The 112517-nt window shown below is 63.2% G+C and carries 109 protein-coding genes (1 of these 109 only partly in view); 41 read left to right on the forward strand and 68 right to left on the reverse strand.

The features are described from left to right. Positions 1-532: the start of a PAS domain-containing methyl-accepting chemotaxis protein gene (locus OX460_RS04520; RefSeq protein WP_289897822.1), read on the reverse strand. The gene continues 1532 nt to the left of window position 1, outside the view; the window shows 532 of its 2064 coding nt (coding positions 1-532); the start codon lies at positions 530-532; its stop codon lies off the left edge, out of view. Positions 533-1096: 564 nt separating this feature from the next. On the opposite strand from OX460_RS04520, the gene OX460_RS04525 reads away from it, so the two are divergent. Continuing rightward, positions 1097-3184 carry a 3-hydroxyacyl-CoA dehydrogenase NAD-binding domain-containing protein gene (locus tag OX460_RS04525; protein ID WP_289897823.1) on the forward strand — a complete coding sequence of 696 codons (2088 nt, stop codon included), beginning with the start codon at positions 1097-1099 and terminating at the stop codon, positions 3182-3184. Positions 3185-3229: 45 nt separating this feature from the next. Here OX460_RS04525 and OX460_RS04530 read toward each other — a convergent pair whose 3' ends face one another. The 3 genes from OX460_RS04530 to OX460_RS04540 form a co-directional block, all read right to left on the reverse strand. After that, a complete protein-coding gene (locus OX460_RS04530) occupies positions 3230-4078 on the reverse strand; it encodes an alpha/beta hydrolase (RefSeq protein ID WP_289897824.1) in 849 nt (282 codons plus the stop codon). A 107-nt stretch (positions 4079-4185) separates the two neighbouring features. Next, the gene (locus OX460_RS04535; RefSeq protein ID WP_289897825.1) at positions 4186-4584 is read right to left on the reverse strand and encodes a VOC family protein; all 399 of its coding nucleotides are present in this window, start codon (positions 4582-4584) and stop codon (positions 4186-4188) included. Between the two features lie 101 nt (positions 4585-4685). Beyond that, positions 4686-4979 carry a DUF2798 domain-containing protein gene (locus tag OX460_RS04540; RefSeq protein WP_289897826.1) on the reverse strand — a complete coding sequence of 98 codons (294 nt, stop codon included), beginning with the start codon at positions 4977-4979 and terminating at the stop codon, positions 4686-4688. 97 nt (positions 4980-5076) lie between these two features. Here OX460_RS04540 and OX460_RS04545 point away from each other — a divergent pair, with 97 nt between their 5' ends. Beyond that, positions 5077-5982 carry a LysR family transcriptional regulator gene (locus OX460_RS04545; protein ID WP_099667888.1) on the forward strand — a complete coding sequence of 302 codons (906 nt, stop codon included), beginning with the start codon at positions 5077-5079 and terminating at the stop codon, positions 5980-5982. Here OX460_RS04545 and OX460_RS04550 read toward each other — a convergent pair. After that, positions 5979-6728 (reverse strand): nucleotidyltransferase domain-containing protein, encoded by a 750-nt coding sequence (locus OX460_RS04550; RefSeq protein WP_289897827.1) that lies wholly within the window; start codon positions 6726-6728, stop codon positions 5979-5981. The two genes, OX460_RS04545 and OX460_RS04550, sit on opposite strands and share 4 nt — an antisense overlap. Before the next feature lie 193 nt (positions 6729-6921). Between OX460_RS04550 and OX460_RS04555 the strand changes: the two genes are divergently transcribed. After that, entirely contained in the window at positions 6922-7122 is a 201-nt protein-coding gene (locus OX460_RS04555) for a hypothetical protein (protein WP_077404762.1), read from the forward strand. Positions 7123-7219: 97 nt separating this feature from the next. Here OX460_RS04555 and OX460_RS04560 read toward each other — a convergent pair whose 3' ends face one another. After that, positions 7220-8920, reverse strand: a complete 1701-nt coding sequence (locus tag OX460_RS04560) for an MFS transporter (RefSeq protein WP_099667890.1) — start codon at positions 8918-8920, stop codon at positions 7220-7222. Between the two features lie 233 nt (positions 8921-9153). Between OX460_RS04560 and OX460_RS04565 the strand changes: the two genes are divergently transcribed. The 4 genes from OX460_RS04565 to OX460_RS04580 all read left to right on the forward strand — a co-directional run bounded on the left by OX460_RS04565 (position 9154) and on the right by OX460_RS04580 (position 12336). Then, positions 9154-10332: an acetyl-CoA C-acyltransferase gene (locus OX460_RS04565; RefSeq protein WP_289897828.1), complete on the forward strand. Its 1179-nt coding sequence runs from the start codon at positions 9154-9156 to the stop codon at positions 10330-10332. A gap of 125 nt (positions 10333-10457) precedes the next feature. Beyond that, the gene (locus OX460_RS04570) at positions 10458-10760 is read left to right on the forward strand and encodes a Dabb family protein (RefSeq protein ID WP_289897829.1); all 303 of its coding nucleotides are present in this window, start codon (positions 10458-10460) and stop codon (positions 10758-10760) included. Between the two features lie 85 nt (positions 10761-10845). Continuing rightward, positions 10846-11847, forward strand: a complete 1002-nt coding sequence (locus tag OX460_RS04575) for an NADP-dependent oxidoreductase (protein ID WP_289897830.1) — start codon at positions 10846-10848, stop codon at positions 11845-11847. Between the two features lie 60 nt (positions 11848-11907). Beyond that, positions 11908-12336, forward strand: a complete 429-nt coding sequence (locus OX460_RS04580) for a GNAT family N-acetyltransferase (RefSeq protein ID WP_289897831.1) — start codon at positions 11908-11910, stop codon at positions 12334-12336. 59 nt (positions 12337-12395) lie between these two features. Here OX460_RS04580 and OX460_RS04585 read toward each other — a convergent pair whose 3' ends face one another. The 9 genes from OX460_RS04585 to OX460_RS04625 all read right to left on the reverse strand — a co-directional run bounded on the left by OX460_RS04585 (position 12396) and on the right by OX460_RS04625 (position 21836). Then, positions 12396-13406, reverse strand: coding sequence for a ribose ABC transporter permease (locus OX460_RS04585; RefSeq protein WP_099667894.1), 1011 nt, complete (start codon positions 13404-13406; stop codon positions 12396-12398). A 24-nt stretch (positions 13407-13430) separates the two neighbouring features. After that, positions 13431-14930: a sugar ABC transporter ATP-binding protein gene (locus tag OX460_RS04590; RefSeq protein ID WP_289897832.1), complete on the reverse strand. Its 1500-nt coding sequence runs from the start codon at positions 14928-14930 to the stop codon at positions 13431-13433. A 77-nt stretch (positions 14931-15007) separates the two neighbouring features. Further along, positions 15008-15943 carry an ABC transporter substrate-binding protein gene (locus OX460_RS04595; protein ID WP_077404737.1) on the reverse strand — a complete coding sequence of 312 codons (936 nt, stop codon included), beginning with the start codon at positions 15941-15943 and terminating at the stop codon, positions 15008-15010. 64 nt (positions 15944-16007) lie between these two features. Then, a complete protein-coding gene (gene tal, locus OX460_RS04600; RefSeq protein ID WP_099667896.1) occupies positions 16008-16958 on the reverse strand; it encodes a transaldolase in 951 nt (316 codons plus the stop codon). 2 nt (positions 16959-16960) lie between these two features. Next, complete coding sequence (gene xylB, locus OX460_RS04605; RefSeq protein WP_354669819.1) at positions 16961-18445, reverse strand: xylulokinase; 1485 nt, start codon at positions 18443-18445, stop codon at positions 16961-16963. 32 nt (positions 18446-18477) lie between these two features. Further along, a complete protein-coding gene (locus OX460_RS04610) occupies positions 18478-19485 on the reverse strand; it encodes a LacI family DNA-binding transcriptional regulator (protein WP_289897834.1) in 1008 nt (335 codons plus the stop codon). Positions 19486-19694: 209 nt separating this feature from the next. Then, positions 19695-20432 (reverse strand): NRDE family protein, encoded by a 738-nt coding sequence (locus OX460_RS04615; RefSeq protein WP_289897835.1) that lies wholly within the window; start codon positions 20430-20432, stop codon positions 19695-19697. Next, positions 20423-20713, reverse strand: a complete 291-nt coding sequence (locus OX460_RS04620) for a DUF4936 family protein (RefSeq protein ID WP_289897836.1) — start codon at positions 20711-20713, stop codon at positions 20423-20425. Before OX460_RS04620 ends, OX460_RS04615 begins: the two co-directional genes overlap by 10 nt. 7 nt (positions 20714-20720) lie before the next feature. Then, the gene (locus OX460_RS04625) at positions 20721-21836 is read right to left on the reverse strand and encodes a folate-binding protein (protein ID WP_289897837.1); all 1116 of its coding nucleotides are present in this window, start codon (positions 21834-21836) and stop codon (positions 20721-20723) included. Between the two features lie 176 nt (positions 21837-22012). Between OX460_RS04625 and mltG the strand changes: the two genes are divergently transcribed. From mltG to OX460_RS04640, 3 genes are read left to right on the forward strand one after another with little or no spacing between them, the layout of a single operon-like run. Beyond that, a complete protein-coding gene (mltG, locus tag OX460_RS04630) occupies positions 22013-22999 on the forward strand; it encodes an endolytic transglycosylase MltG (RefSeq protein ID WP_289897838.1) in 987 nt (328 codons plus the stop codon). 21 nt (positions 23000-23020) lie between these two features. Beyond that, the gene (gene tmk / locus OX460_RS04635; RefSeq protein WP_289897839.1) at positions 23021-23662 is read left to right on the forward strand and encodes a dTMP kinase; all 642 of its coding nucleotides are present in this window, start codon (positions 23021-23023) and stop codon (positions 23660-23662) included. A 15-nt stretch (positions 23663-23677) separates the two neighbouring features. Next, positions 23678-24706, forward strand: a complete 1029-nt coding sequence (locus tag OX460_RS04640) for a DNA polymerase III subunit delta' (RefSeq protein ID WP_289897840.1) — start codon at positions 23678-23680, stop codon at positions 24704-24706. A gap of 63 nt (positions 24707-24769) precedes the next feature. Here OX460_RS04640 and OX460_RS04645 read toward each other — a convergent pair whose 3' ends face one another. Beyond that, positions 24770-25123, reverse strand: a complete 354-nt coding sequence (locus tag OX460_RS04645) for a hypothetical protein (RefSeq protein ID WP_289897841.1) — start codon at positions 25121-25123, stop codon at positions 24770-24772. A gap of 200 nt (positions 25124-25323) precedes the next feature. Here OX460_RS04645 and OX460_RS04650 point away from each other — a divergent pair, with 200 nt between their 5' ends. From OX460_RS04650 to OX460_RS04675, 6 genes are all read left to right on the forward strand, one after another. Further along, positions 25324-25710, forward strand: a complete 387-nt coding sequence (locus OX460_RS04650; RefSeq protein ID WP_289897842.1) for a VOC family protein — start codon at positions 25324-25326, stop codon at positions 25708-25710. Between the two features lie 86 nt (positions 25711-25796). After that, a complete protein-coding gene (locus tag OX460_RS04655; RefSeq protein WP_077404693.1) occupies positions 25797-26576 on the forward strand; it encodes a TatD family hydrolase in 780 nt (259 codons plus the stop codon). Between the two features lie 16 nt (positions 26577-26592). After that, a complete protein-coding gene (locus OX460_RS04660) occupies positions 26593-27243 on the forward strand; it encodes an ankyrin repeat domain-containing protein (protein WP_289897843.1) in 651 nt (216 codons plus the stop codon). Positions 27244-27499: 256 nt separating this feature from the next. Then, positions 27500-28423 (forward strand): methyltransferase domain-containing protein, encoded by a 924-nt coding sequence (locus tag OX460_RS04665; protein ID WP_099667907.1) that lies wholly within the window; start codon positions 27500-27502, stop codon positions 28421-28423. A 217-nt stretch (positions 28424-28640) separates the two neighbouring features. Next, positions 28641-28889, forward strand: coding sequence for a hypothetical protein (locus tag OX460_RS04670; RefSeq protein ID WP_092708370.1), 249 nt, complete (start codon positions 28641-28643; stop codon positions 28887-28889). A gap of 152 nt (positions 28890-29041) precedes the next feature. Next, on the forward strand, positions 29042-29239 hold the full coding sequence (locus OX460_RS04675) for a hypothetical protein (RefSeq protein WP_034784591.1): 198 nt from the start codon (positions 29042-29044) through the stop codon (positions 29237-29239). 56 nt (positions 29240-29295) lie between these two features. On the opposite strand, the gene OX460_RS04680 is transcribed toward OX460_RS04675, so the two are convergent. Beyond that, complete coding sequence (locus OX460_RS04680; RefSeq protein ID WP_289897844.1) at positions 29296-30414, reverse strand: phospholipase A; 1119 nt, start codon at positions 30412-30414, stop codon at positions 29296-29298. Between the two features lie 284 nt (positions 30415-30698). Here OX460_RS04680 and fusA point away from each other — a divergent pair, with 284 nt between their 5' ends. Beyond that, complete coding sequence (gene fusA, locus OX460_RS04685) at positions 30699-32807, forward strand: elongation factor G (protein WP_289897845.1); 2109 nt, start codon at positions 30699-30701, stop codon at positions 32805-32807. Between the two features lie 3 nt (positions 32808-32810). Here the strand turns inward: fusA and OX460_RS04690 are convergent, their stop codons facing one another. Genes OX460_RS04690 through OX460_RS04705 form a run of 4 tightly spaced genes read right to left on the reverse strand, consistent with a single transcriptional unit; the run spans position 32811 to position 37470 of the window. Then, on the reverse strand, positions 32811-33980 hold the full coding sequence (locus OX460_RS04690; RefSeq protein WP_289897846.1) for an HlyD family efflux transporter periplasmic adaptor subunit: 1170 nt from the start codon (positions 33978-33980) through the stop codon (positions 32811-32813). 21 nt (positions 33981-34001) lie between these two features. Continuing rightward, the gene (locus OX460_RS04695; protein ID WP_289897847.1) at positions 34002-35447 is read right to left on the reverse strand and encodes an efflux transporter outer membrane subunit; all 1446 of its coding nucleotides are present in this window, start codon (positions 35445-35447) and stop codon (positions 34002-34004) included. A 17-nt stretch (positions 35448-35464) separates the two neighbouring features. Further along, positions 35465-37039 carry a DHA2 family efflux MFS transporter permease subunit gene (locus tag OX460_RS04700; RefSeq protein WP_289897848.1) on the reverse strand — a complete coding sequence of 525 codons (1575 nt, stop codon included), beginning with the start codon at positions 37037-37039 and terminating at the stop codon, positions 35465-35467. Next, the gene (locus OX460_RS04705) at positions 37036-37470 is read right to left on the reverse strand and encodes a MarR family transcriptional regulator (protein WP_152280889.1); all 435 of its coding nucleotides are present in this window, start codon (positions 37468-37470) and stop codon (positions 37036-37038) included. The genes OX460_RS04700 and OX460_RS04705 overlap by 4 nt, the downstream gene beginning before the upstream one ends. A gap of 130 nt (positions 37471-37600) precedes the next feature. Here OX460_RS04705 and OX460_RS04710 point away from each other — a divergent pair, with 130 nt between their 5' ends. Further along, positions 37601-38131 carry an SRPBCC domain-containing protein gene (locus tag OX460_RS04710; protein ID WP_289897849.1) on the forward strand — a complete coding sequence of 177 codons (531 nt, stop codon included), beginning with the start codon at positions 37601-37603 and terminating at the stop codon, positions 38129-38131. A gap of 257 nt (positions 38132-38388) precedes the next feature. On the opposite strand, the gene OX460_RS04715 is transcribed toward OX460_RS04710, so the two are convergent. The 3 genes from OX460_RS04715 to OX460_RS04725 all read right to left on the reverse strand — a co-directional run bounded on the left by OX460_RS04715 (position 38389) and on the right by OX460_RS04725 (position 41056). Beyond that, complete coding sequence (locus OX460_RS04715; protein WP_251348644.1) at positions 38389-38811, reverse strand: hypothetical protein; 423 nt, start codon at positions 38809-38811, stop codon at positions 38389-38391. Between the two features lie 130 nt (positions 38812-38941). Continuing rightward, complete coding sequence (locus tag OX460_RS04720; RefSeq protein WP_289897850.1) at positions 38942-39319, reverse strand: hypothetical protein; 378 nt, start codon at positions 39317-39319, stop codon at positions 38942-38944. A gap of 513 nt (positions 39320-39832) precedes the next feature. Then, complete coding sequence (locus OX460_RS04725) at positions 39833-41056, reverse strand: FAD-dependent monooxygenase (protein WP_251348646.1); 1224 nt, start codon at positions 41054-41056, stop codon at positions 39833-39835. 137 nt (positions 41057-41193) lie between these two features. Here OX460_RS04725 and OX460_RS04730 point away from each other — a divergent pair, with 137 nt between their 5' ends. Further along, a complete protein-coding gene (locus OX460_RS04730; protein ID WP_289897851.1) occupies positions 41194-42111 on the forward strand; it encodes a LysR family transcriptional regulator in 918 nt (305 codons plus the stop codon). Positions 42112-42243: 132 nt separating this feature from the next. Here the strand turns inward: OX460_RS04730 and OX460_RS04735 are convergent, their stop codons facing one another. Then, the gene (locus tag OX460_RS04735; protein ID WP_289897852.1) at positions 42244-43149 is read right to left on the reverse strand and encodes an alpha/beta hydrolase; all 906 of its coding nucleotides are present in this window, start codon (positions 43147-43149) and stop codon (positions 42244-42246) included. Between the two features lie 140 nt (positions 43150-43289). Here OX460_RS04735 and OX460_RS04740 point away from each other — a divergent pair, with 140 nt between their 5' ends. Next, positions 43290-46490, forward strand: coding sequence for a PAS domain-containing protein (locus OX460_RS04740; RefSeq protein ID WP_251348649.1), 3201 nt, complete (start codon positions 43290-43292; stop codon positions 46488-46490). Here OX460_RS04740 and OX460_RS04745 read toward each other — a convergent pair. From OX460_RS04745 to OX460_RS04760, 4 genes are read right to left on the reverse strand one after another with little or no spacing between them, the layout of a single operon-like run. Further along, positions 46487-49369: a PAS domain S-box protein gene (locus OX460_RS04745; protein WP_289897853.1), complete on the reverse strand. Its 2883-nt coding sequence runs from the start codon at positions 49367-49369 to the stop codon at positions 46487-46489. The two genes, OX460_RS04740 and OX460_RS04745, sit on opposite strands and share 4 nt — an antisense overlap. 7 nt (positions 49370-49376) lie before the next feature. Further along, entirely contained in the window at positions 49377-50567 is a 1191-nt protein-coding gene (locus tag OX460_RS04750; RefSeq protein WP_251348651.1) for a hybrid sensor histidine kinase/response regulator, read from the reverse strand. Next, positions 50564-51442, reverse strand: a complete 879-nt coding sequence (locus tag OX460_RS04755) for a CheR family methyltransferase (RefSeq protein WP_289897854.1) — start codon at positions 51440-51442, stop codon at positions 50564-50566. The genes OX460_RS04750 and OX460_RS04755 overlap by 4 nt, the downstream gene beginning before the upstream one ends. 28 nt (positions 51443-51470) lie before the next feature. Further along, the gene (locus OX460_RS04760; RefSeq protein WP_289897855.1) at positions 51471-54953 is read right to left on the reverse strand and encodes a response regulator; all 3483 of its coding nucleotides are present in this window, start codon (positions 54951-54953) and stop codon (positions 51471-51473) included. Between the two features lie 282 nt (positions 54954-55235). On the opposite strand from OX460_RS04760, the gene OX460_RS04765 reads away from it, so the two are divergent. Next, positions 55236-55688 carry an Hsp20/alpha crystallin family protein gene (locus tag OX460_RS04765; RefSeq protein ID WP_099668519.1) on the forward strand — a complete coding sequence of 151 codons (453 nt, stop codon included), beginning with the start codon at positions 55236-55238 and terminating at the stop codon, positions 55686-55688. A gap of 102 nt (positions 55689-55790) precedes the next feature. On the opposite strand, the gene OX460_RS04770 is transcribed toward OX460_RS04765, so the two are convergent. Next, the gene (locus OX460_RS04770; protein WP_099667920.1) at positions 55791-57137 is read right to left on the reverse strand and encodes an MFS transporter; all 1347 of its coding nucleotides are present in this window, start codon (positions 57135-57137) and stop codon (positions 55791-55793) included. Positions 57138-57354: 217 nt separating this feature from the next. Between OX460_RS04770 and cyoA the strand changes: the two genes are divergently transcribed. The 7 genes from cyoA to OX460_RS04805 all read left to right on the forward strand — a co-directional run bounded on the left by cyoA (position 57355) and on the right by OX460_RS04805 (position 64153). Then, on the forward strand, positions 57355-58338 hold the full coding sequence (cyoA, locus tag OX460_RS04775; RefSeq protein ID WP_251348654.1) for a ubiquinol oxidase subunit II: 984 nt from the start codon (positions 57355-57357) through the stop codon (positions 58336-58338). Between the two features lie 84 nt (positions 58339-58422). Then, positions 58423-60426, forward strand: coding sequence for a cytochrome o ubiquinol oxidase subunit I (gene cyoB / locus OX460_RS04780; protein WP_289897856.1), 2004 nt, complete (start codon positions 58423-58425; stop codon positions 60424-60426). Next, positions 60419-61057, forward strand: a complete 639-nt coding sequence (cyoC, locus tag OX460_RS04785; RefSeq protein ID WP_086144570.1) for a cytochrome o ubiquinol oxidase subunit III — start codon at positions 60419-60421, stop codon at positions 61055-61057. The genes cyoB and cyoC overlap by 8 nt, the downstream gene beginning before the upstream one ends. Next, the gene (gene cyoD, locus OX460_RS04790) at positions 61054-61440 is read left to right on the forward strand and encodes a cytochrome o ubiquinol oxidase subunit IV (RefSeq protein ID WP_099667923.1); all 387 of its coding nucleotides are present in this window, start codon (positions 61054-61056) and stop codon (positions 61438-61440) included. The genes cyoC and cyoD overlap by 4 nt, the downstream gene beginning before the upstream one ends. Positions 61441-61517: 77 nt before the next feature. After that, entirely contained in the window at positions 61518-62294 is a 777-nt protein-coding gene (locus OX460_RS04795; protein WP_289897857.1) for an SURF1 family protein, read from the forward strand. Further along, positions 62278-63627, forward strand: a complete 1350-nt coding sequence (locus OX460_RS04800; RefSeq protein ID WP_099667925.1) for an ATP-binding protein — start codon at positions 62278-62280, stop codon at positions 63625-63627. The genes OX460_RS04795 and OX460_RS04800 overlap by 17 nt, the downstream gene beginning before the upstream one ends. Next, complete coding sequence (locus tag OX460_RS04805; protein ID WP_034788474.1) at positions 63617-64153, forward strand: response regulator transcription factor; 537 nt, start codon at positions 63617-63619, stop codon at positions 64151-64153. Before OX460_RS04800 ends, OX460_RS04805 begins: the two co-directional genes overlap by 11 nt. A gap of 13 nt (positions 64154-64166) precedes the next feature. Here the strand turns inward: OX460_RS04805 and OX460_RS04810 are convergent, their stop codons facing one another. From OX460_RS04810 to OX460_RS04885, 16 genes are all read right to left on the reverse strand, one after another. Then, positions 64167-64913, reverse strand: a complete 747-nt coding sequence (locus tag OX460_RS04810; protein WP_289897858.1) for a hypothetical protein — start codon at positions 64911-64913, stop codon at positions 64167-64169. Between the two features lie 379 nt (positions 64914-65292). Next, positions 65293-65811, reverse strand: coding sequence for a hypothetical protein (locus OX460_RS04815; protein WP_289897859.1), 519 nt, complete (start codon positions 65809-65811; stop codon positions 65293-65295). 53 nt (positions 65812-65864) lie between these two features. Further along, the gene (locus OX460_RS04820; RefSeq protein ID WP_099667929.1) at positions 65865-66239 is read right to left on the reverse strand and encodes a hypothetical protein; all 375 of its coding nucleotides are present in this window, start codon (positions 66237-66239) and stop codon (positions 65865-65867) included. Between the two features lie 155 nt (positions 66240-66394). Continuing rightward, entirely contained in the window at positions 66395-66622 is a 228-nt protein-coding gene (locus OX460_RS04825) for a hypothetical protein (RefSeq protein ID WP_289897860.1), read from the reverse strand. Between the two features lie 51 nt (positions 66623-66673). After that, positions 66674-67168, reverse strand: coding sequence for a GNAT family N-acetyltransferase (locus OX460_RS04830; protein ID WP_289897861.1), 495 nt, complete (start codon positions 67166-67168; stop codon positions 66674-66676). Continuing rightward, positions 67165-67539 carry a hypothetical protein gene (locus OX460_RS04835; RefSeq protein WP_251348661.1) on the reverse strand — a complete coding sequence of 125 codons (375 nt, stop codon included), beginning with the start codon at positions 67537-67539 and terminating at the stop codon, positions 67165-67167. The genes OX460_RS04830 and OX460_RS04835 overlap by 4 nt, the downstream gene beginning before the upstream one ends. Before the next feature lie 181 nt (positions 67540-67720). Continuing rightward, positions 67721-68233, reverse strand: coding sequence for an N-acetyltransferase (locus OX460_RS04840; protein WP_289897862.1), 513 nt, complete (start codon positions 68231-68233; stop codon positions 67721-67723). Further along, entirely contained in the window at positions 68230-68595 is a 366-nt protein-coding gene (locus tag OX460_RS04845; protein ID WP_289897863.1) for a hypothetical protein, read from the reverse strand. The genes OX460_RS04840 and OX460_RS04845 overlap by 4 nt, the downstream gene beginning before the upstream one ends. A 25-nt stretch (positions 68596-68620) precedes the next feature. After that, a complete protein-coding gene (gene phnE / locus OX460_RS04850; protein WP_289897864.1) occupies positions 68621-69430 on the reverse strand; it encodes a phosphonate ABC transporter, permease protein PhnE in 810 nt (269 codons plus the stop codon). Next, positions 69427-70239: an ABC transporter permease gene (locus OX460_RS04855; protein WP_251349215.1), complete on the reverse strand. Its 813-nt coding sequence runs from the start codon at positions 70237-70239 to the stop codon at positions 69427-69429. Before OX460_RS04855 ends, phnE begins: the two co-directional genes overlap by 4 nt. 17 nt (positions 70240-70256) lie before the next feature. Beyond that, positions 70257-71069: an ATP-binding cassette domain-containing protein gene (locus OX460_RS04860; RefSeq protein ID WP_289897865.1), complete on the reverse strand. Its 813-nt coding sequence runs from the start codon at positions 71067-71069 to the stop codon at positions 70257-70259. A gap of 67 nt (positions 71070-71136) precedes the next feature. Further along, complete coding sequence (locus OX460_RS04865) at positions 71137-72015, reverse strand: putative selenate ABC transporter substrate-binding protein (RefSeq protein ID WP_289897866.1); 879 nt, start codon at positions 72013-72015, stop codon at positions 71137-71139. A gap of 26 nt (positions 72016-72041) precedes the next feature. Further along, complete coding sequence (gene selD, locus OX460_RS04870; RefSeq protein ID WP_251348665.1) at positions 72042-73106, reverse strand: selenide, water dikinase SelD; 1065 nt, start codon at positions 73104-73106, stop codon at positions 72042-72044. A gap of 44 nt (positions 73107-73150) precedes the next feature. Then, positions 73151-74242, reverse strand: coding sequence for a tRNA 2-selenouridine(34) synthase MnmH (gene mnmH / locus OX460_RS04875; RefSeq protein ID WP_289897867.1), 1092 nt, complete (start codon positions 74240-74242; stop codon positions 73151-73153). A 191-nt stretch (positions 74243-74433) separates the two neighbouring features. Then, positions 74434-75123: an LrgB family protein gene (locus tag OX460_RS04880; protein WP_099667937.1), complete on the reverse strand. Its 690-nt coding sequence runs from the start codon at positions 75121-75123 to the stop codon at positions 74434-74436. Continuing rightward, a complete protein-coding gene (locus tag OX460_RS04885; RefSeq protein ID WP_251348667.1) occupies positions 75120-75578 on the reverse strand; it encodes a CidA/LrgA family protein in 459 nt (152 codons plus the stop codon). Before OX460_RS04885 ends, OX460_RS04880 begins: the two co-directional genes overlap by 4 nt. 103 nt (positions 75579-75681) lie before the next feature. On the opposite strand from OX460_RS04885, the gene OX460_RS04890 reads away from it, so the two are divergent. The 7 genes from OX460_RS04890 (at position 75682) to OX460_RS04920 (ending at position 83127) form a co-directional block, all read left to right on the forward strand. Beyond that, positions 75682-76590, forward strand: a complete 909-nt coding sequence (locus tag OX460_RS04890; protein WP_099668524.1) for a LysR family transcriptional regulator — start codon at positions 75682-75684, stop codon at positions 76588-76590. Between the two features lie 26 nt (positions 76591-76616). Beyond that, positions 76617-77441 carry a glutaminyl-peptide cyclotransferase gene (locus tag OX460_RS04895; protein WP_289897868.1) on the forward strand — a complete coding sequence of 275 codons (825 nt, stop codon included), beginning with the start codon at positions 76617-76619 and terminating at the stop codon, positions 77439-77441. A gap of 39 nt (positions 77442-77480) precedes the next feature. Then, positions 77481-78377, forward strand: coding sequence for a hypothetical protein (locus OX460_RS04900; RefSeq protein WP_289897869.1), 897 nt, complete (start codon positions 77481-77483; stop codon positions 78375-78377). Beyond that, positions 78374-79021 (forward strand): hypothetical protein, encoded by a 648-nt coding sequence (locus tag OX460_RS04905; RefSeq protein ID WP_289897870.1) that lies wholly within the window; start codon positions 78374-78376, stop codon positions 79019-79021. Before OX460_RS04900 ends, OX460_RS04905 begins: the two co-directional genes overlap by 4 nt. A gap of 281 nt (positions 79022-79302) precedes the next feature. Beyond that, positions 79303-81327 (forward strand): ferritin-like domain-containing protein, encoded by a 2025-nt coding sequence (locus OX460_RS04910; protein ID WP_289897871.1) that lies wholly within the window; start codon positions 79303-79305, stop codon positions 81325-81327. Between the two features lie 8 nt (positions 81328-81335). Further along, on the forward strand, positions 81336-82253 hold the full coding sequence (locus OX460_RS04915; RefSeq protein WP_289897872.1) for a DUF692 domain-containing protein: 918 nt from the start codon (positions 81336-81338) through the stop codon (positions 82251-82253). After that, positions 82243-83127: a DNA-binding domain-containing protein gene (locus tag OX460_RS04920; protein WP_251348674.1), complete on the forward strand. Its 885-nt coding sequence runs from the start codon at positions 82243-82245 to the stop codon at positions 83125-83127. The genes OX460_RS04915 and OX460_RS04920 overlap by 11 nt, the downstream gene beginning before the upstream one ends. A 65-nt stretch (positions 83128-83192) precedes the next feature. Here OX460_RS04920 and OX460_RS04925 read toward each other — a convergent pair whose 3' ends face one another. From OX460_RS04925 to OX460_RS04965, 9 genes are all read right to left on the reverse strand, one after another. After that, positions 83193-83441: a DUF3297 family protein gene (locus tag OX460_RS04925; RefSeq protein WP_010398340.1), complete on the reverse strand. Its 249-nt coding sequence runs from the start codon at positions 83439-83441 to the stop codon at positions 83193-83195. Positions 83442-83550: 109 nt separating this feature from the next. Beyond that, positions 83551-83952: a GFA family protein gene (locus OX460_RS04930; RefSeq protein ID WP_251348675.1), complete on the reverse strand. Its 402-nt coding sequence runs from the start codon at positions 83950-83952 to the stop codon at positions 83551-83553. Between the two features lie 11 nt (positions 83953-83963). Next, a complete protein-coding gene (locus OX460_RS04935; protein ID WP_289897873.1) occupies positions 83964-85736 on the reverse strand; it encodes an ABC transporter transmembrane domain-containing protein in 1773 nt (590 codons plus the stop codon). Beyond that, on the reverse strand, positions 85733-86287 hold the full coding sequence (locus tag OX460_RS04940) for a hypothetical protein (RefSeq protein WP_289897874.1): 555 nt from the start codon (positions 86285-86287) through the stop codon (positions 85733-85735). Before OX460_RS04940 ends, OX460_RS04935 begins: the two co-directional genes overlap by 4 nt. After that, positions 86287-86808, reverse strand: a complete 522-nt coding sequence (locus OX460_RS04945; RefSeq protein ID WP_251348678.1) for a MauE/DoxX family redox-associated membrane protein — start codon at positions 86806-86808, stop codon at positions 86287-86289. Before OX460_RS04945 ends, OX460_RS04940 begins: the two co-directional genes overlap by 1 nt. Then, a complete protein-coding gene (locus OX460_RS04950) occupies positions 86802-87668 on the reverse strand; it encodes a hypothetical protein (protein ID WP_289897875.1) in 867 nt (288 codons plus the stop codon). Before OX460_RS04950 ends, OX460_RS04945 begins: the two co-directional genes overlap by 7 nt. Next, positions 87650-88663 (reverse strand): MvdC/MvdD family ATP grasp protein, encoded by a 1014-nt coding sequence (locus OX460_RS04955; RefSeq protein WP_251348680.1) that lies wholly within the window; start codon positions 88661-88663, stop codon positions 87650-87652. Before OX460_RS04955 ends, OX460_RS04950 begins: the two co-directional genes overlap by 19 nt. A 65-nt stretch (positions 88664-88728) precedes the next feature. Then, positions 88729-88914: a hypothetical protein gene (locus OX460_RS04960; protein WP_099376727.1), complete on the reverse strand. Its 186-nt coding sequence runs from the start codon at positions 88912-88914 to the stop codon at positions 88729-88731. A 205-nt stretch (positions 88915-89119) separates the two neighbouring features. Beyond that, a complete protein-coding gene (locus OX460_RS04965) occupies positions 89120-89305 on the reverse strand; it encodes a hypothetical protein (RefSeq protein WP_251348681.1) in 186 nt (61 codons plus the stop codon). A gap of 307 nt (positions 89306-89612) precedes the next feature. Here OX460_RS04965 and OX460_RS04970 point away from each other — a divergent pair, with 307 nt between their 5' ends. The 3 genes from OX460_RS04970 to OX460_RS04980 all read left to right on the forward strand — a co-directional run bounded on the left by OX460_RS04970 (position 89613) and on the right by OX460_RS04980 (position 91882). Beyond that, positions 89613-89987, forward strand: a complete 375-nt coding sequence (locus tag OX460_RS04970; protein WP_251348682.1) for a hypothetical protein — start codon at positions 89613-89615, stop codon at positions 89985-89987. A gap of 7 nt (positions 89988-89994) precedes the next feature. Beyond that, positions 89995-90324: a hypothetical protein gene (locus OX460_RS04975; RefSeq protein ID WP_289897876.1), complete on the forward strand. Its 330-nt coding sequence runs from the start codon at positions 89995-89997 to the stop codon at positions 90322-90324. An 85-nt stretch (positions 90325-90409) separates the two neighbouring features. Then, complete coding sequence (locus tag OX460_RS04980; RefSeq protein WP_289897877.1) at positions 90410-91882, forward strand: serine hydrolase; 1473 nt, start codon at positions 90410-90412, stop codon at positions 91880-91882. Here the strand turns inward: OX460_RS04980 and OX460_RS04985 are convergent. Next, positions 91879-92454 carry a type 1 glutamine amidotransferase family protein gene (locus OX460_RS04985; RefSeq protein WP_289897878.1) on the reverse strand — a complete coding sequence of 192 codons (576 nt, stop codon included), beginning with the start codon at positions 92452-92454 and terminating at the stop codon, positions 91879-91881. The genes OX460_RS04980 and OX460_RS04985 overlap by 4 nt on opposite strands. Positions 92455-92671: 217 nt before the next feature. Here OX460_RS04985 and OX460_RS04990 point away from each other — a divergent pair, with 217 nt between their 5' ends. After that, a complete protein-coding gene (locus tag OX460_RS04990) occupies positions 92672-94324 on the forward strand; it encodes a phosphoethanolamine transferase (RefSeq protein WP_289897879.1) in 1653 nt (550 codons plus the stop codon). A 67-nt stretch (positions 94325-94391) separates the two neighbouring features. Here OX460_RS04990 and OX460_RS04995 read toward each other — a convergent pair whose 3' ends face one another. Both OX460_RS04995 and OX460_RS05000 read right to left on the reverse strand, forming a co-directional pair. Beyond that, complete coding sequence (locus OX460_RS04995) at positions 94392-95165, reverse strand: ferredoxin--NADP reductase (RefSeq protein WP_035818959.1); 774 nt, start codon at positions 95163-95165, stop codon at positions 94392-94394. 233 nt (positions 95166-95398) lie between these two features. Beyond that, a complete protein-coding gene (locus tag OX460_RS05000) occupies positions 95399-96544 on the reverse strand; it encodes an acyltransferase (RefSeq protein WP_289897880.1) in 1146 nt (381 codons plus the stop codon). Between the two features lie 265 nt (positions 96545-96809). On the opposite strand from OX460_RS05000, the gene OX460_RS05005 reads away from it, so the two are divergent. After that, entirely contained in the window at positions 96810-98315 is a 1506-nt protein-coding gene (locus tag OX460_RS05005; RefSeq protein WP_289897881.1) for an anion permease, read from the forward strand. An 18-nt stretch (positions 98316-98333) separates the two neighbouring features. On the opposite strand, the gene OX460_RS05010 is transcribed toward OX460_RS05005, so the two are convergent. From OX460_RS05010 to OX460_RS05050, 9 genes are all read right to left on the reverse strand, one after another. After that, positions 98334-98981 carry a hypothetical protein gene (locus OX460_RS05010; protein WP_289897882.1) on the reverse strand — a complete coding sequence of 216 codons (648 nt, stop codon included), beginning with the start codon at positions 98979-98981 and terminating at the stop codon, positions 98334-98336. A 63-nt stretch (positions 98982-99044) separates the two neighbouring features. Then, a complete protein-coding gene (locus tag OX460_RS05015) occupies positions 99045-99419 on the reverse strand; it encodes a hypothetical protein (RefSeq protein ID WP_251348690.1) in 375 nt (124 codons plus the stop codon). Positions 99420-99439: 20 nt separating this feature from the next. Then, complete coding sequence (locus OX460_RS05020; protein ID WP_251348691.1) at positions 99440-101980, reverse strand: EAL domain-containing protein; 2541 nt, start codon at positions 101978-101980, stop codon at positions 99440-99442. After that, positions 101977-105207 carry a hybrid sensor histidine kinase/response regulator gene (locus OX460_RS05025; RefSeq protein ID WP_289897883.1) on the reverse strand — a complete coding sequence of 1077 codons (3231 nt, stop codon included), beginning with the start codon at positions 105205-105207 and terminating at the stop codon, positions 101977-101979. Before OX460_RS05025 ends, OX460_RS05020 begins: the two co-directional genes overlap by 4 nt. A gap of 28 nt (positions 105208-105235) precedes the next feature. Then, the gene (locus OX460_RS05030) at positions 105236-106393 is read right to left on the reverse strand and encodes an ABC transporter substrate-binding protein (RefSeq protein ID WP_289897884.1); all 1158 of its coding nucleotides are present in this window, start codon (positions 106391-106393) and stop codon (positions 105236-105238) included. Between the two features lie 120 nt (positions 106394-106513). Continuing rightward, complete coding sequence (locus OX460_RS05035; RefSeq protein WP_289897885.1) at positions 106514-107521, reverse strand: NADP-dependent oxidoreductase; 1008 nt, start codon at positions 107519-107521, stop codon at positions 106514-106516. A 36-nt stretch (positions 107522-107557) separates the two neighbouring features. Beyond that, complete coding sequence (locus OX460_RS05040; protein WP_289897886.1) at positions 107558-108367, reverse strand: oxidoreductase; 810 nt, start codon at positions 108365-108367, stop codon at positions 107558-107560. Positions 108368-108471: 104 nt separating this feature from the next. Next, a complete protein-coding gene (locus tag OX460_RS05045; RefSeq protein WP_289897887.1) occupies positions 108472-109089 on the reverse strand; it encodes a TetR/AcrR family transcriptional regulator in 618 nt (205 codons plus the stop codon). Between the two features lie 60 nt (positions 109090-109149). Beyond that, positions 109150-110052 (reverse strand): LysR family transcriptional regulator, encoded by a 903-nt coding sequence (locus OX460_RS05050; protein WP_289897888.1) that lies wholly within the window; start codon positions 110050-110052, stop codon positions 109150-109152. Positions 110053-110200: 148 nt separating this feature from the next. Here OX460_RS05050 and OX460_RS05055 point away from each other — a divergent pair, with 148 nt between their 5' ends. Further along, positions 110201-111598, forward strand: coding sequence for an amidohydrolase family protein (locus tag OX460_RS05055; protein ID WP_289897889.1), 1398 nt, complete (start codon positions 110201-110203; stop codon positions 111596-111598). Between the two features lie 403 nt (positions 111599-112001). Here the strand turns inward: OX460_RS05055 and OX460_RS05060 are convergent, their stop codons facing one another. Beyond that, the gene (locus OX460_RS05060; RefSeq protein WP_077404535.1) at positions 112002-112406 is read right to left on the reverse strand and encodes a ribonuclease domain-containing protein; all 405 of its coding nucleotides are present in this window, start codon (positions 112404-112406) and stop codon (positions 112002-112004) included. Positions 112407-112517: the final 111 nt, after the last annotated feature.

The raw sequence follows: 112517 nt of genomic DNA on the forward strand, positions 1-112517 counted from the left end.
TGATCTCGTCGAGCGTGTAGCCGACGGACTTGAGGAAATTGTCGTTGGCGTCGAGGACGGTGCCGTCGAGCCGGAATTCGATCACGGCCTGGGCCTTGCTGATGGCGTCGATCTTGCCTTCGTAATCGGCGTTGCGGCGCTTGGTGGCCGTGATGTCGGTGGCAAACTTGATGACTTTATACGGCTTGCCGTCCGCGTCGAGGATGGGGTTGTAGGACGCGTTGATCCACACTTCGCGCCCATCCTTGGCGCGGCGCTTGTATTCGCCATGGTCGAACTCGCCACGTCCCAGCTTGGCCCAGAAGTTGCTGTATTCATCCGTCTTGACATATTCGGGGTCGCAGAAGATGGCATGGTGCTTGCCTTGTACTTCCGCCAGGGTATAGCCGACGACGCGCAGGAAATTGTCGTTCGCATGCAGGATGGTGCCGTCGAGTTCGAATTCGATCACGGCCTGGACACGGTTCAGTGCAGTATTTATCGCTTGTAAGTCCAGATCCTGGGAGTGGCTGACATGGCTGGCTGCGTCCATAGTATTTCCTTCGGGGTGAGAAGAGGAATGGGAACGATAATGCCGCTGCTATTACTTTTACTGCTATCCATAAAAGGCAGCAATGTTATTGCCGCGGTCGACATCTGGTGATAATCGGTGAGAATGTGCGCGCAGAACGGCCGCCAGTGTTTTTCCTGCGGTATGCCTTATTGTAGATAAATTGTAGAGTATTGATTTGTATCAACAATTTTATTATTCCCCAGCATCTGGCGAAAAACAAGGGGCGGGAATAAATAATGTAAAAACTGTCGTAATTGGCCCATGCCGGCATATAACAAACGCATTTTCTTACATAATAAAACGGCGTTATTATTATTGTGCTTTTATTATTTAAATGAATATTCAAGTGATAGCTTCTACTGGACCTTGCTGCATGCAGCAGAATCTTTCCGCAAATGATGTTGTACCATGGCGTACCATGCTGGCGCCGGCGCGCGCACGACAAAAATAATACGAGCGTTCTTTTATGCGGTATAGTGCAGCTTCATCCCTTGCAACCACCTCATCGCCAAGCAAAAACCTATAGACCAACAAGGAAGAGACATGAGTGCTGAATATCAAGTGAACGGCGCCGTTGCCGTCATTACCCTGGCCAACCCGCCCGTCAACGGCCTGGGCCTGGCGACGCGCACGGCCGCCGTGGCCGGCATCCGCCAGGCGCTGGCGGACGACGCCGTCAAAGCCATCGTCATCACGGGCGCCGGCAAGGCCTTTTCGGGCGGCGCCGATATCAAGGAATTCAATTCGCCCAAGGCGCTCACGGAACCAACGCTGCACACCTTGATCAATGTCGTCGAGCAATCGACCAAGCCCGTGGTGGCAGCCATCCACAGCGTCTGCATGGGCGGCGGCCTGGAGCTGGCGCTGGGCTGCAACTACCGCGTGGCCGCGCCTGGCGCGCAGATGGCCTTGCCTGAAGTCAAACTCGGCATCTTGCCGGGCGCGGGCGGCACGCAGCGCCTGCCGCGCGTGCTGGGCCTGGAAATGGCCTTGAACATGATCGTCTCGGGCACGCCCGTGGCGTCGGAAAAACTGGCCGGCACGGCCCTGTTCGACGAAGTCATCGCGCCCGGCGCGGACTTGCTGGCCGCCGCCGTGGCCTTTGCCACGAAAGTGGGCGACGTGCGCCCGCTGCCGAAAGTGCGCGAGCGCAAGGTCGATTACCCGAACCACGAAGCGTTCCTGCAGTTTTCGCGCAATACCGTGAAAGCCATGTCCGGCCCGTTCCCCGCACCGCTGAAATGCGTCGATGCCGTGGCGGCCGCCGTGACGATGAAATTCGACGAGGGCTTGAAGTACGAGCGCGAACTGTTCATGCAGCTGGTGCAGTCGCCGGAATCGAAAGCCCTGCGCCACGCCTTCTTTGCCGAGCGGGTCGCCAGCAAGGTGCCCGACGTGCCGGCCGACACGCCCGTGCGCGCCATCGCCAGCGCGGCGATTGTCGGCGCCGGCACCATGGGCGGCGGCATCGCCATGAATTTCGCCAACGCGGGCATCCCCGTGACCTTGCTGGAAACGAAGCAGGAAGCGCTGGACAAGGGCCTGGCCACCATCCGCAAGAATTATGAAAACACGGTCAAGAAGGGCAAATTGACGCAGGACAAGGCCGAGCAGCGCATCGCCTTGGTCAGCGGCACGTTGGCGTATGCGGACATCGCGCAGGCGGACATCGTCATCGAAGCCGTCTTCGAAGAACTGGGCGTCAAGGAAACCGTGTTCAGGCAGCTCGACGCCGTCATGAAGCCGGGCGCCATCCTCGCCTCGAACACCTCGACCCTGGACCTGGACAAGATCGCCGCGTTCACCCAGCGCCCGCAAGACGTGGTCGGCACGCATTTCTTCAGCCCGGCGAACGTCATGAAGCTGCTGGAAATCGTCCGCGGCAAGGAAACGGGCAAGGACGTGCTGGCCACGGCGCTGGCGTTGTCGAAAAAGCTGAAAAAGACGGGCGTCGTTTCCGGCGTGTGCGACGGTTTCATCGGCAACCGCATGATCGAGCAATACAGCCGCCAAGCCGGTTTCCTGCTGGAAGAAGGCTGCCTGCCGGAGCAGGTCGACAAGGCCGTCGAGAAATTCGGCTTTGCCATGGGCCCGTTCCGCATGGGCGACCTGGCCGGCAACGACATCGGCTGGGCCATCCGCAAGCGCCGCTACGTGGAAAAACCGGAAGTGACGTATTCGAAGACGGCCGACCTGCTGTGCGAACTGGGGCGCTATGGCCAGAAGACGGGCGCCGGCTGGTACGACTACAAGCCGGGCGACCGCAAGGCGTACGCCTCGGAACAGGTCAACGCCTTGATAGTCCAGCACTCCGCCGACATCGGCGTGGCGCGGCGCAAGATCGGCGACCAGGAAATCGTCGAACGGCTCGTGTATGCGCTCGTCAACGAAGGCGCGCGCATCCTGGAAGAGGGCATCGCCCTGCGCGCCTCGGACATCGACATGGTGTATCTGACGGGCTACGGCTTCCCGCTGTTCCGCGGCGGCCCGATGTTCTACGCGGACACGGTCGGCTTGCCGAACGTGCTCGACACCATCGCCGGCTATGCGAAAGGCCGCCACGGCGAAGCGTGGACGCCTGCGCCCCTGCTGGTGAAGCTGGCGGGCGAAGGCAAGGGCTTCAATAGTTGATGTTGGGTTGTTGAATGACAAAGGGCAGATTTCTCTGCCCTTTTTTTATTTCTTCTTCGCTACCATCTTGACCGCCTCGTTGACGATGACGGGGTTGTCCTTCTGGATGTAGTAGCCGGCGCCCGTGATGCGCTCGATGGCTGGCGCGCCGGACAGGCGCTGCCAATCCTTTTCCTGGGCCCGCACCACGTTTTCAAACGAGCCCATTTCCTCGATGCCGAACTTGTCGCGCACCAGCAGCATGGCGGGCACGCGCAGCGGGCTGCCCATGTCGACGTGCTGCAGACATTGCGTCTGGGCATCGAATTCGGCCGATTCCGTACTGTTGAACATCAGCTTGCGCCGCGTCTTGACGAGCATGGCGTAGGTGGATGCGTCCGTCTGCAGGCGGTTCCATTGCTGCGGGTGCGTGGGATCGAGCAAGACCAGGCCGGCCACGTCCTGCGGGTACAGCTTCGCATACACATACTGGTACAGCCCGCCCAAGCCATGGCCGACCAGCACATACGGCGGTTTCAAGCCAGCTTGCGCCAGCAGGGCGCGCTGCTGGGCAGCGATGGTGCACGGGTCGCGCGGCGTGGTGGTTTTCTTGCTGTCGCCGTAGCCGGGACGGTCGTACACGAGCACGCGGTGCTGCTTGGCCACTTCGGGCGCCACCTTGGCCCACACATCCTTGCCGTCGCCCATGCCCGACTGGAACACGACGGGCACGCCGCCCTGGCCGCTCACGGTGTAGGCGATGCTGGCGTCGGGCAGGGCGGCGGTAGCCGGCACGCCGGGCATGACCGGGGTCGATGGCAACAGGGAGCAGCCTGAAAAACAGCCTGCCAGCAGCAAGCCGGCGCTGGAGAGGAGCATGGTGCGCGCGGGGCGGCCGACGAATAGATGATGCATGAATCTCCTTCTTGGTGCAGGGACCGGGGACCGGTATGGCGTGCCAGCCATTATAGGCAAATCGTCACGAAGTGGAAATGCCGAACAGAGGTGGATTTCCCGTCCTGTCAGCCGGCGTCGGCGTGGTGGCAGACGGCTTCGATGCGGTTGCCGTCGGGATCGAACAAAAAGGCCGCGTAATAGCTGGCGTGATAGTGGCGCAAGCCGGGCGCGCCCAGGTCGATGCCGCCCTGCGCCAGCCCAGCGTGCCAGAACGCTTCCACGGCCGCGCGCGAGGGGGCCTTGAAGCAGCAATGGCGGCGCGGCGCGTCGCCGGGCGCGGGGCCCAGGCGGACGGAAAAATAGCTGCGTTCGGGGTGTTCCGCATCGCTGCGCTCGCCATAGCCTATCCACGCATTGGCATGGTCGCTGCCCACCTTGGGCACGCCGAGCGCGGCGAAGATGGCGTCGTAGAAGCGCTCGGCGCGTTCCAGGTCGCTGACGGTGAGGGAAACGTGGTCGAGCATGGTCACTCCGCAGTAAAAACAAGGACGGCCATAGCATAGCCCGGATCAGGGCGGCCGTGGGCGGGAGTGACCGAGTGATACTGCCGGTGGCCGACTGCTGGTTAAGGTCGGCGGACGCAGGCACATGGCGCATCGGCCGCGCAGGCGGGGCAGCTTGGCGCCGGGCGCGCCAGCCGGGTGACGATATTGCGGCTGATGACTTGCACGCGGGGCGCGAACAGCATCACGGCGCAGAAGGCCACGGGCCAGGCGGCAAAGAACGCGTGGCGCCAGCGGGGCAGGAAGTCCGCCTGCAGGCCGATATTGAGCCAGGTGACCCAGGCGCTCATCAGCAGGGTCATGACCAGCGACATCAGGAAGGCAAATACGCAACGCAAACGCAGGGCTTCGGACATGGGACACTTTCAAAATGGTAAGGAAAGGGCAGCGTAACAACTTGCAGCAATCTATACTAGAGCCATATTTTTAATTTCAAATTCCGAAAATGCAATCATGCTCGATGATTTAGCCCTGTTTGTTTCCATTGTCGAGGCGGGCAGCCTGCATGCGGCGGCCGTCAAGGAAGACTTGCCCGCCGCCACCGTCACGCGCCGGCTGCAAAAGCTGGAAAGCCAGCTCGGTTACCGCTTGCTCAACCGCAGCGCGCGCCGCTTGCAGCCGACGGCGGAAGGCTGGCAATACTACGAGCAGTGCCGTCCCCTGGTCCATGCCCTGCGGCAAGCCACGCAGCAGCTCGACGCCAGCCTGTCGGCCGTCTCGGGCAGCATCCGCGTGCTGGCGCCCGTCAACTTCGCCAGCGGCTTGCTGACGCCGGCCTGGGTCAGCTTCATGCAGAAGTATCCGGACATCCGCCTGGAGCTGGAACTGTCGAACCTGCTGCAAGACCTGGTGGGCAGCGGCGCCGACCTGGCCATCCGCGTGGGCTCGCTCGACGATTCCTCGCTGATGCAGCGCCGTCTGGGCAGCGCCGCGCTGGTGATGGTGGCCGCGCCCGGCTACCTGGCGCGCGCCGGCGTGCCGCGCGACTTGCAGGAACTGGAAAAGCATGAGCTGATCGTGGCCGAACCGCTGCGCACCTGGCGCTTGCGGCGGCCCGGCGACGGCGCCGAAATGGTGATCGAACCGCAGGCGCGCCTGCGTGTGAACGAGATGCGCCTGGCCGTGGAAATGGCCGACGCGGGCATCGGCATCCTGCTGTGTCCGCTTCTGCAATGCCGTGACGAAGTGGCCAGCGGCAGCCTGGTGCGCGTGCTGCCCGACTGGATGCCGCAGCCGCGCCACGTGTACGCCGTGTGGACGCAGCGGCGCTACCTGCCGGCCCGCGTGCGCGTGTTGCTCGAACACCTGGCGGCGTTTGCGGCCGGCAATCCGCTGTTGAACGACGGGACTGGCGTCTAGCCCGCCTGTTGCTGCACCAGCCACTGCGTGAACTGGCGCAGCGCCGGCGCAAAGCCGCTGGACGGCGCGGCGCCGGGCCGGGCCTGGGCAAGAAAATAGGCTGCCTGCGCCTGCATGGCGGGATAGCGGCGCAGCAACAGCGCGGCATGCTCGTCCAGGCTGGCGGGCCAGCCGGGATCGCCATCCTGGCGCAGCAGGTTGCAGGAACGGATCAGCTTGCGCGATGCCTCGCGCTGCAGGCGGGCGATGGCGGCAGGGTCGCGCTCGTCATCGAGGCGCCGCGCATAATCGTCCAGCACGCGGGCAAAGTCGCCATTCACGGCCTGGGCGATGGCGCGCGAGGGAGAGAACGGCGCAAAGTGCGGTGCCAGGTCCTCGCCCCACAGGCAGCGGCACTGGTGCTTGAGCCAGTAGCCCCAGCTGTACAGGTGCTCCGGCGCCAGCACCTGGGCACGGTGGCCGATATCGAAATCGATCTTCAGTACTTCCCGGCGGCGTGCCTGCAGGGCCAGGCGCAGCGCTTCCAGCGTTTCCCGCTGCGGCGGCGTGGGCGGCTGGCGCAGCACCAGGGTCAGGTCGAGGTCGGACACGCCCGGCGTGGCATCGCCGCGGGCGATGCTGCCGTACAGGTATATGCCGTCCAGCAAGTTGCCGGCGTGCGCAGCCAGGCTGGCGCAGACGTCTTGCAGCAAGGCGTCGAATTGGTGCTGCAGCGGGCCGCAGGGGGCGGGAGGAATGGTCGGCATGCCTGGGGACGAGTCCGGTAAGAGAAACTTCCACCATAGCATGCAGTGGCGCGCGCGCAGGTAATCCTTTCTAATAAGTAATACCGAGCGCTTGTACTTTTCGCCAGGATCGCGTTAAGATAAAGCTGCCCGCTTATCCAGTGGGCAATCTGGTGTTTTTCGCGCAATCCCGTCCCTATCCATGAGAGTAGCAATGAAATATCTGATCATTCCCTTCTTGCTGGCCATTACTGGCTGTGAAGTACTGTATGACGCAAACCGGGACAAGATCGGCGAGTATTGCAACAGCCTCAATAATTTTGACGACCGCAACGCCTGCCGCAAGCGCAACCAGACCAGCTACCAGGAATACGTGCAGCAGCGCGACCAGCTGAAAAAGAAAAACGACAAGTAAGCCTGCCGCCATAGACGCCACATAAAAAAACGCCGCTGACCAGTCAGCGGCGTTTTGCTTTGCGGACCCCGGTCTTGCGGCCGGGGCTGGCATCCATTTAATCGTCGGCGTAGATATTGTTGTCCTTGGTTTCCTTGACGAACAGGGTGCCGATCACGACAGTCGCCAGGGCGACGACGATCGGATACCACAGGCCATAATAAATGTCGCCCTTGAAGGCCACCAGCGCGAAGGCCGTGGTCGGCAGCAAGCCGCCGAACCAGCCGTTACCGATATGGTAGGGCAGGGACATCGAGGTGTAACGTATACGCGTCGGGAACATTTCCACCAGCATGGCGGCGATCGGGCCATACACCATGGTCACGTACAGCACCAGGATGAACAGCAGCAAGACGACCATCGGCTTGTTGATCTGGTCCGGATCCGCTTTCGCAGGGTAGCCCGCTTCCTTGATGCCGGCGCCCAGTTCTTTCTTCAGCGCCGCTTCGTGGGCCTTGCTGTCCGCATCGAAGTTCAGGCCGTCCGGCGTCATGACAGCGTTGAACGAGCTAAATTCCTTCGTACCGATGCGCACCTTGGCGATGCTGCCGGCCGGCGCGTCTTCCTTCGTGTAGTTCACCGAGCTGTTCGACAGGAAGCCCGTGGCGATGTCGCACGACGATGGGAACTTCTTCGTACCCGTCATGTTGAACTGGAAGTGGCAGGAAGCCGGATCGGCCACGACGACCACTGGCGAGTTTTTCAGTGCCGCTTCCAGCTGCGGGTTGGCGAAGTGGGTCAGGCCGTTGAAGATCGGGAAGTAGGTGGCCGCGGCGATCAGGCAGCCGCCGAGGATGATGTACTTGCGGCCGATGCGGTCGGACAGGCTGCCGAAGAACAGGAAGAACGGCGTGGCCAGCAGCAGGGCGACGGCGACGAGCACGTTGGCCGTTGCCAGGTCCACTTTCAGGGTCTGGATCATGAAGAACAGGGCGTAGAACTGGCCCGTGTACCACACGACTGCCTGGCCGGCGGTCAAGCCGATCAGGGCCAGGATGACGATCTTCAGGTTTTTCCACTTGCCGAACGCTTCCGTCAGCGGGGCTTTCGAGGTCTTGCCCTCGGCCTTCATTTTTGCAAATGCCGGCGATTCATTCATGGCCAGGCGGATCCACACGGAAATACCCAGCAGGATGACGGAGACGAGGAAGGGAATGCGCCAGCCCCACGCTTCGAAATCCTTCTCGCCGGTGGCCAGGCGGGTGCCCAGGATGACCATCAGCGACAGGAAGAAGCCCAGGGTTGCCGTCGTCTGTATCCACGCCGTGAACGCGCCGCGCTTGCCTTCAGGCGCATGCTCGGCCACGTAGGTGGCTGCGCCGCCGTACTCGCCGCCCAGCGCCAGGCCTTGCAGGATGCGCAGGATGACGAGGATGATCGGTGCGGCGATGCCGATGGACGCATGGCCCGGCAGCAAGCCGACGATGAAGGTGGAGCCGCCCATGATCAGAATGGTGATCAGGAAAGTGTACTTGCGGCCGATCATGTCGCCCAGGCGGCCGAAGACCAGCGCGCCGAACGGACGCACGATGAAGCCGGCGGCAAAGGCCAGCAGCGCGAAGATGAAGGTGGTGGTGGGGTCGCCGATGAAGAATTGCTTGGCGATGATCGATGCCAGCGAACCGTACAGGTAAAAATCGTACCATTCAAAGACGGTGCCCAAGGAGGATGCAAAGATGACCTTGCGTTCCTCTGGCGTAATCGGCGTTCCTTTGGTGGAAATTTTCCGTACGTCGGCAGAGCCGGATGGTGATGCCATGGTTTGTCTCCCTATGTTTTATAGTGAACCATTGCCGCGGTCTTTTTGACCATTCTTGCAACAGCTGGAGGCGAGTGTGTTCTCCGAACCTTACGTCATGCTTGCTTGAAACTTACAGCAAGCTTACAAATTGCCATTCATTTCAACTTTGCGAACGACCGTACTTAAATGTGCTATTCTGATTCCGCAGATCTATCATCCGACCATATAACATTCCCACAAGGAGACACAGCATGAATGAAGCCGTCATCGTATCGACCGCCCGCACGGGCCTGGCCAAGTCCTGGAAGGGCGCGTTCAACATGACGCATGGCGCTACCCTGGGCGGCCATGTGCTTGCGGCCGCCGTCGAGCGCGCGCGCATCGAGGCGGAGGAAGTGGAAGACGTGCTGGTCGGCTGCGCCTTTCCCGAAGGCGCCACGGGCGGCAACATCGCGCGCCAGGTGGCCTTGCGCGGCGGCTGCCCCGTCACGACGGCAGGCATGACCGTCAACCGTTTTTGTTCCTCGGGCTTGCAGGCCATCGCCCTGGCGGCGCAGCGCATCATCGCCGGCGAAGGCGATATCTATGCGGCTGGCGGCGTGGAATCGATTTCCTGTGTGCAAAATGAAATGAATACGCATATGTACCGCGACGTCTGGCTGCAGCAGCACAAGCCGGAAGTGTACTGGCCCATGCTGCAGACGGCCGAGACCGTGGCCAAGCGCTACCAGATCTCGCGCGAACGCCAGGATGCCTACGGCGCGCAAAGTCAGCAGCGCGCCGCCGCGGCCCTGGCTGCCGGCCTGTTCGATGCGGAAATCGTGCCGATGACCACCGTCATGGGCGTGGCCGACAAGGCCAGCGGCATGCTGGTGTCGCGCGAAGTGACGATCTCGGCAGACGAAGGCATCCGCGCGGACACGACGTATGACGGCGTGGCGAAGATCCGCCCGGCCATTCCGGGCGGCGTCATCAGCGCCGGCAACGCCAGCCAGTTTTCCGATGGCGCGGCTATGGCCATCGTCATGAATGCGAAAGTGGCTGAAGCGAAAGGGCTGCAGCCGCTGGGCATCTTCCGCGGCTTCGCCGTGGCCGGCTGCGAACCCGATGAAATGGGCATCGGCCCCGTGTTTGCCATCCCGAAACTGCTGAAAAAGGCGGGCTTGACTGTAGCTGACATCGGCCTGTGGGAACTTAATGAAGCGTTCGCCGTGCAAGTGCTGTACTGCGCCGACACCCTGGGCATTCCCATGGACCGCCTGAACGTGAACGGCGGCGCGATCGCCGTCGGCCACCCGTACGGCGTGTCGGGCGCCCGCCTGACGGGCCACGCCTTGATCGAAGGCAAGCGCCGCGGCGTCAAATACGTGGTGGTGACCATGTGCATAGGCGGCGGGCAGGGCGCGGCCGGGCTGTTCGAAGTGCTGTGATATAGGTAAACCTAGTCTGTGGGCGGCTTCCAGGGCCGCCCGTTTGCATTTCGCACCCTGTTCCTGCAAGACGCGCCGATAGCGGTTACAGTAATGCTTCATTAATAAACAAGCAGCCTGCCGCCATGATCAAGCACATCGTTTTCTGGAAACTCAAAGACCACGCCGAAGGCGCCGACCGCGCCACCAATGCATTGAAATTGAAAGCCCTGCTCGATTCCTGCTCGGACCTGGTGCCCGGCATATTGAAATTCGAGGCAGCCGTGGCCCAGCCTGGCCTGGAAGCGACCTACGACATCGTGCTGTACAGCGAATTTGCCAGCCGCGAGGCGCTCGACGCTTACCAGAACCATCCCGAGCACGTGAAAATCAAGCCATTCTTTGGCGCCGTGCGGGAAGCGCGCCAGTGCATGGATTATGAGATTTAGTTGTTACGCAACAGACACCCGGGGTCAGACCCGGCGGGTCTGACCCCAGCCTTCCGCTGACTCTACCTATCGTCAAGGAGCATTCATGACCACCTACCAACGCATCGTCCTCGCCTCGCGCCCCGCCTCCAATGAGGAAGTGCAGCCGGCACATTTTCGCCTGGAAACCAAAGCCATTCCCGCCATCCAGGATGGCGAATTGCTGGTGCGCAACCAGTACCTGTCGCTCGACCCCTATATGCGTGGGCGCATGAGCGCCAATAAAAGCTATGCGGCGCCGCAGGCGCTCGATGAAACCATGATAGGCGGCACGGTGGGTGTGGTGCTGGAATCGAAGCATCCGAAGTTTGCCGTGGGCGATACCGTCGTGGGCACTTTGGGCTGGACGGAAGTGGCCGTATCGGACGGCACCATGCTGCGCAAGGTCGATACGACGCACATTCCCGCTTCCGCCTACCTGGGTTCCGTCGGCATGCCGGGCATGACGGCGTGGTATGGCTTGAACCAGATCATGGCGCCGAAAGCGGGCGAAACCGTGGTCGTGTCGGCCGCCAGCGGCGCCGTGGGCAGCGTCGTGGGGCAGTTGGCGAAATTGAAAGGTTGCAGAATCGTCGGCATCGCCGGCGGCGCGGACAAGTGCGCGTATGTGGTCAATGAGCTGGGTTTCGACGCCTGCGTCGACTACAAGGCGGGCAATCTGGAGGCCGACCTGGCGGCGGCCACGCCGGACGGTATCGACGCCATCTTTGAAAACGTGGGCGGCGCCATCTTCGATGCGGCCCTGGCGCGCACCAACGCGTTTGGCCGGATCGCCGTGTGCGGCTGGATCGCCGGCTACAACGGCGAACCGACGCCGCTCGACAATGCGCGCCTGATCCTCACCAACCGCCTCACCGTGCGCGGCTTCATCGTTTCCGAGCAGCCGGAATTCTGGCCGCAGGGACTGGCGGAACTGGGTTCACTGGTGGCGACGGGCAAGCTGAAATTCCGCGAATCCGTGGCTGACGGCCTGGCCAGCGCGCCGGAAGCGTTCATCGGCCTCTTAAAAGGGCGCAACTTCGGCAAGCAGTTGGTCAAGCTCAGCTGATCTCTCTGTGAAAAGGCAGGTCGTGCGACAATTGCGGCCTGTCTCTTTCTACATTACACCATGACCAAGCACACCATCCGCCTCGGCGACTGGGCCACCCTGGGCCCTGACGCCACCGCCATCCGTTTTGAAGTTTTCGTCGATGAACAAAAAGTGCCGGCCGAGATCGAACTCGACGACATGGACGCCGTCTGCCTGCACGCCGTGGCCTATGACGATGCCGGCAACGCCATCGGCACGGGCCGGCTATTGCCTGACGGCCACATCGGCCGCATGGCCGTGCGCCAGCCGGGCCGGGGCACGGGCGTGGGCGGCGCCATTTTGACCTTGCTGATGGACAAAGCCCGCGAACGGGGCGACAAGGCGGTGGTGCTGAACGCGCAAACCGTGGCCGCGCCGTTCTATGCGCGCCACGGTTTTGTGCAGCAGGGGGAAGTATTCGAAGAGGCGGGGATTGCGCATGTGGAAATGCGCCTGCAGTTTGCTTGATTAATCAAGCAGGCGTGGTTCGCACGGCGTCCGCGAATACGGACGCCGCGCGGCTACGCTTAATTTTGCGCGTGGCTCTGGCGCCATTTGTCCAGAATCACGGCCAGCACGATCACGACGCCCTTGGCTACATACTGCCAGAACGACGACAGGCCCAGGATCGTCAAGCCATTGTTCATCACGCCGATGATCAGCGCGCCGATGACGGTGCCCCAGACGGAACCCACGCCGCCCATCAGGCTGGTGCCGCCCAGCACGACGGCCGCGATGGCATCGAGTTCATAACCGGTACCCCAGTTGCCGTTGGCCGCATACAGGCGGCTGGCCGACATGGCGCCGCCCAGGCCCGCGAACAGGCCGCTGATCGTGTAGACAAACATCAAGACGAGACCGACTTTGATCCCTGTCAAACGGGCCGCCTGGATATTGCCGCCGACGGCGTAGATATGCAGGCCCAGGGTGGTCTTGCGCAAAATGAACCACGTCAGCACGACGACGGCGGCCGCCAGCCAGATCAGCCAGGGCACGGCCAGGAAGCTGCCGTTGCCCATCCATTCGAAGCTTGGGATTTCCGTGTTCAGCACGCTGGTGCCGTCCGCCAGCAGGTAAGCGGCGCCGCGCAGGGCCGTCATGGTGCCGAGGGTCACGACGAAGGGGTTCAGGCCGACGAGGGCGACCAGCACGCCATTGAGTGCGCCCAGCAGCAGGCCGACGATGAGGAAGGCGGGAATCGAAAAGCCGGCGAACTGGGCCGACAGCGACATCAGCATGCCTGCCACGGCAGAGACGGCCAGCACGGAGCCGACGGACAGGTCGATGCCGCTGGTCAAAATGACGAAAGTCATGCCGGACGCCAGCACGATGTTGATCGACACCTGGCGGAAGATGTTCATGGTGTTATTGCTGGTCATGAACGTGGACGTGCCGTCGGCCGAGAAATACACGGTCAAGCCATACATGGCCAGGTACAGCACCACCAGCACGGGCAGCATGCCCAGGCGGCGCATCAGGTTCGAGGCATTGAAGGGTTCGCCGGCGCGCGCGGCGCCGCGGGTGGTAGTCGTTGTCATGTTGAATCTCCTGAATGATTATTTTTATGCCGCTTCCAGCTGGGTGGCATAGGCGAGGATGTTTTCCTGCGTGATGTCGTCGCCCGTCACTTCGCCCGTCAGGCGTCCTTCGCACATCACCATCACGCGGTCGCAGATGCCGACCAGCTCGGCCAGTTCGCTGGAAATGCACAGCACGGCCGTGCCCGCATCGGCCAGCTGGTGGATGATCTTGTAGATTTCGCTCTTCGCGCCCACGTCCACGCCCCGCGTCGGTTCGTCGAGGATCAGCACTTTCGGCGCGATGGCCAGCCAGCGCGCCAGCAAGACTTTTTGCTGGTTGCCGCCAGACAATCCGCCGACGATGCCGTCCGGCCCGGACACCTTGACGTTGAGGTTGCTGATCGCCTCGCGCGTGAGCTGGGTCAGGGCGCCACGGTTGACCACGCCCGCCGTCGCATGCTTGGACAGTATATTCATCGACATGTTTTCCATGGCCGACAATTGCATGAACAGTCCCAGGCTCTTGCGGTCCTCGGGCAGGTAGCCGATGCCGTGGCGGATGGCCGCCAGCGGGCGCTGGATATGCACTTCCTGGCCGTCGAGCCACACTTGTCCCGATTGTTTCTTGTCGGCGCCAAAGATCAGGCGCGCCAGTTCCGTGCGGCCCGCGCCGACGAGGCCGGCCAGGCCCGTGACTTCGCCCGCATGCAGGCTGAACGAGGCGGGCTTGACCTTGCCGCCGCCCACGTTTTCCACGCGCAAGCGCTCGGCGCCCCGCGTGGTGCGCCGCTGGTGCGCATAAAAGTCGTCGGCGGGGCGGCCCACCATCATTTGCACGACTTTCTTTTGATCCAGCTCATCCTTGCCCAGCTCGCCCACATAGGCGCCATCGCGCAGCACCGTGATGCGGCGCGCCAGGCGTTCCACCTCGGCCATGCGGTGGCTGATGTACAGCACGGCGAGGCCCTTGTCGCGCTGTTCTTCGATGATGCGGAACAATTGTTCTGTTTCCCGGTCGGACAGGGCGGCAGTGGGCTCGTCCATGATCAGGATGCGGCTTTCGTGCACGAGGGCGCGGGCGATTTCCACCTGCTGCTGCTCGGCGATCGACAGGGTGGACACCATGGTGTCCGCGTCGAAGCGGGAACCGAGGTCGGCCAGGATGGCGTTCGTGCGCGCGCGCATTTCGCCGCCCTTGACGGTCCAGAACGGTCCTTGCGGCTCGCTGCCCATGAAGACGTTTTGGGCCACCGTCATGTTCTTGGCCACGCTCAGTTCCTGGTAGATCAGGTTGATGCCCAGCGCGCGGGCCTCGCCGGGGTTGCGGATGCGGATCGGCTTGCCGTCGAGAATGATTTCGCCCGCGTCCGGCGTGTACACGCCCGACAGAATCTTCATCAGGGTGCTCTTGCCGGCGCCGTTTTCGCCCATCACGGCATGGATTTCGCCGCTGCGCACCGTCAGGTGCACGCCGCGCAGCGCGCGCGTGGCGCCAAAGCGCTTCTCGATGCCGCGCATTTCAAAAATAATATCGTCGCTCATGACTGTCCTTCCTTGCTGGTGAAACTGGCGCCGCCTGGTAACTGGCCGGCGGCGCCGCGTGGTTCAGGTCAGGCAGATCAGTTCTTTACCCAGCCCGTGTAGGTGGCGACGTTTTCCTTGGTGATGGCCGGGGTCGGCAACAGCACCATGGTCTGTTTCGGCGTGCGGCCGTTCATGATGTCGTAGCCCATCTGCACGGCGTCCGTGGCCATGCGGTACGGGTTTTGCGCCGAGGTGGCGGCAAACAGGCCGGCCTTGTTTTTCAGGGCGTTCTGGCCATCGGGCGCGCCATCGACGGCCGTGATCAGTTTCACGTCCGTGCGCTTCGATTGCTTGATCGCCAGTTCGGCGCCGATACCCGTCGGATCGTTGATGGCGAACACGCCGTCGATCTTCGGATGGGCCGTCAGCAGGTTCGACATCACGGTCATGCCGCCGTCGCGGCTGCCGCCGGCGTTCTGGTTGTCGGACAGAATCTTGATATCCTTGAACGCGGCCAGGGTTTTCTTGCAGCCATTCACGCGGTCGATCACGGACGTCACGGGCGGACCGTTCAGGATCACCACATTGCCCTTGCCGCCGATCTGCTTGGCCAGGTAGGCGCACGACACGTCGCCCGCCATGGTGTTGTCGGACATCACGGTGGCCGAAGCGCCCACGGCGCCCACGTCGACGGCGATCACGACCACGCCCGCATTGCGCGCTTTCTTGATAGCTGGCGCGATGCCCTTGGAATCGACGGCGTTCAGGATGATGATGTCGGTCTTGTTGGCGATGAAGTTCTCGATCTGGTCCACCTGGGTGTTCAGGTCATACTTGCTGGAAACAGTCGTGACTTTCACGCCAGGGCCGCCCAGTTTTTTCGCGCTTTCTTCCGCGCCGCGGCCAATGGCGACAAAAAACGGGTTGGCCAGGTCGCCCACGCTCACGCCGATGGATTTCAGCGGTTTGTCGGCGGCGAAGGCGCCGCAGGCGGCGGACAGCAGCAGGGAGGCGGTAATGACTTTTTTCATGAGGATCTCCAAGGGTTTTTATTGTAAAAAACAAACGGTGCTACGGTAAAAACTGGGTGAAAACTTAGCGAGTGCGCAATTTCTCGATCATGGCGTCCAGCTTGCCCGCATCGACGGCGAAGCCGCGGATGCCTTCGGCCAGCTTTTCGGTCGCCATCGCGTCGTCGTTCAAGGCATAGCGGAAAGCCGCTTCGTCATACGTGACGGCCGGCTGCGGCGCGCCAAGGTCGCCGCCCAGCGCGCGCTCGAACGGCGCATCCGCCGCTTCCAGCTTGGCCAGCAAGTCCGGGCTGATGGTCAGCAAGTCGCAGCCGGACAGGGCCGTGATCTGGCCCACGTTGCGGAAGCTGGCGCCCATCACCTGGGTGGCGATGCCATGTTGCTTGTAGTAATTGAAGATGCGCGTGACCGATTGCACGCCCGGATCGTTGGACAGGCTGCGCGCCGCTTCGTCCCATGCCGCACCCTGCGACTTCTTGTGCCAGTCGTAGATGCGCCCCACGAACGGCGAAATCAGGCGCACGTTCGCATCGGCGCAGGCGACGGCCTGGCAAAACGCGAACAGCAGGGTCAGGTTGCAAAAGATGCCATCTTTTTCCAGCTCGCGCGCGGCCTGGATGCCTTCCCAGGTGGCGGCGACCTTGATCAGCACGCGTTCGCGGGCCACGCCGGCTTGCTCGTACAGGGCGATCAGGCGGCGACCGCGGGCGACGGTAGCGTCGCGGTCAAAGCTTAAACGGGCGTCGACTTCCGTCGAGACGCGGCCCGGCACGACTTTCAGGATTTCCAGGCCGAAGCGCACCAGCACCTGATCGACGATATCGTCCAGGCTGGCGGATTGATGCGCGGCGACCGTGCTTTCCAGCAAGGGCGCGTAATCGGGCTGCAGCACGGCCTTCAAGATCAGCGACGGGTTGGTGGTTGCGTCTTGCGGCGCGAAGCGCGCCAGTTGCAGGAAGTCGCCCGTGTCGGCGACGACGGTGCTGTGTTGCTTCAATTGTTGCAGCTGATTCATTACTATTCCTTATCACTGAGTTGGTGCAAGGCTTGCACGGCGGGAAACAGGCTACGGTAGCGGCCGTAGCGGATGCTCAAGGCGGCGCTGTGCGCGGCATCGGGCAGGAAAGTGTTTTTGATGGGCAAGCCGGTGGACAGCAGCTGGCGCTGGCCGATGGCGGCAAAGCCCAGCTTGGCCGCGCCCAGGCTGGCCGACAGTTCGCTGTTGTGCAGGGTGCGCATTTCGCGTCCCAGCACATTGGCCAGCAATTGCGCCCAGTACTGGCTGCGCGCGCCGCCGCCCACCAGCATGCAGTGGGGAACGACGGCGCCCGTCGACGTGACGGCCGCCATGGCGTCGCGCAAGGCGAAGGCCACGCCTTCGAGCACGGCGTAGCCGAGCTGCGCCGGCGTGCTGTCGTGGCCCAGTTGCAAAAAGGCGCCGCGCACTTGCGGGTCGTTATGCGGCGTGCGCTCGCCCGACAGATAGGGCAGGAACAGGGGCGCGGAAGGGGCGACGGGGGCGTCGAGCGGCAAACCCGCTTCCACCAGCGCCAGCAGGGCCGCTTCGTCGGGCTGGCCCAGCATACCCGTCGCCCAGCGCAAACAGCTGGCGCCGGACAGGATCGCGCCCATCGCATACCAGCGGCCGGGCAGGGCGTGGCAAAAGCTGTGCACGCCGCCGGCCGGATTGCCCAGGGGCGCTTCGGTGACGGACACGATGGCGGCGCTGGTGCCCAGCGAGATAAAACTGTCGCCGCCGTTGACGGCGCCGATGCCCACGGCCGAGACAGGATTGTCGCCGCCGCCACCCGCCACCACCACGTTGGCGGGCAAGCCCAGCTGGTCGGCGACGGCGTCCGGCACGGTACCGGTGGTGGCGTCGCCCTCGGCCAGGGCCGGCATTTGATCCAGGCGCAAACCGCAGGCCGTGACCATGGGCGCGAACCAGGCTCGGTTGGCCTCGTCCAGCCACAGGGTGCCGGCCGCGTCGGACATGTCCGTGAGTTTGATCCCGGTCAAGCGCAGGCGCAGGTAGTCCTTTGGCGACAGCAGGCAGGCGATGGCGGCGAAGGCGTCAGACTCGTGTGTTTGCAGCCACAGCAGTTTCGGCGCCGTCAGGCCCGCCATGGGCAGGCTGCCCGTCACGTCCGCATACGCGGGATAGTCGCGCGCCAGGGTAGCGGCCTCGGCTTCGGCGCGCGCATCGTTCCACAGGATGGCGGGACGGATGACGTCATCGTTGGCGTCGAGCAGCACGGCGCCGTGCATCTGGCCCGACAGGCCGATGCAGGCGATCTGTGCATAGTCCTGCGGCCAGCCGGCGCGCAGCTGGGCCAGCGCTTGGACGCAGGCGGCCCACCAGTCCTGCGGCGCTTGTTCGGACCAGCCTGCTTGCGGGCGGCTGGTGTCGATGCGCACGGACGCCTGGCCGCGCACGCTGCCTGCGCTGTCCATCAGCACGGTTTTCAGTTCGGAGGTACCGAGGTCGATACCGAGGGAAATTGCTGGATGCATGGTGTGTCTATATGTAAAGGTCAGGGGCAGCCGCAGGAGTTGCGTACGCGCAAGGTCGGCGACAGGCGCTGCACGTGCTGGGCGCGGCCCGGATTGGCGATGCGGTCGATCAACAGGTCGACGGCCATGGCGCCCAGCTCTTCGAGCGGCTGCGCCATCACGGTCAGGCGGGGGCTGAAATAATCGGCCCAGTCGAAATCATCGAAGCCGGCCAGCGCGACGTCTTGAGGTACCGCAATGTGCGCGTCGCGCAAGGCATGCATGGTGCCGATGGTCATCAGGTTATTGCCGGCGACGATGGCCGTGGGACGCTGCGCGGCGGGCAGGGCCAGCAATTCGCGCGTGGCCGCGCCGCTGCGCTCCAGGTTGGAGTCGCCCGAGCGCAGCAAGTCCCCATCGAAGGCGATGTCGGCGCGCTGCAAGGCCAGGCGGTAGCCGTCGATGCGCTCGTCCGTCGTGGACAGGCCGGGCGCGCCCGCGATGAAGCCGATGCGGCGGTGGCCGTGGACCGTGATCAGGTGGCTGACCAGCTCGGCCGTGGCGTGCGTGTTTTCCACGCCCACCTGGTCGAACGGCTGGGGTGACATGCGGTCGACCAGCACGGAAGCGATCTTGTTGCTATTTAAATAGTCGAGGGCGCGGTTGTGCGGATCGCCGGACGGCGCCAGCACGATGCCGTCGACGCGGCGCTGGTGCAAGTTCTGCACCACTTTCAACTCCTGTTCGGGGTCGTCATGCGTATCGGAAAACAGCATCATCAAGCCATGGCGCGTGCAAGCCGCCTCGATGGCGCGCACGGTTTCGCTGAAGTAATGATTGGTGAAGGCGGAAATGGCCACGCCGATGGTGCCCGACGAGGAGCCGGCCAGCGCACGCGCCAGCATGTTCGGCACATAGCCGATCTGCTGCATGGCTGCGTTGACGGCGGCGACGGTTTTCGGGCTGACCTTGCGGGTGCCGTTGACTACGTGAGAGACGGTCGACAGCGATACGTCCGCCGCCCGCGCTACATCTTCCATGGTGGCCATGGTGTCTCCTGAGGTTTTTTTTATTATTGTGTACTGCGATTGGGTACGGCTGTGTCGCCGCGATTGAAGCTATCGTAAACAAAAGAAAGCGCTTGCGCAAGCGCTTTCTTTTTTTGCGCGAACGATATTTTGCCAAGGCAAGCAAGCCGCGCGGGAGGGAATGGATGAGGGAAACGGGGCGGAGCCGGACGGTGCCGGCCCCGCAGCAATTACTGAATCACCAGCTCGTGCAATTCGCCGGGAGAGTCCGGGAACAGTTTCACGACGGTGGACGTGCGCGTGCCGTAGCCCGGCGTTTCGATGCAGACGGCGGACAGCACGCGCTCGAGGTCGAGCGGCACGCCCGTGTCCGGCAAACGGAAGTCGGGCGCGCGCGTGGTGTCGGCCAGCATGTCGAAGTACGCTTCGTCGGGCGCGCCCTGGCACAGCAGGCTGGCGAACTGGGCCTTGGTTTTCAGCACCTTCGGCCACGGCGCGTCGAGCAGGGCGTTCGACAGGCCGTAGATGCCCGGTTCCAAGGGCCGGCCATTGCGCGCATCGTCGTCGCCCCGGTTGGAAAACCAGATCAGGGTATCCGCGTCGCCCAGCACCAGGTTGAAACCGTTGTAGGCTGTGCAGCCGGGGCGGATTTGCGCGATGTAATCCTGTGGCGACATGTCGCCGGCCAGATAGTCTGCCACCAGGGCGCCGCGCGAGGGGGCGTCCGGGTTGCGGTCTTGCGGGCTGCGGATATTCGTGATGGCGGCAAAGCGCGAGCTGCCGCTGCCGGCCTGGGTGATGCCCATCCAGCTGCCGCCCGCCTGCAGGTCGCGGCCCGCATACACTTGCGGGTGTTCGGGCCAGGCGCCGGCGGGGGCGCTGGCGCGTTCATAGAATTCGTCGCGGTTGGCGGCGGCAATCAGCGGGATGTGCGGATTGACTTTCCAGGCAAAAACGATCAGGCACATGGGGGCAAATCCATGAACACTTCCGTATGCCGCGCGCCAGCCGTCAGGGACAGCAAGCCCGCTTCCTCGGCCACGCTGGCCAGCAGTTCCGTAAAGCCTTCGCCGACGACGGGGTAGATTTCCATCCACGTCTGCAAGCCGTCCTTGGCTTCCGGACGGCGCTTCAGTTGCGGCGCCACGCCCGAAGCGGCCGCCAGCTTGCCTTGCAGGGCGCGGACCCGCGCTTCCAGCGCCTGGGCGTGCTCTTCTTTTACCTGATAGTAAACGTACAGATCTTTCATGGCATTCTCACAAGTCGAGTGCGTCGAGCACGTAAGGCATGGACAGGAACTGCACGGCGGCGCCCTGGGCCGAGCCGTAGCGTACGGCGCCGGTGGCGCTTGAACCTTCTTCGATCGCCCCCAGCTTCATTTCGACGAGGGCGTCGATGCCGCCGTCGCCGCTGGGCGCCGCGTTGACGACCATGCCGCAAGGCTGCTCGGGGTCGCTGACGGCAAACAGTTCGCCACCGGCGGCGACGCTTGCGTCAGCGATGCTGACGAGGGTGGTGCGGCGCTTGAGCTTGCCCAAATACTGGCTGCGCGCGACGATTTCCTGGCCCGGGTAGCAGCCTTTCTTGAAATTGACGCCGCCCAGCAGCTCGAAATTGACCATTTGCGGCACGAATTGCTCTTGCGTGGCGGCCGTGATCTGCGGGATGCCCGCGTGGATGTCCGACAAATGCCAGGCGTCATTGCCGCCCTTGGCCAGCTGTGCGGTCAATGGCGTCCACGCGTCGCGCGCCGTGGCGGCCGACGTCAGCCATTCATAGCGGGGGCTGCCGAAGGCGTCGGCCACGCGCAGCAGGGTGCCGGACGCGTGTTCGACCTTGCTGAACGGCGTGGCGGGCAGGGCGGGGAACCAGGCGGACAGGGCCGCGTTGGCGTGCTTGCCGCCCAGGCCCAGGACGACCTGGTTCGCTTCGTCGCCGGAGGCATCGTGCAGCTTGGCCTTGGCGCGCAGCACGAACATCTGCAGCCGCTTCTGGATGGCTGGCTGTATGGCGCGCGGCAATTGCAGATAAATGGTGGTGGCGTTGCGCCACATCAGGAAACTGGCCAGCAGCCGGCCTTTCGGCGTGCAGTAGCCGGCCAGGCGCACTTGCTCCGGGCTCAGGTGTTCCACGTCGTTGGTCAGCTGGCCGTGCAGGAAACTGGCTGCCTCGTCGCCGTTCAAGCCGATCAAACCCTGGTCCGTGATGGCCGCGACAAAACCTTCTTGTAGTTGGGACACTGTCAGGGACTGGCCGAAGTCGGCGATAGGGGTGGCGGCGATGGGGGCGGTGCTGTCAGGCGCGCCATCGGTGGCAACGGGGCGGGCGCCTTGTGCGGTTAAAAATTGATTCCAGTTATTCATAATTTCCATTAGATCAGCGATTAAGCATTATCATTACGGGTTCATTATAGTGATGTCGGGCAGATTGCGTCGGCAGCGGCAAGATTGCCAGTGTTGGCGCCGCTTTGCGCGCACTTGCTTCACAAATGAACGATCATAACAAGCGGACGTTGGCCATCAGCGCCCGCATCACAAGAATCGGAACAATGGCTTTCTTTAAAAAACTTGTAGTCAGCTCGGTCATCGCCGCCATCGGCGTCGGTGGTACTTTTGTGTACTGGGCGCAGCAGCCCATCACCACGGACGGCGACGCGATTCCGTTTACGATCAGCCCGGGCAGCGGCGCGCATGCGGCCGGCCAGCAGATCGCGGACGCGGGCGTGCCCATCGTGCCCATCCTGTTCAACATGCTGGCGCGCATCGAAGGCAAGACGTCGAAGATCAAGGCCGGTTCCTACGAATTGAAACCGGGCACCACGCCGCAGCGTTTGATCACGCAACTGGCGCGCGGCGAGTTCGCGCAAGAATCGCTGACCATCATCGAAGGCTGGACTTTCAAGCAGATGCGTATGGCCATGGCCAACCATGCCGGTCTCAAGCACGATACCGTGGGCCTGTCCGACAAGGAACTGATGGCGAAGATCAGCCCGGAATATGTGTTGCCGGAAGGCTTGTTCTTCCCGGATACGTATCTGTTCGCCAAGGGCGCCAGCGAAATGCAGATTTTCAGGCAGGCGCACGCGGCCATGATCGGCCGCCTGTCCGAAGCGTGGGACAAGCGCGATCCGGCCTTGCCGTATAAAAACCCGTACGAGGCGCTGATCATGGCCTCCATCGTGGAAAAGGAAACGGGACAAAAGTCCGAGCGCGCCATGATCGCCGGCGTGTTCGTCAACCGCCTGAAGACAGGCATGCTGCTGCAGACCGACCCGACCGTGATCTATGGCATGGGCGACAACTACCAGGGCAAGATCCGCAAACGCGACCTGGAAGCGGACACCCCGTACAATACCTATACGCGCGGCGGCTTGCCGCCCACGCCGATCGCCCTGGCTGGCGCGCAATCGCTGACGGCGGCGCTGGCGCCGGCCCGCACGCAGGCGCTGTATTTCGTCGCACGCGGCGACGGCACCAGCCAGTTCTCGGCCAACTTGCCCGACCATAACCGCGCCGTGAATCAATACCAGCGTTAATTATTTCAAACTAGAAGCTTCATGACACCACACTATCAACCCCGTTTCATCACCTTCGAAGGCATCGATGGCGCGGGCAAGTCGACGCATATCGGCTTTGTCACCGACTACCTGCAGCAGCGGGGCGTGACCCTAGTCTCGTCGCGCGAACCGGGCGGCACCAGCCTGGGCGAAAAGCTGCGCGAACTGCTGCTGCATGAAAAGATGCACCTGGAAACGGAAGCCTTGCTGATGTTCGCCAGCCGCCGCGAACACATCGCGCAAGTCATCGCGCCCGCGCTGGAACGGGGCGAATGGGTCATTTCCGACCGCTTCAGCGATGCCAGCTTTGCCTACCAGGGCGGCGGACGGGGCATGGATTTGCGCAAGATGGAGCAACTGGAAGCATGGGTGCACCCGCACTTGCAGCCGGACCTGACGTTCCTGTTCGACGTGCCGCTGGCCGTCGCCCGTGCCCGCCTGGACGCCACGCGTGCGCTCGACAAGTTCGAGCAGGAGCGATCGGACTTCTTCGCCGCCACGCGCAACGAATATCTGCGCCGCGCGGCCCAGTTCCCGCAGCGTTTCCGCATCATCGATTCCACGCAAAGCATTGCCGATATTCAAGTACAACTGGCGCAGCTGCTTGATGTTTTACTTGAGAAAAGCATCGCAACGTGTTGATTTGCAAAGAATAAAATGACGACTTCTCTCTATCCGTGGCAACAGGACGCCTGGCAGCAATTGCAAGCCTTGCGCCCGCGCATGCCGCACGCCATCCTGTTCCATGGCGCCCAGGGCATCGGCAAGGCCGACTTCATCGAGCATTTCGCGCAGGCATTGCTGTGCGAAGACGTGCGCGCCGACGGCCATGCCTGCGGCGCCTGCGCCTCGTGCGGCTGGTTTAGCCAGGGCAACCATCCCGATTACCGCCGGGTCCGTCCGGAAGCGCTGGAAGACGACGTGGCGGACGACGGCGAAGAGGGCGAAGGCGCGAAGAAAAGCGCCAAGACCAAGACGCCATCGAAAGACATCAAGATCGAGCAGATCCGCAACCTGGCCGACTTCATGAACATTTCCACGCACCGCCAAGGCTTGCGCGTGGTGGTGCTGTACCCGGCCGAGGCGCTGAACACGCCCGCGTCAAATGCTTTGCTGAAGACGCTGGAAGAGCCGCCGCCGGGCACCCTGTTCTTGCTGGCATCGAACAGCCTGGACCGGCTGCTGCCGACGATATTGTCGCGCTGCAGGAAATTTGCCTTGCCGATGCCCAGCCATGAGCAAGCCTTGACGTGGCTCAAGCAACAAGGCTTGAATGATGCGGACAGCTGGCTGCGCGAGCAGGGCGGCGCGCCGCTGGCCGCGCTGGCCCAGTCCGAATCGGGCGGCCGCGAAGAAACGGAACAATTGCTGCAAGTCTTGGCTAACCCTGGCGTGGAAGCGGCCCTGAAGGCGGCCGATAAATTGCAGAAAGCGCCGCTGGCGCCGCTGGTCGCTTCCTTGCAGCGCTGGCTGTACGACGTGTTTTCAGTCAAGCTGTCCGGCACCATCCGCTACTACCCGCGCCACCGGCGCGAACTGGAAGCCTTGGCGGGACGCATCAACGTGAGCCGTTTGATGGCCGCCATCAAGGCTGCCAACGAACGCCGGGCGATTGCCGAGCATCCGCTGTCGCCCAAGCTGTTCCTGGAAGACATGCTGCTCGACTACGCATCCAGTTGCCAATAAAATCAAACACTTGCGCTGCCAAGTTAATCCGGATTGTGCGCTTTTTTGCCCGTTTGGAATGACTTAGCCGCAGGTGCGCGTGCAACTGCGGTACTGCACTTCGCACGCTTGCTGGCGCTTGGCGCGCCGGGCGCGGAAGGCTTCGGCCTCCGTCGGGCGCAACTGCTGCGACTGGGCGCCGGCTTCTTTGCCAGCGGCAACATAGGGATTGCTGCTCGGCTTCATCAACAGCACGGGGCTGGTATCGTTTTCCGTGGCGCCTTGCGCTTGTGCGCGGCAATCCTGGCGCGCCGAGGCGCAGACGGGCTGGCACAGTCCGGCATCGGGGATGGCCTTCGGCGCATCGCGCTTGTCTTGCGCATGCGCTGTCAGGGCCAGGCAGGCCAGCAGTATCAAAGGGCCGGCAACTTTCAGCATGAACACTCTCCACGGTTCCGCGCGCAACCCCATGGTTGCACTCCGGCAAGCCACTATACATCTTGATAATATTTTCGCCTAGCCATGCAAGTCAAGGCTGGCCGCTTCCCCAGGCCGGGTCCGTTTGCCATGCCGGGAACGCGGTGTTACAGTCAGTCATCCTTGCAAACCACGCGGCAGCGCTGCACCGGAGGCGTCAAATGAAACGAGTCACTGGCATCGGCGGCATCTTTTTCCACGCGCAAGACCCGGCCGCGCTGCGCGCCTGGTACCAGCGCCACCTGGGCCTGGACGTGCAGCCGTGGGGCGGCGCCGCCTTCACCTGGACGGACGCCGACGGCAAACCCGGTGCCGGCACCACCATCTGGTCCGTCGCGGCCAAGGACAGCGAGCAATTCGCGCCCGGCAAGGCCTCCTTCATGATCAACTATCGCGTCGACGACCTCGACGCGCTGCTGCAAACCCTGCGCGACGAGGGCTGCAACGTGCTGGAAAAGGCGCCCGATTCCGAATATGGCCAGTTCGGCTGGGTCATCGATCCCGAAGGCAACAAGGTGGAGCTGTGGCAGGCGCCGCAGGGGCAGTAGGCGAACCACGCGGTAGCAGTCGGCGGCAGTAGGAATTTGCACCTTCCCCCTGCCAGTTTTCCCGTGCTCCGGTACAATCCCGCCTTATGTATATCGATTCCCATTGCCATATCAATTTCCCCGAGCTGGCTGCTCGCATGCCCGAGATCCTGGCCAAGATGGCCGAGAACAAGGTGACGCACGCGCTGTGCGTGTCCGTCGACTTGCCGGACTTTCCACAGGTGCTGGCCCTGGCCGAGCAGTATCCGCATATCTTTGCTTCCGTCGGCGTGCATCCCGATTACGAGGACACGCCTGAACCGTCCGTGGAAGACCTGGTCCGCCTGGCCGATCATCCGAAGATCATCGCCATCGGCGAGACGGGCCTCGACTATTTCCGTTTGACGGGCGACCTGGAGTGGCAGCGCGAGCGTTTCCGCACTCACATCAAAGCTTCAAGAATCACGCGCAAGCCCTTGATTATTCACACAAGGGCGGCCAGTGAAGACACCATACGCATCATGCGCGAAGAGGGTGCGGGCGTGTCCGACGGCGGCGTGGCCGGCGTCATGCATTGCTTTACGGAATCCCTGGAAGTGGCGCGCGCCGCCATCGACATGGGCTTCTATATTTCCTTTTCCGGCATCGTCACGTTCAAGAGTGCGAAAGACTTGCAGGCCGTGGCCCTGGAAGTGCCGCTCGAGCGCATCCTCATCGAGACGGATTCGCCGTACCTGGCGCCCGTGCCGTTCCGCGGCCGCATGAACGAACCCGGCTATGTGGCCCACGTGGCGGAATACCTGTCGACCTTGAAAGGCATTCCGCTGGACCAGGTGGCGCGCCAGACGACGGATAATTTCTTCAAGTTATTCAATCAGTTGCCATAACTTCTTAAGGTCAGACATGATGAAAAAACTCGCGCTGGCGATGCTGCTGTGCTGCGCGGCGGCCAGCCACGCGGCGCCGGAACCGGACGCTTTCTTCCGCGCCGTCTCCGTCAACAATGTCAGCGGCGTGCGCAGCATGCTGCTTGACGGCATGAATCCGAACCAGCCTGACGCGCAGCGGGGCGACGTTCCCCTCGTGCTGGCCCTGCGCGACGATGCGGACCGGGTGTTCCAGGTGCTGCTCGACGCGCCCGGCATCGACATCGAAGCCCGTTCGGCCAACGGCAATACGGCGCTGATGATGGCCGCCTACAAGCACAAGCAGGACGCCGTGAACGCCTTGCTGGCCAAGGGCGCGAAGGTCAACCAGAGCGGCTGGACGGCGCTGCACTATGCGGCCTCGGCTGGCGACTTGCCCATCATGAAGATATTGCTCGACCGCGACGCCATGGTCGATGCGCGCGCCCCCGCAAATATCACGCCGCTGATGTTTGCCGCCCGCGAAGGGCAGGAGGGTGCCGTCAAGCTGCTGCTGTCCTGGGGCGCGGACGCCAGCCTGAAAAGCGACCATGGCTGGACGGCCGTGCAGTTCGCCCAGGCGGGCGACAAGCCCGGCGTGGTCGCCATCATCGAAGCGGCACAAAAGGCGCGCGCAGCCCGCAAGTAATGTTTTAATTTCAATACTTTCCATGCCAGCGCTGAAACTGGCATGGAATTGCCTCTCACCTCAGCCCTTTGTTCTCCCTGCCGATTAACGATAATGATTGTGTCGCATTAATCAGGAGATACGTCGCATGGGTCATCACATCACCGTCAGGCGCCGGCTGTATTGTCGCCGCCCCTCGCGCAGCCCGTGCGATATCACTGCTTTCTGGAATGACAAAACCGATCGGCCATCGGAGCCAGGCTCCAAGAGGACAGACATGCTGAATGAACGAGAAATCGAGAGTTGTTACCTGGGGCAATTTATCCCCGTCCATTACCACCACAATATGTTGATGGACCAGAACCGCATGCACGGGTTCAAGTCGGCGATCGATTACGCGGTAAAACCCGGCATGAAGGTGCTGGAACTGGGCGGCGGCACGGGCGTGCTGTCGTGGTTTGCGGCCGCGCGCGCCGACAAGGTGTGGTGCGTGGAATTCAATCCGGACATGGTCAAGGAAGCGCGCAAGATGCTGGCGCTCAACCCCAACGGTGAAAAAGTCGAGGTCGTCCACGCGGACGCCTTCGAATACCTGCCGCCGGAGCCCGTCGATGTGGTCATTTGCGAAATGATCCATGTCGGCATGCTGCGCGAAAAACAGGTGGAAGTGATCGAATCGTTCAAGCGCCGCTACCTGGCCCGTTTCGGCGGCCCGCTGCCCATCTTCCTGCCCGAAGCCGTCATCATGGCCGTGCAGCCGATGCAGCAGGAATACGATTTCGAGGGTTTTTATGCGCCCATCGTGCAATTCCAGGAAACCACGGCCATCCACCCTGGCGTGCAGGAACTGGCGCCGCCTTCCGTGTACAGCATCATCGACTTCAGCCAGCCGACGGACAGCGTGTTCGGCTTCGACGGCAAGTTTGTCGTCGAGCGCAGCGGCACCCTGAACGCCTTGCGTTTCGTCACCAAGAACATCCTGGCCGTCGTGCCCGAGCGTTCGACCACCATCGACTGGCTGAACCACTACATGTGCTTGCCGCTGGCCACGCCGGTCGCCGTGAAGGCGGGCGACGTGCTGCAGGTGACTTTCCAGTACCGCGCGGGCGGCTCGATTCCTTCGCTGGAAGCGTCGATCCGCGCGCAGGTCATCTATGACGTCAACTTGCAGCCGGTGACACAGAGCGCCGTCTACGCCTGACCAGCCGACCAAACCTGCTGCGCGTCGCGATTTGCGGCCTGCGATGCTCACCGTACTGGAGTACGGTTGCGCTTCTTAGCCACAACTCACTGCCGCTCGCTACGGTTTTGTCAGCCGTTCGAAACCGAATCAAGGCAACGCCGCAGCGATTTCATCCTGCGGCGTTTGTCCATTCAGGGTATATTTCGTCTTTTACCCACTGGACAGCTTTACTATCATGGAACAGATCGATCAGCGTTACCTCGTGCAACAGAACAAAATCAGCGATGGCGAGACCAGGCCGCCCGTGTTTGCCAAGGTAATGCGCAGCAAGGAAGGCGTGTTTGAAGGCGTGTCCTTCATCAAGTCGAAGGACAAGGCCACCGTCATGACCATCGAAGATGCCAACCAGGCCATCAAATGGGCCACCAGCAAGAAGCCGAATGCGCATGAATACGTCACGAAAGTGATTTGCGTCGGTCAATAAGCCCCGTTCATTCCCGTTTTCGTACCGTTCATCCCCGCAGCACGCAGTTCATCGCATGGCCGTTGCCGCCGTCGCGGCGCTTTACTATAGTGCTGTCACGGTAGCGGGGCAAGCACGGCTTGCTCCGCACATTTCATTCTAGGGGGAACGCAATGCTGGGATTCGTGCTGTGGCTGCTGCTCTTGCTGGTGTGCTGGCCCCTGGCCTTGCTGGCCCTCGTGCTGTATCCGCTGGCCTGGCTGCTGTTGCTGCCATTCCGCTTGATCGGCATCGGCGTGGAAGGCGTGTTCGAATTGCTGCGCGCCATCGTCATGCTGCCGGCCCGCGTGCTGGGCGGCGGGCGGCGCTAAACTGGTTTTCCCATAAAAAATGGCGCCCTCGGCGCCATTTGTCATTGAGGTGCCGCTTACAGGTCAACCATGAAGCCGGCACCGATCGATTTCTGCGAATAGTTGTAGTCGATCAAGCTCTGGCCATAGCCGGAGAACAGTTGCAGATAGCCTTTCAGGTTGGCCTTCAAAGGGAAAGCCCAGCTTGCCTGCATGGAGCCATGCTTCTTGCTGAAATTGCGGCGCGCCGTCACCGCATACTCGTGCCCCTTGTTGCGATAGCTCACGCGCAAGTCGCCATGCCCCAGGTAATCGGTGATGTCGATATTGTCATTGTCGACCGCGCTATTGTCGAGGCGGTGCCAGACGCGCGCCGCGACGGCCAGGTTATCCTTCTCCATGCCCAGCTCGGCATACACGCGGTTCCAGCTGCGCGACAGGGTCGACGTCTGGCCGTTGGACTGGTGCACGAGGCCGAAGTTCAGGTAATTGAATTCGACGCCCGCGAAATTCTTGTTGATGGGCATGACCAGCATCAGTTCCGGCTGGTAATTGGTCTCGCGGAAGGGGCTCGACGCCTTGCGGTTATATGCCTGCCAGAAACTTTGCTGCGTGTAGCCGAACCACATGTCGATGGGCGTGCCGGCGATATCTTCCAGCAGCTTCATCTTGAAGCTCAGCTGGAACGTCAATTCCACGTGCTGGCTCTTGATGCCGGCCGGCGTGAAATCCTGGAACGGTTCGTCATTCGACGCGTCGCTGTAATTGGCCAGCAACAGATAGGTGTCGCGGTGCGGGCGGAAGTTGAACAGTCCCCGCTTCGAGGCGTCGTTCAGCTCCCAGGACTGTTGCGTACGCGAAATTGGTGCTTCCGGCGGCGCCGCGCCTGCCTGCGCGATGGCCGGAATGGCGGCGTTGACGGCGTCCGGCGTGGCCACGCCAGGCGGGCTGACAAACGTGAGGGGGGCGACTTCGGCGGCTGCCGCCAGGGTGACCGCCGCCGTGGCGGGATCGCCGCCGGCGGCGATGGTGGCCTTTTCCGCCGCCTTGGCCAGGGTGTCGAAGCAACCGAGGCGGGCGCTGGCGTCACCGAGCACGGCGCAACGCTGCATTTGCTGTTCCAGTTCGCCGGCCATGGCCAGTGCCGGCGACGCCAGCAGGGAAGAGAGAATTATTTTTCTTAGTCGGATAGTCATAGGCTGAGTGGGGCATGTCGTTCGGTGCGCACCTGGGCTGCATGCCGGCGGCGTCGCCTTACACGATAAATCACCGTGCGTCTTGATCCTGATTAATCTTTGTTGGATTAATAGCTTTGAAAGTATAGCGGAATACCTCGATTGCCCCGTCCGCCAGACGTGCGCGGGGGTAACAGTGTTGTACGCATGGTAAAAACCAGTCACCCGTGCCGCCCAAATCGATGTCTGCTACACTGGAAAACCGGTGCTGACACTGGCGCGCCGGGCTAGCCATGGAGATTGTGATGACCCGCAAAACACCTATCGAGCGCTACCGCAACATCGGCATCAGCGCCCATATCGACGCCGGCAAGACCACCACCACCGAGCGCATCCTGTTCTATACGGGGGTGAATCACAAGATCGGCGAAGTGCACAACGGCGCCGCCACCATGGACTGGATGGAGCAGGAGCAGGAACGGGGCATCACCATCACCTCGGCCGCCACCACGGCCTTCTGGAAAGGCATGGCCGGCAACTTCCCCGAACACCGCATCAACATCATCGATACGCCGGGCCACGTGGATTTCACGATCGAGGTCGAACGCTCGATGCGCGTGCTCGACGGCGCCGTGATGGTCTACGACGCCGTGGGCGGCGTGCAGCCGCAATCGGAAACCGTCTGGCGGCAAGCCAACAAATACCATGTGCCGCGCATCGCCTTCATCAACAAGATGGACCGGGTGGGGGCGGATTTCTTGCGCGTGCGCAAGCAGATCGCCGAGCGCCTGAAGGGCGTGGCCGTGCCCATCCAGCTGCCCATCGGCGCGGAAGAGCATTTCACGGGCGTCATCGACTTGCTGAAAATGCGCGCCATCACCTGGGACGACGCCAGCCAGGGCGTGCAGTTCAGCTATGGCGAGATTCCAGCCGAGCTGCTGGCGCAGGCGCAGGAGTGGCACGAGCACCTGGTCGAGCAGGCGGCCGAAGCCACGCTGGAGATGACGGAACGCTACCTGAATGGCGATACGTTCACGGAAGCGGAGCTGAAGCAGGCCTTGCGCGCGCGCACCATCCGCAATGAAATCGTGCCCATGCTGTGCGGCAGCGCCTTTAAAAACAAAGGCGTGCAGGCGATGCTGGACGCCGTCATCGAATACCTGCCGTCGCCGATGGAAGTGCCGCCCATCATGGGCCACGACGAGCACGACATCGAGGTGGAGCGCCACCCGACGGACGACGAGCATTTCTCGGCCCTGGCCTTCAAGATCATGACGGACCCGTTCGTGGGGCAGCTGACCTTCTTCCGCGTGTATTCGGGCGTGGTGAATTCGGGCGACATGGTCTACAACCCCACCAAGAGCGCGCGCGAGCGGCTGGGGCGCATCCTGCAGATGCATGCGAACGAGCGCAAGGAAATCAAGGAAGTGTATGCGGGCGACATCGCCGCCGCCGTGGGCCTGAAAGCCGTGACCACGGGCGACACCCTGTGCGCCATCGACCACATCATCGTGCTGGAAAAGATGATCTTTCCGGAACCCGTGATTTCCCAGGCGGTCGAACCCAAGACCAAGCCTGACCAGGAAAAGATGGGCATCGCCCTGAACCGCCTGGCGCAGGAAGACCCGTCGTTCCGGGTGCATACGGACGAGGAATCGGGCCAGACCATCATGTCGGGCATGGGCGAGTTGCACCTGGAAATTCTGGTTGACCGCATGCGGCGCGAATTCGGCGTGGAAGCCAATGTCGGCAAGCCGCAAGTGGCGTACCGGGAAACCATCACGCGCGCGGTGGACGATATCGAGGGCAAGTTCGTCAAGCAATCGGGCGGACGGGGCCAGTACGGCCACGTGGTGCTCAAGCTGGAACCCTTGCCGCCAGGCACCGGTTATCAATTCGTTGACGCCATCAAGGGCGGCGTGGTGCCGCGCGAATTCATCCCGGCCGTCGACAAGGGCATCGTCGAAACCTTGAAGTCGGGCGTGCTGGCCGGCTATCCGGTCGTCGACGTCAAGGCGACGCTGACCTTCGGTTCCTACCACGACGTCGATTCGAACGAAAACGCGTTTCGCATGGCCGGCTCCATCGCCTTCAAGGATGGCATGCGCAAGGCCCATCCTGTGCTGCTGGAACCGATGATGCAGGTGGAGGCGGAAACGCCGGAAGAGTTCATGGGCAACGTCATGGGCGACTTGACGGCGCGGCGCGGCATGGTGCAGGGCGTCGACGATATTCCCGGCGGCGCGGGACGCATCGTCAAGGCCCTGGTGCCGCTGGCGGAAATGTTCGGTTATTCCACCACCTTGCGTTCGCTGACCCAGGGCCGCGCCACCTACACGATGGAATTCAAACACTATGCGGCCGTGCCCAAGCATATACTGGACCAGGTGGCGGCGGCGGGGAAGGCGAAGTAGGCGTCAGTGGCTTGAGTTCTGCGCAATGATGGCGTCCGCCATCTTCTCCGCCTCATCCACGGGCTGGCTCAGCGCCTGGGTCGTGTAGACCGTGCTGGCCACCATCGGCTGGTCCAGGGTGGCTCCTTCGCCATGGCTGGTATCGACCGTCACCGTGGTCGACAGGCCGATGCGCAGCGGGTGGGCGGCCAGTTCCTTCGGGTCGAGCGTGATGCGCACGGGCACGCGCTGCACCACCTTGATCCAGTTGCCCGTGGCGTTTTGCGCCGGCAGCAGGGAAAACGCGCTGCCCGTGCCGGCCGACATGCCCAGCACCTTGCCGTGGTAAACCACCTTGCTGCCATACAAGTCTGTTTCGATGGTGGCCGCCTGGCCCACACGGATATTGCGCAATTCGGACTCCTTGAAGTTCGCATCGACCCATAATTGATCCAGCGGCACGATGGACATCAAGGGCGTGCCCGGCGTCACGTGCGTGCCCAGTTGCACGCTGCGCTTGGCGACATAGCCCGAAACGGGCGCGACCACGGCATTGCGGCGCACGGCCAGCCACGCCTGCAGCACGTCGCCCCTGGCCGACAGCACGGCCGGATGGCTGGCCAGGCTGACGCCGGCAACGCCCGATTTGGCCGACTCGGCCTGGCGCTGCGCCACCGTCAAGGCTGCTTTCGCATCGTCGACGGCCTGTTTCGCATGGGCCAGGTCTTCGCCCGAGATCGTCTGGTCCGCGGCCAGCGGCGCGCGGCGGGCCAGGTTGCCCTGCGCCGTGGCCAGGGCCAGGCGGCGCTGCTCGATGACGGCATCGTACTGCGCCACGTTCGCATAGCGTTCGCGCTCCTGGCGCACGACGTTGCCCAGTCGTGCCTCGGCCTGGCTCAGGGCCAGCTCCGCATCGATGGCATTGAGGGTGATCAGCGGGGCGCCCGCTTTCACCATTTGCGTCTCGTCGGCGCGGATGGCGTCGACATTGCCCGTCACTTGCGCGGACAGGGTGACCAGGTTGCCGCCCACGTAGGCATTGTCCGTGACTTCTTCCCTGGACAGCACCAGTTGATAGTAGGCGGCCCAGGCCGCGCCAGCGACGAGGAAGGCGGCCGTGATGGCGATAAGGACGGTCTTGCGCTTGCCCGGGTTGTCGGTGGGTGCGGAGGTGGAGGTGGTATCGCTGCTCATGATGTGTTCCGTAATCGTTGGTTATTGTTTGGGGGGGGCGGTGTCGGCGCCGGCGGCGAAATCGCTGCTGCCACGGTAGCCGCCGCCCAGGGCCACGGTCAGGTTGATTTCCGCATCCTGGCGCTGGTTTTGCAGCTGCATACCCAGGTCCACCTGGCCGCGCACGGTCATTTCCGCATTCAGTTGCGTGGCGCGGTCGGCCAGACCTTGCTTGAGGCGCGCATTCGCATTGCGCAACTGCGCTTCGCTGGCGCGCAGGTTTTCCTGCTGCAGGCGCAGCTGGTTTTCCACGCCCTGCACCCTGGCGCCCGCCTGCGCCACGTCGCGCACGACATTGAAGACGTTCTGGTTGTAGTCGGCGATCAACTCATTGCGTTCGCTGCGCGCTCCAGCCAGCTGCGCCTGCAGGCGGCCGCTGTCGAACAGGGGCAGCGACAGGGCCGGCCCGATGAACAGGGTGCGGCTGCCCGACTGCAGCAGCTTGCCCAGCTTGATCGCATCGAGGCCGAACGAGGCACCCAGGTCGATATCGGGGTAGAACGAGGCTTGCGCCGCCTCGATCGTGCTCATGGCTGCCTGGACTCGCCAGCGGGCCGCCTGCAAGTCGGGCCGGCGCGCCAGCAATTCCATGCCCAGCTTGCCGGGCAGAGCGTGCGGCAGCGTCTGGGCCTGCCTCGGCTGCAGACTGGCCAGGGCCGAGGCATCCGCACCGAGCAGGGCGCGCAAGGCTTCCCGTTCCGTGACGACTTGCGTTTCCAGCAAGGCGATCTGCTGTTGCAGCAAGCTCAAACGCGTTTGCGCGGACAAATGGTCGTCGCTGACGCCCAGGCCGTTGGCGATGCGCTTTTCCTTGTCGAGCACCAACTGCTGTTGCAGCTTGACGAGCGCATGCAGGTTATCCATGCGTGCCCAGCCATTTTGCATGCTGAAGTAGTGGCGGGCAATCTCGGCGGCCAGCATCTGCTCCGCCATCGCATATTCGGCGCGGCGCGCGTTGACTTCGCCCAGGCTGGCCGCGATCTGCGCCTTGTGCTTGCCCCACCAGTCGAGGTCGTAATGGGCTTGCACGCCCACGGTGGTTTCATTGTAGTAATTGCCGCCGATGGGGGCGGGCATCAGGCCATTGCCCGAATAGCGCTGGCGGCTGGCATTCGCGCCCAGGTCGATCCTGGGGCCGCGCTGCGCATGCTGGGCATCGAACGCGGACAGGGCCGAGCCGATGCGGGCATTCGCCACGTCCAGGTTCGGGCTGCTGGACAGGGCGCTTTCAATCAGCTGGTCCAGCTGGGCGTCCTGGAACTGGCGCCACCACAGGGCGGCGGGCCAGCCTTCGCTGGCCAGGTGGATGTCGGCCGCCAGCTGCATCGTGGCCAGGTCTTGCTGCGGCAACTGCTGCGTGTCGGGCGGGATGCTGGCGCAGCCGGCCAGGGCCAAACTTAGCGCCAATATGCGCAGGGAGAGTTTCATAGGTGTGTGCATGAGGGTTATTCCATGGCCGCGTGGTCGACCACGACGGGCGCATTCTTCTTCGGTGGTTTGATCAGGAGCAAGAGCGGCAGCACGAGGATGGTCAGCCACATCATCAGCCAGAAGTCGTCGAGGTAGGCGATCATCGATGCCTGCCGCGTGATTTCGCCATTCAGCGCCGCCATGCCGGAAGCCGTACCCAAGTTGTAGACGCCGGCGATGGCGGGGTCATGCAGGGCCGGGTTGGCGATGTTGACGTGTTCCGTCAGGGACGCATGGGCGATCTGCGTATTGCGCACCAACAAGGTCTGCACGAGGGCGATACCGATGCTGCTGCCGATATTGCGCACCAGGCTGTAGATGGCCGTGCCTTCCGCCCGCATCTGCGGCGACAGGGTGGCAAACGTGGCCGCGCTCAGCGGCACGAAGACGAGACCCAGGCCGATGCCCTGGATGATGCCGTTCCACACGACGGTCTTCGGCACCAGGTCCAGGGTGAAATTGGCCATCTGCCACAGCGAGAACGCGGTAATCGAAAAGCCCACGCCCAGCAGGATGCGCGTATCGATTCTGCCCGTCAGCCTGCCGACGATCAGCATGGCCAGCATCGTGCCCAGGCCGCTGGGCGCCGTCACGAGGCCGGCGATGGCCGCCGGATAGTTCATCAAGCCTTGCAGCATCGACGGCGTCAGCGCGCGGGTAGCGAACAGCACCATGCCGACGATGAAGATGAACAGCAAGCCGCTCACATAGTTCGAGTTCTTCAGCAACCGGTAGTCGAGGAAGGACTTGCCGGCCGGGCGCAAGGCCGTATGGGCGACGAAGTAGCACAAGCTCATGGCCAGCACGATGGCTTCGATCCACGTTTCCGTGGAAGAAAACCAATCGTTCTGCTCGCCCCGGTCCAGCAGCATCTGCAGCGCGCCAATGGACAGGCTCAGGGTGGCAAAGCCGAACATGTCAAAGTTCATGCGGCGGTTCGGCGGGTCCTTGCGGATGTAGCGCCAGATGCCATAGAAAGCCATGGCGCCGATGGGGATGTTGATGAAGAAGACCCAGCGCCAGCTGTAGCTGTCCGTCAGCCAGCCGCCCAGGGTGGGGCCGAGGATGGGGCCGATCATCACGCCCATGCCCCAGATGGCCATGGCCGAGCCGTGCTTTTCGCGCGGATTGATGTCGAGCAAGACCGCCTGCGACAGCGGCACGAGGGCCGCGCCGAACACGCCCTGCAGCAGACGGGCGGCGACGATCTCGGAAAGGGTGCCGGACAGGCCGCACAGCACGGAAGCGAGCGTAAAACCGGCCACGGAAACGAGAAAGGTGTTCTTCTGGCCGAAACGGTCGCACAGCCAGCCCGTCAGAGGCGTGGCGATGGCGGCGGCGACGATGAAGGAGGTGAGTACCCAGGTGATCTGGTCTTGCGAGGCGGACAGGCTGCCTTGCATGTGGGGCAGGGCGACGTTGGCGATGGTGCCGTCGAGCGCCTGGATGATGGTGGCGAGCATGATCGAAATCGTGATCATGCGCCGGTTCAGGCTGGGGTCCTGTGAAGCGGGCAGCGCCGGTGTGGCGCCGGCTGTGGCCGAACTCATGCGGATTTCTCCGTGGCCGCCTGTAACGCTTCCAGCAGTTCGGTGGCGGCCCGCAATTGATCAGGATCAATGCCCTGCAGCAGTTCCTTGCGGAAACCATCCGCTTCCTTGCGCACGGTGTCATACACCTGCATGCCCGCCTCGGTCAGCACCACCAGCTTGACACGGCGGTCCGTTTCCGATGGCTGGCGCTGCACGAAGCCCGATTTCACGAGCCGGTCCAGCATCGACACCATGGTGGGGTTTTCCACGCCCAATTGATGGGCCAGTTCGCTTTGCGAAGGCGGCTGGGGCGACTTGGCGATCATGGCGATGCACATCCAGCTTGCTTGCCCCAGGTCCAGGTCTTTCAGGCGCCGGTCGATGGCATGGCGCCAGCCGCGCGCCGTCTTGTGGAGGGCGGCGGAAAAGCGCTCTTCGATAGAAGTCATAAGGTGAGTCGTCTAATGGTTAGGTATCTAACTAATATTTTAGCATGCTGGTTTGACAGGCGTACAGGCCTTCCCGTTTATCTGCGCCGCTGGTACATTAGTGCCAGACCATCACCCTGAGGAGACCGCCATGACCACCGCAGAACAGAAGCAGGACGGACAGCACCGCGACAGCAGCGACTTTGTCATCACGCAAACTTTCGACGCGCCACGCGAACTGGTATTCCAGTCGTGGGTGGAGCCGGAGCGCCTGGCCCAATGGTGGGGCCCCGTCGGCTTCGAATTGAGCGTGCTGGCGCTGGATTTGCAGCCGGGCGGCATTTTCCACTACGGCATGCGCGCCGACAATGGCTATGAGATGTGGGGCAAGTTCACCTACCAGGCGATCGAAGCGCCGGAAAAGATCGTGTCGATTTTGTCATTCGCCGACAAGCAGGGCAATGCGGCGCAGCATCCGGTCAGCGCGACATGGCCTTTGGAGTCGTTCAATACCATGACCCTCACGGAGGAAAACGGCAAGACGACGATGACCTTGCGGTCGACGCCGCATAAGGCCACGGATGAGCAGCATGAGACTTTTAAGCAGGGGTTTGAGTCGATGAAGGAGGGATTCAAGGCTACTTTCGCCCAGCTGGCCCAGTACCTGGCGCGTGTTCAGTAATATTTAAGAACAGCGGGCCGGAGTCGCGGGCCTGAGAAAATGCCCATGACTGCGTTGCTTGGGCTCGCCGTACATGCGTACTGCCTTCGCCCGCGCGCCTTGCCCTGGCCATTTTTCAGGCCCGCTGGGCCCGGGGAGCCTTGGTTTGGGGCGGGGGCGGGTTCTTGCTGTCGTTGCCAGTTTGCGGATGAGGAAGGTCTGCTTTCGCCCGAAGCAGACATAGATCTGACGCATTCGACATATGCCACCGCAGCCGATTAAGCGTCGTGATAAACAACGCCGTATGTGTCGAACATAGCTCCAGCTAGCTCGACCATGCTTAAGCCGCTGCGCTCCCAAAAAAACAGAAAGTATTCCAACTTGTCGTAAGGTGCTTCAGCGTCCATGCCGTGCAGCGCACAAATCGTGGTTCTGATATGCAACACCTCAGGGTCATCCGACATATCGCGTCCTCGGATGGTCTCCCAAAGCCTCACCCGGACAGCTATGGCCTCGCTATCCGTTGCCGCGCCCTCAAGATATCGTTTAGCAGCCAAAACAGAAGACTGCGCGGTAACGGGTAGACATTCGATCACCCGAGCCAAAGCGTTAACCATAAAGCGTTGAGCATCACCGTGCTCTACCGGATCATCCAGATCAACGGTGGATGAAATAACATCAAAAGGATCACGGTGAGACATGCTGACTTTCTGAGTAAAGCTTTATTGGTCAATTGCCGACTGTCCGCTTCTGGCCGGTTGCCGTCGTCGACAGGCTCCGTGCTGGAGAAAACAATTTCAATGAAAAAGATCAGAATCTCCACCGAAGAAGTCAGGTGCTTAAATCAAGCCGACTGATTTCGAAGTCGACGTGACCGACGCATACTGCACCCATGTCGATAATAAATCCTTGTACCTCGACCAGACCGTCCCCATGATCGAGCACATGCCCGCGCCCACGATATGCGTAATGTCCGGTACGTTCAATCCACTCCGTAGGCAATGCCTCTTTTTCGCTTTCTGGCCAGTCAGCCAGGTATGTGGCGTGGACATCTGCATCTAGAACCGATAAGCGATTTTCGATAACGTCGCCGGCCTCTAAGCTGCACGGATGGCAAAACACGACGAGCTTACCTTTCTCGCTGCGCAGAGTAACTGACGCGGCTTCTTCATCTGGTGGATCGACCAAAACTACAGTGAGCTTATCCATTTTTTCAGAGTACCTTGTGTCTTTTAAGGATGGGATAGAAGACCGCGTCTGGCCGGTTGCTGTTGCGGATTTAATCGATCAACGCAACACTTTAACTTAAATGCATCGTTGCAGAGTGGAAATGATGCGAGAGATAACTCGAATCGATTGCTCCGCGACACACGAAGCCCAAGATTACCGTCGCAAGGCGTTTTGCCGCGGGAACGTTAATGCACGGACCTGCCGAAGCTCAAGTAGCTTATGCTCACGCGTGGCATGAGTCTCTGCAGGGCAGGGGAGAAAGACAGGCCAGACCCGATCTCGGCATTGGATCAGGCTGCTACGAGATTGCGCACCAGGTGCCTAACAGGACACGCAGGCCATACCACGATCCATCGGGTTTTCATCTTTCAAGAAGTATGGATCAGGAGAGCCTAAGCTACTGATGGCGATTCAGTCCGAAAATGCCCGGTTCGCTCAATAGTGAGGCGTCTCGCGGCCGGAGACGCCATGCGGTGTCTAAATTGCAGTCTTTCAGAGGCGGTACAGACTGCCGGAGCCAACGCTGTCCGTCGGCGTGCCGTCCGTGCAGCCGGCCATCGGCAAACCCTGCGCCCATCCTGCTGCCAAGGCATGCACGTCACGCAAGGGATCGGACGCCTTGGCGCGCTCATTGCGAATGCGGCAGGTTTCAGGATCAGTGGCAAACAGACCGCGCGCGAAAACGCGGCCCTGCTCGGCCAGCTTTGCGGTCTTTGGCCCGCGGATCTGCGCGAAGCGCAGCAAGGCTGCATCGAGGCTGCCGTCCGTCCCAAGCAGACAGCGCGCCAGATGCCAGGCGTCTTCCAGCGCCTGACAAGCGCCCTGGCCAGATGTCGGCAACGGCGCGTGCGCCGCATCCCCCACGAGCAGCACATTGGCCCGGCTCCACGTGTGCAGCGGCTCCAGGTCGTGCACGGCAATCAGTCGGATCGCATGCGCCGGTGTCGCCTGGATGATGCGGGTGACAGGCTCCGGCCATCGCGCAAACAGATCTTCAATCTCCTTACGCATATCCGCTGCGGGCGCCGCCCCCGGTAATGGCCGTGCCTGCGCCGCCGCCCAGTAGACCAGATCCGGCCGAACCGCCACGCAACCGAAGCGATCACCGGCCCCCCAATAATCCTGAATCGCGATATCGTCCACCAATGCACTCTCTCCCTGCGCCACACCGACCCAGTTCACGAAGCCCTGATACACTGGCGTGTTGTCCCCCGCAACGAACCGGCGTGCCACCGAGTCCATGCGGCCATCGGCGCCGATCAGCAGATCCGGACGAATGCTTGCCCCGTTTTCGAACCGCGCCACGGCTTTGCCGCCAGCATCGAGGTCGATCGCCACCGCCCGATGCCCGAATTCTACCGGGATCCCGGCCTGTGCCGCATGATCCAGCAGTACCGCCTGCAAGTCCCGGCGCAATATCGTATGGGTCGGATGTCCCATCATCTGGTCCAGCAGCGCAATATCGATGCCCCCCAAAGAATTGCCCGCGGCATCCTGACGGTGCATTGCGACTGGCCGGCCTGCCACTGCAGCGATGTCTTGCAGCAGCCCCAGTTCCTCCAGCACAAAGCCGGCGTTGGGCCAGAGCGTAACGCCAGCCCCCATCGTCGCAGGCCCCGTCCGGCGCTCATATACCCGGGGACTGTAGCCCCGCTTGCTCAATGCAAGCGCCACGCTCAAGCCTGCAATGCCGGCGCCAAGTATTCCGATTTCCATGCTGAAGCTCTCCTATTCAATCCGTCCCGACGCACCGCCGGCGGCGATCCATCGGACGAGACGGTATCTTAGATTCCACCACTGTCGAGCGCTAGTATGTGAAAATGGGCAGCTTTCATACCTTAATCGGGATAATCATGCGCAATGCCCTCGACTTGAATACCGTCCGCGTCTACGTGGCGGTCGTCGATGAACAAAGCTTTGCCGGCGCGGCACGCCTGCTGACCCTGCCATCATCCAACGTCAGCCGCCACGTCGCTTCGCTGGAACGCACGCTGGGCGTGCGCTTGCTGGAACGCAGCACCCGCCACCTGCGCATGACGGAAGCTGGCAGGCTACTCTACGAACGCGCAAAACCCTTGCTCGACGCCTTACTCTCCACTGAGGAAGAGCTTGGCGCAGTGCAGCGTGAACTGCGCGGCCCCCTAAGGATGTGCATGCCAGGCGAAGCGCCTAGGCTGTTAGCGCCCATCCTGGCCGAATTCTGTAGCCTCCATCCCGGCATCGAACTGGAATGCGACACGCGCCTGACCGGTCTGGAAGCTCTGCGGGAAGACATGGACCTGTCCATCGTCTTCCATCGTGGGCGCCAGGATGACAGTACCTTCATCACCCGCGAACTCGCTACGCTGCCCAGCATCGTGGTCGCGGCGCCCGCCCTGCTAGCCAAGACTGGAATACCGCGCCACGTGCGCGAACTCAGGTCATTGCCTTGCATTACCACCTTGAGCGCGTTGAAGGGCCAGCCCTGGCAGTTTCTCGACGCCACAGGCGAAATCGTGAAGGTATCCGTGCGTAGCCGCTATCGTGTCAACAGCGGAGAACTGGCATTGGCGGGCGCGCGGCAAGGCATTGGCTTCGCGATAGTGGCGGCCGATCCATGCCAGGAAGATATTGCCGCCGGCCGCTTGCGGGAAGTGCCGCTGGACCTGTGTCCTGCGCCGCTGCAATTGCTTGGCGTGTACAGCCATCGGCATTCCGTGACTGCGCGGGTTCGGGCTTTGCTGGAATTGATACAGGTGCGGTTGGGAGGAATCGGGAGCGGCTCAGGATGAAAATCGAATCGAGGAACGCGCCCGAATAGCGGAATGTCTGCCCCGGGCTTTTGCGACCACACTTGCTCCAGCGTCAGTGATCGCGCCCCTCAGAAATCTGCTTAGCCGCTTGTTCTTCAAGCAGCACTGTCATCATTGCGCGTTCATCCCCAACATCCCCCGAACCACCGGCAAAATCATCCGCCACGCATTCGACATCGCCGCAATCTCGTCATAATGACTGGCACCGGGCAAAATCAGCACTTCCGCATGGTCGCCGGCTTTGATTGCCCTGGCCGCATAGTCGTGCGCGACGCGGGGCGGGGAGATGGTGTCCAGTTCTCCCGTGGCCAGCACGGTGCGGCTGCCGTTGGGCATCAGGTCGGCTGCGTTGGTGTCGCTGTAGATGTCGGGGCGCTCGGTGCTGGCGCTGCCTGCCAACTGGGCAATGTCGCGCTCGCAGCTGGTCTTGATCAATTCCTTTTCATGGCGCAGGTCGGCCAGGCCGCCCAGGCTGACGATATTTTTCACTGGCAGGAACTGGTCGCGATACAGGGGGCTGGTCTTGGCCAGCTTTTCCCTGCCTGCGATCCACTGCACCAGCTGGCCGCCGGCCGAGTGGCCCATGGCGAGGATGCGGCTCGTGTCGATCTGGTACTGGGGCGCGTGCTGCTGCAGGCTGTCGAGCGCTGCGTGCATGTCTTCATAGGTGCCCGGATAGCCGCCGCCCGGCTCGTCCACGCGCCGGTACTCCACATTCCACACGGCGATGCCTTGCGCGACGAGGGCGCCGGCCACGTTGCGCATCTGCTGGATGCCGCCGAAGGCCACCGTCCAGCAGCCGCCGTGCACGAGCACGACGACGGGGAACGGTCCGCTGCCGTCGGGCCGGAACAGCTGCGCATATTGCGACGGCGCGGGGCCATACGCGATCTGCGCCGTGGGCGGGGGGCCGTTCAGGGCCAGGTAATCGTCCAGGCTCATGGGGGCGGCGACGGCGCCGTGGGCGGAGGCAAGCAGGGCGGTGGCGATCAGGGAGGAGGGCAAGGAGGTAGGCATGCTGGAATTCGCTTGAGAAGAGAGCAACACTTTAGCATAGGCCCGCGTGGGCGCAGAGATCAAGCGCTGAGCTGTTTTCCTCCTGCAAGAGGGGTGCCCCATGGTATATTTCGGGCATCAGTTTTCCCCTTATCGACACGGTGCACGCAAACAACATTCTTTCCTTGCTGGACGCCGAGCATACTGCGCTGGGCAGCATCGCGGCCGGTGCCGACCTGGCTCATGCATTGGAGCATTTGTTGCTGGCGCTGCAAGACCTGGCCGAGGGCGGCGCGCATGCCTGCCTCGTGCTCATCGACGAAGCCGACCGCTTTTGCGGCCTGTCCGCGCCCAGCCTGCCGCAAGACCTGTGCCTGGCCCTGCGCCACGGCGGCGACCAGCCATCCCCGTTCGGCACGGCGGCCTTTTCCGGCGCGCCCGTGTATTGCGGCGACATCACGCGTGACGTGAACTGGAGTGCCGGACGCAAGGAAGCCATGCTGCACGGCTACCGCGCCTGCTGGGTCGCCCCCGTCTTTGGCGCCAAGGGACATATCCTGGGCGTGCTGGGCCTGTTTTTCCAGGCGCCATGCCATCCCACGCAACCCGAGACCGAATTGCTGGCGCTGGCCGCGCGCGTGGCCGCGCATGTCATTGAGCGGGGCCAGCTGGAACAATCGCTGCACGACAGCCGCGAACATTTTCATTACGCCATAGAACTGAACACGCAAGTGCTGTGGACGGCCGACGTCGACGGCAAGCTCGATTATGTGGCGCAGCGCTGGCGCGAATGGACGGGCAGCAGCGGCCTGGGCACCAGCTGGCTGGACGCCATCCACCCCGAGGACGTGCCCCATTCCCTGGCGGCCTGGAGCGAAGCCGTGGGCAGCGGCCAGCCTTTCGACCAGGAAATGCGCGTGCGCCGGCAAGACGGCCGCTACCGCTGGATGCACTCGCGCGCCTATTGCCGGCAAGACGAGCGCGGCCAGCCCGCGAAATGGTATGGCTCGTGCGAGGATATCGACGAACACTGGCAGGCGCGCAACGCCTTGCTCGACAGCGAAGCGCAGTTCCGTTCGCTCGCTTCCACCATGCCCAACCAGGCCTGGCTGGCGCATGGCAGCGGCGCTACCTACTGGGTCAACGAGCAGGTCTGCGAATACACGGGACAGTCGCTGAAGTCGCTCGTCACCAGCGGTTTTCGCCACTGCGTGCATCCGGACGACGTGCAGGCCACGCAAAAGAGCTGGGAACGGGCCGTCGCCACCGCCAGCGCCTACGAACACGAATTCCGCATGCGCCGCGCCAGCGACGGCGCCTACCGCTGGTTCCTGGCGCGCGCCTTGCCCCTGTTCGACGAGGCGGGCACGGTGCTGCGCTGGGTGGGCACGAATACGGACGTGCAGGAACAGAAGAACGTGCTGGAAAAGATGGCTTACCTGAATTCCTCGCTGGAAGTGGAAATGGCCAACCGCACGGCCGACCGCGACCGCATGTGGCGGCTGTCGACCGATATCATGCTGGTGGCGGACCTGGCCGGCATGATCATCGCCGTCAATCCCGCCTGGAGCAAGATCCTCGACCGGCCGGAAATCGAGTCGCTGGGCATGGATTTCATCAGCCTCGTGCATCCCGACGACCGCATGGCGGCCTTGAAGGACTTGTCGCGCCTGGCCCACGGCGCGCCCACCTTGCGCATGGAAAACCGCTACCGGCGCCGCGATGGCGGCTACCGCTGGATTTCCTGGACGGCCGTGCCGGCGCAAAAGCTGATCCACGCCATCGGCCGCGACGTCACGGACGAGAAGGAGGCGCGGCTGGCACTGGTGCGCAGCGAGCAAGCTTTATTGCAGGCACAGAAGCTGGAATCGATCGGCAAGCTGACGGGCGGCGTGGCCCACGATTTCAATAACGTGCTGCAGATTATCTCGGGCAATTTGCAGTTGCTGAAACTGACCGTGGCCGACAATCCGCAGGCGGCCAGGCGCCTCGCTTCGGCCGCCTCGGCCGTCGAGCGGGGCGCCAAGCTGTCGTCGCAACTGCTGGCCTTTGCGCGGCGTCAACCGTTGCGGCCGCTGGTGACGGACCTGGGGCGCTTGCTGCGCCGCATGCATGAGCTGATCCGCCGTGCCCTGGGCGAAGCGATTGCCGAGGAAACCTTCATCAGCGAAGGCTTGTGGCATACCCTGGTCGACCCGAACCAGATGGAAAACGTGCTGCTGAACATGGCCATCAATGCGCGCGACGCGATGGACAAGGGCGGGCGCCTCACTTTTACCTTGAGCAACGTCACGCTCGATGCGGACTACGCCAGCCGGCATGCCGACGTGCTGGAAGGGCAATACGTGCTGCTGACCATCACCGACACGGGCCACGGCATGGCGCGCGACGTGATCGACCAGATTTTCGAGCCCTTCTTCACCACCAAGCGCGAAGGCGAGGGCACGGGCCTGGGCCTGTCCATGGCCTACGGCTTCATCCGCCAGAGCGCGGGCCACATCAAGGTGCACAGCGCGCCGGGCGCCGGCACGACGTTCAAGATTTATCTGCCCCGTTCGCTGGAAACGCTGGCCGAGCCGCCGCCGGGCCTGACGGGCCCCGTGCTGGGCGGCAGCGAGACCATCCTCGTGGTGGAAGACGATGCTCCAGTGCAACATACGGTGGTCGACATGCTGCGCGGCCTCGGTTACGACGTGCTGCATGCGGATGACGGCGCCTCGGCCCTGGCCCTGCTGGGCACGGGCGTGGCCATCGACCTGCTGTTTACGGACGTCGTCATGCCGGGGCCCGTCAGCAGCAAGGAACTGGCGCAGCAGGCGAGGCTGCTGCTGCCGGAACTGGCCGTCTTGTTTACTTCGGGCTATACGCACAATGCCATCATGCAGGGCGGGCGGCTGGATCCGGGTGTTGAATTGTTGAGCAAACCGTATCAGCGCGAAGACCTGGCGCGGCGCATCCGCCACGTGCTGGCCGACCGCCGCCTGGTCGGCGCACCGGACCCGTCCGGGCGGCGCATCCTGCTGGTGGAAGACAATGACGATGCGCGCGAAATGACGACGGAAATGCTCAATATGCTGGGCCACACCGTGCACGGCGTGTCCAGCGCCGAGGAAGCCTTGCCCCTGCTGGCTTTGCCTGGTCTGGACGTGCTGGTGACGGACATCAGCCTGCCCACCATGTCCGGCCTGGAACTGGCGCGCCATGCGCGCGCGCATTGGCCGCAGCTGGATGTGGTATTTGCTTCCGGGCACGATTGGGGTGCCAGCCTGATGCAGGACGCCAGCGCGCGCTTCCTGCGCAAGCCGTTTGGCCTGGAAGAGCTGGCCGGCGCATTGAAGGCGCGCCGGCTCGACGTTTACTAGCCTGTCGGCAGCAAGGCTTGCTGCAATTGCTCGACGGTAAATGGTTTCACCAGGAAGCGCGCTTGCGGGTCCAGCACGCCGGAATTGGCCGGCGCGTGGCCCGTGGAAAACACCACTTCCAGCCGGGGATGCTCGCGCGCCGCCAGTTCGGCCAGCTCGGCGCCCGACATCCGCGGCAGGCTGATATCGGTCAGCAGCAGGTCCAGCCCCGGCGTGTCCAGCAGGGGCAAGGCTTCCTCGGCCGTGCCCACGGCCAGTACCGTGTGCCCCAGCATGGACAGCAGGTCGCCCGTCATGGCGCGCGCGTCCGCATTGTCTTCCACCAGAAGGATATGGCGGCCTGCCGGCAGCGGCGGCGCAGGCTGCGGCGCCAGCTGCGCGCGGTACTGGTGCAGGGCCGTCACGTGGCGGCCATTCGCCAGCAAGTGGCGGATGCGCCGCGCCAGGTCTTCGCGCCGGTATGGCTTGCTCAACAATTCGACGCCCGGTTCCAGCCGCCCGCCCTGCATGATGGCGTCCTGCGTGTAGCCCGAGGTAAACAGCACGGCCAGCTGCGGCAGCAGCACACGGGCCTGGCGCGCCAGCGCCGTGCTGGCCACCTTGCCTGGCATCACCACGTCCGTAAACAGCAGGTCGATGGGCACGCCGCTGCCGATGATGGCCAGCGCGCTTTCGCCGTCGCTGGCGCGCAGCACGACGTAGCCGAGGCCGCGCAGCATGTCCACCACCGTCGTCTGCACCTGCACGTCGTCTTCCACCACGAGGATGGTTTCCTTGCCGCCCAGCACGGGTCCGCCCAGCTGCAGCGGCAGTTCCGTTTCCGCTTCGAGCGAGCGCGGCAGGTAGATGCGGAAGGTGCTGCCGTGGCCCGGCATACTGTCCACCGTCAGGTGGCCGCCGCTCTGGCGCAGGAAGCCGTACGCCATGCTCAAACCCAGGCCCGTGCCTTCGCCTTCTTTCTTGGTCGTGAAGAACGGTTCGAAAATCTTGTCCAGCAGTTCCGCGGGAATGCCCGTGCCCGTGTCGGAGACGGCCAGCTGCACGTAGTCGCCGGGCGCCACGTCCGCATGGCGCGCCGCATAGTCGCTGCCCAGCACGCTGTTGCTGAGTTCGATGGTCAGCTGGCCCTCGCCTTCCATGGCGTCGCGCGCATTGATGGCCAGGTTGAGAATGACGTTTTCCAGCTGGTGCGGATCGACCAGGGCGCGCCAGCAGTCGTCGGCCAGCAGCAAACGCGTCTCGATGGTTTCGCCGGTGGCGCGCCGCAGCAGCTCTTCCGTCGCGCGCAGCAGCTGCGCCAGGTCCGTCACCAGCGGTTTCAACGGTTGACGCCGCGCAAAGGCCAGCAACTGGGCCGACAGCTTGGCGCCCCGTTCCACGGCGGCCGAGGCGCTGGCGATGCGCTTGGCGGCCAGCGGGTCGTTATCCAGGCCCAGCTGCAGCAATTGCAAATTGCCCGAGATAATTTGCAGCACGTTATTGAAGTCGTGGGCCACGCCGCCCGTCAGCTTGCCCAGCGCTTCGAGCTTTTGCGATTGCAGCAGGGCCATTTCGCTGTGGCGCAACGACTCCTGCATGCGGCGCAAGGTATTCTGCGCTTCCTTTTCCAGGGTGACGTGGCGTCCGGTGGCAAACACCAGGTCGCCTTCGATTGCGGCCACCCACGACAGCCAGCGGTGGCCGCCGTCGCGGTGCCGGTAGCGGTTTTCAAAGCTGGGCATGGATTCCTTGCCCACTTGCAGCAAGGCCTGGCGCGTGGCGGCGGCATCCTCGGGCAGCACGAAGTCGAAGATGCTGCGGCCCAGCATTTCCTCGGGCAACCAGCCCAGGATGGCACCGGCGGCCGGGTTGACGGCGGCAAAGCAGCCTTCGGCATCGATGGCCACCATCAAGTCTTGCGCGCTGCGCCATAGCCGCTCGCGCTCGCTGTTGCGCGCGGCCAGGTCCGCTTCCAGCTTCTTTTCCACGGTGATGTCGCGCGCGCTGCAATACACCTTGTCGCCTTCGGGCACGGCCACCCACGACAGCCAGTGCCAGCCGCCCAGCTTGTGGCGGTAGCGGTTTTCGAAGCGCAAGGCGGGCTGGCCCTGGTTGGCCGCATCCCAGGCCGCATGGGTGCGCGGCAAGTCTTCGGGATGGATCAGTTCGAGGAATTTCGTCGTGCGGATTTCCTCCGCCGACCAGCCCAGGGTGGCTTGCCAGGCGGGGTTCGAATGTTCGAAATAGCCGTCGAGGTTGAGCACGCCCAGCAAATCGGGGCTCACGTTCCAGGTGCGGCCGAACTCGCGCGTGCGCTCGGCCACCTGCGTTTCCATGCTGGCACTGAGGGCGCGCAAGCGCGCTTCCGCCTGGGCCCGCAAAATGGTCGACCAGACCCGCTCCGACACTTGCACGGCCAGTTCGATCTCGTCCGCATGCCACAGGCGGGCCGCGCGGCTGTGAACGACGAACAGGGCCGCCAGCTGGCCATCCTTGGCAATGGGAATGTTCAGGAAGGCGCGGATGCCCAGGCGCGCAAACGTGGCTTGCGCGGCGGGCTGGGCTGTGCGCGGGTCATTCATCACGTCGCTGACGGCCAGCGCCTGGCCCGCGGCAAGCGCCTCGGCCAAGCCTGCCGCGCAATCGCCGAGGAAATATTCGCCGGCGGCGCCCGGCGCCAGGCCGTCGCTCCACGCATGCTGCAGGGTGGGGCACTGCAGGACCTGGTCAATATCGAAACACGCCACTTGCTGGGCGCCCAGGCGCTGGCCCAGCAGCTGGGCCGACAGGGCGAGGATCTCGCCCGTGTCTTGCAGCAGGCGCAGCCGGCGTTCCAGTTGCAGCAGAAAGGCCACGCCGCTGGCGCCGGCCTGGCTGCTGGTGGCAGGAGTGCTGCTCATGCGGGCCTCAGCTGCCGGCCAGCGGCAGGGTGACGCTGAACAGGGCGCCATTGCCGGGCTGGCTTTGCAGGGTGATGGCACCGCCGTGCGCGTCGACCAGCTGCTTGGTGATGAACAGGCCCAGGCCCAGGCCGCCCGTGCGGTCCTGGTGGATGACGCGCTCGAAGGCGTCGAAGATGCGTTCCTGGTCGCGCGCATTGATGCCGATGCCATGGTCGCGCACTTCGATGACGGCGCTGTTCTGCGTGTGCGCCAGGCTGATTTCCACGGGCTGGCCCTGGCCGTAGCGCACGGCATTGCTGATCAGGTTGACAACGATCTGCTCGACGCGGAAGGCGTCCCAGTAACCCTGGATGGGTTCGAAGGCCAGCACTTCCAGCACGCTGCCGGCGGCCGCCGCATACGGGACCAGGTCGTCCGCCACGCGGCGCACCAGGCTGGTCAGGTCGACGGCTTCGCGGCGGATCGACAGCTTGCCGCTGGTGATGCGCGACACGTCGAGCATGTCGTCGATCAGGCGCACCATGCTGCGGATTTGCCGCCCGTCGCGCGCCACCATCTTGCCCAGTTTTTCCGGTTCGAAGGCGGCCAGGTTGCCCCGTTCCAGGTTGACGGTGCGCATCTGCGTTTCCAGGAACAGCGTGTTCAGCGGCGTGCGCAGTTCGTGCGCCACCATGGACATGAATTCGTCGCGCAGCCGTAGCGAGCGCTGCAGTTCCGCCTGGGTGGCGCGCAATTCCTTCAGCAGCGCTTCCTGCTGCTGGCGGCTGTGCTCGAGCGCCTGCACCTGGCGCCGCGTTTCGCTGCGCTGCTGGTGCAGGGCAACGAAGACATTGACCTTGCTTTGCACGGCATTGATGTCGAGCGGCTTGTGCAGGAAATCGACGGCGCCGCTTTCATAGCCCTGGAAGGCGAAATTCATTTCCTTGCCGGCCGCCGTGACGAAGACGATGGGGATGTGGCGCGTCTTTTCCGTGCCGCGCATCAATTGCGCCAGCTCAAAGCCATCCATTTCCGGCATTTGCACGTCGAGGATGGCCAGCGCGAAATCGTGTTCCAGCAGCAGGGCCAGCGCTTCTTCGCCCGAGGATGCCTGGTAGACGCTGCGGTCGCTCTCGCGTATCAGCGCATTTAGCGCGCGCAAATTTTCCGGCAAGTCGTCGACGATCAGCAGTTTGGTGCTTGTTTCATTCATCATGTTTCATTCCTGGCATGGCTTTGCCGTCCAGCGTAGTGGGAAGCGGCGTGCGACGGCGCACGCTTGCGGTAGAGCTTTTCGGGACCCGGCAATGGCTCGAATTCGGCGGCAAAGCGGGTGAAATGCGTGCTTTCCTTGCTGCCCAGGCCCAGGAAACCCCGGTGGCACAGCGAGTCGTGGAACAGGCCCAGGGCCCGTTCCTGCAAGGTTTTGTTGAAGTAAATCAGTACGTTACGGCAGCAAATCAATTGCGTTTCAATAAAAACACTGTCCGTGGACAGGCTGTGGTCGGCAAAGTTGATCCTGTCGAGCAATCGCTGCTGGAAGCGCGCCGTGGCGTGCTCGGCCGTGTAATAGTCGGCCAGCTGGCCCAGGCCGCCCGCGGCCAGGTAGTTGGCGCCGTACTCATCGAGCCGGTGCAGCGGATACACGCCGCGCGCGGCCGTGGCCAGCGCTTGCGGATTGATGTCCGTGGCGTAAATCGTGCTGCGTTCGAGCAAGCCTTCCTCGTGCAGCAGGATGGCCAGCGACAGCGCTTCCTCGCCCGTGCAGCAGCCGGCCACCCAGATGGTCGGCGACGGGTAGGTTTTCAGCACGGGCACCACCTGTTCGCGCAAGGCGCGGAAAAACGCCGGGTCGCGGAACATTTGCGTGACGGGCACGGTCAAAATCTGCAGCAGCTTGCCAAAGGCGGCGGCATCGTCCAGCACCAGTTGCTGCAAGGCGGGCAAGTCGGCGCAATGCAGGCGTTCGAGTGCCTGATGCAGGCGCCGCCGCTGCGAGGGTAAAGAGTAGTCGCGGAAGTCATAGCTGTAGCGCTGATAGATCGCGTCCATCAGCGCCTGCAGTTGCGCGTCCGTGGTGCGCTGGGACATCAGCGCCGCTCCCGGGCATGGCGCATCATCACATGCGTTCCATCTTCGGCATCCACACGCGCAGCAGCGAATACAAACGGTCCAGGTCGATCGGCTTGGCCAGGTAATCTGACGCGCCCGCCTGCAGGCATTCTTCCTGGTCATTCTTCATGGCCTTGGCCGTGATGGCAATGATGGGCAGCTTGTTGTAGCGGCCATCGGCGCGGATCAGCCGCGTCGCTTCCAGGCCATCCATGCCCGGCATCATGACATCCATCAACACGAGGTCGATATCGTCCACGCTGTTGAGCTTGCTGATGGCTTCGAAGCCGTTGCGGCCGATTTCCACCACCACGCCTTTCTGTTCCAGCGCATTCGTCAGGGCAAAGATATTGCGCACGTCGTCGTCCACCAGCAAAATCTTGCGCCCTTCAAACACGCGCTCGCGGCTGCGCACCTGCTGCAGCATGCCCTGGCGCTCGCTCGACAGTTCCGACTCCACCTTGTGCAGGAAGAGGGTGACTTCGTCCAGCAGGCGTTCGGGCGAGCGGGCGCCCTTGATGATGATGGAGCGCGAATACTTCATCAGGTCCGCTTCTTCTTCGCGGCTCAGGTTGCGGCCCGTGTAGACGATGACGGGCGGGAACGAGCACAGCTCTTCATGTTCCATGCGTTCGAGCAATTCGTTGCCCTGGATATCGGGCAGTTTCAAGTCGATGATCATGCAGTCGAAAATCTGTGTTTTCAGCAATTCCAGCGCCTGTTCGCCCAAGGCCACGGCCGTGATTTCCACGTCGTCGTCGCTGATCAGGTGCACCACGCTTTCGCGCTGGCGTTCGTCGTCCTCGACCAGCAGGATGCGCTTCATCTGTTGCGTGAACTTCGATTCGAGCTTGCGGAACACTTCCTTCAGCTGCTCGCGCGTGCGCGGCTTGGTGGCGTAGCCGATGGCGCCCAATTGCATGGCTTCCTGCATCTGGTCGTTGCCGGAGACGATGTGCACGGGAATGTGGCGCGTCAGCGGGTTTTCCTTGAGTTGCTGCAAGACCAGCAAGCCCGGGCGATCCGGCAAGCCCATGTCGAGCAGGATGGCGTCGGGCAGGAATTCTTGCGCCAGGCGCAAGCCTTCGTCGGCGCCGTGCGCCACCAGGCAGCGGTATTGCATTTCATGCGCGAGGTCGAACAGGATGCCGGCAAACGACGGCTCATCCTCGATCACCAGCACGGAACGCTGGCCCGTCTTGGCTGCGGGCACGCTATTCCTGTCATCCTCGAAGGTGGGCAGCGGCACGGGCTTGGCGGCAGGCGCCGCCTTGGGCGCGGCGGCCGCGATTCTGGCGGGCGCCTGCGGCGCGGCGGCGGGCACGGTGACCGCTTCCGCCGCGCGTTCCGGCATGACGGCCGGCAGCACGAGGGTGAACGTGCTGCCCTGGCCGTGGGTGCTGGCCAGCTCGATGCTGCCACCGAGCAAGGCTGCCAGGTCGCGCGAAATCGACAGGCCCAGGCCCGTGCCGCCGTAGCGGCGGCTGGTGGTGCCGTCGGCCTGGTGGAAGGCGTCGAAAATCTTGTGCTGCTGGTCGCCGGCGATGCCGATGCCCGTATCCTGCACCTGGAAACGCACCTGGCCGGCCGCAGCGGTGCTCACGTGCAGCGACACGCTGCCCGTATCGGTAAACTTGATGGCGTTCGACAACAGGTTTTTCAGGATTTGCTCGAGGCGCTGGCGGTCGCTGACGAACGATGGCGGGGCGTCCGGCGCCACCTTGACGTCTAAAACGAGTTTCTTTTGCTGCGCCTGGGCGCCGAACAGCATCTTCATGCTGCTGAGCAGCTCGTCGAAGGGCACGGCTTCCGGCGTCAATTCCAGCTTGCCCGCCTCGACCTTGGAAATGTCGAGGATATCGTTGATGAGGGTCAACAAATCGTTGCCGGCCGAATATATGGTTTGCGCAAACGTCACTTGCTCCGGCGTCAGGTTGCCGCTGGTATTGTCCGACAGCAGCTTCGACAGGATGAGCGAACTGTTCAACGGCGTGCGCAGTTCGTGCGACATGTTCGCCAGGAATTCGGATTTATAGCGGCTGGCCCGCTGCAGCTCTTCGGCGCGCGCTTCCAGCTGTGCATGGGCTTCGCCGATGGCCATGTTTTTCTGGTCCAGCGACAGCGCCTGCACGGCCAGCTGCTCGTTCGACTGTTCCAGTGCCGCCTTTTGCTCTTCCAGGTGGGCTTGCGACTGTTCCAGCACGCGCGACTGCTCGCCCAGTTCTTCATTGGCCGTGCGCAATTCTTCCTGCTGTACTTCCAGTTCTTCATTCAATTGCTGGGTTTCTTCCAGCACATTTTGCAGGCGCTGGCGGTACAGGGCCGCTTCCAGCGACGTGCCGACATTCGCGGCAATCAGGTTCAGCCATTCCTTGGCGCGGGCACTGACGGGATGCGTGAAGCCCAGTTCGATGACGCCGTTGACGACGCCTTCGTTATTGACGGGCGTCAAGACCAGTTCCAGCGGCGTGCCGTGGCCCAGGCTCGACGTCACGGTCAGGTAATTCTCGGGCACCTGCTGCACATGCTTGAGGCGTTTTTCGCGCGCCGTCTCGCCCACCAGGCCTTCGCCCAGCTTGAAGACGGGCTTGTCCTTGACGCCCTGGTCGCTGAAGCCGTACACGGCTGTGCGGCGCAGGCTGCCATCCTCGTCGACGACGTACAAGGTGGCGACGGCCACGTCAAGGCGGTGGGCCAGGAAGTCCAGCACGTGCCGTCCCAGTTGCGGCAAGCCCAGCTGGCCGCTCGTGTGGGCCGCCAATTCCGTCTGCCCCGTGCGCAGCCACGCCTGCTCCTGCAGCACGTCGTTATCCTTGCCGCGCTGCTCGAGCGCATCGTTGTAGATGTCGGACAGGCGCAGCAGCTCGCGCCGTCCCAGGTAGGCGAGCAAGCCCGACAATCCCAGGCTGAGGATAAGGAAGACCACGACGGCCAGCATGGTGCGGCTTTCGGCCGTATCGGCCCGTTCCTGGCGCAGCCGCTGCTCCATGGACAGGAAGGCGAGGAATTCGCGGCGGATTTCGTCAAATTCCAGCTTGCCTTCGCCCTGGCGCACGCGCGCGAGGAATTCCTGGTTGCTGCGGCGCTGGGCGATCACGCCTTCGGCATAATCGAGCCACTGGCCTTGCAGCGCGCGGATGCGGCGCAGCCGGTCGACCTGGATGGGACTGTCGGACACCAGTTCCAGCAGCGTGTTCATTTCGACGGCGATCTTTGCCTTGCCTGATTTATATGGCGCCAAAAACGTTTCGTCGCCCGTCAGCAAGTAGCCGCGCATGCCCGTTTCCAGGTCGACGGACAATTTCATGACCTCGTTCGCATTGCCGATCACCCGTTCGGAATGCTCGACCGAGCGCAGGGCCGACAGCAGGTAGGCGATCAGGGCGACGAACACGAGGGCCGTGATGACCCCGATGACCAACGGCAAGGTGACGTTGCGGGCGAGGATGCGGCGAAAGCTGAAGGAATCGATCGGGGTCTTGGTATTCATCATGTCCGTGTAAGGCTGTCGCGAAAGAATTAATTTTAATTGAAATGCAAGTTTTCTGGTGGTCAAGTATGGCGTGCGCTAGCATAACAGTCTTGCGCCCAATTGCCGACTCGCACGCCCGTGCAAAGCGCGGCAACGCACAGATCAAAGTGGCGGGAAAATCAAGCTGGCCTCGATTGAGGCAGATCAAAGAGATTGGCTGTTGTCATCCTAAGATGCAGGAGGTGGCGGCGTCCTTGCGGGCGGCCGCCGTGTGCAAGCCAGCCCATGCAGGAGGACATCATGGCCAATCATTTGATCCACCGCGATCCGCAGCACCCGCTGGGACGTTTCGACCCCTTCAGCGACATGGAAGAATTCATGCGCGACTTTTTCGCGCCCGCCTTGCATGTACGCGACGTGGGCAATGGGCGCATGCGCGTCGACATTGCCGAAACCGAACAAGCCTATCAGTTGCAGGCGGACATTCCAGGCGTGAATAAAGACGATATCCAGGTGTCCATCGATGGCAACCGCGTCTCCATCAGCGCCGAACTCAAGAATGAAAGGGTGACGCGCGACGGCGGCGGCAAGGTCGTGCGCAGCGAACGCGAGTACGGCCAGCAATACCGCAGCTTCGTGCTGCAGCATGAGGTGGACGAGGCCGGTGCACAGGCCCGTTATGAAAATGGGGTGCTGCTGCTGGACTTGCCGAAGAAGGAGGGCACGGGCGGGCGGCAACTGGCGATACAGTAAGCGTGGCCAGGAAGCGTGGCGTCAAGCTGGCGCGGGGATGAAAAAAACGCCGGACGGAGCCGGCGTTTTTCAGTGCTGTGCGCGCTGCACACTATATATATGTCAGTCGCGGATTTCCAGTGCCCGGTTCAGGCTCAGGGCGGCCAGCGAGGCGACGGCGCCCGACAGCAGGTAGAAGCTGACGTAGGCGAGGCCGAAGTTGGCTGACAGGCCCAGCGCCACCAGCGGAGCGAAGCCGGCGCCGACCAGCCAGGCCAGGTCGGACGTCAGGGCCGCGCCCGTATAGCGGAAGCGGGCAGGGAAGTTGGCCGTCACGGCGCCGGCTGCCTGGCCATAGGACAAGCCCAGCAGGCTGAAGCCAACGAGGATGAACACGTCCTGGCCCGTATTGCCGCCACCCATCAGGGTCGGCACGAAGGCGCTGAAGATGGCGATCAGCACGGCCAGCACGCCCAGGGTGGTGCGGCGGCCCACTTTATCGGCCAGCAAGCCGGAAATCACCACGCCGACGGCGGCCAGCACGGCGCCCAGCATCTGGATTTGCAGGAAGTCCGGCGCGGAGCGGGTCTGGTAGACGGAAATCCACGACAGCGGGAACACGGTCACTAGGTGGAACAGGGCATAGCTGGCCAGCGCGGCGAGGGCGCCGATCAGCACGTTGCGGCCCTGGCCGCGGCTCATTTCAAACACGCTCACGGGCTGCAGTTCGCGTTCGTCGAGCAGGCGCGCATATTCATTCGTCGACACCAGGCGCAGACGGGCAAACAGGGCGACCACGTTGATGGCGAAGGCCACATAGAACGGATAGCGCCAGCCCCAATCGAGGAAGTCTTCATCCGTCAGGGTGGTCAGCATGAACCAGAACAGGCCGGCGGCGATCAGGAAGCCGGCGGGCGCGCCCAGCTGGCCCAGCATGGCGTACCATCCCCGCTTGTTTTCCGGCGCGTTCAGGGCCAGCAGCGAGGGCAAGCCATCCCACGAACCGCCCAAGGCCACGCCCTGGCCGATGCGCAGCACGGACAGCCAGATGATGGCGGCAAAGCCCAGGTGGGAATACGTCGGCAGGAAGGCGATGCCGGCCGTCGACACGCCCAGCAGGAAGAGGGCGAAGGTCAGCTTGGCGCTGCGCCCCATGCGGCGCTGGATCTCCATGAAGATCACGGTGCCGAACGGACGGGCGATGAAGGCGAACGAGAAAATCAGGAAGGCATATAAAGTCCCTTCCAGGCGCTCTTCAAACGGGAAGAAGACGCGCGGAAACACCAGCACCGAGGCGATGGCGTAGACAAAGAAGTCGAAGTATTCGGAAGCGCGGCCGATGATCACGCCGACGGCGATCTCACCGGGGTCGATATGCGATTCGACCGTGCCGGCCCCGCTTGCGTCGCGCAGGGAGTGAGGGGAAAAGTCGGCGGGTACATCCCCGCTGTGTATGCGCGTGCTGGACATGATGATCGTCTCCAATATAGTTTCGAGTTCGGCCAACGCGTAACATACCCCGGGTGTCTCACGCCCGGAGTAGGACTATTCAATAGATAGCTGTAGGAAAACTCCGCAACTACCGAGTGAAAATCCGAGCAAGGGGTAGGACAAAACGTCCAATTGCCAACGCGCTCCAGTGAGAATACAGTACCATATCTTCATCCCCTGTACTGGATTTTCCTGTATGTTTTCATTAAAAGTTCGTCGCGGACTGCTTCTTTTACCTCTCGCATTGTTGGCTGGTTGCAATACGGTGGTACTGAATCCGTCCGGAGACATCGCAGTTCAGCAAGGCAATCTGATTGTCATCTCGACATTGCTGATGCTGTTGATTATCGTTCCGGTAATCGCCCTGACCCTGCTTTTCGCATGGCGCTATAGAAAAAACAACACCGCGGCCAAATACGAGCCGGACTGGGACCACTCGACTCGCCTCGAGCTGATCATCTGGGGCGCGCCCCTGCTGATCATCATCGTGCTGGGCCTGCTGACCTGGATCAGCACCCACACCCTCGATCCTTATCGTCCGCTGAGCCGTATCGACGCCAACCGTCCGATTCCTGCCAGCCACAAGCCGATGATCGTCGAAGTCGTGGCGCTGGACTGGAAATGGCTGTTCATCTACCCGGAACAAGGCATCGCTTCCGTGAATGAACTGTACGCGCCAGTCGATCGTCCGATCCGCTTCAAGATCACCGCGTCGTCCGTCATGAACTCGTTCTTCATCCCCGCACTGGCAGGTCAGATCTACGCCATGCCTGGCATGGAAACGCAGTTGAATGCCGTCATCAACAAGCCTGGCGTCTACAAGGGCTTTTCCGCCAACTACAGCGGTGCCGGTTTCTCGGGCATGCGCTTCAAGTTCCACGGCGTGAATGATGCGGACTTCGACAAATGGGTGGAATCGGCACGTGCCGGTGGCGGCGCGCTGAACCGCGACGACTACCTGTCGCTGGCCCAGCCTAGCGAACGCGACCCGGTCCGCCGCTACAGCGCCGTACCTAGCGATCTGTACAAGGCAATTCTGAACCGCACCATCGTTTCCGACGCTCTGTGCGTGACGCCGGTCGAGCCATACAAATTGACGATGGCAAATAGCCCGGTAGCGGCCGTAACGGCAGTAGTCGCTAGCGATGCAGTAGTTGAAAAGGGCGTTCAAGCCAAGTAACGACTGCATGAATCCCGCAGCGCATTGCGCTGCAGATACTGGCGCCGCTTGCCTGGCGCCTCCCTTTTTTCTCTGAGAGTAACAATGCTAGACCATATTGATCTGACGAAGCTTATATTCGGCCGTCTGACTTGGGATGCAATTCCATTTCACGAACCTATCCTGCTGGCGACCTTTGCAATGGTCGCCCTGGGCGGTATCGCACTCGTTGCGGCACTGACGTATTTCCGCGTCTGGGGTACCCTGTGGCGCGACTGGATCACCAGTATCGACCATAAAAAAATCGGTATCATGTACATGATCCTGGGCCTGGTCATGCTGCTGCGCGGCTTTGCCGACGCGCTCATGATGCGCACCCAGCAGGCAATCGCCTTTGGCGACAATGCCGGCTTCCTGCCACCGCATCACTACGACCAGATCTTCACCGCCCACGGCGTGATCATGATCTTCTTCGTCGCGATGCCTTTCGTGACGGGTCTGATGAACTACGTGGTGCCGCTGCAAATCGGCGCGCGCGACGTGGCTTTCCCTTTCCTTAACAACTTCAGCTTCTGGATGACCACCATGGGCGCCGCCCTGGTCATGGCTTCGCTGTTCGTCGGCGAATTCGCCCGCACGGGCTGGCTGGCGTATCCACCGCTGTCGGGCATCGTCGGCAGTCCGGACGTGGGGGTAGACTATTACATATGGTCCTTGCAGATTGCCGGGGTCGGGACGCTATTGTCCGGTGTCAACCTGATCGCCACCATCGTCAAGATGCGCGCACCAGGCATGACCTGGATGAAAATGCCGGTCTTCACCTGGACCGCACTGTGCACCAACATCCTGATCGTCGCCGCCTTCCCGGTGCTGACGGCTGTATTGGCCATGCTGTCGCTGGACCGCGTTGCAGGCTTTAACTTCTTCACGACGGAACTGGGCGGCAACGCCATGATGTACGTCAACCTGATCTGGATCTGGGGTCACCCAGAGGTCTACATCCTGATCCTGCCGCTGTTCGGCGTGTTCTCGGAAGTCGTTGCCACCTTCAGCAGCAAGCGCCTGTTCGGCTACGCTTCGATGGTGTACGCCACCTGCGTCATCATGATCCTGTCGTACCTGGTATGGCTGCATCACTTCTTCACCATGGGTTCGGGCGCCAGCGTCAACTCCTTCTTCGGCATCACGACGATGATCATCTCGATCCCGACGGGCGCGAAGATCTTCAACTGGCTGTTTACCATGTACCGCGGCCGTATCCGCTTCGAACTGCCTATGCTGTGGACGATCGGCTTCATGGTCACCTTCACCATCGGCGGCATGACCGGCGTATTGCTGGCCGTACCACCAGCGGACTTCGTGCTGCACAACAGCCTGTTCCTGATCGCCCACTTCCATAACGTGATTATCGGCGGCGTGGTCTTCGGTGTATTCGCGGCGATCAACTACTGGTATCCGAAAGCCTTCGGTTACAAGCTCGACGCGTTCTGGGGCAAGTGCTCGTTCTGGTTCTGGTTCGTCGGCTTCTACCTGGCCTTCATGCCGCTGTACGTGCTGGGCCTGATGGGCGTGACCCGTCGTGTCAACCACTTTGAAGATCCATCGCTGCAAATCTGGACCATCATCGCCTGGTTTGGCGCCGTCTCGATCGCACTGGGCATCGCGTCCATGCTGATCCAGTTCTTCGTCAGCTACCGCAACCGTCACGCCCTGCGCGACGTGACCGGCGACCCATGGGGCGGCCGTACGCTGGAATGGTCGACGTCGTCGCCACCGCCAGACTATAATTTCGCCTTCACGCCGCAAGTGCATGAACTCGATGCATGGACTGACATGAAGAAACACGGTTACCAGCGTCCGACGTCCGGTTTCACGAAGATCCACATGCCGAAGAACACCTGGGCTGGTTTCGTGATCGCCGCACTGTCCGCACTGGTCGGTTTTGGCCTGATCTGGCAAATGTGGCTCGTCGCCAGCGTTGGCTTCGTGATCATGATGGTCACCATCATCGTCCATACCTTTAACTACAAGCGCGATTACTACATTCCTGCGGAAGAAGTGGTCCGTACCGAAGACGCTTATACTAAATTGCTGAGCAGCCATGTCTGATACCATCGCCCATAACACCGGCGCCGCTGGCGCCGCACCAAGCACGCGCAGCTACTTTGTGCGCGAGCACCACCCGGAAAACGGCAGCTTGCTGGGTTTCTGGCTCTACCTGATGAGCGATTGCCTGATCTTCGCCTGTCTGTTCGCCACGTATGCCGTGGTCGGCCGCAGCTACGCGGACGGCCCGACGGGCGCCGCGCTGTTCGACCTGCCGCTGGTGGCCGTCAACACGGCCATGCTGCTGTTGTCGTCGATCACCTACGGCTTCGCCATGCTGACCATGCAGCGCAAGCAATTGCGCAGCACCCTGGTCTGGCTGGGCATCACGGGCCTGTTCGGCCTGGCCTTCCTGTCGCTGGAAATGTATGAATTCATTCATCTGATCCACGAAGGCGCCGGTCCGCAGCGCAGCGCGTTCCTGTCGTCGTTCTTCGCCCTGGTCGGTACCCACGGCTTGCACGTGACGTTCGGCGTGATCTGGCTCGTGACTTTGATGTTCCAGTTGAACAAGCATGGTCTGACCCCGGAAAACGGCCGTCGCATGATGTGCCTGTCGCTGTTCTGGCATTTCCTGGACGTCATCTGGATCGGCGTCTTCACCTTTGTCTACCTGATGGGAGTGCTGCCATGAGCGACCACCACACACACGGCGATAGCCACCACCATGACGATCACGATCATGGCAGCCTGAAAAGCTATACCATCGGCTTCATCCTGTCGGTGATCCTGACGGCCATTCCTTTCTGGCTGGTGATGACGAAAGCCATCACCAACTCGGGCACCATGGGCCTGGTCCTGCTGGCGTTCGCGGCCGTTCAAGTGGTGGTACACATGGTGTACTTCCTGCACATGAACACCAAGTCCGAAGGCGGCTGGAACATGATGGCGCTGATCTTCACCATCATGATCGTGGGTATTGCCATGGCCGGTTCCCTGTGGGTCATGTACCACATGAACCACAACATGATGCCGGATCTGATGCCTGAGTACATGCATACGAAAACGGCTCCATGATGAGTAATACGCGCCCAAGCAACACCGGGCGCGCCCCTGGCGCCGCATCGCAAGATGCCGCGCCAGGCCCACGCGGCATGGCTGTGCATTATTCAAAAATTGCACTGGCCTTGCTGGCGGGGATCTTATTTGCCGGTTTCTGTGCCCTGGGCACCTGGCAAGTCAAGCGCCTGTTCTGGAAGCTTGACCTGATCGAGCGCGTCGAACAACGCGTACATGCGCCCGCAACGGACGCGCCTGGACCCGCAGCCTGGGCCAGTGTCACGCAGCAAACGGATGAATACCGCCATGTGCGACTCTCCGGTACGTATCTCCCCATTTTCAATACCCTGGTGCAAGCAACGACGGCACTGGGCAGCGGTTACTGGCTGGTGACGCCCTTGCGCCTGGCCGATGGCAGCACCGTGCTGATCAACCGCGGCTTCGTGCCGAAACGCGAAGGCATCGCCGCCGGCACGCCGGCCGGCATCGTCCACGTGGACGGTTTGCTGCGCGTCAGCGAGACGGGCGGCGGTTTCCTGCGCGAAAATAGTCCTGCCACGCAGCACTGGTATTCGCGCGACGTGGCCGCCATCGGCGCCTCGCACATGCTGACCAACGTGGCGCCATACTTCGTTGATGCGAAGGCAAAGTCGGAAACGGCTGCCGACGCTCCCGTCGGCGGGCTGACCGTGATTTCCTTCCACAACAGCCACCTCGTGTACGCCTTGACATGGTTCACCCTGGCCTTGATGGTAGCCGGTATCAGCTGGTGGATCGTGCGCGAAGACAAACGTCGCCGCGCGCGCAAGGCCAGCTTGTCCCAACAGCACCTTGATCTATCGCAAGAAAGCGACCATGCCGGGCAGGATTGAGATCCTGCCCAACCGCGAGGTATTAGAACGCGGTGCGGTGGCGGCCGAGATGGAACATCCGGCCGGCCACCAGAACATGAAGCTGCTGATCCAGCTGCGCTGGCTGGCCGTGATCGGCCAGATCAGCACGATCTTTGGCGTGGGCGTGGGACTGGGCATCGCCTTGCCCGTGCCCTACATGCTCGAAGTGCTGTCCTGCCTCATCGCTTTTAATTTAGCCAGCCTGCTGCGCTGGCACGAACGCCAGCCCGTGTCCAACACGGCCCTGTTCCTCGCTCTGCTGGTCGACGTCACCGTGCTGACGGCCCAGCTCTACCTGAGCGGCGGCATCAGCAACCCGTTTGCCTTCCTGTACTTATTGCAAGTCATCCTCAGCGCCGTCCTGCTGGAAGTGTGGTCGACGTGGATCATGGTGGCCATCACCAGTCTGTGCCTGGCGGGCCTGGCCTTGTTGCCCGGCCCCTTGATCCTGCCGATCGACCCGGAACGGGGCTTTTCCAGCCTGTACGTGCAAGGCTTGCTGATCTGTTTTATTTTGAACGCCGCCTTGCTGGTGGTGTTTATTACGCGCATCAACCGCAACCAGCGCGCCGGCGACGCCAAGGTGGCCGACTTGCGACAGCGCGCGGCGGAAGAAGAGCACATCATCCGCATGGGCTTGCTGGCTTCGGGCGCCGCGCACGAGCTGGGCACGCCGCTGGCAACCCTGTCTGTCATCCTCGGCGACTGGCGCCGCATGCCGGAATTGAGCAAGAACAGCGAATTGCTGGAAGAAATCACGGAAATGCAGGCGCAATTGCAGCGCTGCAAGAGCATCGTCAGCGGCATCTTGCTGTCGGCGGGTGAAGCGCGCGGCGAATCGTCCGTGAAAACGACGATCAACACCTTCCTCAACGACCTGGTCGACGAGTGGCGCACGAGCCGCCCGATCCAGGATTTCGAGTACGATAACCGCATCGAGCACGACGTGCCCGTCGTCTTCGATTCGACCCTGAAACAAACCATCTGCAATGTGCTCGACAATGCGCTGGAAGCGTCGCCCGACTGGCTGCGCTTCGAAGCGACGCGCGAAGCGGATGCCTTGCACCTGGTCATTACCGATGCGGGTCCCGGCTTCGAGCCGTCGATGCTGACGCACCTGGGCAAACCGTATCAAAGCAGCAAGGGCAAGCCCGGCGGCGGCCTCGGCCTGTTCCTCGTGGTGAATGTTGCGCGTACCTTGGGCGGTACGGTGACGGCGCGCAACAGGGTGCAGGGCGGGGCGGTGGTGCACCTGGCCTTGCCGCTGGCGGCCATCAAACTGGAAAGAGAAAGCGACCACCATGCAGGATGACCGTCTGTTACTGATCGTGGAAGACGACGCCGCGTTTGCCCGCACCCTGGGCCGCTCGTTCGAACGGCGCGGCTACCAGGTCATCCTGGCCACCAATTTCGACGAGGCGAGCGCCTTGCTCGAGCAGCATTGCCCCGACTACGCCGTCGTCGATTTAAAACTCAATGGCAATACCTCCGGCCTGGCTTGCGTGCAGATGCTGCACCAGCACGACCCGGAGATGCTGATCGTCGTGCTCACCGGTTACGCCAGCATCGGCACGGCCGTCGAAGCCATCAAGCTGGGCGCCTGCCAGTACCTGGCGAAACCGTCGAACACGGACGACATCGAAGCGGCCTTCGGCCACGTGGCCGGCAACGCCGACATCGAACTGACGAACCGCGCCACCAACATCAAGACCCTGGAATGGGAACGCATCCACGAAATGCTGGCCGAGACGGATTTCAATATCTCGGAAACGGCACGCCGGCTGGGCATGCACCGGCGCACCTTGGCGCGCAAGCTGGAAAAGCAGCGGGTGAAGTAGGGCGCCGCGCCAGCTAGTCATCGGCGAACGTCAGTTCGAGCACGCTGTCGTCGCCCCAGTCCTGTTCCCGCAGCGGCGGCGTGAACGACGTTCCGCTGAAGGGCACGGGTGCGCTCTTGCCGTTAAAACTGATCGTTGCCGCCGTGATGCGCCGTGGTTCGGAAAAGCTGTAGGTGCCCTTTTGCGACACGAAATTGCAGGGCCCGCCCAATGCGCTCATCGTGGTACGCATCGCAAACGGCAAGGTTTCCTTGTCGATGGCCCAATGCACTTCGCACGCCAGCCGCAGGTCGCCCAGGCGGCGCAGCGTGTCGCTGGTGGCCGCGCTCCTGACGTAGGGTATCCACCTGACGGACCCCGCCTTGCGGTTCACGGTCAGCTCGGCCTTCTCATACAGCGGACCCTGTTCCACAGGCAAGGTGAAGATATTGCGCTCTCCCAGCGGTATCGCCATACCCGCCTCGTCGCTTTCCAGCCGCAGCGCAATGGCGTGCATGTCGACATCGGCATGGCGCGGCTCCAGGATGAAGCGCAATTCGGCGCCAGGCGCCAGGCCGTGCTTTTCCTCGAAGCGTTTGACGCCCTTGAGCATGGCGCTGTAGGGTTTCCAGTCCGGATCCCGGATGCCTTTGACATTGACGGACGCCGCCGCAGCGGGTTCAGCCTGTTCCACGGCCGTCGCCACGGCTTGTTCTACATCAGCCTGGGCGTGGACGGCGGTGCCGCATGCACACAGCAGAAGTCCGGCGATTGCACGCATATTCATCCTGTTCATTTGCCTCTCACGTCATTGTTTATCAAGTCAGAGCAGTCTGTTTTTCCTGCCCATTCAAGGAAACATAAGTGTAGAAAAGAATGGCGATGAATGGGGATTTTTAGGACAGAGTGTCAATCTGGAGCAATGGAATGCTTGAATCAGCTGTTTTTTCGCATGGCGACGCAAAAATGCAGCACGCTCTTTTCAGAATCCCGTGACTCAACTCTTTTCCGCCAGATGGCAGGGGTAGTTATTTATTGGCCGGGAAAGAGCGCCTGGCAAGGACGGCAAGTCCTGCGGGTTGGAATTGCAACATCCGGGTTGCCGGAAAAATATTTCGGGAACTGTGATGAGTAATTCCTTTAAATAACATTCAAGCTATTCATATGCAGATAATGTCGTGCCTGGTCGATTGCGTATCTTCATGACCATCTTCATCCGCTTGCATGTCGCGTTTCCGCACTCTTGAACCGGGTGCTACCGCACTTGAAAGCTGCTTTAAAACGACATTGGGGAAAGAAAGCAAAGTTGTGCCGATTCCGCGTCGATGCGCGTATCTGTCATAAATGATACTGCCCGGACCGTTATATATTTCCTCGTAATTTCCATCGGGAAAGAGCTTAAAACCGAGAAAGTAATCGGGTGTTCCCTTGAAGGTCAGGCTATCCTTGAAAGTTGCCTTTACTTGCACACGTTTTCCATCGCTGCTGACTCCGTCGTAGAGGGGCTGTGATACTTCGTCGAGCATCACGTCATATTCAAGCGAGGCAATGATCTCTCCAATATCCCCCACAAGGCGGCCATCAACAGTAAATTTCCGGTTTGGAAATGTCGAGTCGAGATGTGCGATACCTTGAAAGACCAGTGCAAGTCCTTCGGCAAGTGCTTTATGTTTCGGCATAATCCATTAATTTTTAAGGATGGTAAATTCTCCAGCGGGGCATTCTTGGCGGATTACTGCAGGTGTGCGTAGCAAACGAAACGCCCGTTCAAGGCCAATCCGGTGCAATTTTTAAACAAGCACGGTTCCCCGGAAAATCCACCATGTGCAAGCACCTCCAGAAAAGCCTTCTGGGCCGCCACGCTGGCCGACTTCCAGGTCAGCGTGTCCGCCACCTCTTTCATGGCAAACAGGGGCCAGCTTGTCTGCTCAGGTGCGCATTCCACATACCATTTTTGCGAACATATGTTGCACACATAGTGAGACCTTTCATGGTCGAGTGCTGGTGAGAAGTCTTCCGTGTCCAGTTCCTGAAAATAGGCAGCAAATGCCTGTGCACCTTGATAATCAAAGCGTTTTTTCCTGTCGCCGAGATCTGCAATGGCCAATGGTAGTTCTTTACAGCGGCACATGAAATTCCGTCTCTATTCTGATGAGCAGTGCATGAAACATTATTATCGCCACAGCGCGAAGGAAAACAGGGCATCCGGGCCCGGATGCGGGCATTCCTTGCTGTTGCCCTTTAATTTGATAAAACACTGTATTACGTCAATGCCATCAACAGGCCGGAAGCGATGACTACCGCTGCAAACAGGGCGACTGCAAAGCGATTATGCGGCAACGGTCTCGCCGGCGGGTAGTGGCCCAGCGTGAGTAGCCGTAGTATTGCCCAGCCCGGCCAATAGAACAGCTTTTCAATGACCGTTCCTAACAGGTTATAGATCAGCAGACGAACGATCCAGACGATGCCGTCAAAAATCCAGTCAAGCACGACTCATCCTCGGAGGGACGCAAGAATGGCCGCTACGCGCAGTGATCGAACTCATGCCACCGCCAGCCATTCCATTTTCTGCACGCGGATATGGGGATGGCTTTCCAGCGCTTCCCATTCCGGTAAAAAGACAAAGCCCTGTTTCTGGTAAAACGCAGCCGCGCGCGTATTTTCCGGCGCCACGTCAAGCACCAGCCGCGCGTGGCCATTGCCGACGGCGCATCGTTTCACGGCCTCGACCAGCCCTTGCGCCACGGTCAGGCCGCGATATTCGGAATGTACCCACATGGCGATCAAGTTGCATTCGCCATTGCCGGCCACCACTTGCGCGGCCAGGCCGATGGGTTGTTCTGCGTCAAAGGCGAGGAAAAACGTGCGCTGCGGCGTGCTGACGGCGCGTTGCTGCCAGTCGGCGTTCGAAAAAGCGGCCGCGCTGGCGTGGCTGGCGCCAAAGGCCGTGGGGGCGTCGAGCAGGGCGGCCAGGCGCGTGGACTTCAGCGCCGGCCAATCGGCGGCGCTGGTGGGGCGGATGACGATGTGGCTCAAATCTGTGACATTTCTTCACTGGTGGGCACGGCCGTGGACGAGGAAATCTTTTTGTACGCTTCCGCCAGCATCGTGACGGTCGCCACGTCGTTCACGCTGCGCGCCTGGATGACTGTCTCGCCCGCAGCGATGGTGATGTCGCCGTTCGCATAGCTGGCGGGAAAGCGCCGTTCGACGATCTTGTTGGTGAGGACATTGCGCGCATAGCGCAGCGCCACGAGCCGCTCGCCTTCCTGCTTGATGACGACATAGTTCGGGACGGTGGTGCGTTCCAGTTTCCAAGTGCCGATAAAGTCTTCGACAGGCGCGGCGCTGGCGTTGGTGAGCAGCGCGCAGCAGGCGGTGGTAATACCAAAAAACAATTTTTTCATGGTGCCGGCAATTCCATGCAAGGGTGGCCCGCATAGGCGGGAAAGACGTCCGTCATGCTTGAATGGCGTGGCGCGCATCCATGGATGGCGCCAGTCATTTAAGTATTTGGCAATATTAACAGCATCAATGCCTTGCTGGTGCCCGTGCATGCTGCAGTGTTGTATGCGCGTAAGACTTTGCCTAGCTGTTGGCCTCAAACGCGCGGTGGTAGGTCACGTTGCCTGTTGGTAAGGACCCCGCCAGATGCAGTGTCTGGAAATACTCCGCCGGCACGCCCGGCAGGGTCAAGGCAGCGTCCGCGCGGAAGCCGAAACGCCCGTAATACCGTGGATCGCCCAGCACCACGCAGCCAGCCGCGCCCAATTGGTGCAAGTCGTTCAGCAATTGCCTGATGAGCTGGCTGCCCACGCCCTGTTGCTGATGGCCAGGGGCAACGGAAACGGGACCCAGCCCATACCAGCGCGGCGTGCCATCGCTGATACTGACGGGGGAGGCGGCCACGTGGCCGATGATGGCGCCTTCCAGTTCGGCCACCAGCGACACGCTCAGGGCGCTCGCGGCACGCAAGGCATTGACGATGAACTGTTCCGTATGGTCCGTGTGTTCCGCATGCAGAAAGGCGTCGCGCGTGAGGTGGTCGATGGCGTCGACGTCGGCCGCGGTTTCCTTGCGAATGATCAACGCTTGTGTCATGACTGGTCCCACACTTCGATCGTCAGCAATTGCCCGGCCTGGCAGGCGGCGATGCGCTCCGGATGCACGGTGATGCTGCCGGGCCAGCCCGTCAGCGTATCTTGCGGAAATTCCCCATCTTGCGCTTCGGCAATGCCTGCCTGCAGCAGGGGCGCGATGACGTCCGCCGAAGCCGTGTAGCGGTTGGGAAAACCGTTCGACGACAGCTGGGTCGCCTTGCCTTGTGTGCACAGCTGCGCGATCCAGTCGGCGCCGAACAGGCCCGCTTCCCAGGTGGCGAGAAATGCATCCTTGTTGATTTTCGTCATGTCGGCCAGCTGTTCCGGCGTTTCTGTCGAGATAATGGTCCACCAGCCTGACATGGGCGATCCTTGCGAAAAGTGACAATTAACGGGTCATGGCGCGGCGCAGCAGGTAGCTGAGGCCATCGACGGCGGCCACCATCAGCAGCATGGCGACGATGACGGTGGCGGCGTTCTGCATCTGGAACAGCGACAGATGGTATTTCAGCATCTGCCCCAGGCCGCCCGCACCGACGACGCCGAGGATGGCGGCGGCCCGGATATTGTTTTCCCAGCGGTACAGGGTGTAGGACATCATTTGCGGGCTGCATTGCGGCAAGGTCGCGTACAGGAAGGCCACGGCGGGGCGCGCGCCGTTGATGCGCAAGGTCGCCGCCGGCAAGGGCGGGCAATTCTCGAAGGCATCGGCAAACAAGCGGCCCAGCACACCCACTGTGTGCAGCGCCAGCGCCAGGGTGCCCGCGAACGGGCCCAGGCCGGCGGCGATCAGCAAGATCGACGCCCAGACCAGTTCCGGGATCGAGCGCAGCACATTCAACACGCCGCGCGTCGCGTTGCGCGCCACGGTGCCAAAACGCCCGCTGGCGGGCAGGGCCAGCAGCGCGCCCAGCACGGCCGCGATGACCGTGCCGATGGCCGACATGGCCAGGGTTTCGAACGTGGCCACGCCGACTTTCATCAGGAAGGGGCTGGCCAGCTCGGGCGGGGCGAAGCCGTGCAGGAAGTCGGCACTCGTGCGCACGGCGTCCGCGCTGAAGAACTCTCCCCATTTCAGGGGCAGGGTGGCGAAGCTGGCGATGACCAGCAGCAACAAACCGGCCAGCAAGGCCCAGGTGGAGCAGCGCACAGGCGCAGGAGGAGGCAATGCAGGCAGCATGGACGTGTCGCTCTTCATGCCAGCCTCCGGCGCAACATGGCGGACACGGCGTCGGCGCCCGCCACCAGCAGCACGAAGACCATCAGCATGGTGGCCAGCTCGCTGCCCGCCATCATCTTCATCGATTCATCCATGCGCTGGCCCAGGCCGCCCGCGCCGACAAAGCCCATGACGACGGAGCCGCGGATCGCGCATTCCCAGCGGTAGATCGTGTACGACACCAGTTCGGCGGCCGATTCGGGCAGGGCGCCGTACAGCAAGGCTTTCAGGCGGCCGCTGCCGTTGTGCAATAGCGCGTTGCAAGCGGACGCATCCGACGATTCGAGGATTTCCGCGTAGACCTTGCCCAGCATGCCGCAATAGGTGAGGGCGATGGCGATCACGCCCGCCGTCGGCCCCAATCCCACGATACGCACCAATAACAAGGCCCAGACCAGTTCCGGCACGCTGCGCAGCAGCACCAGCAAGGCGCGGACCGCGTGGCGCAGGGCGGCGGCCAGGGGCGCCACCCGGCCGGAGCCGAGGCGCGAAATCGACAGGCGCTCCGTCACCAGCAAGGTCAGGGGGATGGCGCCCAGCATGGCCAGCGCCATGCCGGCCGTGGCCATGGCGATGGTTTCCCAGCTGGAAATGGCCACCAGTTGCAGGAATTCCAGCGAGTGGGCGGGCGGCACGAAGCTGGCAAGGAATTGCCAGGTGGCCGCCAGGCTTTGCGCATCCCATAAAATCCACGGCTTGAATTCCGCCTGCACCAGCATCGGCCACAGCACGAGCAGCACGATGGCGGCGCCGGTCAGGCGGCCGCGCCAGGCGGGGTCGCGCGGCATCGCGGCGTTGGCGGATTTCAGCAAAGGGGCCTCGCGGCGTCCAGCTGCGTTTCCACGGCCTCGAACTGCGGCGCCGTATCCGCCTTGTTGCGGTACAGCTCGGCGATCATGGCGTCGCTGACCTGGGCGCCGGGCAAGTCGAAGACGATCTTGCCGTCGCGCAAGGCGACGATGCGCGTAAAGCAGGCGCGGGCGATTTCCACCTGGTGCAGGCTGCAGATCAGGGTGGCGTTGCGCGCCGTCGCTTCCGCTTGCAGCACGTGGATCGTTTGCAAGGCGAGCGTGGGGTCGAGCGCGGAGAGCGGTTCGTCGACGAGGAACACTTGCGCATCCGACACGAGCGCGCGCGCCATGCCGCAGCGCTGGCGTTCGCCGCCGGACAGGCGGTCGACGCGCGCATACAGTTTATCCTGCAGGTTGAATTTACCTAAAGCTTCCCACGCGGCGCGCGGGTCGACGGGCGCCAGCAGCGAACGGATGGCCGTCCACAAGCTCCATTGGGGCAAGCGGCCCGCCAGCACGGCGTTGACGACGCGCTGGCGCGGCGGCAGCGGCGGCGTCTGCGGCGCCAGGAACAGGCGCGCGCGAAAGGCGTGGCGCTCGGCGCTGCCGATTTTCCAGGGAGAAATACCCAGGATGTCCAAGGTGCCGGATTCGGGACGCAGCGCGCACGCCAAGGTGTGCAGCAGGCTGGTCTTGCCGGCGCCGGACGGGCCGATCAGGGCGATCTGCTCACCCTGGGCCACGTCCAGGTCCAGGTCGCGCAGGGCCAGCGCATTGCCGGCGGCGCCCGCGTGGTGGACGCTGACCTTGTGAAGTTGGAATGTCATGCGAGATTTCGGTGTGGGAGAGTGTGCCGGATGCGTCCGCAGGACGCCATCCGGCAAGTTTCAGCAGTTACTTCAACAACTTGGCATCGCGCGCAGCCGCTTCGATATCCTTGTAGTTCTCGGCCTTGGTCGGGATGAACTTGGTGGCGCGCTGCAGTTCGAGGATTTCCTTGCCTTCGGCCGTCGATGGGTCCAGCGCCAGGAAGGCGTCCGTCAGCTTCTTGCGCACGACGGGGTTCATGTCGGCGCGCACGCTCCAGTTGTAATCGTAGTAGCCTGGCGTCGTGTAGAACACGCGCACCTTGCTTGGATCGACCTTTTTCGCTTCGACGAGCTTTTCCCACACGGAAATGTTCAAGGTGCCTGCATCGACCTTGCCGCCGGCCACAGCCGCCACGGTGGCGTCATGCGCGCCGGAAAATGCGATGCGCTTCATGTCCGTGTCCGGGTTGATCTTGGCGGCCAGCAAGTAGTAGCGCGGCATCAAGTGACCCGAGGTCGACGATTCCGAGCCGAACGTGAAATTCTTGCCCTTCAGGTCGGACAATTGATTGATGTCCTTGCTGGTGGTAACAAATACCGAGCGGAACTTCGTGTCTTCCTCGCGCTGCACCAGGGGCACGATCTTGCCGCCGCTGCGCACGTTCGCTTGCACGAAGGTAAAACCGCCGAACCAGACCATGTCCAGCTTGTTATTGATCAAGCCTTCGACGGAGGCCGCGTAATCGGTGACGGGCGTAAATTCCACCTTCATGCCCAGCTTTTTCTCCAGGTAGTTGCCCAGCGGCTTGAACTTGCGCTGCAATTCCGTCGGCGCTTCGTCGGGGATGGCGGAGACGCGCAGCACTTGCTGCGCTTGCGCCAGGCCGCTGTGGATGGCCAGGGTGGCGGCGACGGTGGCCAGGATGGCGGGGAACTTGCTAAATGAGTTCGAGAATGTGGTCATGGGACTGCCTTTGCAAAAAATATTCATTAGATTACGGAAACCCCGGTACTGCCTTCCTGCATCTCGCCGATGACGACGGCGTCGCCAAAGCCTTCGGCGCGGAAAATCGCCAGTACTTGCTCGACGGCTTCCGGCGCGCAGGCCACCAGCAGGGGGCCGGCCGTTTGCGGGTCCGTCAAAATGGCCTTGTCGATGGCGCTCAGGCTGTCGTCCAGCGCCACTTGCGCGCCGTAACCCTGCCAGTTGCGGTTCGAGGCGCCCGTGATGTTGCCGTTCTGTGCCAGTTGCTGCACTTGCGGCAGCAGCGGCACGTCGTGCATGGCGATGCGCGCCTGCAACTTGGCGCCGCGCGCCAGTTCCAGGGTGTGGCCCAGCAAGCCGAAGCCCGTCACATCCGTCAGCGCATGCACGCCGTCCAGCAGGGCCAGTTTCTTGCCCGGGGTATTCAATTTGGTGGTGTTGTCGATTAAAGAAGCGTAGCCGTCCGCGTCCAGCGCGTTCTTTTTCAGCGCGGCCGACAAGATGCCCACGCCGATCGGCTTGCCCAATACCAGCTTGTCGCCGGCGCGCGCGCCCGCGTTGCGCTTCACCTGCGAGGGGTGGACCAGGCCCAGCACGACCAGGCCATAGATCGGTTCGACGGAATCGATGGTGTGGCCGCCCGCGATGGGGATGCCGGCCTGGGCGCAGATGGTTTCGCCGCCTTTCAAGATGAGACCGATGGTTTCCACGGGCAGCTTGTTGATCGGCATGCCGACCAGGGCCAGCGCCATGATGGGCGTGCCGCCCATGGCGTACACGTCGGAAATGGCGTTGGTGGCGGCGATGCGGCCGAAGTCGAACGGGTCGTCGACGATGGGCATGAAGAAATCCGTCGTGGCGATCAGCGCCTGCTCGTCGTTGAGCTGGTAGACGGCCGCGTCATCCGAGGTTTCTATGCCGACCAGCAATTCCTTCGGCAGGGGAAAGCCGCCGCTGCCCTTTAAAATATCGGCCAGCACGCCCGGCGCGATTTTGCAGCCGCAGCCGCCGCCATGGGCAAATTCGGTCAATCGGATGGGGGTATCGGGGGTTGCTGCACTATCGGACATGGTCGTCATCCTGCTCAAGAAGTCATTAAAAGCTGCACCGGCGCTTATGCGGCGCTGGCGGCACGGGGTTCGCCGACGATAGCACATAATGCGCGCGCGGCTTGCTCAAAGGCATGTTCTGAAATGTCGGGCAAGACCAGCGGCGTCGCCTGGGCGTAGCGGCTGAAGTTGCGGGCGATCGATTGCCGGTAGACGGGGTCGTAATGCTGCACCAGCAACTCTTCCACGAGCTCGGCCATGCGGCCGGAAGTGGCCAGCTGCTGCCAGTGGGCAATTTTCTCCTTGCCATGCAGCTGGGTCAACAGGGCCAGCTGCACGTTCAGGCGCGCCGGGTCGCCGACGAAATGCTCGTAGTCCTGCATCAGCAATTGCACGCGCTGCTCCGTGGCCAGGCGCACATCCGTGCAGGCGGCCGCGCGCATCTTGTCCATCAGCGCATCGGGCACGCGCAAACGGCCCACTTTCTTGCTTTCCGATTCGATGAAGACGGGGAGTTGCGGGTCGAAATGGCGCAGTTGCTGCCACAGCGCGCTTTCAAACGCTTTTTGCGCCGGCTGGTCCGCCTCGGGCAAGCCGCCCAGCACGGAGCCGCGGTGGGCCGCCAGGTCTTCCAGGTCGATCACTTGCGCGCCTTGCCTGTCGAGCACTTGCAGCAAACGGCTCTTGCCGCTGCCCGTGGGGCCGCACAGCACGTTGATGAAGTCGAAGCGTTCGGGCAGGGTGGCCAGCTCGGCATTCACGTGGCGGCGGTAATCCTTGTAGCCGCCTTCGAGCTGCGTGACGGGCCAGCCGATGCGCGCGAGGATATGCGCCATGGCGCCGCTGCGGTTGCCGCCGCGCCAGCAGTACACGAGGGGTTTCCAGTGCTGCGGATGGCCGAGGAAACCGTCTTCGATATGCTGCGCGATATTCCTGGCGATCAGCGCCGCGCCCAGCTTCTTCGCTTCGAAGGCGCTGGTCTGTTTATATAGGGTACCGACGCGCACGCGCTGCTCGTCGTCCAGCACGGGCAGGTTGACGGCGCCCGGCAAGTGGTCTTCCGCGAACTCGGACGGGCTGCGCACGTCGATGATGGCATCGAATTCATTCAGGCGCGGCAGGATGTCGCTGAAGGGAAGCACTGCAGGGTATTTCATCGTGGCGCGGCTGCTTGGAATGGGGAAAGACGTATTATCCCCGATAAACGCCCGTGCGGTGGTGGCTTAATACGCCTAACAAAACCGTAGCGAGCGGAAGGAAGTTGTGGCCGAGAAGCGCAACTGTACGAATGTACAGTGAGCATCGCAGACCGCAAATTACGACGCGCAGTAGGTTTTGATAGGTGTTTTTAGCCCAACAATCTGCCCAGCAATGGCGCCAGCAATACGGTCACGACGCCCGAGAAAATCATCGTCAGGCTGGCCACGGCGCCTTCTTCCGTGCCCACCCGGCGCGCCACGGATAATCCAAAACCGTGCGCGGCCGCGCCATACGGGGCGCCACGGGCGATGCGCATGCGCAAGGGCAGCAGTTTCAAGAGCGGTTTGCCCAGCATCAAGCCGAACAAGCCCGTCATTACGACGAAGATGCCCGTCAGCTGGGCCGAGCCGCCCATGTGGCGCGACGCTTCCAGCGCGAACGGCGTCGACACGGAACGGGCCAGCAGGCTGCGCGCCATGTCGCCATGCACGCCCAGCAGCCGGTCCAGCAGCAGGGTGGCGGCCACCGAGGCAACGATGCCGGCGCAGCTGCCCAGCGACAGGGCCAGCCAGTGCTTGCGGATCAGCTTGCGCTCCTGGAAGATGGGCAGCGCAAAGGCGATGGTGGCCGGGCCCAGCAGCCACGGCAGCCAGCGCGTTTCGCCGAAATACGTGGCGAACGGCGTCGACGTCGCCTGCACGATGACGATCAATATCGCCGAGGTGCAGATGGCGGGCGTGAGCAGGAAATGCGGATGGCGGCGGTGCAGCGCCTGGTTGGCGTAGAACAGCACCAGGGTCAGCAGCAAAAACAGCAGGGACAACAGCAGGGTATTCATGCCGCCGTCCTGGCGGCGCGCCGGCGCAGCAGTTTCTGCAGGCGCAACTTGCGCTCATAGCGGCACACCCATTCCACCGTCAACGCCGTGGCCAGCATCACGCTGGCAAAGCCCAGGCCGATATTCACGAACAGCATCAGCCCCTGCGACTTCAACAGTTGCGTAAATTGCACCACGGACACGACCAGCGGAATGAAGAACAGCAGCATGTTGGCCAGCAGCCAGTTCGCGCCCAGTTCGATGGCGGCAGGCCGCACCCAGCCCGCCAGCAGCAGGGCCACCAGCACGAACAGACCCACGACCCCGCCGGAAAACGGCAGGTGCAGGGCGGAGGCGGCCTCATCGGCCAGCCACCAGGCGGCGATCAGCACGCCCACTTGCCACACGGTCTGTGCGGGCTGGCGCCAGGCAGGGATGGCGGGCAGGGCGGCGGTGGAACAGTGCAAGGCTTTCACGGCAGGCTTTCAAACGGCAGGGGGAAGTTTTCATTGTAGAGACCCCACATCAAAAGATAAAATGACTTAAACTCATGAAAATCATTCGATATTGGAATGCATCATGGATATCCGCTCCCTGCGCTACTTCGTCGAAGTGGTGGAACAGAACAGTTTTACGCGCGCGGCCGCCAGGCTGCACGTGACGCAACCGACAGTGAGCAAGATGATTGCCCAGCTGGAACAGTCGCTGGACCTGGCCTTGCTGGATCGCGCGGGCAAGCGTTTTACCCTGACGGACGCGGGCAAGGTGGTGCTCTCGCGCGCGCATACATTGCTGGCCCTGCACGCGGAACTGAAGGTGGAGTTGCGTGACCTGCAACATCTGGAACGGGGAGAATTACGGGTCGGCGTGTCGCCGCAAACCCATTCCACCCTGGCGCCGTGGCTGGCCGAGTACCACCAGCGCTATCCGGGCATCGAGCTGAAAATGTATGAAAGCGGCACGCAAGCGATCGAGCGCGACTTGCGCACGGGCACGGTGGAGCTGGGCACCATGCTCGACTATCCGGGCAATGCGGCCACCTGGCAGGATTTTGAAGCCTTGCCCCTCGTGCGCTCGCCGCTGTGCCTGCTGGCCGCGCCCGGCTCGCCGTGGCAGGGACGTGCTTCCGTCGCCCTGGCCGAACTGGCCGACAGCCCCTTCATTTTCTATGGCGCCGCGTTTGCCCTGAACGACATCGTGCTGGACGCCTGCCAGCGCGCCGGTTTCGCCCCGCGCATCACGGGCCGCAGCGGCCAGTGGGACTTTATTGCCTCGCTGGTCAGGCTGGGCGTGGGCATCTGCCTGCTGCCGAAGATGTATTGCGACACCCTGGAACCGTCGCAGTTTGCCGTCATTCCCCTGGACGGCCCGCCCGTGGAATGGAATCTGATGCTGGCCTGGCGCCGCGGCGGGCGGCTGTCGTTCGCCGCCCGCGCCTGGCTGGAGCTCGTCAGGGCGCGCATGACGGACGCGGCACGTTTACAATAGGCGCTCGCCAACTTCCGTCCGACCAGATGAACATCAACGCCAAGGTTACAGCCAAAATCAAACGCACGGCAGGCTCGCTGCTGCTGGGATTGTTATGCACCGTGGGCCTGATGAGCGAAATGGGCTACGCCCAGGCCGCCATTCCCGTGTATGGATACTTTGTCAAGAATACCTATCCGCACGACCCCCAGGCGTTTACCCAGGGTTTGCTGTTCAAGGATGGCCATCTGTATGAAAGCACGGGCCAGAACGGCCAGTCGTCCTTGCGCAAGGTGGAATTGACGACGGGCAAGGTGCTGCAGAAAAGCATGCTGGACAAGAATGTGTTCGGCGAAGGCATCACGGACGTGGGCGATGAAATCCTGGGCTTGACGTGGATTTCGCAGACTGGCTATGTGTTCGACCAGAAAACGTTCAAGCTGAAACGCAAATTCAGCTACCGGGGCGAAGGCTGGGGTCTGGCCAGCGATGGAAAGTTCGTCTACATGAGCGACGGCACGGCCGCCATCCGCGTGCTCAATCCGAAAACCCTGGCCGAGGTGCGCCGCTTCGAAGTGAAGGCCGAGGGCCGTCCCATCGAACGCCTGAATGAACTGGAAATGGTCGATGGGGAACTGTTTGCCAATGTGTGGGGCGCGGACGTGATCGCCCGCATCGACCCGGCCAGCGGCAAGGTCGTCGGCTGGATCGACCTGACGGGCTTGCTGCCGCCCGAGCAGCGGGGCACGGCCAATCCCGACGCCGTGCTCAATGGCATCGCCTGGGATGCGCGCGGCAAGCGTTTGTTTGTCACAGGGAAACTGTGGCCCAAGCTGTTCGAGATCGAGCTGATCGAAATCCAGCGCCGTTGATGTTTCCTATCGGACAGTGTTGCTAGCGAAGAATCGTCTATGATGCTGCTCTTTCGCCCCGTGCGACCCTTGCAGGATGCCATGCCGTTCCTTCCTTTATGCCGCCTGGCGGCCGCCGCCAGCTTGCTGGCCGCCGTCTTGCCCGCCGCGCAGGCGCAAACGCCATACGTGCCGGTGATGCAGCAATACGGCGACTTTGTCGTCACGCGCGACCGCCACGACCCGCTCGTCAACTTGTCTTTCCGCAAGCACGGCTATTGGCCCGGCGGCGCGCGCGAAGTGGTGGAAGTGCGGCCCCTCAAGGCCAGGCGCGAAGGCCAGCCCATGCTGCTGGCGTTTACCAAGGGCTATACGGGCCAGGGCACCATCCTGATCGGCGTGCAGAACGGCGAACCGCTGATGCGCCCCGTCAGTCCTTTGCGGCGCGACGACATGGTGCGCACGGAGCGCGACCCCGAATGGGGCGTGCCGCAGCCGGGCCGCAGCGAAATACTGCTGTTTGCCCGCGACGGCCGCGCGCTCGACACGGACTCGGGCGAACTGCTGTGGTTTGACATGCCGGGCATCGTCACCGGCGATTACGCGCCCGCCATGCTGGTCTCCGTCTCGCCCGACAGCCGGCGCGGCGCCTATCTGGCCCGCAGGGCGACCAGCTTGCAGGTCGTCGTCGCCACGCGCGACGACGGCGTGGCCGGCGTCCTGGCCTTGCCGCCCGACACCTATCAACGGTGGCTGAAGCCCTTGTCGCAGGCCGCTGCTGAACAGGCGGGCGCCGCCATCAAGGCGCGCCAGGGCCGCACGGATTCGAACCGCATCCAGCGCGAGCTGGAACTGGCCTGGTTCGGCCAGCAATTTCAATGGAAACAGGGCAAGAACGGCTTGCAGGTGACGGGGCTGGGCCTCATTTCCGCGCCGCCCGAGGGGGAACAGCCATGAGCATACCTGGACTGATCGCCGGCTGCTTCGCCGCCACCTTGCTGGCCGGCTGCGTGCACGGGGAAATATTCGCCCAGGATTATCTGGCGCAAGACATCGACAAGCAACAAGCCTTGCTGGAACTGGACGTGGTCTTCGGGCAAGCGCCCGATGACAAGCTGACGTCGCGCGTAACGGCCCGCAATACCGTGGAATACACGGGCGCGCCGCATATCGTCGTACCGTTTTACCAGAAGGGCCTCGGCTTCGACCAGGGTTTTGCCGGCACCTACATGTTTGCCGTGCCCTATCCGATCGCCAAGGTCGAAACGGCCACGGCCAGCAGCCGCGTCTTCGGCCAGAAACTCGACGGCCAGCAGCAGGGCAGCCCGCGCTACCGCTTCCGCGTGCCGGGCAAGGCGCAGTGGAACAGCAATGAAACCTTCATGCTGGGCTTTGAGCGCAAGGGCCGCCGCGAAGAAATCACTTTCCGTTTCAGCAACGAGCAAAGCTGCCCGTCCGCCTTCCTGGCCACCACGCCAAAATACGGTTTCCACATCAAGGTGGTCGCCACGTTCAAGGATGACAAAGGCTGCCTGAAAGTATGCGACAGCCGCGATCAGTGGCCCGGCTTTTGCGCCTTCCAGCCGCCGCCCGGCGCCTGACTATCACCATGCAAGCCACGCGCCGGCGTTTACCGGCGCGGCGCTTATACACGCGCGCGTTTTGCCGATTCTATTCAATTGTCATCGAATGACCGCCTGAAACGCCTATTTTCACGGCGTAAGGGCGGCGATATTGACGCAGGTCAATGTCTGGATCGGCGCATAAATCTTGCCGCAAAAGTATCTTTCTCAGGCGTATGATTTCTGTGCCGTGATCGGCGCACGCAGATGGCGCGGCGCGGCCCGATATCCGAAACGCATCCTTCCTGTGGAGATACAGAATGAAAATGCCCGTTTTAGGAAGCACCCAGCCCGCCATCACCAGGCGTCCGCTCGACATGCTGGACACCGACAAGGCCGCCGTGCGCGCCATCGCCCAGGCGGCCGTCAGCGTCGAACTGTTCACCATTCCCCTGTACATGGCCACCATGTATTCGATCCAGGGCACGCACCAGATCAACTCGAAAGGCATCACGTATTACGAAGGCCGCCAGTGGCCGGGCATGGGCACCACGGCCCGGCCCGAACTGGCGGAGCAAAAGGCCTTCAATATCATCTTCAGCGTTTTCATCCAGGAAATGCTGCACCTGCAGATGGCGGCCAACCTGGCCACGGCCATCGGCACGGCGCCATGCTTCACGGGTTCGGAGCTGCAATCGCAGGACCACGGCTGGACTTGCTATGGCAAGAGCTGCACGGTGATCCCGCACATCGTCGACTTGCAGGACACATCCGGCTACCGCCACGTGCGCGTCAACCTGGAAGAGCTGAACGCCAACCAGTGCGACCTGTTCCTCGCCATCGAGCAGCCGGAGGAGCAGGCCCGCGCCCAGCTGGCCGAGTTCGACAAGCACAACCACACCAAATATTTCCCCGAGGTGCCGTTCGTGGGCTGGACGCCGGGCAAGCACGTGCATGATCTGCCCCTGTTCGGCACCATCGGCTACATGTACGAATGCTATGCGCGCTACATCGGCATCGAATATGCGGATGGCCAGACCCTGTGGCAAAAGCTGTTCGTCAACGGTTCGGTGCAGCAAGACATGTTCAACAGCCAGGTGCAGGGCCATGCGCGGGCGGAATTTCCCAAGTTCGACACCTGTTTCGGCCCGCAAGACCAGGATGGCGGCCAGACGGGCTCGTTCAACAAGGCCATCGACATGATGGCGGCCATCACGGACCAGGGCGAAGGCAGCGCAACGGCCATCCAGCGCTACCGCCGCGACGCGGCGCAGCGCCTGATGGCCGTGCAGCCCGACTACCGCGAAGACCTGGCCGCCCTGAAGTGCGATTATCCGTCCTACGCGAACAATGGCAAGGATGCCGAATCGCGCGACGCGCAGGCGCGCCACGACAGCGCCCCGTTCGACCACTACGAGCGTTTCGGCCAGGTGAAGGCCATGCTGCCCGTAAAAACCTGGGCCGGCTGGCACCAGGAAGGGGGCCGCTGGAGCGAGGCCATGCTGACCAACGAGCGCTACAACCCGGCCACCGCGCCCAGGAATATCCCGGCGCCGGCGGCCGTGGCGGGCGCCCTGAACCGCCTGAAGGATAGCAGCGGCACCTTGGGGATGCTGAGCACGGTCGCCACGGGCGCCATCTATGGCATCACTTCCGTGCTGGACAAGTACTGGCTGAACCAGGACCTGGACTTCCCGTATCCGTCGATGGTGGGCGCGGGCGACCGCATGGCCATCTGCTGGGCGGTGCTGGGCCAGGCGCCGAACCTGGCAACGGGTGTGCCGCTGGCCGAGAAAAGCGTGCTGTACCACGCCTGCCAGGGCATGCACCTGGAGGGCGAAGCGTCGTCCACCTGCGCCGCGCTGGCCGTCTACCACACCTGCCGCGGCTCCAACGGCTGCCACGCCCAGGGCGGCTGCGGCTTTGCCCAGGCCGATACGGGCGGCTCGTCCTGCGGCCATTCGGTCAAGCTGGCCGCGTCGCCGGGCACGCCGTGCTACGTGCCGCCGCCTCCGCCGCAGCCCGACAAGGTCTACAGCGCGCCCAGCGACAACAAATGCGGCGGCTTCGGCGGCTGCGCCGTGCCGATTTCGGCCTCGCAACTGTATCCGAACACCTCGGGCAAGGAACCGCCCGAGCCCGCCACCATGACCCTGTACGATTTCGGTCCCGCGCCCGACCACCGCAGCATTCCGCTGGGCCAGACCATGAGCTTTGCGCTGGGCGACAATGTCTACGACAAGGCCTGGGAAGCCTATGGCAAGGTGATGGCGGCGCGCGGCACGCCGGTGGGAGCGCCGCCGCCGCCCACCGACCTGCGCCTGGCCTTGCCGCCGTCGACCTGATGCGGGCCATGCACGGGGTGCCGCCACGCCTGGGCTTGCCGAACCTGGGCCTGGGCGTGGGGCTGCGCCCGCCGCACTATGAACACATCCTGCGCCACGGGCCGCAGGTGGACTGGTTCGAGATCATCAGTGAGAACTTCATCGACAACCACGGCTATGCGCGTCATGTGCTGGAGCACGTGGCGGCGCAGGTGCCCATCGTCATGCATGGCGTGTCGCTGTCGATCGGCAGCGGCGATCCGCTCAATCTCGGCTACCTGCGCAAGCTGCGCCAGCTGGCCGGCGAGCTCCGGCCCGCGTGGATTTCCGACCACCTGTGCTGGACGGGTGCCGCCTCGCTCAACAGCCACGACTTGCTGCCGCTGCCGCTGGACGAGGCCAGCCTGCGCCACGTGGCGGGACGCGTGCGGCAAGTGCAGGAATTCCTGGGCCGTCCCCTGGTCCTGGAAAACCCCAGCACCTACGTGGAGTTTGCCCAGTCCAGCATGCCGGAATGGGAATTCCTGGGCCGCCTGGCCGAGGACACGGGTTGCGGGCTCTTGCTTGACGTTAACAATGTCCACGTCAGCGCGCATAACCACGGCTATGACGCGGCCGCCTACATCCGCCAGTTGCCGCACGCGCACATCGTGCAGATCCACCTGGCCGGCCCTACCGTGTGCGGCGCCGTGCTGATCGACACCCACGACGCGCCCGTGCCGGCCGCCGTCTGGCGCCTGTACGCGCTGGCGCAGCGGCTGACGGGCGGCGTGTCGGCCCTGCTGGAATGGGATGCCGGCATTCCCCCGTATCCTCAGCTGCTGGCCGAACTCGACAAGGCGCGCGCGGCCGAACGGGGAGAATTCGCCGATGCGGCGCCCGCCACGGCTGCCGCCGCCGTGTCCGCGCCGCTGGGCTTTCACCTGGAGGCAGCCCATGCGCCATAGCGCGTCCGGGGACGAGGAGGGGGCTGGCGACGCCCGCGCACCGCTGGCGCAATTGCAGGCGTGGTTCCTGACGGCGATGACGGCGCCGGGCGGCGCGGAGCGCGGCATCCAGCTGGCCAGCGAGCGCCATGGCTTGACGCAGGAGCAAGTATTGAAACGGGCCAGGGGCGGGCCGGCGCCGCTGCACATCCATGCGGACGGCTATGTGCTGCGCCTGCTCGAATGCCTGCAAGCCGACTATCCCGTCTTGCGCAAGGTCATGGGCGACGAGCTGTTCGCCTTCTTTGCCCGCGCCTATGTCTGGCGCCACCCGTCCGCTTCTGCGACCTTGTACGACCTGGGCGGCGGTTTTGCCGATTTCCTCGCCGCCAGCCAGCGTGCCGCCGGCGCGCAAGGGGCAGCCTTGCGCTTTCCCGTGGAACTGGCGCAGCTGGAACGGGCGCGCAGCGAGGCGGGCAGGGCGCCGGGCCTGGAAAAGCTGGCGCCGCCCATACTGCCTTCCGGATTGGACTTGCTATTAGGAAATACACCTGCCTGGCGCCTGGCGCCGTGCACGCGGCTGCTGGCCCTGTCGTTTCCCCTGTGCGACTACTGGCAGCGGGCGCAGGCCGCACCCGGCGACGCCGTGCCGGCCCAGCCGGAGGCACGTCCCGCCTTTGTCGCCATTACGCGCATGCATTACCGGCTTGCCATGCAAGAGTTGCAGCCCTGGCAATTTTACTGGCTGCAGGCGCTGGCTGGCGGCGCGCCGCTGGCGCAGTGCGCGCGGCAGGCGGCGCAGTCCAGCGGCAGGGCCCAGGACGAGGTACTGGCCGACGCCATGCTGTGGCTGCCCATGGCGGCCGCGGCCGGGCTGGTCGCCTGCGATGCCTGAACAACAAGCGGCGGACGCAAAAAAGGCCGATGAAAATCGGCCTCGATGACAGCTGAATGCGTTGCTTAGCGGTAAAACGCTTCGACTTTGCCCTTCAGCTTGATCTGCAGCGGACGGCCGCGGCGATCCAGCGACTTGGTGGAAGCGACCTTGATCCAGCGTTCGCTGATGCAATATTCTTCTACGTCAAGACGTTCCTTGTCGTTGAAGCGGATGCCGACGTCGTTCTCGAACACGGCTGCAACGTGGTAAGGGCTGCTGGGGTCGATCGACAGGCGATCGGGCAATGGGGGTAAGGTGGTGGTATCGTTCATGGGCGTAATTATCGCCCAGAATGCCGATCCAGACAACGGGGTGTGCATGCTTATCTGGCCGGCCGCGGCGCTGCGCTCCTGCATTCCCCTTCCCAGCGATGCCTACGCCCTACAGATGCCGTGTTTCCTGCGGCGGCACATTCCACTCGTCATGCAAGCCATCGACAAAGGTGACGGGCACCCGGGCCAGTTCGGCCGCCGAGGCATCGTCGAGGCAGTTGACGCCGATACCGACAAACGCACCGCTGCGGGCGGAATCGCCACGGCCGAACAGGCGCACGCCGCAGTGGCGGCAAAAGTAGTGGCGTTCGCGGCCGGCGCCGAAGCGGTATTCGCTCAAGTCCGCCTCGCCGGCCAGCAGGCGGAAGGCCGTGGGCGGCACTTGGCTGGCCCAGCAGCGGATTTTCAGGCAATAGGAACAGTTGCAGCGCAGGCTGGGCGCCGCCAGGTCGATCTCGGCCGCGAAGCGCACGGCGCCGCAGTGGCAACTGCCATGACAGGTTTTTTTCATCGTGTCTTACTTTACAGTGTTGCCGTGCTGTCATGCAACTGCTGGAATTGCGACAACTGCTGCTGCATCAGCCGCGCATACTGGCCGCCCGCGCGCAGCAGCTCGGCGTGCGTGCCTTGCTGGCAAATCCGGCCCTTGTCCATGACGATGATGCGGTCCGCTTTGACGATGGTGGAAAAGCGGTGGGCGATGATGATGGTGGTGCGCCCTTGCATCAGGGTATCGAGGGCGAGCTGCACCTGCTGTTCGCTGGCGGCGTCGAGCGCGCTGGTGGCTTCGTCGAGGATGAGGATTTTCGGCGCGCGCAGGATGGCGCGGGCGATCGCGATGCGCTGCTTCTGTCCGCCGGACAATTGCACGCCCCGTTCGCCCACCAGGGTTTCGTAGCCGTCCGGAAAGGCCGTGATGAAATCGTGGGCGTGCGACAGGCGCGCCGCCGCCAGCATCTCGTCGCGCGTCACCTGGCGGTCCGGCACGGCAAAGCCGATATTGTCGGCGATGCTGCCGGAGAACAGGGCCGGTTCCTGCTCCACCACGGCCATCTGGCGGCGCAGCTGCGTCACGCCCAGCACGTGCGCATCGATGCCGTCGAATTGCAGGCTGCCCCCGTCAAGCCGGTAATGGCCGAGCACCAGGCTGGCGATGGTGGATTTGCCCGCGCCCGAGGCGCCCACCAGGGCGATCTTTTCGCCCGCGCGGATGGACAGGCTGACGCCGTCGAGGGCCATGACTTGCGCGCGCTCGGGATACGAAAAACGCACGTCGCGCAGCGCGATATGGCCGGCCAGCGGCGGCTGCGGGGGCGCCTCGGGCACGGCGCGGTGGCTGCGAAGGATGTCGAAGATGCGGTCGGTCGAACCCATGGTGCGCATCCACGTGTTCCAGAACTCGCTGATGGAGCCGGCCGTGTCCGTCACCATGCTGGCATAGATGACAAAGGCCGTCAGTTCGCCCACGCTCAAGCGGCCCTGGCCGATCAGGTGGGCGCCGAAGCACAGGGTGGTCAGCAGGGCCACGAAGGCCAGCAAGCCTTGCGCGCCCTGGAACACGGCCAGCAGCCGCGTGCCGGCCAGGGACACGTCCAGCAATTGCCGCATGGCTTGCGCGTAGCGGGCCATGGCGCCGCCTTGCTGGTTGAATGCCTGCACCAGGCGCGCATGGGCAAAGTATTCCTGCGCCACCTTGCCGCTGGCGGCCAGGCTGGCGGAAATGGCCCGCGCGCGCAGCCGGTAGTTACTGCCAGACAACTTGCCCAGATACAGGCTGACGGGAATGAACAGGGCCAGCGGCAGGCTCAGCATCGGTGACAGATGCAGCAGCATGGCGATGCCGCCCACGAAGACGCACAGCGAGCGCAAGGCGTTGGCCGCGCCGATGGTCAGGCTTTCGTGCAGGGCCGACACGTCGGACGTGAGCCGGCTGTTCAATTCGCCGCCATGGTGCTTGTCGAAGAAGGCGATGGGCTGGTTGATCACCACGTCGAACAGGCGCCGGCGCACGCCCATGACGATCATGTGGCCGCCCGACTGCAGCAGATAGAAGCGCGCGGTCGTGATCAGCGCATACAGCAGGCTGAAGGCCAGCATGGCGGCCACCATGCCCGGCGTGACGCCGCGCCGGGTCAGTTCCCACACGTTGTCGATGAAATACGCGATGGCTTGCGGAAACGCCAGCTGCGCGCCCACGGTGAGGGCCATGCACAGCAAGCCGGCGGCGATGCGCCAGCGCACGGGATACAGCAGGCGCAGCCGTTCGAGATGGGGGCCGACATTCAGATGGCTCATGCGGCGCGCTCCTGCGACGGTTCGGCGTGCAATTGTCCGACGAGGGCCAGCCAGTCTTCGTCGCCGATCAGGCCGGCCGCTTCCACTTGTCCCTGGTAATTAACAAAGACATAAGATGGCGAGCTCATCAGGGGATTCACGCGCCGGTAGTCGCGCAGGGCAAGCCGCGCCGTGGCCGAGCGCAGGCTGTCGCCGGGCAAGAAGGCGCGCAGCCGGCGGGCCGGTTCTTCGCTGAGCAGCCACAGGGCCAGGCCCGCTTCCTGCGCCAGCGGCAGCAGCCGCTCGATGCCGGCCAGCTTTTCCCCGCATTTCGGACAGCGGCTGGCCAGGAACAGCAGCACGGCCGCCTGGCCGGCCGCGCCCGGCTGGAAGCGCGGGCCGCCAGCCAGCGGACGGGCTTGCACGGTGGGCAGGGGCTGACCCGGCTCCAGCGCCAAGGGCGCGAGGCGTTCGCGGCGGCCGGCGCGCAGCACGGCCAGGCTTAGCCAGATATTGCCCGCAACGGCAAACGCCAGGGCCGCCAGCACCCATTGCAAGGTGGTGGCATCCATCAGTCGGCCTTTGCCAGGGTGGCGATGTCGTGCAGGGAAATCGTGGCCACGCAGACGATGGCAGCCAGTCCAGCTGCCAATGCCGTGGTGGCGACGGGCAAGGTCGCTTCTTGCGCGAGCGCAAAGTAGGCGCCGTTGATGCCCACCGCCAGCACGTTGCGCAGCAAGTCGTACCGCGACACGGGCCGCGCCGCTTCGCCGAAGCAGCTGCAGCGCACCACGCTGTGCGTGAAATAGCGCCAGGCCAGGACGGCCGTGAGGGTAGTCAGCAGCAAGAGCGACAGCAGCATCGGTATATGGGTCCCGCCCGCCATCAGCCAGCCGGCGAGCGACAATTCCGCCATCACGAGGGCCGGCGCGGCCAGGCTGGCGGCGGCGGGCGGCACGCCGAACGAGGTGACCAGGTTGCCGCGAAAGTCGCCGTAGCTGCGCAGCTTGCCCACGCTGGCCGCCAGCAGGAGCAAGGCGATGCAATAGCGCGCGGTGTCGGCCAGTAATGTGGCCAGCACGGACGTCAGCATTGTGTGCTCCACACGGGCGCAAAGCCGCCCGGACGCTGGCGCCGCAGCTGCACGCCGTCGCGCGTGGCCAGCAGGGCATCGTTCCACGGCTCGTCCGGTGCGCTGCGCAGGGCGCCGCCTATGCTGGCCTGCAATTGCGTGGAAATGGCCCAGCCCAGCCGTTCCGCGTGCGCATCACGCGCCATGCGCAAGCCCAGCTGCGCCAGCTCTTCGCGCGTCAATGCATAGTTGTGCGAGTGATAACCCGTCACCAGTTGCGCGACGATGGCGCGCCGTGCCTCGGGTGTGGCCTCGGGCAATTGCCAGGCCAACAATTCCTCGCCGATCTGCGTCAGTTCCAAGGTGGTGCGGTAAAAGGCCGTCAGGGAAGGGGGAAAGATGCTGCCGCACAGCAGGGACAGCGATTGCTGGCGCGCTTCAGCCGCATCCACGCCGAACCATTGCTGCGCCATGTCGCCGAAGACCTTGATGTCCAGGCTGGAAAAGGCGCCGCCATCCGCGCCTTCGAGCTGCGGGTCGATGGGCGAGAACAGGGCCAGGTCGCCCGCGATGATGTCATCCGCGCCCAGGGCCAGCAGGGTGGCGGCCGATTCGCAGTGGAAAGGCACGATAAAGCTCAGGTGGCGCGCATGCTGGCGCAGCAGGAGGGCGATGCGGCGCGCCGCGTTGACGATGCCGCCGCGTCCGTGGAGCACGACGTCGAGGCGCGCCACGGGGCCGATGCCCTGGCACAGCTCGTACAAGGCGGGCAGCAATTCCATGTCCAGGTGCGAGGCGGCCAGGACGATGGCCCGGCTGTCGCGCCATTGTTCCAGCTCGCGCAGCTGGACGGGGATCTGCTTCAGGTCGGGCTGCGGCATACTGCTCCTTCGATCAGGGTATCGGCCACGCTTTCCAGCAGTGGCAGGGCGGGTACCAGTTGTTGTACGTACAAGAATTGACCCACAGGATTGTTTTCCAGGAAAACATACTCGCCCTCGGGCGTGACGATCAGGTCCAGCGCGCCGTATTCGAGGCCATAGCTGTGCACGAAAGCGAGGCAGCGCTGCTGTATTTCCGCCGGCAAGGTGCACGCCTCATAGCGGATGGGGGCCGACATGTCGCGCGAATCGATGGCCGTGCGCGCATCGTCCTGGGAATACAGGCGCGCGGCAAACAATTGCTTGCCGATCACGGTGATCCGCAGTTCGTATTGCTTGGCGATATATTCCTGGAACTGGCAGCTCAGTTCGCCGACGGCGTCCAGGCTGTCGAGCATGGCGTCGTCGACGATGGTGGTGCCGATGCCGGCGCTGACCCTGTCAACCTCTTCGACTGTTTCGGCGGCCAGGCTGGGCGTGGACATGGACTTGAAAATGATGGGTCCCTTGACGGCTGCACGGAAAGCGCGCACGTCGTCGGGCACGTTGGTGATCACGGTGGCGGGTACGCGAAAGCCCATGCGCGCGGCGCGCGCAAGCTGTTCGCCTTTCCATTGGGCGCCGCGCAAGGCCAGCGGATGGCTGAGCCAGTAGCAATCGAGACCGTACAGCACGCTGAAGACGGCTTGCTCCGTTTCCAGCTGGGCGTAAGCGCGTTCCTGCGGCGTCAGGTCGGCGCTGGCATAGGCATAGTCGGCCGCCTTGCGCAGCCAGACGGCGCCCACGTCCTGCAAGTCGAGCCAGTCGCCGTCGGGCAGGCGGCGCAGGCGCGCGCTGGCGCGGCCGTCCTGCACGCGCTGGCACAGCTGGTAATCGCGGGGAAAGGCATCGAGGTCGATACGGAAAGGGGCACGGCCGCGGGCGGCGAGGAGCGATCCGACCAGGTCGGCGTGCAGATCGCCGCTATGGCTGATGATCAAGACCTTTTTGTGCATGGAGGGGGCCTGCGTAAGGGATGGTGAAAAAGCCTTGCCGTGGCAAGGCTTTCAGCTGGAATGTATCAGCAGAACTCGCCGCCATCGCTGGAACCGATGCGCGAATAGCGGTATTGCTCCTCGCTGTCGACCGCCGTGCAGCCGGCCACGGCGACGCCGTCGCGCACCTTCCAGGGCGCGGGAAGGGCCGGTTTTTCCTGTTCCTTCTTTTCCGCCAGTTTGAATGCGAACAGTTTGGTTTCTTTATGCATGGGAATATCCTCTAGGAATGGTTATGTTTCGATTTTTACCGGTAAATACATATTTTAAAAAATGGAATTGCCAATTGAAAGGCGATCATATGGCGCTATGCATTGCGCGCAGAAAAGCCGCGCCGGAATTGGCGCCGGCGCCAGTTTGAATATGGAAGATTGAATAAAACCCCCACGCCTGGCAGGGGTTATGGCGTGCCGGGGATCAGCAATACTGGCCGCGGTCGTTCGGCTGGAAGCGCGAAGAGTCGCGGTATTGCTCAGCTTGCACCGCGGTGCAGCCGGCCACGGCGACGCCGTCGCGCACTTTCCAGGCGGTGGCGGGCACCGCCGGTTTTTGTTCCTGTTTCTCTGCCAGTTTGAATGCGAACAATTTGGTTTGATTTTGCATTGTACTATCCTCTTGTGATGGTTAAGTACTGCTTGCGTTGTATGCCATGGTATGTGGCCATTCGATCTTAGCGCTGGAATAAATAAGCGTCAACTTGAATTGAATCGTATTCGCTATTATCTTTTTGAAATACTCACCAAATATCACGCAGGCCATTTTTATTATTGCAGTGCGATAAATAATATCGGCCCATTTTAAATGGGCGGCAATATGCCTGATTATCGATGGAAAACGGATCGACCATACGCGCGGGCACGCACTATAATGGCGCCTGTTGAATGGATAAGGCAGGAATCGCTCTATGGACATGGCCATCACAGACAGCTTGCGGCAGCTTGCATATGCGCAGGCCGCCGCGTTCGTGCAGACGCTCGACACGCGCGATCCTGTTGCGCTGCAACGCGACTGGGGCCTGTCGCCCGGCGTGGCCGACGAGATCATCGAGATGCTCGACAGTTATTTTGCGGCAAACCAGGCGCTGTCCCTGGCGCCGCTGGCGCAAGCCTTCGTGCCGGGCAAGGGGGGCCGCGTGGCCGTCGATGTGTATGCCACCGATGCCGGGCCGCTGGGCCTGGAATGCCTGCTGCTGGCCGATGGCCAGCCGGGCGAGGCAACCTTGCACCTGGAAATGTCCGGCCACGACGGCGCGCTGCGCCTCCATTACCACTACATCGGATCCTGAGAACACCATGACCGCACCGATCAGCGAAACACAGCAGCGCATCTGCGACAAATTCGGCATGCCAGCGCAAGCGCCCGAGCCCATGGTGGCCCTCGCCATCGGCAGCCTGGCCCAGTCGCCCATCTACGGCACGCGCATCGTGCTGCCGGAGAACGGCACCGTCAGCTGGTTCATCCACTGCGGCCAGCACGACGATGCCAGCGGCTTTTACCAGCCCCTGCATGCGGACCACCTGCACGAGATGCTGCCGCAGGTGGTCGATTACCTGGCCTTGCCCAGCGGCGCCAAGTTCATCCTCGACCGGGAAGGGTATGAGGATGTGTGGCTGGAAGAGTAACTTTCCGACCGGCAAGATTGTCGTTGACGTTGATAAATAGGTATGGGATGCTGCTGTTCCGTTTTCAATTGTCGAAAGCCTTATCTTGAACCCACGCCTCCCGTCTTTCCTGCTCGTCATGGCGCTCGCTGCCGTGGCGGCTCCCGTCACCGCGGCTGCCGCTGCCACCAGCCAGCCGCAAGCCTTGCGCGCGGAACAGGATATCGCCGCCTTTGTGCGCAGCGAAATGCAGGAGCGCCAGATTCCTGGCTTGCAACTGGCAGTGATTCAGCATGGCAAGGTCGTGCTGTCGCGCAATTTCGGCCTGGCCAGCCTGCAATACCAGGTGCCGGTGACGGATGCCAGCCTGTTTTCCATCAATTCGGCAACGAAAGCGTTTGCGGGCGTGGCCGTGATGCAACTGGTGCAAGAGGGCAAGATCGACCTGGCGGCACCCATCGGCCAGTACCTGACAGGCTTGCCTGCCGCCTGGCAAGCCGTGACGGTGACCCAATTGCTCAACCATACCTCGGGCTTGCCCGACGTGCTGGACCAGCGCAGCGGCAAGCTCGTGGGGCCGCAGCCGGACGACGCCGCTGCGGCGTGGACTGCCGTGCAGGCGCTGCCCGTGGAAGCCCAGCCAGGCGAGCGCTACCGCTATAACCAGACCAATTACGTGTTGCTGGCGCAATTGATCGAGCTGCAAGGCGGCCAGCCCTTTACCGCTTTCATCCAGCGCCGGCAATTCGACGTGGCGGGCATGCCGCACAGCGGCTTTGGCGATGCGAAGGACGTGGTCGCCAACAAGGCCAGTTCCTACGTGCTGGACCGGGGAGGCAAGGGCTACCGCAACGTGATCGAGGATTTCCCCGTGTTCATGCGGGCCGGGGCCGGCATCAACAGCAATGCGGGCGAACTGGCCAACTGGCTCATCGCGCTGCAGTCGGGCCGCTTGCTGGCGCCCGCCAGCGTGAAACGGCTGTGGCAACCGACCAGCCTGAAGGATGGCAAGCCGGGGGCGTGGGCGCTGGGCTGGCCCACCATCGGCCGCGATGCGCACCGGGCCGTGGCCGGCATCGGCGGCGCCCGCTCGGCTTTCTATGTGTATCCGGACGATGGCCTGGCCGTTGTTATCCTGAGCAACCTGGCCGGCGGCCAGCCGGAACAGCTGATCGATACCGTCGCCGGCTTTTACCTTCCCGCCCTGCGCCAGCAGCGGGGCGGCGCGTATGCCGCGCACCTGTTGCGCCAGCAGGCGGCCAGCGCCGGTTTCGACGGGCTGGAGCAGAAGCTGGTGGCCATCCGGCGCCAGCACGGCTTGTCCGCGCCCACGGAAGGCGACTTGAATGCCTGGGGCTACCGCCTGCTGGGTCGGCAGCAGCCGAAACAGGCGGCCGCCGTCTTCGAGCTGGGCGTGCAACTGTACCCGCAAGGGGCGAATGGCCACGACAGCCTGGCCGAAGCGTACGAGGCGGATGGCGCGAAGGCGCAAGCCATCACGCATTACCGCCGTTCGCTGGAACTGGACCCGGGCAATACGCACGCCACCGAGCGCCTGCGCGTGCTGGGCGCCAACTAAGGTGCCGTCTTGCCGTGCTCGGCCCCGTGCATGGCCAGGTAGGCGGCCAGGTTGTCATCGGCGATGTCCAGGGCGCGCAAGACTTCCCGCGTGAAGGTGACGGGCGCCGTGCCGGGCGCCGTGATGATGCGCTGGTCGGCCACGGCCCACGGCACGTCCTGGTACAGGGCGGCGCCCGCATAGCCGGTACTGGCCAGGTTGTCGGCGGAATTGGAAGTGTGGCGCACGGTGTCGAGCACGCCGGCTTGCGCCAGCACGCGCGTGCCGTCGCAAATGCCTGCCAGCACGACATTCTTGTCGCGGGCGGCGCGCAGCAACGGGCCCAGGTCGGGCGCCTTGCCGCTTTGCCAGTGGCTGCCGCCGCACACCATCAGCAAGTCGAGTTCCTCGAGATGGATTTCTTCCAGCGCCAGTTGCGGCGTGACCAGCATGCCGCCGGACGAAGTGACGGGCAAGCCACCCGGCGTGGCGAACTGCGTGTAGAAGCCGTAGTACAGGCGCGCCGTGGAATTGATCAGGGCGGTTTCCCAATCGGCAAAGTTCTCGGTCAGAATGGTAATGGCACGTGTCATGAAAAGTCCTGTCGCAGGTGGTGATATCAATATGAATACAGGCTGGCTGGCCTGTCGGTGCCGAAAGCATAATAAAAAGCACTGACAATTTCTGTCAGGAGCCCACGCAAAATGATGGCACGAGTTGCAACAGCCTGCGCTACAATCGCAGGCCCGTTACCGCGGGCATGACACTGTTCCATGTACGCCTGTTGATTACCTCCTACTTGTCGCCGCCATGCTGATTCTGTTTTGCCGTGTCCTGTTCAGCATTGCTGGCCTGCTGCTGTTCTTCCTCTTCGATCAGTTAAGCGCGAACGAATGCCTGAAATTGAGCGTCTTGCTGGCGGCCTGCCTGTTGAGCGTGGGCGGCGTGCTGCATGCGTGGCGCGGCAATGCCGGCGCCAGCGCGATTACCGTGCTTGTGCGCGTCGTCGTGCCCGTGTTTTACCTCGATGTCGCCATCAAGGGCTTCTTGCGTGGCTATTTTGGCATGCGGCCGAATCCCAATGCGGTTTTACAGGCGATGTTTGCGACAGATCAAGCCGAGACGGGAGAGTTTTTCCTGCACAACAGCGTCGCCCTGGCGCAAGCGGCCGGCTGGTTCGTGCTCGTGACGGCGGCAGTGCTGCTGGCCGACCGCCAGCTGCAGCGCTGGCAGGCCGGGCGCGACAGTACGCCGCCGGGCTTGCCGCAAAAGGGCTTTGCCGTCTTCATGGCCGCATTGCTCGTGTCCTTGCACGTCAATACCACCATGCGGCGCGAAAATCCGGCCCTGTTCTGGCCGCTGCGCTACCAGCAATACAGCGCGCAACTGGAGGCGATGAAGTCCATGCAGCACGCGCTGACGGCGGCCATGGCCGCGCCGCGCGACTGGAACGTGCGCTATGCGGGCGAGGATGCCCGCACCGTCATCCTGGTGATCGGCGAGAGCACCAACCGCGCCTCGATGTCGCTGTACGGCTATCCGCGCGCCACCACGCCCCAGCTCGACGCTCTGCGGTCGAAACTGCTGGTATTTAACGATGTGATTTCGCCGGCCGCCAGCACGGTGGAATCGATGATGACGATGCTCACGCCGGCCGATATCGGCAACCCCGATGCGTGGATGGCCAAGCCGAACTTGCTGATGCTGGCCGAGGCGGCCGGCTACAAGACGTTCTGGGTGTCGAACCAGACGCGCAACGATGGCTGGATCGGGCTGCTGGCGGGCGAGGCCGATGAAAGCGACTTCATCAACTACGGCACCGGCCGTGGCGAAAACAATTTTGATGGCAACCTGTTCCAGCCATTCGCCCATGCGCTGCGCGACGAGGCGCCGAAAAAGCTCATCGTCGTGCATTTGCTGGGCGCGCATCCCAGCTATGACATGCGCTACCCCAGCCGCTTTGCGCATTTCGACCGGGCGCACGACGCCGTCAGCGCGCAGATGGAACACCAGGGCAGGTCAAGCTGGATACGCAGCCAGCGCGACGAGTACGACAACGCCATCCGCTATGGCGATTATGTGCTCGGTACGCTGATCGGCATGACGGAAAAGGCCAAGACCGACCGCGCCGCGTCGCTGCTGTTCGTTTCCGACCATGGGCAGGAAGTGGGCTACAGCCGCAATCACGCGGGCCATTCCGCCTCGGACAAGAGCGGCTATGAAATTCCCATGTTGATCTGGAATAACCGGCAGGCGCCGCAATCGGCGGCCGCGCGCGCCGCGCTGGAAAACCGGCCCTACCAGACGGACAAGCTCGATGCGACCGTGCTGGGCTTGCTGAAGATCGAGACGCGCTATTACGCGGCGCAGGACGATATCCTCAGCAGCGCCTTTTTGCCCGTACAGCGCTTCATGAATGGCTTGCGCTACCAGCGCGCGGCTGGCCCGCTGACGCGGCAATGAAAAAGGCCCGGTCCCGCCGCAGTGTGCGGCGGGACCGGGCCCTCGGGTCTTGCGGATACCTTGCGGATTACTTCTCGGCGAACGCGCGCTCGACAACGAAGTCGCCAGGCGTCGAGGTATTGCCTTCCTTGAAGCCACGCGCTTCCAGCATTTCCTTCAGGTCGCGCAGCATGTCCGAGCTGCCGCAGATCATGACGCGGTCCTCGGCCGGGTTCAGCGCCGGCACGCCCAGATCTTCGGCCAGCTTGCCGTTCTCGATCAGTTCGGTGATGCGGCCCATGTTGCGGAAGTCTTCGCGCGTCACGGTCGGGTAGTAGCGCAGCTTGTCGCTGACCATTTCGCCCAGGAACTCATGTTTCGGCAGATGCTCTTCCAGCAAGTCGTGGTAAGCCAGTTCATCGACCTGGCGCACGCCGTGCACGAGGATCAATTCGTCGAAGCGCTCATAGATGTCCGGATCGCGCACGATGCTGAGGAAAGGCGCCAGGCCGGTGCCCGTCGACAGCATGTACAGGCGCTTGCCTGGCAGCAGGTAGTCGGACACCAGGGTGCCCGTCGGCTTGCGGCCGACGATGACGGTGTCGCCCACTTGCAGGTGTTGCAGGCGCGACGTCAACGGACCGCCCGGTACCTTGATGCTGAAAAATTCCAGGTGGTCTTCGTAATTGGCGCTGGCGATACTGTAGGCGCGCAGCAATGGCTTGCCGTCGACGCGCAGGCCGATCATGGTGAAGTGGCCATTCGAGAAACGCAGCGACGGGTCGCGCGTGGTGGTAAAGGAGAACAGGGTATCCGTCCAGTGGTGCACGCTTAAAACGCGCTCTTCATTCATCGAACTCATAGTATTTGTTGGCTGGTCAAAAAAATGGTTAGTTGCTGGCAACTGCTGGCAAAAGTGAAACCCTGTGTAGGCCCAGACGCTATTGTACCGGCCTCCACACGAAATTGTTACCGTCTATCGCCGCCAATGCTGCCGCACACGGTGCCAACATTATAGTGCGGCTGGCAAGATCGGGCTGAAATTCGCCCGTAAATGGGCTGCGGGCATGCGGACTCTTGACCTGGCTCAGTTTTTCAGGGTGCCGCGCCTGGGCTGCCGCCAGCGCACGCCGGCGCGGCCGTGGCGGCGCCCCGGAAGCGCCGGCGCAGGGCGGCATTGGCCGGGTCGGACACGTAGCGGGCCACGAGGGCGGCCGCCAGCGCCGTCGCTGCGAGGAACAGCGCCAGCCAAGGCAGCCGTTCCGCGTAGCCCAGGCCCGCCTTGTCGACCACATTGCGCATGCCGGCCAGCACGATAATATGGAACAAATACAGCTCATAGCTGTGCCGTCCCAGCCATTGCAGCGGGCCGGGGAGGCCCCGGCCGGCCGCCTGGCCCGCCGTGGCGCCCGCGATGAAGGCGGCGCCGGCCACGGCGATCCACGTAAAACCGAATACCTCATGGCCGCCGATGCCGCGCACGTACAGGGCCGTCAGGGCCAGGCCCGCGATCCAGCGCAAGAATCGCCCGGCCCGCGCGCCCGGTTGCCAGTGTTGCGTCAGCAGGGCCGTCAGGCAACCGATGGCGATGGCGTCGAAACAGGCAAGGTAGCCGTACATGAAGTAAATCTCGTTGCCCACATGCAGGCTGCGGTACACGGGGCCGGCGACGATGGCGGCGCTGCACAGCAGCATGATCCAGTGCCGCTGGCGCAGCACGCGGCACGACAGGGGCAGCAGCAGATAGAACATTTCTTCAATGGATAGCGACCAGTACACGTTCAGGCAGTAATTGAAATAGCCGGCGCTTTGCATCAGCACGTTGTGCCAGAAGGTCAGGACGGAAGCGATGGCGATGACGAAGTAACTGGCGGGCAAGTCCTTGCCGCCATCGGAATTGGCAAAGAAGGGCACGTCGAGCACGCCCAGCAGTACGATGATGGACAGGGCCAGCAGCAGCGCGGGCAGCAGGCGCGCGATGCGGTAGGCATAAAACGCCGCCAGGTCGATGCGCGCCAGGTCGCCCCAGCGGCGCAGCGAGGTCGAGGTGATCAGATAGCCGGAAATGACGAAAAACAGGGTCACGCCGTAATTGCCCTGGTAGGCGGCCCGCAGCAGCCAGGATGGCAGGACTTCGAGCGGGCTGTTCTTCAAACCATAGGCGAGCGCAAAGTGCAGCACCAGCACGCACAGGATGGCGGCGCCGCGCAGCGCGTCGATATGGCTGTTCCGGATATTCAATATGAGTCCTTCGCAAGATGGTTGGCGACGCAAGGGGCAATTATGTGACAAGTGTCGCTTGCCGGTCAATGATTTTGAAGATAAGGACGCGCGCTGCCGTAACGGAGCCGGGGGCGGGGAAGTCTTGCGTGTATGATATTGCCGAACAGAATTGTTGGGCATCTGCCATCTTGCGGGCGCGTGGTTTGTGCGCCTTCCAGCCCATGAATCTGCGTGCACGATTCCGACCGCGAGGATGCCTGACCCACAGCGAAAGGTAATAAAGATGTATAAAACAGTGCGCGACATGTTCCTGCATTTCAAGGAAGCCGTCCCATTCCGCCTCGTTCCCGCCCTGATTTGCACGGTCTTGCTGGTGAGCATGCTATTGCTGCCGGCGCCGGATGGCTTGACGCCCAAGGCCTGGGGCCTGGTGGCGATCTTCCTCACCACGATTTTGGCGATCATCCTGAAAGTCATGCCGATCGGCGTGATGGCGATGATGGCCATCGTCATCGTGTCCTTGTCGCAAGTGACGTCGACCTCGTCCAAGGGCGCCATCACGGATGCGCTCAGCAGTTTTTCGAATCCCCTGATCTGGCTGATCGTCGTGGCGATCCTGATTTCGCGCGGCTTGAAAAAGACGGGATTGGGCAGCCGCATCGGCTTGCTGTTCATCTCGCTGCTGGGCAAGCGCACCATGGGCATCGGCTATGGCCTGGCGATTTGCGAACTGGTGCTGGCACCGTTTACGCCAAGTAACACGGCGCGTGGCGGCGGCATCGTCCACCCCGTCATGAAGTCCATCGCCAACGCCTTCGATTCGGACCCGGCCAAGGGCACGGAAAAGAAAGTCGGCACCTATCTGGCCCTCGTTAACTACCACGCCAACCCGATCACGTCGGCGATGTTCCTGACGGCCACGGCGCCGAACCCGCTGGTGGTCGACTTCGTGGCCAAGGCCAGCGGCCAGGCTTTCCACCTGACATGGACGACCTGGGCCCTGTGCATGCTGCTGCCGGGCCTGGTCTGCCTGCTGGCGATGCCGTTGATCATCTACTGGCTGTCGCCGCCGGAACTGAAAGCCACGCCCGACGCCGTCACCTATGCCAAGGCGGAATTGAAAAGCATGGGCCCGCTGTCGCCGTCGGAAAAAGTCATGCTGGGCACCTTCGCCTTGCTGCTTTTGCTGTGGGCCAACGTCCCAGCCATGCTGTTCGGTCCCGCGTTTTCGCTCGATGCGACGGTCGTCGCCTTTGTCGGCTTGTTCGTGCTGATCATTACCGGCACCATCGACTGGGATGACGTGCTGTCGGAAAAGAGCGCCTGGGATACCCTCGTGTGGTTTGGCGCGCTCGTCATGATGGCCGAGCAATTGAACAAGACGGGCGTGATCGCCTGGTTCTCGGCCGGCATGAAGGCGGCGATTATCGCCAGCGGCATGGACTGGCTGCCGATCGCCGGCGTCCTCGTGCTGGTGTTTGTCTTCTCGCATTACTTCTTCGCCAGCACGACGGCCCACATCAGCGCCATGCTGCTGGCCTTCCTGACGGTGGGCCTGCACCTGATCCCGGCCGAATACCACGTGCCGTTCATGCTGATGATGACGGCCGGCTCGGCCATCATGATGACCCTGACCCACTATGCGACGGGTACGTCGCCCATCATCTTCGGCAGCGGCTTCGTGACGATGGGCAACTGGTGGCGGGTCGGCTTCATCATGTGCGTGGTGGAACTGCTGATCTTTGCCGTCGTGGGCACCACCTGGTGGAAAGTGCTCGGCTACTGGTAATGCAGGCTGTCACCGCCGCTACAGCTGGCGCGCCAGGCTTTGCACCGTCGCCAGGCAGTGCTTGAGCTCGCCGCCCGCGGCGCGTTTCCACAGCACGGCCGCCTGCGACCACGCCTTTTGCGCCAGCAAGTCCTTGAGTTCTCTCTGCAATTCGCCCGGCAAGCCGCTGAACTGGCGCAGTTCCAGTGTACGGGGCTGGCCGTGGCGGCCCGCCGGGTCGTTCTCTTCCAGCGCATCATGCAGGCTGCCGGGCTGGTGCGGCGTGCCGGCTTCATCCACATACGCCAGTTGCACGTCGGGGGCATCGGCGACGTCGTAGCCGAGGTCGCGGCAAGGTTCGTCGATCAGCTGGGCGATGTTATAGATCGTCAATACCTGCGCGGAACGCACGACGTCCGTCAGGTCGTGCACGTCGACGCCGGCGTCCAGCAAGCGCTGCAGGGCAGGGGAGTTGATGAAGGGAAAGCCTGATTCTCCCAGTTCGCGCCAGCGTTCCAGCCACAGCGGCTGCGGCATGGATTCGTCGATGACGTCGGCCCACAGGCCGCGCAGCAGCAACTGCTGCAGCAAGGGGCCATATTTCCTCTGTTGAATATCTTGCGCGAGGGCGTCTGCCTGCGCCGCATCGATGCCGCATTCCTGCAATCGTTGTGTTATGGTTGTCATGGTCCGCCGCCAGCCTTTTCCTGTCAGTGTGTACAGGCGGCATCATATACGCCAGCAGCCCCGTCACGGCAGTCGGCCGCGCACGACGTGCAGCAGATATTCGCGCGCCGCGTGCCGTTCCATGCCTTTTTCTTGCAGAAGTGGTAACAGACGCTCAAACAGCTGGCGCCGCTGCTGGCTGGCCTCCGACGTGCCGCGCCGGTCCGAAAAGAAGTCCATCAGGGTCGAGCCGCACAGGCAGTTGCGGTAGACCTCGACGATGGCCACGTTGTTGTCATCGAAGCTTTGTTTCAGCCCGGAGACATGCTGGCGCATCGCCTGCGTCTGCAAAATGAACTCGTCCGCCGTGGCGAAGACGCGCCCGCAGCAGGCGCAATGCTTGGGAAAGGCGGCTTCGGCCAGGGCGCGCAAGCCTTCGAAGAACAGCAGCTCCTGCATGATGGCTCCCGGTGGCGCGCCTAGGCGGCACGGTTGCTGATCTCGACGCCATGCGGCCCCACTGGCGGGCGCTGCACGCCGGACTCGAAACGCTGGAAGGCTTCGCGCAAATGGTCTTTCAGCAGGGTCTCGTCCCACGGTTTGGTGATGAACTTGTACACCGAGCCTTCGTTGATGGCTGCCGTGACCGAATGCAATTCAGGGTAGCCGGACAACATCACGCGCACGATCTCCGGATAGACGCCCTTGATGCGGCGCAATAGCTCGCTGCCGGACATCCCAGGCATGCGCGCATCCGTGAGGATCACGCCCACCGCGTGGGCGGCCACCAGTTCCAGCGCTTCCTGCGGCTTGCTGGTGCTGAGTATCTGGTAGCCTTCCTTGCGCAGCGAACGGCGCAGGGAGGACAGGATATGCTCCTCGTCGTCCACCAGCAGCAGCACGCGTTGCGGCGCGTCGGCATGGCAGTTTTCGGGCGGCAAATGGGTGCCGGCATACAGCATCAGATCCATCTCGGCGCCGGGCAGCGGGCGGCTGAAGTAATAGCCTTGCATGGCGTCGCAGCGGTTGGTATTGAGAAATCCCAATTGCGCTTCCGTTTCCACGCCTTCGGCCACCGTGGTCATGCGCAGCGACTTGGCCATGGCGATGATGGAGCGGGTCAGCGACGCGCCATCCACGCTGTCGGTCACGTCGCGGATGAACGATTGATCGATCTTGACGACGTCGATGGGGAACTGCTTGAGGTAGGACAGGCTGGAGTAGCCGGTGCCGAAGTCGTCCAGCGACAAGGTGATGCCGATTTCCTTCAACTGTTCCAGCGCCGTCACCACGAGGTCGCGGTTCTGCATCAGCACGCTCTCCGTCAGCTCCAGTTCCAGGCAGTGGGCCGGCACGCCGCTGTCGGCCAGCACTTCGCGCACCAGTTGCGGCATGTCGGCCTGGCGGAACTGGCGCGCCGACACGTTCACCGCCATCGTCAGATGCGTAAAGCCGTAGGCATGCCAGACGCCCAGTTGCGCGCAAGCCGTGCGCAGCACCCATTCGCCGATGGGCACGATCATGCCCGTTTCCTCGGCCAGGGGAATGAAGCGGTCCGGCGGCACCAGCCCGATGCCGTCGCGGCGCCAGCGCAGCAGCGCTTCCATGCCATAAATCTTGCCGCTGGTGAGGTCGACCTTGGGCTGATAGTGCAGTTCTAGCTCGCCCAGCGCCAGCGCCTGGTGCAGCGCGTGCTCGATTTCGGCGCGCTCTTCCACCAGCACGCCCATCTTGTGGTTGTAGAACTGGTAGCCGTTGCGGCCCTTGTCCTTGGCGCTGTAGAGGGCCGCATCGGCCGTTTTCAGCAGCATGTCGCCGCTGTCGCCGTCGGACGGAAACACGCTGGCGCCGATGCTGGTGCTCACGTGCAAGGTATGTTCGCCCAGCACGAAGGGATCGGCGAACACCGCCAGCACCTTTTTCACGATCTGCTCGGCCGTGTCGATGTCGGACAGGTCCGTCAGCAGGATCACGAACTCGTCGCCGCCCTGGCGGGCCACGGTGTCGCCCTCGCGCACCGCCACCTTCAGCCGGCGGGCCACTTCCTGCAGCAGCGCATCGCCCACCGGGTGGCCGTAACTGTCGTTGACGAACTTGAAACGGTCGAGATCGAGCATCAGCGTGGCCAGGTGCAAACGGGTGCGGCGGGCATGGGCGATGGCCTGGCCGATGCGGTCGTTCAGCAACTGGCGGTTGGGCAAATCCGTCAGCGCATCGTGGTTGGCCAGGTATTCGATGCGCCGCTGCTGCAGCTTGCGCTCCGTGATGTCCTGCACGGTGCCGCGCATCAGCAGCACCTGGCGGCCTTCGCGCACGGCCTCTGCCTGATGAAAGACGATGCATTCGCCGCCGTCCGGCTGCAGCACCTTGTGTTCCAGGCCGTAGCTGGTGCCGCTGGCATGCAATTCCATGAAGGCATCGAGCAGCAGGGGCCGCTGCTCTTCGGGCAGGCATTGCAGCAGGCGCTCGAAGCTGGTGGGGCCGGAGCCCGCGTCCAGGCCCAGGATGCGCAGCAGTTCCGGCGACCAGTAGCCGTCGCCGTCGGCGACCCGGTATTCCCAGTTGCCCAGGCGGGCCAGCGCCTGCGCGTGGCTGAGGCTTTCCTGGATGCGGCTCAACTCGGTCAGGGCGCTGCTGGCCCGCAGCAGGTAGCGCAGCCGGTGCGCCAGCAGCCGCCATTGCATCGGCTTGGAGATAAAATCGCTGGCGCCCGCTTCCAGCGCCTGCTTGATGGAGTCATCGTCGTCGTTGCCGGTCAGCACGACGATGGGCACGTGCGCGCCGCCAGGCAGCCGGCGCAGCTGGGCGCAGCATTCGAAGCCGCTCATGCCGGGCATGGCGACGTCGAGCAGGATCAGGTCGGGCACGCCACGCTGGAAGGCGGCCAGCGCTTCCAGGCCGCTGGCCGCTTCCTCGATGCGGAAGCCTTCCGGCTCCAGCGCTTCCGTCACCAAAATGCGCGTCATGGTGTCGTCATCGACCACCAGGACCAGGGGTTGCAGGGGCAGTGCGGTATTCATATGGCTTCCTTCTCAAGGGCCAGGGCGGCAAGGACACGGTCGAGTTCTTGCTGGATGCCGCGGATATGGTTGAGTGCGCTGCCGACGTCATTGCCGCGCGCGTATTGTTCGATTTCACGGCAGGTGGCCGACAAGCCCAGCGCGCCCACGTTGGCGCAGCTCGACTTGAGCGTGTGCGCCGCCAGTTGCAGGGCCGCCGCGTCGCTGGCTTCGGCAGCCACTTCCAGCTGGCCCAGCAGGCGCGGGGCGTCGCTGTAGAACAGGTCGATGATGCGGCCCAGCACGTCGGGACGGCCGGGACGCCGCATGGCGCGCAGGGTTTGCAGGGCGGCCGCGTCGAGGATGGCGGCCGCTTCCACCGTGGCTGGCGCCGTTTCTATGGCTGCCACCGTCCCGGCTGCAGGCGGCGCGGCGGACGCCGGACGCCAGCGGGCCAGCACGGCCAGCAGGGCGGCGCGCGTGTACGGCTTGGCGAGGTAGTCGTCCATGCCCGCGTCCAGGCACAGTTCGCGGTCGCCGAGGATGGCATTGGCCGTCAGGGCGATGATGGGCGTGCGGACGCGGCCTTGCTCGGTTTCCATGCGGCGCAGGCGCCGGGTCGCTTCGAAGCCGTCCATTTCCGGCATCTGGCAATCCATCAGGATCACATCGAAGGTCTGCCGCTCCCACAGGGCCAGCGCGCGCCGCCCGTTGTCGGCCGGCGTGACTTCGTAGCCGCTGTCTTCCAGCATGGCCAGGGCGATTTCCTGGTTGATCGCATTGTCTTCCACCAGCAGCATGCGCAGCGGCGCCTGGCCTGCGGCGGCGGTGTCCGGCGCAGCGCGCTGGCGGGGCAGCGCCGGCGCCGGCGGCGCGTCTCCGGGCGCCACGCTGCCCACGGCGACGGTGACGGCAAAGCTGGAACCCTGGCCCGCCACGGATTTCAGCACGATGTTGCCTTCCATCATCTCCGCCAGTTGCTTGATGATGGCCAGGCCCAGTCCCGTGCCGCCGTACTTGCGCGAAGTGGTGCTGTCGGCCTGGCGGAAGGGCTGGAAGACGGCCGCTGCCGCTTCCGGCGTCATGCCGATGCCCGTATCGCGCACTTCCAGCCGGATCTGGCCGGCGGCGGGACGGCTGACATCGACGGCAATCTCGCCCCGCTCGGTGAACTTGGTGGCGTTATTGAGCAGGTTGGTGAGGATTTGCCGCAGCCGCACGGGGTCGCCGCGCACGTGCTGCGGCACGTCGGGGGCGATACGGCAGGTAAATTCGATGGCCTTGCGCTGGATGCCGTTGGCAAACAGCGCCACGACATCGTCGATCACCTGGCGCAGGTCGAAGGGGATGTGCTCGAGCACCAGCTTGCCCGCCTCGATCTTGGAAAAGTCGAGGATGTCGTCGATGATGCTCAGCAAGCTTTCGCCCGAACGGTGCACCGTGTGCACGAAACGCTGCTGCTTGGGACTCAGTTCTGTACGCTGCAGCAATTCCGTCATGCCCAGCACGCCATTCATCGGCGTGCGGATTTCGTGGCTCATCTTGGCCAGGAATGCCGACTTGGCGCGGTTGGCGGCGTCGGCCTCGGCCTTGGCCTGCTTGAGCGCCAGGTCGCGCTGTTCGACGTGCTCGAGCATGCCGTTAAAGCCCAGGATCAATTGCCCGAGTTCATCGCTGCCATGCTGCGCCACGCGCACCGACAGCGCCTTGCCGTCGCGGATATGGGCGATGGCATGGGACAGGCGCGCCAGCGGCCTGGCGATGGAAGCGCTGATCAGTCCCGTGATGGCCACGCAGGCCAGCAGCAGGACCAGCGCGATGCCGAAGATCAGCACGAACGCACGGCGCACTCCCTCGCGCACCTTGGCCACCGCGTCCTGCTGCTGGCCCGTGATGCGCGCCACCTGCTGCGTGGAATAGGCGGCCTGCTCGCGCTCGAAGGCGCGCACGTGGGCGATGACCTCGTCCAGCGCCGTCTGGCTGTCCAGCACGCTGCCTTTGGCCTGCACCAGCCGCTGTCCCGCGCGCTCGACCGCATCGAGCTGGGTGTTGACGCCGCGCGTTTCGGCCAGCAGGGCCAGCTGGCCTATGCTTTGCAGCAAGGTCTGCATGGTCGCCATGTCGCGGTGCAGGGCGCTGATGCGCTGCGCGATATCCTGCCCCAGGCGCGTGACGTCGCCGGCTGCCGTGGCAAGCATGACTTCGCCCACGTCGATGCTGATGGCGTCGACGGCCAGGTTGATTTCGCCGCTGGCGTCTTCGATGCGGGCTGACGTGTGCATGTAGCGGCCGGCCTCCGCCAGCCGGTCGCGTCCGATGGCCAGCTGCAGTTCGATGGGGTCGAGCTCCTCGGCCAGGCGCAGGTGGGCGCCGGCCAGGGCGGCGCTGGTGCGCTCCTTCAGGGCGGCATAGGCAGCCTGCTGCGCCGCGCTGGCGCCGCCCTCGGCCAGCAGGCCGGCGCGCAAGGCCAGCAAGCCGGCGGCGGGATCGAGCATCTGGCGCGCCGTGGCCAGCAGCTTTGCCCGCAGCGCCTGCTGCGCCGGGCTGATGTCGCGCTCGCTGGTTCCCGCCAGGTGCGCCATCGCCGCCGCCAGGCGCTCGCGCAAGGGGGCGATGCGGAAACGGTTCTTCACGGCTTCCGTTTCGGCCAGCGCGATCTGCATGTCGTGGATGCTCTTGCGCAGGTCGGTCAGGTAGCGGGCGTTCTCGTTCAGGCGCTGGCTTTCCAGCTGCACCTCGGCGGCCGTGGCCTGGGCCTGGCTGTCGACCAGGCGTATCTTGCCCCGCGCAGCCTTGGCGGCGGCCTTGATCTGCGCCAGCACTTGCCGCATCTGCATCGCCTGCGCCTTGTAATAGGCCTCGTTTTCCAGGCGCTTGCGCACGGCGACGCGCATGCGCTGGAATTCCTGTTCGAAGGCCGAGTGATAGCGGGGCGCCTGCGACTCGCCATAACGCCGCAAGTCCTGGCTGATGCTCTCGGCGGTCCGGATATTGGCGACGATCTTGCTTGATACCTGCTCCAGCTGCGCCAGGTCTTCCGCCTTGCCCAGTTCGAAAAAATCCGACGTCATGTCCTGCACGGTATAGCGCAGGCGCAACACCTCCGTGTACAGCGGCACGGTCCGGTCGGTCAAGCCGTGCACATGGGTTTCGATGCCTTTCACCAGCAGCAGGCTGGCCGCCGCCATGGCCGCCACGCCCGCCAGCAGGACGGTGGTACTGATGATCAGCTTGGTCCTGATTTTCATGCCAGGCTCCAGGAGAGGGGCGCGCGCATCACTTCGCGCCGGGCGCCGGGTCGGCAGGAACGATCCTGCCGTCGGCGATGCGGGTCAGGAAGACGGCCGTCGACGCCTGGTGGTTGTCCGGGCCCAGCATGACCCGCAAGCCGCCCAGATCGAGCCGGTCGAACGTTTCGAAGCTCCGGATCAGGCGTTCGCGCGTGAGATCGGCGCCCGCGCGGCGCAGCGCCGCCACCATCAGGGTGGCCGAGATGCAGCCTTCGAAACTGACAAAAGACAGCCTGGCCGCCGGCACGTGCCTGGCCAGCAGGGCGGCGCAGTCGGCGGCGATGGGCAGCTGGTGTTCTTCCGGCAGGGGCACTACCTGCGAAATGACGATGTTGTCGCCTTCCTTGCCCAGCAGTTGCAGCAGGCTGTCCGTGCCGACAAACGACACCGTGGACAGGGCCGCCTTCAGCCCGGCCTGGCTGGCCTCGCGCACGAACGCCGCCACCGGCGTGTAGGGGCCGGCCATGACCACCGCTTGCAGGTCGTGCCCGATCAGCGCCGCCAAGCCCGCCTTGACGGCCGTGGTGCCGCGCTGGAAGGAACCCTTGGCAACGAGCGCCATGCCGCGCCGCTGCAGGGCGCGCACGGTGCCGTCGAGCACGGCATTGCCGAAACCGTCATCCTGGTACAGGACGCCAAAGCGCTTGACGCCCCGGCTGGTGAAATACTGCACCAGGGCATCGGACTCATCGTCATAACTGGCGCGGAAGTTGATGATTTCATGCACCACGGGGCGGCGCAAGGTCATCGCGCCCGTAAACGCGCCCACCAGCGGCACCTTCATTTCCTGGACGATCGGTATGACGGCGTTGGTGGTGGGCGTGCCCACGTTGCCGAACAGGGCGAACACCTGTTTTTCCTCGACCAGTCTGAGCGTTTCGCTGATGGCGCGGTCCGGATCGTAGCCGTCGTCGGCGACCACCAGCTCGATGCTGCGGCCATGGATGCCGCCGCGCTGGTTCGCTTCCTGGAAAACGGCCGTGGCGCCGTCGAGCATGGCCCGCCCCAGCCCGGACGCCGCCCCCGTCTGGGCATTGACCATGCCCAGCCGGACTTGCGTCTCGGTGACGCCCGGTTCGGCGGCATGGCCGATGCCGGCCCCCAGGGTGATCGCGAGCCAGCAGCAGTTCCGGAAAAAGCGCATGAGCTACCTTTATGGAGATTGAGCGGTATCAATAGGCATGGGGTTGACAACGAGTATGGAGGAAATTGCCAACAAAAAACTCACACATAGTCACGGCGCAAAAAGCAATCCAGGGGTAACTCAAGGCACGGCCAGTTGCACCACCACCTTGCCCCGCGCGCGCCCCTGCGCCAGGTAGGCCAGCGCCTGTTTTGCCTCCGTAAAAGGAAACACCTTGTCGATGACGGGACGGATGGTGCCCGCTTCGAGCAGGCTGGCGATCTGCGCCAGCTGGCTGCCGTCGGGACGCACGAAGTGAAAGGCATAGCTGGCGCCGTGCCGCTTCGCCAGGCCGATGATCTTGCGGCTGAGCAAACCAAACACCAGCTTCAGCACCACGTTCATGCCGCGCGCGCGGGCGAAAGCGGCGTCCGGCGGACCGACCAGCGAGACGACGCGGCTGCCAGGCTTGACGATGCGCAAGGCTTTTTCCAGCCCGTCGCCGCGCACCGTGCCCAGCACGGCGTCGTAGTCGCGCAGCACGTCCTCGAATGGCTGCTGCTTGTAGTCGACCACGTCATCGGCGCCCAGGCCGCGCACCAGCTCCACGTTCGCCGTGCTGGTGGTCGTGCCCACGCGGGCGCCCAGGTGTTTGGCCAGCTGGATGGCGAACGTGCCGATGCCGCCGGACCCGGCTGGAATGAACACTTTCTGGCCGGCCGCGAGCTGCATGCGTTCCTGCATGGCTTGCCAGGCCGTCAGGCCTACCATGGGAATCGACGCCGCCTGCACGAAATCGAGGTTCGCCGGTTTCAGCGCGGCCGCCTGCTCGGGCACGACGGCAAACTCGGCCAGGCTGCCGTATGGCGTGTCGAAGATACTCGCATACACGGCGTCGCCCGCTTGAAAACGCGTGACGCCGCTGCCGACTTCCACCACCACGCCGGCCAGGTCGCTGCCCAGGGTGGCCGGCAAGCGCATTCTTAAAATCGGCTTGAAGTCGCCCTTGGGAATCAGGTTGTCGATGGGGTTCAGGCCCGCGGCGTGCACCCGCACCAGCAGTTCGCCGGGGCCGGGAGTGGGGCGGGGCAGTTCGGCAAACGCCACATGATCGAGGCCGCCGTATTGTTTGAGTTGCAATGCTTGCATGAAGTTCTCCCTGATAGCTGAAAAGGACGCCGGGGCTCAGGCCAGGCGCAGGTCCTTGCGCAAGCCGGCGTCCAGCAGCGCGGCGGGCATGAACCGGCGCATCAGGCGCAGGCGCGCCGCCAGCGGCCCGGCCGTGTAGCGCAGCTTGGGCCGGCTTGCCTGCGCCGCCGCCAGGACGGTATCGGCCACGACGCCAGGGTCATCGGCTGCGGCCATCAGTGCCTGCAGCCGGCGCGTGACGGCCGCGCTCACCTGCCGGTAGGCGGACAGCGGGGTGTCGGGCGCCAGCAGATTGGCTTCGAACGTGGTTTTCGTATAGGCCGGCTCGATGACGCTGGCGCGGATGCCCCAGCCCCGCACTTCATGGTCGAGCGATTCCGTGTAGCCCTCGATGGCGTGCTTGGTGGCCGAATACAGCGCGCCGTACGGCATGGGCAGGAAGCCCACGACGGAACCGATATTGAGGATGCGCCCGCCGCCCTGGGCCCGCATGTGCGGCAGCACGGCTTGCGTCATGCGCACGACGCCGAAGAAATTCGTGTCGAAGATGGCTTGCGCCTGCGCCATGCTGCTTTCCTCGGCGCCCGCCGGGGCCACGCCGAAACCGGCATTATTCACCAGCAGGTCGATGCGGCCTTCGCGCCGCATCACCTCGGCCACGGCGGCGGCGACGGACGCATCGCTGGTGACGTCGAGCGCCAGCATCGCATGGCCGACTCCGGCCGTTTGTGCGCCGCGCCGGCTGGTGCCGTAAACCGTGTAGCCCGCTTGCGCCAGGCGCTGGGCCGTGGCTGCGCCGATGCCGGACGAGGCGCCGGTGACCAGGGCAATTTGCTTGTTTTTCATGGCAGTTCCTTCAGTAATTGACAGCGTGGGATATGGAATATGACGATCATCATATTGATGTTGAAAAAAAAGCCCGGGACGGATCAGCGCCACGGGCGGTGCGATTAGCCGGTCGCTTGCAATTGCGCCAGCGTGGCCGCGCACAGCGCGTCCGACAGGGCCGGTTCGTCGACGGCGCGCGCGAGGATGGTGGTGCCGATCAGGGCGCACACCGTCGCCATGGCTTGCGCATGCGCTTCGGGCTGGCCCCAGTTCGGCAACTGGCGCGCAAACAGGTCGATCATTTCCTTGATATGGATGGTGGCGGCGCGCCGCACCTCGGGTGCCTGGCGCGGCATTTCCGAACCCAGCGCCGAGACGGGGCAGCCCACCTCGATGGCGGCGATGTGTTCGGGCGACAGATACGCGGCCAGCATGGCTTGCAGCGCCTGGCCGGGCGGGGCGGCGGCCGCCACCCTGGCCGCCAGCGCCACCGATTCGGCGCCCGCGCGGTCGCCCGCTTCGGCCAGCAGGGCGTCGCGCGAGGCGAAGTGCGCATAAAAGCCGCCGTGCGTCAGGCCCGCTTCCTTCATGATGTCGGCCACGCCCGTGCCCGCATAACCGCTGCGGCGGATGGCGCGCGTGGCCACCTCGACGATGCGTTCGTGGGTGGCTTCCTTGCGGCTCTGCGCCGTGATTCTGGCCGCTGACTTGTTGGGTGAATTCTGCATGATGATCATCATATCGCAATTTCCAACAGCGTGCACGCGATACGCCGCGCCTGCGGGCGGCGCTCGGCGCGGTCAGATCAGGCGGGTGTTGCTGAACAGCTCGCTAGTCCAGTCGGTGAAGGCCCGCATCGCCGGGGACAGAAAGCGGTGGTGGGGGTAGAGCAGCGACACCGGCACCGGCGCCGGCCGCCTGTCGGCCAGCACCTCGACCAAGGCTCCGGCCTGCAAATGGTCGCGCACCAGGATCCCGGCCAGCTGCATCAGGCCATGGCCGTCGAGGCCCAGCTTGATGTACAGCCCCGTCTCGTTGACCGCGGCCGTGCCGGGGACCGGCACCGCGACGCGGACGCCATCGTCGATGAAATGCAGATCGCTCTCCCGCCGCGTCTTGCCGGAAAAGTAGTGGACCGCCCGGTGTCGCTGCAAATCCTCCAGGACCTCGGGAACACCGTGTTCGGCCAGGTAGGACGGCGCCGCGCAGGTGATCCAGCGCAGCTCGCCCAGGCGGCGCGCCACCAGCGCCGAGTCTTCCAGGCTGCCGGTGCGGATGACGCAATCGACTCCCTCCTGTATCAAGTCGACCTGGCGATCATTGACGCCGATCATCAGGTAGATATCCGGGTAGCGCTGCTGGAATTGCCGCAACTGCGGCAGGATCACGGCATGGGCAATGCCGCCTGGCATATCCACGCGCAGCCTTCCTTGCGGGCGCTCGCCCGGGCCTTGCAGGCTCGCTTCGGTGTCGTCGATGAGGTCGAGTATTTCGCGGCAGCGGTGGAAGTAGCGCTCGCCTTCGGGTGTCAGGCTGAGGTTTCTGGTGGAACGGTTCAGCAGGCGCGTCTGCAAGTGTTTTTCCAGCCGCTTGATGATGCCGGTGACGGACGATGCGGGCAAGCCCAGGGTCTCTGCCGCACGCACAAAACTCCTGCTCTCGACCACGCGAAGGAATACCTGCATTGCTTGTACGCGATCCATGTCTTGTCCGTGTGGCGCTAAAGGAAACGGCACTATAACCCAACATTGTTCGGATTTTCTGCATGCTGAAAACGCCCGCCGCTACTTTTTCCGCCTGCTTGCCTGCACTAGACTGCGTGCAACCCATTACTTATCGCAGGAAGCAAGCATGCTTGAACAAGAGACTCAATTGCCGGCTGTGCTGGCGCCACTGGCCCCGGTCCCCCGTACGATGCTGATCCGCGGCGCGACGATCATCAGCATGGATGGCAATGTCGGCAATTTGCCCGCGGGCGACATCCTGATCGCCGACGGCGTCATTGCCGCCATCGGCGTGCACCTGGAGGCCGGCGGTGCCGAGGTGATCGATGCCGCACAGATGATCGCCATTCCGGGCATGGTCGATACCCATCGGCATTCCTGGGAAGGCCAGCTGCGCCGTATCAACCCGAATGCGGCGACGCTCGAGGACTATTGCAACGCCACCCATTTCTCGTTTGCCAAATACTACCGGCCGCGCGACATTTACGTGGGCAACCTGCTCACGGCATTGGGCTGCATCGACGCCGGCATCACGACCGTGATCGACAACTCCCATAACAGCCGCACCGCGGCGCACTCCGACGCGGCCGTCGAAGCATTGCTCGATACGGGCATCCGCGCCGTGCACGCATCCGGTGCGCCCGTATCGGGCGAATGGGATGAGGCGCATTGGCCGGGCAACCTCGCACGCCTGCAGGCCAAGTATTTTGCCAATCCCGACAGCCTGGTGACGCTGGCCATGATGGCGCAGCTGGAACCGGAGCAGTGGACCGTCGCGCGGGCACTGGGCATTCCCATCGTGACCGAGTTTTTTGGCGGTGGCATGGCAGCGGAGCTCGAAGGCCTGCACCAGCAGGGAATGCTCGGCAGCGACAACATCTTCAACCACTGCACCTGCCTGCCGGAATCGGGCTGGAAAATCTTGCGCGAGGCAGGCGTGCGCGTCAATGTATGCCCGCGTTCGGATGCCCACTACGGTATCGAGGATGGCATGAATGCCTGGCAGGCGGCGTTCCAGCACGGCATACGCCCCGGCCTCAGTGTCGACAACGAGACCTCGTACAGCGGCGACATGTTCATGGAGATGCGCGTGGCGTTCTACCTGCAACGGGTCATGGGACATACCCAGCGCCTGCATGGGCATCGCCATGCGGCGGCGCCCACCGATGCGTTGCGCTTGCTGGAGGCGGCCACGATCGACGGCGCCGCGTGCGCTGGACTGGAACAGCGCATCGGCAGCCTGGCGCCTGGCAAGCAGGCCGACCTGGTGTTGATACGCACCGGCGACCTCAACCTCTACCCGGTCAACAACGCCATCGGTACCGTGGTGCACGCGGCAGAGCGCAGCAATATCGATACCGTCATCATCAACGGGCGCGTGCGCAAACGCGGTGGCGTCGTACTGGGCGTGGATCAGGCAAGGCTGCGCTGCGCGATCGACGAATCCTGCGCTCACCTGTTCAATGCCGCCGGTTACCGGCCAGATCTGTTTGCCGCATCGTTCGCGCCGATCCACCATGCGTAAGCAGCGCCTGATGAACGCGCTACTGTTACCCACCGCTTTCGGCGCGGGCATCGCCATGTGATCGCCTTGCTGCGCGGCGGCGGCGCGCCGCACTTCGGGCGCCTGGCGCGGCATTTACGAGCCCGGTGCCCACACGGGGGGACCAATGGCAGGCGTTCGATTTCAGCGCCGTGGCGCCGGCCGCGGACCGGTTTCACGACTGACTGGGGCAGTTGACATAAGGAAGATGGCGAATGACAGGGAGGGCAATGACTTGTTGCAGATCAAAGCCTGTTTTGCTGGCATACGCTAATATCCATTAAATAAGCGCAGTTGAATATAAAATCTGATCTGCAGGTAGTTAAAGCGGCACCAGGTATTTACCTGAGCCGCTTGAATAACGCTGGAAATTAATAAAGAACGATTAGTTCTTCAGGCTGCAAAAGGAAGCATAGTGGTCTTGCGTGTAATAGCGTTCCACCAGCTTGCGTTTGCCCGCCGGAGTCTGCACGAGCAATACCGCACGATGCGAACCTGCTCCGCCATCGCCGCCGATACCAAGATAATATTCATAATAAATCTCGTCCTTGCCGGCGGCAGGGAGACGCTTTTCATTATTATTGAACACGGTATTGCCCGGACCGCCCGCTACGGCGCTCGTTTTCGCGTTGCGGTATGCGTCGTATTCGCTATTTTGCGGGGTGGGCAGGGTTTTGCTCGGCTCCCTTTTGCCGCAATCGGGGATTTTTGCCGCATAGGCATGGGACGAGAACAGGGCGCCTGCCACGATAAGACCAAGCGACCAGGTTGTTGCGCGTTGAATTTTCATCGGTAAGCTTTCGTTGGTGCTGCGTTCAATGGATGGGCTATTGCGGATGCGGCCGGAATCCGGGCGGCCGGTGTCATCACTGCAATGCTGAATATAGTAGTATTTTTAAAA

The organism is Janthinobacterium sp. SUN033, from assembly GCF_030397595.1.
In the GTDB taxonomy this organism is placed as follows: Bacteria; Pseudomonadota; Gammaproteobacteria; order Burkholderiales; family Burkholderiaceae_D; genus Janthinobacterium; species Janthinobacterium kumbetense.

Bases quoted from the DNA above. Each gene is read 5' to 3' on its own strand.
- OX460_RS04525 (WP_289897823.1), top strand. From the start codon at position 1,097: ATGAGTGCTGAATATCAAGTGAACGGCGCCGTTGCCGTCATTACCCTG.
- OX460_RS04530 (WP_289897824.1), bottom strand. From the start codon at position 4,078: ATGCATCATCTATTCGTCGGCCGCCCCGCGCGCACCATGCTCCTCTCC.
- OX460_RS04535 (WP_289897825.1), bottom strand. From the start codon at position 4,584: ATGCTCGACCACGTTTCCCTCACCGTCAGCGACCTGGAACGCGCCGAG.
- OX460_RS04540 (WP_289897826.1), bottom strand. From the start codon at position 4,979: ATGTCCGAAGCCCTGCGTTTGCGTTGCGTATTTGCCTTCCTGATGTCG.
- OX460_RS04545 (WP_099667888.1), top strand. From the start codon at position 5,077: ATGCTCGATGATTTAGCCCTGTTTGTTTCCATTGTCGAGGCGGGCAGC.
- OX460_RS04550 (WP_289897827.1), bottom strand. From the start codon at position 6,728: ATGCCGACCATTCCTCCCGCCCCCTGCGGCCCGCTGCAGCACCAATTC.
- OX460_RS04555 (WP_077404762.1), top strand. From the start codon at position 6,922: ATGAAATATCTGATCATTCCCTTCTTGCTGGCCATTACTGGCTGTGAA.
- OX460_RS04560 (WP_099667890.1), bottom strand. From the start codon at position 8,920: ATGGCATCACCATCCGGCTCTGCCGACGTACGGAAAATTTCCACCAAA.
- OX460_RS04565 (WP_289897828.1), top strand. From the start codon at position 9,154: ATGAATGAAGCCGTCATCGTATCGACCGCCCGCACGGGCCTGGCCAAG.
- OX460_RS04570 (WP_289897829.1), top strand. From the start codon at position 10,458: ATGATCAAGCACATCGTTTTCTGGAAACTCAAAGACCACGCCGAAGGC.
- OX460_RS04575 (WP_289897830.1), top strand. From the start codon at position 10,846: ATGACCACCTACCAACGCATCGTCCTCGCCTCGCGCCCCGCCTCCAAT.
- OX460_RS04580 (WP_289897831.1), top strand. From the start codon at position 11,908: ATGACCAAGCACACCATCCGCCTCGGCGACTGGGCCACCCTGGGCCCT.
- OX460_RS04585 (WP_099667894.1), bottom strand. From the start codon at position 13,406: ATGACAACGACTACCACCCGCGGCGCCGCGCGCGCCGGCGAACCCTTC.
- OX460_RS04590 (WP_289897832.1), bottom strand. From the start codon at position 14,930: ATGAGCGACGATATTATTTTTGAAATGCGCGGCATCGAGAAGCGCTTT.
- OX460_RS04595 (WP_077404737.1), bottom strand. From the start codon at position 15,943: ATGAAAAAAGTCATTACCGCCTCCCTGCTGCTGTCCGCCGCCTGCGGC.
- tal (WP_099667896.1), bottom strand. From the start codon at position 16,958: ATGAATCAGCTGCAACAATTGAAGCAACACAGCACCGTCGTCGCCGAC.
- OX460_RS04610 (WP_289897834.1), bottom strand. From the start codon at position 19,485: ATGGCCACCATGGAAGATGTAGCGCGGGCGGCGGACGTATCGCTGTCG.
- OX460_RS04615 (WP_289897835.1), bottom strand. From the start codon at position 20,432: ATGTGCCTGATCGTTTTTGCCTGGAAAGTCAATCCGCACATCCCGCTG.
- OX460_RS04620 (WP_289897836.1), bottom strand. From the start codon at position 20,713: ATGAAAGATCTGTACGTTTACTATCAGGTAAAAGAAGAGCACGCCCAG.
- OX460_RS04625 (WP_289897837.1), bottom strand. From the start codon at position 21,836: ATGGAAATTATGAATAACTGGAATCAATTTTTAACCGCACAAGGCGCC.
- mltG (WP_289897838.1), top strand. From the start codon at position 22,013: ATGGCTTTCTTTAAAAAACTTGTAGTCAGCTCGGTCATCGCCGCCATC.
- tmk (WP_289897839.1), top strand. From the start codon at position 23,021: ATGACACCACACTATCAACCCCGTTTCATCACCTTCGAAGGCATCGAT.
- OX460_RS04640 (WP_289897840.1), top strand. From the start codon at position 23,678: ATGACGACTTCTCTCTATCCGTGGCAACAGGACGCCTGGCAGCAATTG.
- OX460_RS04645 (WP_289897841.1), bottom strand. From the start codon at position 25,123: ATGCTGAAAGTTGCCGGCCCTTTGATACTGCTGGCCTGCCTGGCCCTG.
- OX460_RS04650 (WP_289897842.1), top strand. From the start codon at position 25,324: ATGAAACGAGTCACTGGCATCGGCGGCATCTTTTTCCACGCGCAAGAC.
- OX460_RS04655 (WP_077404693.1), top strand. From the start codon at position 25,797: ATGTATATCGATTCCCATTGCCATATCAATTTCCCCGAGCTGGCTGCT.
- OX460_RS04660 (WP_289897843.1), top strand. From the start codon at position 26,593: ATGATGAAAAAACTCGCGCTGGCGATGCTGCTGTGCTGCGCGGCGGCC.
- OX460_RS04665 (WP_099667907.1), top strand. From the start codon at position 27,500: ATGCTGAATGAACGAGAAATCGAGAGTTGTTACCTGGGGCAATTTATC.
- OX460_RS04670 (WP_092708370.1), top strand. From the start codon at position 28,641: ATGGAACAGATCGATCAGCGTTACCTCGTGCAACAGAACAAAATCAGC.
- OX460_RS04675 (WP_034784591.1), top strand. From the start codon at position 29,042: ATGCTGGGATTCGTGCTGTGGCTGCTGCTCTTGCTGGTGTGCTGGCCC.
- OX460_RS04680 (WP_289897844.1), bottom strand. From the start codon at position 30,414: ATGACTATCCGACTAAGAAAAATAATTCTCTCTTCCCTGCTGGCGTCG.
- fusA (WP_289897845.1), top strand. From the start codon at position 30,699: ATGACCCGCAAAACACCTATCGAGCGCTACCGCAACATCGGCATCAGC.
- OX460_RS04690 (WP_289897846.1), bottom strand. From the start codon at position 33,980: ATGAGCAGCGATACCACCTCCACCTCCGCACCCACCGACAACCCGGGC.
- OX460_RS04695 (WP_289897847.1), bottom strand. From the start codon at position 35,447: ATGAAACTCTCCCTGCGCATATTGGCGCTAAGTTTGGCCCTGGCCGGC.
- OX460_RS04700 (WP_289897848.1), bottom strand. From the start codon at position 37,039: ATGAGTTCGGCCACAGCCGGCGCCACACCGGCGCTGCCCGCTTCACAG.
- OX460_RS04705 (WP_152280889.1), bottom strand. From the start codon at position 37,470: ATGACTTCTATCGAAGAGCGCTTTTCCGCCGCCCTCCACAAGACGGCG.
- OX460_RS04710 (WP_289897849.1), top strand. From the start codon at position 37,601: ATGACCACCGCAGAACAGAAGCAGGACGGACAGCACCGCGACAGCAGC.
- OX460_RS04715 (WP_251348644.1), bottom strand. From the start codon at position 38,811: ATGTCTCACCGTGATCCTTTTGATGTTATTTCATCCACCGTTGATCTG.
- OX460_RS04720 (WP_289897850.1), bottom strand. From the start codon at position 39,319: ATGGATAAGCTCACTGTAGTTTTGGTCGATCCACCAGATGAAGAAGCC.
- OX460_RS04725 (WP_251348646.1), bottom strand. From the start codon at position 41,056: ATGGAAATCGGAATACTTGGCGCCGGCATTGCAGGCTTGAGCGTGGCG.
- OX460_RS04730 (WP_289897851.1), top strand. From the start codon at position 41,194: ATGCGCAATGCCCTCGACTTGAATACCGTCCGCGTCTACGTGGCGGTC.
- OX460_RS04735 (WP_289897852.1), bottom strand. From the start codon at position 43,149: ATGCCTACCTCCTTGCCCTCCTCCCTGATCGCCACCGCCCTGCTTGCC.
- OX460_RS04745 (WP_289897853.1), bottom strand. From the start codon at position 49,369: ATGAGCAGCACTCCTGCCACCAGCAGCCAGGCCGGCGCCAGCGGCGTG.
- OX460_RS04750 (WP_251348651.1), bottom strand. From the start codon at position 50,567: ATGATGAATGAAACAAGCACCAAACTGCTGATCGTCGACGACTTGCCG.
- OX460_RS04755 (WP_289897854.1), bottom strand. From the start codon at position 51,442: ATGTCCCAGCGCACCACGGACGCGCAACTGCAGGCGCTGATGGACGCG.
- OX460_RS04760 (WP_289897855.1), bottom strand. From the start codon at position 54,953: ATGAATACCAAGACCCCGATCGATTCCTTCAGCTTTCGCCGCATCCTC.
- OX460_RS04765 (WP_099668519.1), top strand. From the start codon at position 55,236: ATGGCCAATCATTTGATCCACCGCGATCCGCAGCACCCGCTGGGACGT.
- OX460_RS04770 (WP_099667920.1), bottom strand. From the start codon at position 57,137: ATGTCCAGCACGCGCATACACAGCGGGGATGTACCCGCCGACTTTTCC.
- cyoA (WP_251348654.1), top strand. From the start codon at position 57,355: ATGTTTTCATTAAAAGTTCGTCGCGGACTGCTTCTTTTACCTCTCGCA.
- cyoB (WP_289897856.1), top strand. From the start codon at position 58,423: ATGCTAGACCATATTGATCTGACGAAGCTTATATTCGGCCGTCTGACT.
- cyoC (WP_086144570.1), top strand. From the start codon at position 60,419: ATGTCTGATACCATCGCCCATAACACCGGCGCCGCTGGCGCCGCACCA.
- cyoD (WP_099667923.1), top strand. From the start codon at position 61,054: ATGAGCGACCACCACACACACGGCGATAGCCACCACCATGACGATCAC.
- OX460_RS04795 (WP_289897857.1), top strand. From the start codon at position 61,518: ATGGCTGTGCATTATTCAAAAATTGCACTGGCCTTGCTGGCGGGGATC.
- OX460_RS04800 (WP_099667925.1), top strand. From the start codon at position 62,278: ATGCCGGGCAGGATTGAGATCCTGCCCAACCGCGAGGTATTAGAACGC.
- OX460_RS04805 (WP_034788474.1), top strand. From the start codon at position 63,617: ATGCAGGATGACCGTCTGTTACTGATCGTGGAAGACGACGCCGCGTTT.
- OX460_RS04810 (WP_289897858.1), bottom strand. From the start codon at position 64,913: ATGCGTGCAATCGCCGGACTTCTGCTGTGTGCATGCGGCACCGCCGTC.
- OX460_RS04815 (WP_289897859.1), bottom strand. From the start codon at position 65,811: ATGCCGAAACATAAAGCACTTGCCGAAGGACTTGCACTGGTCTTTCAA.
- OX460_RS04835 (WP_251348661.1), bottom strand. From the start codon at position 67,539: ATGAAAAAATTGTTTTTTGGTATTACCACCGCCTGCTGCGCGCTGCTC.
- OX460_RS04840 (WP_289897862.1), bottom strand. From the start codon at position 68,233: ATGACACAAGCGTTGATCATTCGCAAGGAAACCGCGGCCGACGTCGAC.
- OX460_RS04845 (WP_289897863.1), bottom strand. From the start codon at position 68,595: ATGTCAGGCTGGTGGACCATTATCTCGACAGAAACGCCGGAACAGCTG.
- phnE (WP_289897864.1), bottom strand. From the start codon at position 69,430: ATGAAGAGCGACACGTCCATGCTGCCTGCATTGCCTCCTCCTGCGCCT.
- OX460_RS04855 (WP_251349215.1), bottom strand. From the start codon at position 70,239: ATGCCGCGCGACCCCGCCTGGCGCGGCCGCCTGACCGGCGCCGCCATC.
- OX460_RS04860 (WP_289897865.1), bottom strand. From the start codon at position 71,069: ATGACATTCCAACTTCACAAGGTCAGCGTCCACCACGCGGGCGCCGCC.
- OX460_RS04865 (WP_289897866.1), bottom strand. From the start codon at position 72,015: ATGACCACATTCTCGAACTCATTTAGCAAGTTCCCCGCCATCCTGGCC.
- selD (WP_251348665.1), bottom strand. From the start codon at position 73,106: ATGTCCGATAGTGCAGCAACCCCCGATACCCCCATCCGATTGACCGAA.
- mnmH (WP_289897867.1), bottom strand. From the start codon at position 74,242: ATGAAATACCCTGCAGTGCTTCCCTTCAGCGACATCCTGCCGCGCCTG.
- OX460_RS04880 (WP_099667937.1), bottom strand. From the start codon at position 75,123: ATGAATACCCTGCTGTTGTCCCTGCTGTTTTTGCTGCTGACCCTGGTG.
- OX460_RS04890 (WP_099668524.1), top strand. From the start codon at position 75,682: ATGGATATCCGCTCCCTGCGCTACTTCGTCGAAGTGGTGGAACAGAAC.
- OX460_RS04895 (WP_289897868.1), top strand. From the start codon at position 76,617: ATGAACATCAACGCCAAGGTTACAGCCAAAATCAAACGCACGGCAGGC.
- OX460_RS04900 (WP_289897869.1), top strand. From the start codon at position 77,481: ATGATGCTGCTCTTTCGCCCCGTGCGACCCTTGCAGGATGCCATGCCG.
- OX460_RS04905 (WP_289897870.1), top strand. From the start codon at position 78,374: ATGAGCATACCTGGACTGATCGCCGGCTGCTTCGCCGCCACCTTGCTG.
- OX460_RS04910 (WP_289897871.1), top strand. From the start codon at position 79,303: ATGAAAATGCCCGTTTTAGGAAGCACCCAGCCCGCCATCACCAGGCGT.
- OX460_RS04915 (WP_289897872.1), top strand. From the start codon at position 81,336: ATGCACGGGGTGCCGCCACGCCTGGGCTTGCCGAACCTGGGCCTGGGC.
- OX460_RS04920 (WP_251348674.1), top strand. From the start codon at position 82,243: ATGCGCCATAGCGCGTCCGGGGACGAGGAGGGGGCTGGCGACGCCCGC.
- OX460_RS04925 (WP_010398340.1), bottom strand. From the start codon at position 83,441: ATGAACGATACCACCACCTTACCCCCATTGCCCGATCGCCTGTCGATC.
- OX460_RS04930 (WP_251348675.1), bottom strand. From the start codon at position 83,952: ATGAAAAAAACCTGTCATGGCAGTTGCCACTGCGGCGCCGTGCGCTTC.
- OX460_RS04935 (WP_289897873.1), bottom strand. From the start codon at position 85,736: ATGAGCCATCTGAATGTCGGCCCCCATCTCGAACGGCTGCGCCTGCTG.
- OX460_RS04940 (WP_289897874.1), bottom strand. From the start codon at position 86,287: ATGGATGCCACCACCTTGCAATGGGTGCTGGCGGCCCTGGCGTTTGCC.
- OX460_RS04945 (WP_251348678.1), bottom strand. From the start codon at position 86,808: ATGCTGACGTCCGTGCTGGCCACATTACTGGCCGACACCGCGCGCTAT.
- OX460_RS04950 (WP_289897875.1), bottom strand. From the start codon at position 87,668: ATGCCGCAGCCCGACCTGAAGCAGATCCCCGTCCAGCTGCGCGAGCTG.
- OX460_RS04955 (WP_251348680.1), bottom strand. From the start codon at position 88,663: ATGCACAAAAAGGTCTTGATCATCAGCCATAGCGGCGATCTGCACGCC.
- OX460_RS04960 (WP_099376727.1), bottom strand. From the start codon at position 88,914: ATGCATAAAGAAACCAAACTGTTCGCATTCAAACTGGCGGAAAAGAAG.
- OX460_RS04965 (WP_251348681.1), bottom strand. From the start codon at position 89,305: ATGCAAAATCAAACCAAATTGTTCGCATTCAAACTGGCAGAGAAACAG.
- OX460_RS04970 (WP_251348682.1), top strand. From the start codon at position 89,613: ATGGCCATCACAGACAGCTTGCGGCAGCTTGCATATGCGCAGGCCGCC.
- OX460_RS04975 (WP_289897876.1), top strand. From the start codon at position 89,995: ATGACCGCACCGATCAGCGAAACACAGCAGCGCATCTGCGACAAATTC.
- OX460_RS04985 (WP_289897878.1), bottom strand. From the start codon at position 92,454: ATGACACGTGCCATTACCATTCTGACCGAGAACTTTGCCGATTGGGAA.
- OX460_RS04990 (WP_289897879.1), top strand. From the start codon at position 92,672: ATGCTGATTCTGTTTTGCCGTGTCCTGTTCAGCATTGCTGGCCTGCTG.
- OX460_RS04995 (WP_035818959.1), bottom strand. From the start codon at position 95,165: ATGAGTTCGATGAATGAAGAGCGCGTTTTAAGCGTGCACCACTGGACG.
- OX460_RS05005 (WP_289897881.1), top strand. From the start codon at position 96,810: ATGTATAAAACAGTGCGCGACATGTTCCTGCATTTCAAGGAAGCCGTC.
- OX460_RS05010 (WP_289897882.1), bottom strand. From the start codon at position 98,981: ATGACAACCATAACACAACGATTGCAGGAATGCGGCATCGATGCGGCG.
- OX460_RS05015 (WP_251348690.1), bottom strand. From the start codon at position 99,419: ATGCAGGAGCTGCTGTTCTTCGAAGGCTTGCGCGCCCTGGCCGAAGCC.
- OX460_RS05020 (WP_251348691.1), bottom strand. From the start codon at position 101,980: ATGAATACCGCACTGCCCCTGCAACCCCTGGTCCTGGTGGTCGATGAC.
- OX460_RS05025 (WP_289897883.1), bottom strand. From the start codon at position 105,207: ATGAAAATCAGGACCAAGCTGATCATCAGTACCACCGTCCTGCTGGCG.
- OX460_RS05030 (WP_289897884.1), bottom strand. From the start codon at position 106,393: ATGCGCTTTTTCCGGAACTGCTGCTGGCTCGCGATCACCCTGGGGGCC.
- OX460_RS05035 (WP_289897885.1), bottom strand. From the start codon at position 107,521: ATGCAAGCATTGCAACTCAAACAATACGGCGGCCTCGATCATGTGGCG.
- OX460_RS05040 (WP_289897886.1), bottom strand. From the start codon at position 108,367: ATGAAAAACAAGCAAATTGCCCTGGTCACCGGCGCCTCGTCCGGCATC.
- OX460_RS05045 (WP_289897887.1), bottom strand. From the start codon at position 109,089: ATGATGATCATCATGCAGAATTCACCCAACAAGTCAGCGGCCAGAATC.
- OX460_RS05050 (WP_289897888.1), bottom strand. From the start codon at position 110,052: ATGGATCGCGTACAAGCAATGCAGGTATTCCTTCGCGTGGTCGAGAGC.
- OX460_RS05055 (WP_289897889.1), top strand. From the start codon at position 110,201: ATGCTTGAACAAGAGACTCAATTGCCGGCTGTGCTGGCGCCACTGGCC.
- OX460_RS05060 (WP_077404535.1), bottom strand. From the start codon at position 112,406: ATGAAAATTCAACGCGCAACAACCTGGTCGCTTGGTCTTATCGTGGCA.